The organism is Streptosporangium sp. NPDC051023, assembly GCF_040689595.1.
GTDB lineage: Bacteria > Actinomycetota > Actinomycetes > Streptosporangiales > Streptosporangiaceae > Streptosporangium.
Window position 1 is genome coordinate 113,939 of sequence record NZ_JBFBCE010000003.1, and the last position, 105,292, is coordinate 219,230.

Annotated in this window: 103 protein-coding genes and 2 pseudogenes; 55 read left to right on the forward strand and 50 right to left on the reverse strand. The window is 68.1% G+C overall.

Features of this window, described 5'->3' with window-relative positions; genetic code table 11:
* Positions 1 to 190 precede the first annotated feature (190 nt).
* Positions 191 to 1,573, forward strand: a complete 1,383-nt coding sequence (locus tag AB0395_RS03080) for a hypothetical protein (protein ID WP_366276367.1) — start codon at positions 191 to 193, stop codon at positions 1,571 to 1,573.
* Between the two features lie 310 nt (positions 1,574 to 1,883).
* Here AB0395_RS03080 and AB0395_RS03085 read toward each other — a convergent pair whose 3' ends face one another.
* From AB0395_RS03085 to AB0395_RS03120, 8 genes are all read right to left on the reverse strand, one after another.
* Complete coding sequence (locus AB0395_RS03085; protein WP_366276369.1) at positions 1,884 to 2,297, reverse strand: nuclear transport factor 2 family protein; 414 nt, start codon at positions 2,295 to 2,297, stop codon at positions 1,884 to 1,886.
* Positions 2,294 to 3,952, reverse strand: coding sequence for a hypothetical protein (locus tag AB0395_RS03090; protein ID WP_366276371.1), 1,659 nt, complete (start codon positions 3,950 to 3,952; stop codon positions 2,294 to 2,296). The genes AB0395_RS03085 and AB0395_RS03090 overlap by 4 nt, the downstream gene beginning before the upstream one ends.
* Positions 3,949 to 5,022 (reverse strand): cupin domain-containing protein, encoded by a 1,074-nt coding sequence (locus AB0395_RS03095; protein WP_366276372.1) that lies wholly within the window; start codon positions 5,020 to 5,022, stop codon positions 3,949 to 3,951. Before AB0395_RS03095 ends, AB0395_RS03090 begins: the two co-directional genes overlap by 4 nt.
* Positions 5,019 to 6,389, reverse strand: coding sequence for a histidinol-phosphate transaminase (locus AB0395_RS03100; RefSeq protein ID WP_366276375.1), 1,371 nt, complete (start codon positions 6,387 to 6,389; stop codon positions 5,019 to 5,021). Before AB0395_RS03100 ends, AB0395_RS03095 begins: the two co-directional genes overlap by 4 nt.
* A 148-nt stretch (positions 6,390 to 6,537) precedes the next feature.
* Positions 6,538 to 7,077 carry a hypothetical protein gene (locus AB0395_RS03105; RefSeq protein ID WP_366276378.1) on the reverse strand — a complete coding sequence of 180 codons (540 nt, stop codon included), beginning with the start codon at positions 7,075 to 7,077 and terminating at the stop codon, positions 6,538 to 6,540.
* A gap of 487 nt (positions 7,078 to 7,564) precedes the next feature.
* Entirely contained in the window at positions 7,565 to 7,765 is a 201-nt protein-coding gene (locus AB0395_RS03110) for an EF-hand domain-containing protein (protein WP_366276380.1), read from the reverse strand.
* 184 nt (positions 7,766 to 7,949) lie between these two features.
* Positions 7,950 to 10,220 (reverse strand): protein translocase subunit SecD, encoded by a 2,271-nt coding sequence (secD, locus tag AB0395_RS03115; protein ID WP_366276382.1) that lies wholly within the window; start codon positions 10,218 to 10,220, stop codon positions 7,950 to 7,952.
* A 68-nt stretch (positions 10,221 to 10,288) separates the two neighbouring features.
* Positions 10,289 to 10,684 carry a hypothetical protein gene (locus tag AB0395_RS03120; RefSeq protein WP_366276383.1) on the reverse strand — a complete coding sequence of 132 codons (396 nt, stop codon included), beginning with the start codon at positions 10,682 to 10,684 and terminating at the stop codon, positions 10,289 to 10,291.
* Between the two features lie 119 nt (positions 10,685 to 10,803).
* Between AB0395_RS03120 and AB0395_RS03125 the strand changes: the two genes are divergently transcribed.
* The 3 genes from AB0395_RS03125 (at position 10,804) to AB0395_RS03135 (ending at position 14,249) form a co-directional block, all read left to right on the forward strand.
* Positions 10,804 to 12,465, forward strand: coding sequence for an alpha-amylase family protein (locus tag AB0395_RS03125; protein WP_366276384.1), 1,662 nt, complete (start codon positions 10,804 to 10,806; stop codon positions 12,463 to 12,465).
* A 162-nt stretch (positions 12,466 to 12,627) separates the two neighbouring features.
* The gene (locus AB0395_RS03130; protein ID WP_366276386.1) at positions 12,628 to 13,419 is read left to right on the forward strand and encodes an alpha/beta hydrolase; all 792 of its coding nucleotides are present in this window, start codon (positions 12,628 to 12,630) and stop codon (positions 13,417 to 13,419) included.
* 467 nt (positions 13,420 to 13,886) lie between these two features.
* On the forward strand, positions 13,887 to 14,249 hold the full coding sequence (locus AB0395_RS03135; RefSeq protein WP_366276389.1) for a hypothetical protein: 363 nt from the start codon (positions 13,887 to 13,889) through the stop codon (positions 14,247 to 14,249).
* A 404-nt stretch (positions 14,250 to 14,653) separates the two neighbouring features.
* Here AB0395_RS03135 and AB0395_RS03140 read toward each other — a convergent pair whose 3' ends face one another.
* Positions 14,654 to 15,493, reverse strand: coding sequence for a LysR family transcriptional regulator (locus AB0395_RS03140; protein WP_366276391.1), 840 nt, complete (start codon positions 15,491 to 15,493; stop codon positions 14,654 to 14,656).
* Positions 15,494 to 15,586: 93 nt separating this feature from the next.
* Between AB0395_RS03140 and AB0395_RS03145 the strand changes: the two genes are divergently transcribed.
* The gene (locus AB0395_RS03145) at positions 15,587 to 16,324 is read left to right on the forward strand and encodes an SDR family oxidoreductase (protein ID WP_366276393.1); all 738 of its coding nucleotides are present in this window, start codon (positions 15,587 to 15,589) and stop codon (positions 16,322 to 16,324) included.
* Positions 16,325 to 16,753: 429 nt separating this feature from the next.
* On the opposite strand, the gene AB0395_RS03150 is transcribed toward AB0395_RS03145, so the two are convergent.
* Positions 16,754 to 18,622: a potassium transporter TrkA gene (locus tag AB0395_RS03150; protein ID WP_366276395.1), complete on the reverse strand. Its 1,869-nt coding sequence runs from the start codon at positions 18,620 to 18,622 to the stop codon at positions 16,754 to 16,756.
* A 224-nt stretch (positions 18,623 to 18,846) separates the two neighbouring features.
* The gene (locus AB0395_RS03155) at positions 18,847 to 19,179 is read right to left on the reverse strand and encodes a helix-turn-helix domain-containing protein (RefSeq protein ID WP_366276397.1); all 333 of its coding nucleotides are present in this window, start codon (positions 19,177 to 19,179) and stop codon (positions 18,847 to 18,849) included.
* Between the two features lie 103 nt (positions 19,180 to 19,282).
* Between AB0395_RS03155 and AB0395_RS03160 the strand changes: the two genes are divergently transcribed.
* Both AB0395_RS03160 and AB0395_RS03165 read left to right on the forward strand, forming a co-directional pair.
* A complete protein-coding gene (locus tag AB0395_RS03160; RefSeq protein ID WP_366276399.1) occupies positions 19,283 to 20,725 on the forward strand; it encodes an MFS transporter in 1,443 nt (480 codons plus the stop codon).
* Positions 20,726 to 20,735: 10 nt separating this feature from the next.
* Complete coding sequence (locus tag AB0395_RS03165) at positions 20,736 to 22,202, forward strand: FAD-dependent monooxygenase (protein WP_366276401.1); 1,467 nt, start codon at positions 20,736 to 20,738, stop codon at positions 22,200 to 22,202.
* A 16-nt stretch (positions 22,203 to 22,218) separates the two neighbouring features.
* Here the strand turns inward: AB0395_RS03165 and AB0395_RS03170 are convergent, their stop codons facing one another.
* From AB0395_RS03170 to AB0395_RS03180, 3 genes are all read right to left on the reverse strand, one after another.
* The gene (locus tag AB0395_RS03170; protein ID WP_366276403.1) at positions 22,219 to 24,273 is read right to left on the reverse strand and encodes a hypothetical protein; all 2,055 of its coding nucleotides are present in this window, start codon (positions 24,271 to 24,273) and stop codon (positions 22,219 to 22,221) included.
* 228 nt (positions 24,274 to 24,501) lie between these two features.
* Entirely contained in the window at positions 24,502 to 25,416 is a 915-nt protein-coding gene (locus AB0395_RS03175) for an NADP-dependent oxidoreductase (RefSeq protein ID WP_366276406.1), read from the reverse strand.
* Positions 25,413 to 25,664 (reverse strand): hypothetical protein, encoded by a 252-nt coding sequence (locus AB0395_RS03180; protein WP_366276408.1) that lies wholly within the window; start codon positions 25,662 to 25,664, stop codon positions 25,413 to 25,415. Before AB0395_RS03180 ends, AB0395_RS03175 begins: the two co-directional genes overlap by 4 nt.
* Before the next feature lie 51 nt (positions 25,665 to 25,715).
* Between AB0395_RS03180 and AB0395_RS03185 the strand changes: the two genes are divergently transcribed.
* Positions 25,716 to 26,312 (forward strand): TetR family transcriptional regulator, encoded by a 597-nt coding sequence (locus AB0395_RS03185; protein WP_366276411.1) that lies wholly within the window; start codon positions 25,716 to 25,718, stop codon positions 26,310 to 26,312.
* Positions 26,313 to 26,419: 107 nt separating this feature from the next.
* On the opposite strand, the gene AB0395_RS03190 is transcribed toward AB0395_RS03185, so the two are convergent.
* Together AB0395_RS03190 and AB0395_RS03195 are read right to left on the reverse strand one after the other, a co-directional pair.
* The gene (locus tag AB0395_RS03190; protein WP_366276413.1) at positions 26,420 to 26,704 is read right to left on the reverse strand and encodes a hypothetical protein; all 285 of its coding nucleotides are present in this window, start codon (positions 26,702 to 26,704) and stop codon (positions 26,420 to 26,422) included.
* A gap of 157 nt (positions 26,705 to 26,861) precedes the next feature.
* The gene (locus AB0395_RS03195) at positions 26,862 to 27,401 is read right to left on the reverse strand and encodes a DUF4262 domain-containing protein (RefSeq protein ID WP_366276415.1); all 540 of its coding nucleotides are present in this window, start codon (positions 27,399 to 27,401) and stop codon (positions 26,862 to 26,864) included.
* Between the two features lie 290 nt (positions 27,402 to 27,691).
* On the opposite strand from AB0395_RS03195, the gene AB0395_RS03200 reads away from it, so the two are divergent.
* Complete coding sequence (locus tag AB0395_RS03200; protein ID WP_366276418.1) at positions 27,692 to 28,198, forward strand: DinB family protein; 507 nt, start codon at positions 27,692 to 27,694, stop codon at positions 28,196 to 28,198.
* Positions 28,199 to 28,499: 301 nt separating this feature from the next.
* Entirely contained in the window at positions 28,500 to 29,789 is a 1,290-nt protein-coding gene (locus AB0395_RS03205; RefSeq protein WP_366276421.1) for an MFS transporter, read from the forward strand.
* Between the two features lie 131 nt (positions 29,790 to 29,920).
* On the opposite strand, the gene AB0395_RS03210 is transcribed toward AB0395_RS03205, so the two are convergent.
* A complete protein-coding gene (locus tag AB0395_RS03210) occupies positions 29,921 to 30,616 on the reverse strand; it encodes a TetR/AcrR family transcriptional regulator (RefSeq protein WP_366276422.1) in 696 nt (231 codons plus the stop codon).
* Between the two features lie 180 nt (positions 30,617 to 30,796).
* Here AB0395_RS03210 and AB0395_RS03215 point away from each other — a divergent pair, with 180 nt between their 5' ends.
* Complete coding sequence (locus tag AB0395_RS03215; RefSeq protein ID WP_366276425.1) at positions 30,797 to 31,606, forward strand: alpha/beta hydrolase; 810 nt, start codon at positions 30,797 to 30,799, stop codon at positions 31,604 to 31,606.
* A 136-nt stretch (positions 31,607 to 31,742) separates the two neighbouring features.
* Here the strand turns inward: AB0395_RS03215 and AB0395_RS03220 are convergent, their stop codons facing one another.
* On the reverse strand, positions 31,743 to 32,384 hold the full coding sequence (locus AB0395_RS03220) for a response regulator transcription factor (protein ID WP_366276428.1): 642 nt from the start codon (positions 32,382 to 32,384) through the stop codon (positions 31,743 to 31,745).
* Positions 32,381 to 33,601 carry an ATP-binding protein gene (locus tag AB0395_RS03225; RefSeq protein WP_366276430.1) on the reverse strand — a complete coding sequence of 407 codons (1,221 nt, stop codon included), beginning with the start codon at positions 33,599 to 33,601 and terminating at the stop codon, positions 32,381 to 32,383. Before AB0395_RS03225 ends, AB0395_RS03220 begins: the two co-directional genes overlap by 4 nt.
* Positions 33,602 to 33,729: 128 nt before the next feature.
* On the opposite strand from AB0395_RS03225, the gene AB0395_RS03230 reads away from it, so the two are divergent.
* Complete coding sequence (locus AB0395_RS03230) at positions 33,730 to 34,884, forward strand: hypothetical protein (RefSeq protein WP_366276431.1); 1,155 nt, start codon at positions 33,730 to 33,732, stop codon at positions 34,882 to 34,884.
* Between the two features lie 175 nt (positions 34,885 to 35,059).
* Here AB0395_RS03230 and AB0395_RS03235 read toward each other — a convergent pair whose 3' ends face one another.
* The 3 genes from AB0395_RS03235 to AB0395_RS03245 all read right to left on the reverse strand — a co-directional run bounded on the left by AB0395_RS03235 (position 35,060) and on the right by AB0395_RS03245 (position 38,831).
* Entirely contained in the window at positions 35,060 to 36,676 is a 1,617-nt protein-coding gene (locus AB0395_RS03235) for an amidase (protein ID WP_366276432.1), read from the reverse strand.
* A 281-nt stretch (positions 36,677 to 36,957) separates the two neighbouring features.
* Positions 36,958 to 37,596, reverse strand: coding sequence for a response regulator transcription factor (locus tag AB0395_RS03240; RefSeq protein WP_366276433.1), 639 nt, complete (start codon positions 37,594 to 37,596; stop codon positions 36,958 to 36,960).
* Complete coding sequence (locus AB0395_RS03245; RefSeq protein ID WP_366276435.1) at positions 37,584 to 38,831, reverse strand: sensor domain-containing protein; 1,248 nt, start codon at positions 38,829 to 38,831, stop codon at positions 37,584 to 37,586. Before AB0395_RS03245 ends, AB0395_RS03240 begins: the two co-directional genes overlap by 13 nt.
* A 110-nt stretch (positions 38,832 to 38,941) precedes the next feature.
* Between AB0395_RS03245 and AB0395_RS03250 the strand changes: the two genes are divergently transcribed.
* Positions 38,942 to 39,208, forward strand: a complete 267-nt coding sequence (locus tag AB0395_RS03250; protein WP_366276437.1) for a hypothetical protein — start codon at positions 38,942 to 38,944, stop codon at positions 39,206 to 39,208.
* Between the two features lie 69 nt (positions 39,209 to 39,277).
* Here the strand turns inward: AB0395_RS03250 and AB0395_RS03255 are convergent, their stop codons facing one another.
* Positions 39,278 to 39,799, reverse strand: a complete 522-nt coding sequence (locus AB0395_RS03255; protein WP_366276439.1) for an ATP-binding protein — start codon at positions 39,797 to 39,799, stop codon at positions 39,278 to 39,280.
* A complete protein-coding gene (locus AB0395_RS03260) occupies positions 39,756 to 40,136 on the reverse strand; it encodes a hypothetical protein (protein ID WP_366276440.1) in 381 nt (126 codons plus the stop codon). Before AB0395_RS03260 ends, AB0395_RS03255 begins: the two co-directional genes overlap by 44 nt.
* An 811-nt stretch (positions 40,137 to 40,947) precedes the next feature.
* Here AB0395_RS03260 and AB0395_RS03265 point away from each other — a divergent pair.
* From AB0395_RS03265 to AB0395_RS03285, 5 genes and pseudogenes are all read left to right on the forward strand, one after another.
* A complete protein-coding gene (locus tag AB0395_RS03265; protein ID WP_366276442.1) occupies positions 40,948 to 42,171 on the forward strand; it encodes a helix-turn-helix transcriptional regulator in 1,224 nt (407 codons plus the stop codon).
* A gap of 136 nt (positions 42,172 to 42,307) precedes the next feature.
* A pseudogene (locus AB0395_RS03270) lies at positions 42,308 to 42,841 on the forward strand (prolyl oligopeptidase family serine peptidase); the annotation flags it as partial.
* 54 nt (positions 42,842 to 42,895) lie between these two features.
* Entirely contained in the window at positions 42,896 to 43,750 is an 855-nt protein-coding gene (locus tag AB0395_RS03275; RefSeq protein WP_366276443.1) for an HNH endonuclease signature motif containing protein, read from the forward strand.
* Positions 43,751 to 43,807: 57 nt separating this feature from the next.
* Positions 43,808 to 44,749 carry a NaeI family type II restriction endonuclease gene (locus AB0395_RS03280; RefSeq protein ID WP_366276446.1) on the forward strand — a complete coding sequence of 314 codons (942 nt, stop codon included), beginning with the start codon at positions 43,808 to 43,810 and terminating at the stop codon, positions 44,747 to 44,749.
* A 125-nt stretch (positions 44,750 to 44,874) separates the two neighbouring features.
* The gene (locus tag AB0395_RS03285) at positions 44,875 to 46,038 is read left to right on the forward strand and encodes a restriction endonuclease (RefSeq protein ID WP_366276449.1); all 1,164 of its coding nucleotides are present in this window, start codon (positions 44,875 to 44,877) and stop codon (positions 46,036 to 46,038) included.
* Between the two features lie 71 nt (positions 46,039 to 46,109).
* On the opposite strand, the gene AB0395_RS03290 is transcribed toward AB0395_RS03285, so the two are convergent.
* Positions 46,110 to 46,607, reverse strand: a complete 498-nt coding sequence (locus AB0395_RS03290) for a very short patch repair endonuclease (protein WP_366276451.1) — start codon at positions 46,605 to 46,607, stop codon at positions 46,110 to 46,112.
* A 94-nt stretch (positions 46,608 to 46,701) separates the two neighbouring features.
* Between AB0395_RS03290 and dcm the strand changes: the two genes are divergently transcribed.
* From dcm to AB0395_RS03305, 3 genes are all read left to right on the forward strand, one after another.
* On the forward strand, positions 46,702 to 47,973 hold the full coding sequence (gene dcm / locus AB0395_RS03295; protein ID WP_366276453.1) for a DNA (cytosine-5-)-methyltransferase: 1,272 nt from the start codon (positions 46,702 to 46,704) through the stop codon (positions 47,971 to 47,973).
* 442 nt (positions 47,974 to 48,415) lie between these two features.
* A complete protein-coding gene (locus AB0395_RS03300) occupies positions 48,416 to 48,898 on the forward strand; it encodes a hypothetical protein (protein ID WP_366276454.1) in 483 nt (160 codons plus the stop codon).
* Positions 48,852 to 49,565 (forward strand): hypothetical protein, encoded by a 714-nt coding sequence (locus tag AB0395_RS03305; RefSeq protein WP_366276456.1) that lies wholly within the window; start codon positions 48,852 to 48,854, stop codon positions 49,563 to 49,565. The genes AB0395_RS03300 and AB0395_RS03305 overlap by 47 nt, the downstream gene beginning before the upstream one ends.
* A gap of 36 nt (positions 49,566 to 49,601) precedes the next feature.
* Here AB0395_RS03305 and AB0395_RS03310 read toward each other — a convergent pair whose 3' ends face one another.
* A complete protein-coding gene (locus AB0395_RS03310; protein WP_366276458.1) occupies positions 49,602 to 50,153 on the reverse strand; it encodes a hypothetical protein in 552 nt (183 codons plus the stop codon).
* Here AB0395_RS03310 and AB0395_RS03315 point away from each other — a divergent pair.
* Positions 50,138 to 50,344 (forward strand): annotated as a pseudogene (locus tag AB0395_RS03315) (transposase); the annotation flags it as partial. The gene AB0395_RS03310 and the pseudogene AB0395_RS03315 sit on opposite strands and share 16 nt — an antisense overlap.
* Before the next feature lie 321 nt (positions 50,345 to 50,665).
* Complete coding sequence (locus tag AB0395_RS03320; RefSeq protein WP_366276460.1) at positions 50,666 to 50,914, forward strand: hypothetical protein; 249 nt, start codon at positions 50,666 to 50,668, stop codon at positions 50,912 to 50,914.
* 85 nt (positions 50,915 to 50,999) lie between these two features.
* Here AB0395_RS03320 and AB0395_RS03325 read toward each other — a convergent pair whose 3' ends face one another.
* Together AB0395_RS03325 and AB0395_RS03330 are read right to left on the reverse strand one after the other, a co-directional pair.
* On the reverse strand, positions 51,000 to 51,854 hold the full coding sequence (locus tag AB0395_RS03325; protein ID WP_366276585.1) for an NAD-dependent protein deacetylase: 855 nt from the start codon (positions 51,852 to 51,854) through the stop codon (positions 51,000 to 51,002).
* Positions 51,855 to 51,986: 132 nt separating this feature from the next.
* A complete protein-coding gene (locus tag AB0395_RS03330; RefSeq protein WP_366276462.1) occupies positions 51,987 to 52,952 on the reverse strand; it encodes a chlorophyllase in 966 nt (321 codons plus the stop codon).
* A gap of 199 nt (positions 52,953 to 53,151) precedes the next feature.
* Here AB0395_RS03330 and AB0395_RS03335 point away from each other — a divergent pair, with 199 nt between their 5' ends.
* Positions 53,152 to 53,748, forward strand: coding sequence for a TetR/AcrR family transcriptional regulator (locus AB0395_RS03335; protein WP_366276463.1), 597 nt, complete (start codon positions 53,152 to 53,154; stop codon positions 53,746 to 53,748).
* A gap of 133 nt (positions 53,749 to 53,881) precedes the next feature.
* Here AB0395_RS03335 and AB0395_RS03340 read toward each other — a convergent pair whose 3' ends face one another.
* Positions 53,882 to 54,502: a TetR/AcrR family transcriptional regulator gene (locus tag AB0395_RS03340; RefSeq protein WP_366276464.1), complete on the reverse strand. Its 621-nt coding sequence runs from the start codon at positions 54,500 to 54,502 to the stop codon at positions 53,882 to 53,884.
* A complete protein-coding gene (locus tag AB0395_RS03345) occupies positions 54,492 to 55,409 on the reverse strand; it encodes an SDR family NAD(P)-dependent oxidoreductase (protein ID WP_366276466.1) in 918 nt (305 codons plus the stop codon). Before AB0395_RS03345 ends, AB0395_RS03340 begins: the two co-directional genes overlap by 11 nt.
* Positions 55,410 to 55,677: 268 nt before the next feature.
* Between AB0395_RS03345 and AB0395_RS03350 the strand changes: the two genes are divergently transcribed.
* Positions 55,678 to 56,760 (forward strand): serine hydrolase domain-containing protein, encoded by a 1,083-nt coding sequence (locus AB0395_RS03350; RefSeq protein WP_366276469.1) that lies wholly within the window; start codon positions 55,678 to 55,680, stop codon positions 56,758 to 56,760.
* Between the two features lie 117 nt (positions 56,761 to 56,877).
* On the opposite strand, the gene AB0395_RS03355 is transcribed toward AB0395_RS03350, so the two are convergent.
* A complete protein-coding gene (locus tag AB0395_RS03355; RefSeq protein ID WP_366276471.1) occupies positions 56,878 to 57,441 on the reverse strand; it encodes an NADPH-dependent FMN reductase in 564 nt (187 codons plus the stop codon).
* A 324-nt stretch (positions 57,442 to 57,765) separates the two neighbouring features.
* Here AB0395_RS03355 and AB0395_RS03360 point away from each other — a divergent pair, with 324 nt between their 5' ends.
* A complete protein-coding gene (locus tag AB0395_RS03360) occupies positions 57,766 to 58,314 on the forward strand; it encodes a DUF4365 domain-containing protein (RefSeq protein ID WP_366276472.1) in 549 nt (182 codons plus the stop codon).
* 116 nt (positions 58,315 to 58,430) lie between these two features.
* Positions 58,431 to 59,492, forward strand: coding sequence for a hypothetical protein (locus AB0395_RS03365; RefSeq protein WP_366276475.1), 1,062 nt, complete (start codon positions 58,431 to 58,433; stop codon positions 59,490 to 59,492).
* Positions 59,493 to 59,688: 196 nt separating this feature from the next.
* Here the strand turns inward: AB0395_RS03365 and AB0395_RS03370 are convergent, their stop codons facing one another.
* From AB0395_RS03370 to AB0395_RS03385, 4 genes are all read right to left on the reverse strand, one after another.
* Entirely contained in the window at positions 59,689 to 61,665 is a 1,977-nt protein-coding gene (locus AB0395_RS03370; protein WP_366276477.1) for an ABC transporter ATP-binding protein, read from the reverse strand.
* A 14-nt stretch (positions 61,666 to 61,679) separates the two neighbouring features.
* Complete coding sequence (locus AB0395_RS03375; RefSeq protein ID WP_366276480.1) at positions 61,680 to 63,413, reverse strand: ABC transporter ATP-binding protein; 1,734 nt, start codon at positions 63,411 to 63,413, stop codon at positions 61,680 to 61,682.
* Positions 63,407 to 64,168, reverse strand: coding sequence for a TetR/AcrR family transcriptional regulator (locus AB0395_RS03380; RefSeq protein WP_366276482.1), 762 nt, complete (start codon positions 64,166 to 64,168; stop codon positions 63,407 to 63,409). The genes AB0395_RS03375 and AB0395_RS03380 overlap by 7 nt, the downstream gene beginning before the upstream one ends.
* A 436-nt stretch (positions 64,169 to 64,604) precedes the next feature.
* Positions 64,605 to 65,579 (reverse strand): NAD-dependent epimerase/dehydratase family protein, encoded by a 975-nt coding sequence (locus AB0395_RS03385; protein ID WP_366276483.1) that lies wholly within the window; start codon positions 65,577 to 65,579, stop codon positions 64,605 to 64,607.
* 388 nt (positions 65,580 to 65,967) lie between these two features.
* Between AB0395_RS03385 and AB0395_RS03390 the strand changes: the two genes are divergently transcribed.
* The 4 genes from AB0395_RS03390 to AB0395_RS03405 are packed head-to-tail and all read left to right on the forward strand — an operon-like array spanning position 65,968 to position 69,358.
* Entirely contained in the window at positions 65,968 to 66,225 is a 258-nt protein-coding gene (locus AB0395_RS03390; protein ID WP_366276484.1) for an STAS domain-containing protein, read from the forward strand.
* Positions 66,222 to 67,157 carry a sensor histidine kinase gene (locus tag AB0395_RS03395; protein ID WP_366276487.1) on the forward strand — a complete coding sequence of 312 codons (936 nt, stop codon included), beginning with the start codon at positions 66,222 to 66,224 and terminating at the stop codon, positions 67,155 to 67,157. The genes AB0395_RS03390 and AB0395_RS03395 overlap by 4 nt, the downstream gene beginning before the upstream one ends.
* A 51-nt stretch (positions 67,158 to 67,208) precedes the next feature.
* Positions 67,209 to 68,981, forward strand: coding sequence for a SpoIIE family protein phosphatase (locus AB0395_RS03400; RefSeq protein ID WP_366276489.1), 1,773 nt, complete (start codon positions 67,209 to 67,211; stop codon positions 68,979 to 68,981).
* Positions 68,981 to 69,358 carry an STAS domain-containing protein gene (locus AB0395_RS03405; protein ID WP_366276492.1) on the forward strand — a complete coding sequence of 126 codons (378 nt, stop codon included), beginning with the start codon at positions 68,981 to 68,983 and terminating at the stop codon, positions 69,356 to 69,358. Before AB0395_RS03400 ends, AB0395_RS03405 begins: the two co-directional genes overlap by 1 nt.
* A 245-nt stretch (positions 69,359 to 69,603) precedes the next feature.
* Here AB0395_RS03405 and AB0395_RS03410 read toward each other — a convergent pair whose 3' ends face one another.
* Complete coding sequence (locus AB0395_RS03410; RefSeq protein ID WP_366276493.1) at positions 69,604 to 70,023, reverse strand: MarR family transcriptional regulator; 420 nt, start codon at positions 70,021 to 70,023, stop codon at positions 69,604 to 69,606.
* 94 nt (positions 70,024 to 70,117) lie between these two features.
* Here AB0395_RS03410 and AB0395_RS03415 point away from each other — a divergent pair, with 94 nt between their 5' ends.
* Positions 70,118 to 71,779: a DHA2 family efflux MFS transporter permease subunit gene (locus tag AB0395_RS03415; protein WP_366276494.1), complete on the forward strand. Its 1,662-nt coding sequence runs from the start codon at positions 70,118 to 70,120 to the stop codon at positions 71,777 to 71,779.
* 21 nt (positions 71,780 to 71,800) lie between these two features.
* Here AB0395_RS03415 and AB0395_RS03420 read toward each other — a convergent pair whose 3' ends face one another.
* A complete protein-coding gene (locus AB0395_RS03420; RefSeq protein ID WP_366276496.1) occupies positions 71,801 to 72,196 on the reverse strand; it encodes a hypothetical protein in 396 nt (131 codons plus the stop codon).
* Between the two features lie 177 nt (positions 72,197 to 72,373).
* Positions 72,374 to 72,814, reverse strand: a complete 441-nt coding sequence (locus AB0395_RS03425; RefSeq protein ID WP_366276497.1) for a VOC family protein — start codon at positions 72,812 to 72,814, stop codon at positions 72,374 to 72,376.
* Positions 72,815 to 73,430: 616 nt separating this feature from the next.
* Between AB0395_RS03425 and AB0395_RS03430 the strand changes: the two genes are divergently transcribed.
* Complete coding sequence (locus tag AB0395_RS03430) at positions 73,431 to 73,784, forward strand: MerR family transcriptional regulator (RefSeq protein WP_366276500.1); 354 nt, start codon at positions 73,431 to 73,433, stop codon at positions 73,782 to 73,784.
* A 50-nt stretch (positions 73,785 to 73,834) separates the two neighbouring features.
* Here AB0395_RS03430 and AB0395_RS03435 read toward each other — a convergent pair whose 3' ends face one another.
* The 4 genes from AB0395_RS03435 to AB0395_RS03450 form a co-directional block, all read right to left on the reverse strand.
* Positions 73,835 to 74,410 carry a cupin gene (locus tag AB0395_RS03435; RefSeq protein ID WP_366276503.1) on the reverse strand — a complete coding sequence of 192 codons (576 nt, stop codon included), beginning with the start codon at positions 74,408 to 74,410 and terminating at the stop codon, positions 73,835 to 73,837.
* 474 nt (positions 74,411 to 74,884) lie between these two features.
* Positions 74,885 to 75,886: a TIGR04500 family putative peptide maturation system protein gene (locus AB0395_RS03440; protein ID WP_366276505.1), complete on the reverse strand. Its 1,002-nt coding sequence runs from the start codon at positions 75,884 to 75,886 to the stop codon at positions 74,885 to 74,887.
* Positions 75,886 to 76,848, reverse strand: coding sequence for an MvdC/MvdD family ATP grasp protein (locus tag AB0395_RS03445; protein ID WP_366276507.1), 963 nt, complete (start codon positions 76,846 to 76,848; stop codon positions 75,886 to 75,888). Before AB0395_RS03445 ends, AB0395_RS03440 begins: the two co-directional genes overlap by 1 nt.
* Positions 76,849 to 76,901: 53 nt before the next feature.
* Complete coding sequence (locus AB0395_RS03450) at positions 76,902 to 77,048, reverse strand: hypothetical protein (protein WP_366276508.1); 147 nt, start codon at positions 77,046 to 77,048, stop codon at positions 76,902 to 76,904.
* A gap of 683 nt (positions 77,049 to 77,731) precedes the next feature.
* On the opposite strand from AB0395_RS03450, the gene AB0395_RS03455 reads away from it, so the two are divergent.
* From AB0395_RS03455 to AB0395_RS03470, 4 genes are all read left to right on the forward strand, one after another.
* Positions 77,732 to 78,910, forward strand: a complete 1,179-nt coding sequence (locus AB0395_RS03455) for an ATP-binding protein (RefSeq protein WP_366276510.1) — start codon at positions 77,732 to 77,734, stop codon at positions 78,908 to 78,910.
* Positions 78,907 to 80,529 carry a hypothetical protein gene (locus AB0395_RS03460; protein WP_366276513.1) on the forward strand — a complete coding sequence of 541 codons (1,623 nt, stop codon included), beginning with the start codon at positions 78,907 to 78,909 and terminating at the stop codon, positions 80,527 to 80,529. The genes AB0395_RS03455 and AB0395_RS03460 overlap by 4 nt, the downstream gene beginning before the upstream one ends.
* On the forward strand, positions 80,526 to 81,314 hold the full coding sequence (locus AB0395_RS03465) for a hypothetical protein (protein ID WP_366276516.1): 789 nt from the start codon (positions 80,526 to 80,528) through the stop codon (positions 81,312 to 81,314). The genes AB0395_RS03460 and AB0395_RS03465 overlap by 4 nt, the downstream gene beginning before the upstream one ends.
* A gap of 207 nt (positions 81,315 to 81,521) precedes the next feature.
* Positions 81,522 to 83,801, forward strand: a complete 2,280-nt coding sequence (locus AB0395_RS03470) for a polysaccharide lyase 8 family protein (protein WP_366276518.1) — start codon at positions 81,522 to 81,524, stop codon at positions 83,799 to 83,801.
* 37 nt (positions 83,802 to 83,838) lie between these two features.
* On the opposite strand, the gene soxR is transcribed toward AB0395_RS03470, so the two are convergent.
* Positions 83,839 to 84,294 (reverse strand): redox-sensitive transcriptional activator SoxR, encoded by a 456-nt coding sequence (soxR, locus tag AB0395_RS03475; RefSeq protein ID WP_366276519.1) that lies wholly within the window; start codon positions 84,292 to 84,294, stop codon positions 83,839 to 83,841.
* A gap of 136 nt (positions 84,295 to 84,430) precedes the next feature.
* On the opposite strand from soxR, the gene AB0395_RS03480 reads away from it, so the two are divergent.
* From AB0395_RS03480 to AB0395_RS03495, 4 genes are all read left to right on the forward strand, one after another.
* Positions 84,431 to 85,045, forward strand: coding sequence for an NAD(P)H-dependent oxidoreductase (locus AB0395_RS03480; protein WP_366276522.1), 615 nt, complete (start codon positions 84,431 to 84,433; stop codon positions 85,043 to 85,045).
* 61 nt (positions 85,046 to 85,106) lie between these two features.
* The gene (locus AB0395_RS03485) at positions 85,107 to 85,769 is read left to right on the forward strand and encodes an antibiotic biosynthesis monooxygenase (protein ID WP_366276524.1); all 663 of its coding nucleotides are present in this window, start codon (positions 85,107 to 85,109) and stop codon (positions 85,767 to 85,769) included.
* Positions 85,770 to 86,050: 281 nt separating this feature from the next.
* Positions 86,051 to 86,494: a nitroreductase family deazaflavin-dependent oxidoreductase gene (locus tag AB0395_RS03490; protein ID WP_366276526.1), complete on the forward strand. Its 444-nt coding sequence runs from the start codon at positions 86,051 to 86,053 to the stop codon at positions 86,492 to 86,494.
* 447 nt (positions 86,495 to 86,941) lie between these two features.
* Positions 86,942 to 87,598 carry a class I SAM-dependent methyltransferase gene (locus AB0395_RS03495; protein WP_366276528.1) on the forward strand — a complete coding sequence of 219 codons (657 nt, stop codon included), beginning with the start codon at positions 86,942 to 86,944 and terminating at the stop codon, positions 87,596 to 87,598.
* A gap of 158 nt (positions 87,599 to 87,756) precedes the next feature.
* Here the strand turns inward: AB0395_RS03495 and AB0395_RS03500 are convergent, their stop codons facing one another.
* The gene (locus tag AB0395_RS03500; RefSeq protein WP_366276530.1) at positions 87,757 to 88,602 is read right to left on the reverse strand and encodes a hypothetical protein; all 846 of its coding nucleotides are present in this window, start codon (positions 88,600 to 88,602) and stop codon (positions 87,757 to 87,759) included.
* Between the two features lie 71 nt (positions 88,603 to 88,673).
* Between AB0395_RS03500 and AB0395_RS03505 the strand changes: the two genes are divergently transcribed.
* The 5 genes from AB0395_RS03505 (at position 88,674) to AB0395_RS03525 (ending at position 91,881) form a co-directional block, all read left to right on the forward strand.
* The gene (locus tag AB0395_RS03505; RefSeq protein ID WP_366276532.1) at positions 88,674 to 88,835 is read left to right on the forward strand and encodes a hypothetical protein; all 162 of its coding nucleotides are present in this window, start codon (positions 88,674 to 88,676) and stop codon (positions 88,833 to 88,835) included.
* 481 nt (positions 88,836 to 89,316) lie between these two features.
* On the forward strand, positions 89,317 to 89,577 hold the full coding sequence (locus AB0395_RS03510) for a helix-turn-helix transcriptional regulator (RefSeq protein ID WP_366276588.1): 261 nt from the start codon (positions 89,317 to 89,319) through the stop codon (positions 89,575 to 89,577).
* A complete protein-coding gene (locus AB0395_RS03515; RefSeq protein WP_366276533.1) occupies positions 89,574 to 90,650 on the forward strand; it encodes a hypothetical protein in 1,077 nt (358 codons plus the stop codon). Before AB0395_RS03510 ends, AB0395_RS03515 begins: the two co-directional genes overlap by 4 nt.
* A gap of 275 nt (positions 90,651 to 90,925) precedes the next feature.
* A complete protein-coding gene (locus AB0395_RS03520; protein ID WP_366276535.1) occupies positions 90,926 to 91,117 on the forward strand; it encodes an excisionase in 192 nt (63 codons plus the stop codon).
* Entirely contained in the window at positions 91,114 to 91,881 is a 768-nt protein-coding gene (locus tag AB0395_RS03525) for a tyrosine-type recombinase/integrase (protein ID WP_366276537.1), read from the forward strand. The genes AB0395_RS03520 and AB0395_RS03525 overlap by 4 nt, the downstream gene beginning before the upstream one ends.
* A 305-nt stretch (positions 91,882 to 92,186) precedes the next feature.
* On the opposite strand, the gene AB0395_RS03530 is transcribed toward AB0395_RS03525, so the two are convergent.
* Together AB0395_RS03530 and AB0395_RS03535 are read right to left on the reverse strand one after the other, a co-directional pair.
* Entirely contained in the window at positions 92,187 to 92,918 is a 732-nt protein-coding gene (locus tag AB0395_RS03530) for a peptidase inhibitor family I36 protein (protein WP_366276538.1), read from the reverse strand.
* A 432-nt stretch (positions 92,919 to 93,350) separates the two neighbouring features.
* Positions 93,351 to 94,022, reverse strand: a complete 672-nt coding sequence (locus AB0395_RS03535) for an HAD family hydrolase (RefSeq protein WP_366276540.1) — start codon at positions 94,020 to 94,022, stop codon at positions 93,351 to 93,353.
* 1,070 nt (positions 94,023 to 95,092) lie between these two features.
* On the opposite strand from AB0395_RS03535, the gene AB0395_RS03540 reads away from it, so the two are divergent.
* Complete coding sequence (locus tag AB0395_RS03540; protein ID WP_366276591.1) at positions 95,093 to 96,376, forward strand: WD40 repeat domain-containing protein; 1,284 nt, start codon at positions 95,093 to 95,095, stop codon at positions 96,374 to 96,376.
* Between the two features lie 358 nt (positions 96,377 to 96,734).
* Here AB0395_RS03540 and AB0395_RS03545 read toward each other — a convergent pair whose 3' ends face one another.
* On the reverse strand, positions 96,735 to 97,046 hold the full coding sequence (locus AB0395_RS03545; RefSeq protein WP_366276542.1) for a winged helix-turn-helix domain-containing protein: 312 nt from the start codon (positions 97,044 to 97,046) through the stop codon (positions 96,735 to 96,737).
* 227 nt (positions 97,047 to 97,273) lie between these two features.
* Here AB0395_RS03545 and AB0395_RS03550 point away from each other — a divergent pair, with 227 nt between their 5' ends.
* Entirely contained in the window at positions 97,274 to 97,588 is a 315-nt protein-coding gene (locus AB0395_RS03550) for a hypothetical protein (protein WP_366276544.1), read from the forward strand.
* 742 nt (positions 97,589 to 98,330) lie between these two features.
* Here the strand turns inward: AB0395_RS03550 and AB0395_RS03555 are convergent.
* The 3 genes from AB0395_RS03555 to AB0395_RS03565 all read right to left on the reverse strand — a co-directional run bounded on the left by AB0395_RS03555 (position 98,331) and on the right by AB0395_RS03565 (position 100,596).
* Complete coding sequence (locus tag AB0395_RS03555; protein WP_366276546.1) at positions 98,331 to 98,924, reverse strand: guanylate kinase; 594 nt, start codon at positions 98,922 to 98,924, stop codon at positions 98,331 to 98,333.
* The gene (locus tag AB0395_RS03560; RefSeq protein ID WP_366276549.1) at positions 98,921 to 99,673 is read right to left on the reverse strand and encodes an AAA family ATPase; all 753 of its coding nucleotides are present in this window, start codon (positions 99,671 to 99,673) and stop codon (positions 98,921 to 98,923) included. The genes AB0395_RS03555 and AB0395_RS03560 overlap by 4 nt, the downstream gene beginning before the upstream one ends.
* Positions 99,674 to 100,230: 557 nt before the next feature.
* Positions 100,231 to 100,596 (reverse strand): winged helix-turn-helix domain-containing protein, encoded by a 366-nt coding sequence (locus tag AB0395_RS03565; RefSeq protein ID WP_366276551.1) that lies wholly within the window; start codon positions 100,594 to 100,596, stop codon positions 100,231 to 100,233.
* Positions 100,597 to 100,807: 211 nt separating this feature from the next.
* Between AB0395_RS03565 and AB0395_RS03570 the strand changes: the two genes are divergently transcribed.
* From AB0395_RS03570 to AB0395_RS03600, 7 genes are all read left to right on the forward strand, one after another.
* Positions 100,808 to 101,146, forward strand: coding sequence for a hypothetical protein (locus AB0395_RS03570; RefSeq protein ID WP_366276553.1), 339 nt, complete (start codon positions 100,808 to 100,810; stop codon positions 101,144 to 101,146).
* Entirely contained in the window at positions 101,143 to 102,519 is a 1,377-nt protein-coding gene (locus AB0395_RS03575; RefSeq protein WP_366276556.1) for an FtsK/SpoIIIE domain-containing protein, read from the forward strand. Before AB0395_RS03570 ends, AB0395_RS03575 begins: the two co-directional genes overlap by 4 nt.
* A 30-nt stretch (positions 102,520 to 102,549) precedes the next feature.
* On the forward strand, positions 102,550 to 103,275 hold the full coding sequence (locus AB0395_RS03580; RefSeq protein ID WP_366276559.1) for a DUF2637 domain-containing protein: 726 nt from the start codon (positions 102,550 to 102,552) through the stop codon (positions 103,273 to 103,275).
* Between the two features lie 17 nt (positions 103,276 to 103,292).
* Positions 103,293 to 103,655, forward strand: coding sequence for a hypothetical protein (locus tag AB0395_RS03585; protein ID WP_366276561.1), 363 nt, complete (start codon positions 103,293 to 103,295; stop codon positions 103,653 to 103,655).
* Positions 103,656 to 103,669: 14 nt separating this feature from the next.
* On the forward strand, positions 103,670 to 103,846 hold the full coding sequence (locus AB0395_RS03590) for a hypothetical protein (protein ID WP_366276564.1): 177 nt from the start codon (positions 103,670 to 103,672) through the stop codon (positions 103,844 to 103,846).
* Positions 103,843 to 103,974 carry a hypothetical protein gene (locus AB0395_RS03595; RefSeq protein ID WP_366276567.1) on the forward strand — a complete coding sequence of 44 codons (132 nt, stop codon included), beginning with the start codon at positions 103,843 to 103,845 and terminating at the stop codon, positions 103,972 to 103,974. Before AB0395_RS03590 ends, AB0395_RS03595 begins: the two co-directional genes overlap by 4 nt.
* Positions 103,975 to 104,075: 101 nt before the next feature.
* Positions 104,076 to 105,236, forward strand: coding sequence for a replication initiator (locus AB0395_RS03600; protein ID WP_366276570.1), 1,161 nt, complete (start codon positions 104,076 to 104,078; stop codon positions 105,234 to 105,236).
* The last annotated feature ends 56 nt before the right edge of the window (positions 105,237 to 105,292 follow it).

The following is a 105,292-nucleotide window of genomic DNA, read 5'->3' on the forward strand; positions in this document are numbered from 1 at the left end:
ACCGGCGGAAGGTTCTGAGATGAGTGGATCGCGGAGCTGACCTCCCGATATGGCTTTTCGGTATGTCCTGCCTGAGCTGAATATGACATGGCGGGAATCTGACGTTTTTCTGACTGGGGCTGTTGAGGGGACGATGATCTGTATAGGGTGCAGACGATCGTTTTGATCGGCTTACCGGGGAGTTCAGGACATGCGACTCAACCTGCGACGGACTCTCGCCGTCGGCGCCATCCTCGCGGTCGTCGGCGCGGTGACGCCCGCGGCCGCCGCCTTCTCGCAGGACGACGATCGCAGCTGCAACGACCTGATGGGCGCAGACGCCCCGGCGTTCATCGTGTGCCGATGGCTGGCCAAGCCCGACGAGGCCTACGACATCGCGAAGTTCTGGGGGGCGAACGACGGGGCCAACCTCAAGGCCGCGACCCCTTCGGACGGCCAGTTCATCGACTGCTCCGCCCCGGGGAGCTCCTGCCCCACGCTGGAGGGTGACGGCATCGGAGGCGACGAGAACACCCCGATTCCCGAGGGTTCGGGGGACGGCGGAACACCCGAGTGCGACGCCACTCAGGAGTGCGCGGTCGGCGGTTACGAGGAGGGCGGCGACGGCACGGAGAGCGCGCCCGAGCAGGGCACCGCGAAGTCGGTCACGCAGACCCCCGCCCCGGCCACGCAGACCCCCGCCCCGGCCACGCAGGGCACCGCCGCCACCCAGGTCGTTGCCCCGACCTCGCAGGAGGTCGCCCAGGCCGCGCAGAGCCCCGTCGGCCAGGTGATCACCACCGCGAAGACCACCGGCCTCCGGGTCTGGATCGACACCGAGCTGGCCGACGACTGGAAGGCGGGAGCGGCGACCTTCGCCTCGGCCGTCAAGCGGATCGCCGTGCTGGCCGCCCGTCCCGAGGTGGCCGGAATCCGGTTCACGTCCCAGCTGGGCTACAACGCGACGTTCAAGACCGACGACGAGGTCCTGGCCTTCGTCACGGCGGCGTCGTCCGCGCTGCGCCAGGCCGCGCCCGGCAAGCGCCTCGGCATCCACACGGTCGTTCCCGAGCTGGCCTGCGGCGCGAACGACGCCTGCAAGACCGAGATGCGCAAGCGCTACCCGCTGCTGGCCCCGGAGAGGGTCGAGTCGCACCTGATCGCCGGTCGTGTCGACCAGATCTCCCTTGACAGCGGCCTGCTGAACGGCGGCTACGACACCTGGAAGATCAACGCCGAGGAGGCCCAGCGCAACCAGTGGATCCAGGTCCGCGCCCGCGCCTGGGACGTCCTGGCGCAGGTCACCGCGGAGGAGACCGGCCTCGTCGGGCAGCCGACCGCCGAGCAGATCGCGACCAGGGTTTCCAAGCCGGTCCTGGACGGCTCCGCCCAGCAGGTGAACGTCTGGACCCGGGTCCAGGACGCGAAGGGAACGGTCACCCGGCTGACCGCCTGGGACGAGCTGAAGAAGCTCGCCCCGATCCAGCGCCGCATGGCCGCCGTCTACGCCCCGGCGACCCCCGAGGTGGACGTGGCCTCCGACCTCAAGAAGCTCTCCGAGGTCTTCGGGCAGGTCTACCTCACCATCGCCTGAAAACCCGTGACCCATGGCGGGCCCGAGCCAACCACCCGGCTCAGGCCCGCCACCCGTAGCCGAAGGTGACGACCGACGGGGTGTGGAGGCCACCAGGCCCCACACCCCGTCGTCACATCACGCGACAACGAGCCCCTCCCCGCCGCGTGTTTTCGCCACATGTGCGTGTTTCACCGTGTGGCGAAGGGACGGTGATCACGCGCTTCTCCTTCGTCGCGTTCGGGGTTGTCACCGGCGCCGGTACGGCGAGCCGAGACACCGAGCTGGTCGGCGCCGATGGGCGGCGCGTGTCCCGACGAGCGTTCCCGGGTCATGGAGTCGGGCGCCAGGAGCTGCCCGCCCCCTTCTCCGCCTCGAACGCGGGCCTGGCCGTCACCGTGTCGTAGACGATGTGCAACGCCTCGATGCGCCTGTCGTCCGCGAGCTCCAGAACGTCGACGCACTCGAAGTTCGCGGGCTGTCCCGAGGGCAGGGTCCAGTCGAAGCGGAACCAGATGGTGATCAGTGGGTTTCCGCCGGTGGTCCTGCCCTCGGTCACGCCGAGCAGGTGAAGCCTGGCGCGGCCGGTGTCCGCGAACAGCGCGGGATAGAACTCGGCCGCGGGCATGGGGCCGTACAGCGGGGAGTGGACGATCCCGCCCTCTCGGTACAGGCCGAGCACGGCCTCCAGGTCGCCCCGCTCGAGGCCGTCGAGATAGGCGGTCGCGAGCTGTTCGGGCGTCATGCTTTCTCCGGTTCCGCGAGCTGTTCGAGCGCAGTGAGGTCGATCTCCATCGCGCTGGTCCCCGGCGGCAGGCCCAGCGCTCTGATCGTTTCGGAGCACAGCTCCCCGGCGTGGCCGAGCACGGTCGGGCCGGCGAGCAGCTCGACACAGCGCCCCGGCAGCCACGGAGGATGTCCGGCGGCGCGCGTGGTCAGCCCCGTCCCCGCGATGCCCGCCGCGGTGCGCGCCGTGTCGACGATCTCGGTCCACCCTGACTCACCGGCCAGTACGGCGGCCAGATGGTGCGGCTGCGCGGGGATGGCGGCCCGCAGGGCACGGAGCTGCCCATCGGTGGGAGGACGGTCGGCGGGCAGGCACGGTGGCGGGTTCGCGCGGAACGGGGAGGTGAACGCCGTGCCCTGCTCGAACAGCCCCGCGTACGGCCGACCGCGATCCACGTCATGGCGCAGCGCGGCCAGCAGGCCGGGCAGGAGCGTGGTACGCAGCGCGGGCTCCCCGGGGCTGATCGGGTTGACGAGGGTGAGGGTTTCGCGGCGCGGGTCATCGGCGGCCAGGCCGAAGGCGTCCCACGCGGCTCCGCCGACGAAGGGGAAGGTGGGCGTCTCGACGTATCCGGCGGAGGCCAGCGCCCGTCCGACCAGGCGCCGGATGCTCTGCGACCAGGTCAGCCCGAGACCGGGCCACGCACGGGAGGAGACCGGTGGCTCAGCCGTCCCGAGTGCCAGGCGCACGCCGCCGTCGACGATGTCCCGCATGTCCTCAAGGCCGTGCCTGAGCATCAGCGTGCGCTCGACCCCCATGCCGAAGGCGAACGCGCTGTACTCGGCCGGGTCGATGCCGCACGTGGCGAGCACCCTCGGGTGAACCATCCCGCAGCCGCCCCACTCGATCCATCCCTCGCCACCACAGGTACGGCACGGGCCCGCCGAGCCACGTCCCGGGGCGCCGCGACAGACGACGCACGCCACGTCCACCTCGGCGGACGGCTCGGTGTACGCGAACCAGTGGGGACGCAGCCGAGTCACGACGCCGTGGCCGAACACCGAGGAGGCGAAGTAGTCGAGGGTGCTCCTGAGGTCGGCCATGGTCAGGTCCCGGTCGACGGCCAGCCCTTCGACCTGGCTGAAGACCGGGCTGTGGGTGGCGTCGACCGGGTCGGGGCGGAAGACACGCCCCGTGCAGACCATCCGGATCGGCGGTGAGGCACCGAGCATCTCCCGGATCTGCACCGGCGAGGTGTGCGCCCGCAGCACCAGGCCTGACCTGCGCCCGGGGCCCGAGGGGTCCGCGACGAAGAAGGTGTGGTCCAGGGCCCGGGCGAAGTGCCCCTCGCCCATGTTGAGGGCGTCGAAGTTGAACCACTCGGCTTCGACCTCGGGTCCCTCCGCGATCCGGTAGCCCAGGTCGACGAAGATGTCGGCGATCCGGTCGGCCATGACGACCACAGGATGCCTGGTCCCACGAGGCTCGCACGACGTCCCACCGAGTCCGTACGGTGCCCCGCGAGGTTCGTGCCGCCCGTAGTCCTCCACAGGGCCTTCGTGGATTACGGGATCTCCAAGATCTTCCAGCTCTTCGGGCTTTCCTGACGCTCCACAGAATCTGCGACCTTCAGGACCTTCGGGGCACTCGGGATCTCCAGCGACCTTCCTCACCGTTCATGCCCCATCGTCCAGGCGGCGACGCGCTCGTGGACCAGATCCATCTGGTCCCACGCCCGCCTGCAGGTCTCCATGAGCCGGGGGAACGCCGAGGCGGGCAGGCTTCGGAGGTAGGCCCTGCCGATGCTCCTGTGGTCCTCGTCCGCCTGGGCGTGCAGGTTGAAATAGCCCCCCTTCGACGCCTTGTCCTGAAAGACCTCCGAGGTGGCGAGGCCGAACGCGTGACCGCTCGACTCGACGACCATGTGCACGAGCACGATCTTCTGAGCCTCGTCGAGCTGGTGCATCTGGGCGACGAACCAGTTTCCCGCCGCCTCCAGGACGGTGTCGTAGGCGTCGGTTCCCGCGTCGTGGTGTTCGAGTAGCAGGCGGTCGTGGCCGAGCTCCTCGCGCAGGTGCTCGCCGTACTCCGCCCGCAGGCGCATGTCCGTGCAGGCGGCCTGGCGGGCGTGGAGCATCCGCTGAAAGTAGACGGACCACACGTAGAGGGCGGCGAAGAACCGGGCGCGCAGCGCGGGCTCACGCTGCAGCCTGCCGGTGCCGAAAAGGGCGAACAGCGCGTTTCGGGTGTGCCGTTCGAGCAGCGACTCGTTCAGCCGCTCCAGCTCGGCCAGCGCGGCCCCCGCGTCGCCGAAGCTCGCCCTCGGCACCAGCTCGTGCTCGTAGAGCCCGGCCCCCTCGAACTGCACGGACAGGCCGTGGAACTCCTCGCCGGGGCGGGTGCGGAAACCGTGGTCGCTCTCCGGCGGCACGCACACCACGTCGCCCTCGGACAGTTCGCGTTCACATGTGCCGAGCAGCAGCACGGAGCCGCTGCAGACCAGGATCATCGACTTGGTCGGATGCCGGTGGACGGCCAGGGTCTCCCCATCACGCAGCCGTACCCAGGCGAACGAGGGGCGGCCCGCCTCCGGCAGGAATTCGGCGAGGGCGCCGTTGCGGCGGAAGTCCCGTTGCTGGCCGAGTTGGTGGATCTTGCCGTCCACTCTGACCGAGGTGACGGCTCGGATGTCGTCGCGAGCGACGGTTGTCACGGACGGCGCCGTGGTCGTCTCTGCGCTCATGTCTGGCGTCCCTTCCCCTGGGACCGCGGTGACCACGCTGTCTGCGGTGCCTGTGCCGTTCGTGCTGTCCGGAGTGCCCACGCCGCCCGTGTCTTCGCGCCCGTCGCGGGCTCCACACCCGCTCCCGCGCCTGCTCCTGTACTCGCTCCCGTGCCCGTCTCCCGCGTGACTCCGGGACTGTGCGCGGTCCCGGCCGTCCGCGTCGTTCCTGGAGTCTGTGCCGTCTCCGGTGCCGTTTCCGGCGCTGTTTCAGGTGCTGTTCCCGGTCCTGTTTCCGGTCCTGTTTCCGGGGTCGTTTTCGGGGCCTGGGCCGCTCTTGGGGCCGCCTTCAGCGCGGCGATCAGCCTGGAGTTGGCCGACGGCCGCCCGACGGAGATGCGCACGTGTCCCGGCCAGCCCATCGGCTCGGGCATCGTGTCGAAACCGGCCCGTCGTAGCTCGGCGGCGAGGTCGGGGTCCCCCTCGATCGTGACGAAGCCCGCCTCGGCGAAGACGCGCCCCACTCGCGGGCACCCGGCGAGCTCGGCCGCGAAACGATCGCGTTCCCCCGCGAAGGCCTCGATCTGCCCGCGTAGCATCGCGAGCTGCGACAGCTCGGTCATGGCCTGCGCCGTCACCGGTCCCGGCAGGGCGAACGGAAGCCGCGCCTTGCGCAGCGCGAGGAGCAACTCGGGATGCGCGAGCACCGCGCCCAGGCGCAGGGCGGCCATGCCGAGCGCCTTGGACATCGACCGCACGACCACGAGATTGGGACGGTCCGGGATCAGGTGCCGGTAGGACGGGCGTCCCGAGCACTCGACGTACGCCTCGTCGATCACCACCAGGCCGCGGAAGGAGTCCAGGAGCAGCAGGACGTCCTCCGGGGCGAGACAGGTGCCGGTCGGGTTTCCCGGGTCGCACAGGATGACGCCCTTGACCGGGAGCGCCGCGAGCCGTCCGACGTCGAGCCGGTCGAGGTTCTCGCCCAGCAGTGGGACGGGGTGGCGGGCGATCCGGTACACCGCGGCGAGCTCGTCGAAGATCGCGAAACTGGGGGGCGTCACGGCCACCGCGTCCGAGCCGGGTTCGAAGAACGTCCGGAAGATCAGGTCGAGCCCGTCGGCCGCGCCTCTCGTGATCAGGATGCTGTCCGCTCCCCAGTGCCATTCCGGGCCGCCGGGGGCGGGCGCGATCTCGACGGCGTCCAGTGCGCGGGCGTACGCGGCGACCAGGTCGCCGTTCCTGTTGTCCGGGTAATGGCGGTGCGGTCCGCCGAAGGGATTCTCGTTGTCCCTCAGGTTGATCAGGTCGTGACGTCCCGGACGGGAGTCGAAGGGGAACGCCGATCGCATCGACCGGATCACTTCACGTGCGAGACCTCCGGCCATGTCTCACCTCCCGCGGAGAAAGCCGGATGGAGGACCCCGGAGACCGACCGGTCGTGTGCCTGGTGTCTCCGGCTGGCTCCGCGCTGTCGCGGTGAGTCGGCGGGAGGTCGGGCGAGGGGAACGACCGATCCGCTGCGCGGGATCCGGGTCAGCTCGTGCTGGGAGCCGCCAGCAGGCGCTGAGCTGGGATGTCCGTTCTCTGGCTGCCGTAGAAGTCCTTGATGCTGGCCACCCAGGCACGGGTGGTGACCCTGCCCGCGCCATGAGGGTCGAGCCCCTCGAACAGGGCGTCTATGCGCGTGGGATGGAAGCCCGCGGCCTGCAGACAGGCGACAAAATGGACATATTCAATGAACCCGTCGTCGTCGACGTCGGCCAGAGCGGCGAGTGACTCCGCGTACTCCCGGATGACGTCGTCGAAATGCTCGGGTCCGGCGACGTGGGCGATGTATTCGTGGAGGCCGACCCTGCCGCCGTCGCCGGTTTCTCCACTGCCCCTGAGGCCCCGCCAGTATCGGCGGTGCCCTTCGAGGACCGCCACGGCCTTCGGGGAGCCCGCAGGTTCGGCGACCGCCTCGATGATCCTGCTCGCCAGGCGCTCGAAGTCGTCCGCCTCCAGATATCCGTTCGCGTCCGTGTCGAGCATGGCGAACCGGAGCCTGACGCGTTCCAGCGGTGCGGTGGTCATGTGCCACCTCGGTCGTGAAGGGGTGGCGTGGCTGCGTGATGCATCGAACCCTTACCTCTCCGTTACAATATGAATCTCATTGGCTACTTTAAGTTATTAGGTCGTGAATGGAGAGTCAATAGCTCTCCCGGGCAGGCGTGAATGCTTTGCCATATCGCTTGATTGGTGCAGGGATTTACTTATTTAAATCCATGCAAATATGTGTGAATCCGTTTTAAATGGCAAATATCCACATTTTGTGGGGGCGGTGTCCGGGGCGTGCCGAGAGACCCGCGGGCACCGGGTTCACGCGGGGAGAGTCGGGTTCACACGGGGTGAGGAGGCCACGATGGAAGGCCCGGGGCGGAAGGAGCCCGGGCAGGGGGAAGAGCCGGGGCGGAAAGCCTCCGGTCGGAAGGTCTCAGGACGAGAGCCTCGGGTGGGGAGGGCCTCGGGCCGGGGACCGCTGGGGCCCTCGGCCCTCCCGCGCGGTCACCGGCCCGGGAACCTAGTGAAGATATCCGGCGAACTCCTCCAGGGAGATGAGGCCGTCGCCGTCCAGGTCGATCCTGGCCATGGCCTCGGCCGCGGCCTCCGGGGTGATCGGCTGGCCGAGCACCTCCATGAGGCGCGTCAGCTCGGTGACCGAGATCAGGCCGTCGCCGTCGACGTCGAGGATTTTGAAAGTCGTCGCGTAGTCGTCCGCCACGGGTACATCCGCCTTCCGGCAGCAGGGGAAATCAGAACGCAAGCACATTAGCGGCCCATCCCCTCCCCGAGGGAAGCCCCGTCAAACCCCGGGGAGAGCCCGGCCTGACCCCGAGGGGAGTGCGTCTCCTTCCCCGGGGAGGCCGGGCCGGTTCCCCGCAGGATCACCGCAGGATCACCGCAGGTCAGACCACGGCTCCCGACCCGTCCCTGGTCCTGTGCGCCCGCGTGTGAGGGGGGCGCGGCGGCGGCGCCGTACCGCGCCTCTCGAACTCGATCGCCAGCGGCGCCGCGACCAGTGCCGAGGACAGGGTGCCCACGACGATGCCGATCAACAGCGCGATCGCGAAGTCGGTCAGTGAGTCGCCGCCGAGTACGGCCAGCGCGCCCAGGATGAACAGCGCGCCGAGGCCCGTGTTCACCGTACGGGGCACGGTCTGCAGGATCGCGGTGTTGACCACCTCGGCGAACGGCGCCTTGCGGCGCGTCCCCCACAGCTCGCGGATCCGGTCGAAGACCACGACCTTGTCATTGACCGAGTAGCCGATCACGGTGAGCATCGAGGCCAGGAAGACCCCGTCGACCGTCTTGCCCAGCCACGCGAACGTGCCGACCACGATCGCCGCGTCCGCGACCAGGGCGAGCACCGCCGCGAGGCCGAACGTCCAGCGGAAGCGGAAGGCCAGATAGGCGAGCTGTGCGGCGAGTGCGACGCCCAGCGCGATCAGCGCGTTCCTGCGCAGCTCGTCGCCCAGGCTCGGGCCGACCAGCTCGTCGCGCTCCTTGGCGACCTGGCCGCCCTTACTCTCCAGCGCGGCCTCGATCCTCGCCTCCTCCGCCGCGCCGATCCGCCCGGCCCGCACGGAAACGCCCGCGTCCGACGACTGCACGACGGCGTTCGGGAACCCGGCGTCGGAGACCAGCTCACGCGCGGCGTCCGCGGTGAGGGGAACACTCGTCGAGTACTCCATCAGCCTGCCGCCGGTGAACTCGACCCCGAACTCGACCCCCCTGACCGCGACCCCGGCGACGGCCGCCGCGACCAGCGCACCGGTGACCACGAGGTACGGCACTCGCCGCCGCATCAGCCGGGGGCCGCGCGCGGTCAGCCACCTGCGGACCCGCCCGATGTCGGACAGCCCGGTGAGCCGGGGCCGCCGGGCGACCGGGGGCAGGTTCACCGCCCACTGGGCCAGGACCCGGGTGACGACCATCGCGGTGAACAGCGAGGCGACGACCCCGATGGCCAGGGTGACCCCGAAGCCCCGCACCGGTCCCGAAGACAGGAAGAACAGCAGGCCCGCGGCGAGCAGCGTGGTGATGTTGGAGTCGGCCACCGCACTCCACGCGTTGCGGAAGCCCTTCTCCAGCGCGGGCCGCAGGCGCGCTCCCGCGGCGTACTCCTCCCTGGCGCGTTCGAAGACGAGCACGTTCGCATCGACGGCCATGCCGATCGCGAGGACGAAGCCCGCCAGTCCGGGCAGGGTGAGGGTGGCGCCGAGCGCGACCAGCGCCGCGTACGAGATCAGCGCGTAGCAGAGCAGGGCGACGGCGGCGAGCATCCCCGCGAGGCGGTAGGTGATCACGATGAACAGCGCGGTGAGCACAACGCCGATGACGGCGGCCTGCGCGCTGGCCGTGATGGCCGTCGCGCCGAGCGTCGGGCCGACGGTCCGCTGCTCGACGATCTCGACGGGCACGGGCAGCGAGCCGCCCTTGATCAGCGCGGCCAGGTTCTGGGCCTCCTCGACGGTGAAGGAGCCGGTGATCTGGGTCGAACTGCCCGGCAGCCCGACCCCGCAGGCCACGCCCTCGTTCACCTGCGGCGAGATGAGGACCTTCCCGTCGAGCACGATGGCGACCCTGCGCCTGGGGTCGCCCGCCGGGTTGCAGGCGGCCTCGCCGGTCAGCTTCGCCCACGCCTCGCGGCCCTTGTCGCGCAGGTCCAGGGTGACGAACCAGCCGCCGCCCCGCTGCGGGTCCGTTCCCGCCTCCGCGCCGCTGACGCCGTCCCCGGTGAGCCTGGCGGGACCGATGAGCAGCTTGGCGCCGTCCTCGTCGGGGATGACGCGCTGTCCGTCTCCGGCCTTGGTCCCCTCTCCGGCCAGGCCCTCGACGGGATGGAAGGTGAGCTGCGCGGTCTTGCCGATGACCTCGGCGGCCCTTGCCGGGTCCTGCACCCCGGGCAGTTCCACGATGATGCGCCGCTCGCCGGAGCGGGCCAGCGGAGCGTCCGCGACGCCCAGCGCGTCGGCCCTGCGGCGCAGCACCTCAAGGGTGCGGTCCGTGGCCTCCGCGTCGGCCTTCGCGGTGGGGGAGTCCTTTGTCTCCAGCACGATCTGGGTACCGCCGCGCAGGTCGAGACCCAGGCGCGGCGTCATGGTCAACGCGATGAGAAGTGAGATGGCGATGACGGCGAGCGCCGTCACCGCGCGCACCACGGGGGCACGCGACATGGAAGCCTCCACAGGCTGGGGAGAGTTTTCGGGCACGGCGAAGCTCCCGGAGGTGGTTCCGGGGCGGATCAGACGCCTGTGGAGGGTGGGGCTCTGGCCGGACCGGCCTGTGGGGCGGAAGGCGGGTGAGGGTCCTCGCCCGCGGGACGGGAGCGGAGGCCGGTCGCGGGAAGGCGGTGCGCGAAGCCGTCCTGAGGGGGCGCGACCGGGTGGCCGCCACCTCCGCCGGCCGCGCTGAGGGCCGTGGCGAGGGCCGCCACGGGGTCGTGCGGGTGTTCGCCCGCGGACGTCCGCCGGGAAAGGGGATGCCGCTCGGTGGCGGTCGCGGCGAAGGCCGCGTGCCGTACGAGGGAGGTGGCACCGGAGCCGGTTCCCGTAACACCGGCCGTGCTTCCGGCCACGAGCAGCGGGAACAGCAGGGCCAGCAGCCAGCCGAAGGGCGCGCCGCGCCTGAGCTGCCGCATGGTCCCCTCCCGTGTCGCCTCCACCGTAGCCGTCCTGGTCTCGATCCGGTGGCCGATCCCCAGGGGGGTTTATCAATTTATATCCCCATAAAGCATTCCGGCTCGGGTAGTGCGGCCGCATGCGACTGACCTACACGGCTGATCTGTGGTGGAAGAACGCCGTCGTCTACTGCCTGGACGTCGAGACCTACAAGGACGGAAACGGTGACGGAGTCGGCGACTTCAGGGGGCTCACCCAGCAGGTCGACCATCTCGACCGTCTCGGGGTGACCTGTATCTGGCTGATGCCGTTCTTCCCCACCCCCGGTCGCGACGACGGCTACGACATCACCGACTTCTACTCGGTCGATCCTCGCCTGGGCACCCTCGGGGACTTCGTGGAGTTCGTGCGGACGGCCAAGGACCGGGGCATACGGGTGATCGCCGACCTGGTGGTGAACCACACCTCCGACGAGCACCCCTGGTTCAAGGAGGCCAGGGCGGGGCGCGACGCGGCCAAGCGCGACTGGTACGTGTGGAAGGACGACCCCGACCCGGTCGACCCGGAGGCGATCGTCTTCCCCGACAAGGAGGACGGCGTCTGGGAGCTCGACAAGAAGAGCGGCCAGTACTACCTGCACAGCTTCTACCGTTTCCAGCCCGACCTGAACCTGGACAACCCCGAGGTCCGCGACGAGATCGCCCGTATCCTCGGCTTCTGGATGCAGCTCGGCCTGTCCGGGTTCAGGGTCGACGCGGTGCCGTTCCTGATCGAGGGGATCAGAGGTGACCCGCACTCCTACCTCGCCGACCTGCGCGCCTTCATGAACCGCCGCGACGGCGGCGCCATCCTGCTCGGCGAGGTCAATCTGCCCTACCCGGACCTGATGCGCTACTTCGGCGACGGCAACGGCGACGAGGTCACCATGTGCTTCGACTTCATCGGCATGCAGCGCTTCCACCTGTCGATGGCCCGTCAGAACCCGCAGGCCCTCGCCGACGCCCTGAGCCAGCGCCCGGCCCCGCCGAAGGACTGTCACTGGGCCACCTTCGTCCGCAACCACGACGAGCTGACCCTGGACAAGCTCACCGACGCCGAACGCCAGGAGGTCTTCGCCGCCTTCGGCCCGAAGAAGGACATGCAGGTCTTCGACCGCGGCCTGCGCCGCCGCCTGCCTCCGATGCTCGACGGCGACCTACGGCGGCTCAAGCTGGCCTACAGCGTGCTGTTCTCCCTGCCGGGGACCCCGGTGCTCTTCTACGGCGAGGAGATCGGCCTGGGGGAGAACCTGAAGGGCGAGGGCCGGATGGCGGTCAGGATCCCGATGCAGTGGACCCCCGACGGGGGCTTCTCACCCGTCGCCGCCAAGACCCCCGTCCCGTCCCCCACCGGGAAGTACGGCCCGCGTAACGTCAACGTCGACGCCCAGCGCCGCGACCCGGACTCGCTGCTCCGCTGGGTCACGATGCTCATCGAGCGCTACCGGGAGTCGCCCGAGCTGGCCTGGGGCGACTACGACGTCCTGGCCTCGGGGGACGAGGCCGTACTGGTCCACAGGGCGGACGCGGAGGGCGGGACCGTGGTCGCCGTCCACAACTTCGCCGACCGCGAGGCCGAGGTCGACTTCGTGCTGAAGGGTCTCGACGGCCGGCGGGTGCTGACCGACCTGCTGGTCGACGGCACGCTCGACCTGCCCGCCGACGGCCGGGTGAGGTTCACGCTTGAGCCGTACGGCACCCGCTGGTTGCGTTCCGCGGCCCCCGACCAGCCTCTGGAGGACGCCTCGGCGAAGGGAAGCTGACCCGGGCTCGCCCCTCCCGTGACCGGCGGCCGAGCGCGCGCCGCCGGGTGCGGCCTTCGCGGCCTGCCTGATCTCGCGCATCGCCTCCTCGACCGCTGCGGACTTCGGCCCGCAGCGCTGATGATGAGGCATAGCGATCACTACAGAAAGAAGAGGTCTGTCATGCCTGCCGTCTCCGTCTCCGGCATCCCCGTCACCTACGACGTCGCGGGCGCGGGGCCGCAGCTCGTGCTGGTCCACGGCACCGGCGGCGACGCGCGGACGAACTTCGGCCGCCTGGTCGGCCGCTTCGCCGACCGGCGCACCGTGATCACCCCGAACTACTCGGGCAGTGGCGGCACTCCGTTGCCCGCGGGCGAGCTGACCGTCGACCTGCTCGCCGACCAGGTCGCCGCGACCTTCGACGGCCCCGCCGACCTCGTCGGGTTCTCGCTCGGCGCGGTCGTGGCCGCCGCGGTCGCCGCCAAGCATCCCGGCCGCGTCCGCAGCCTCGTCCTCATCGCGGGCTGGGCCAACGGCGCCGACGACCCCAGGCTCAGGCTCGGCCTGTCCCTGTGGGCGAAGTCGCTCGGCGACAGGAACTTCGCCGGGCTCGGCGTGCTGCTGGCCTTCAGTCCGGCCTTCGTGCGGGAACTCGCCGACGACGGGCTCGCCCTGCTCCTCGCCTCTGAGCCCCCGCCGGGTACGGCCAGGCAGATCGCCCTCGACCTTGAGGTGGACATCCGCGACCGGCTCCCGCTGATCACCGCCCCGACCCTGGTCGTCGGCAACACCCAGGACCACCTCATCCCGGTCGAGCACGCGCGGGAGCTGCACCGCCTGATCCCCGGCAGCCGCTACGCCGAACTCGACAGCGGCCACATCGTCGTGCACGAGCGCCCCGCCGAGCTGACGGAGCTGATCAGGGAGTTCATCCTTCCCGAGATTCCCGGAGGCCGGGCCCGGGCTCGGTGAGGCCGGGGCCGGGGGAGCGCGGTCGGCGTGACCGTCCCGGGCCGGGTGCGGGGCCACTCGCGGAACCGCATATGCTTCGCATGGCCAAATTTATGGATTTAGTGGGACTTAAAGGGAGAAATTGACCGTGTACAAGGAGTTCGCTGTCGAGGCCGTGGTGTGGCTGATCCCCGTCGTCGTCCTGCTGGGCCTGGCTTTCATGATCACCGCCGGTTGATCGTCGCCGGTTGATCCGGCTACGGCGCCCGGAGCCGGGCCGCCGGGATCCGCACTCGCGGAGTCTTCCGGCGAGCCGTTCCCGGGCGCCGACGTCGGCGCCGCCCCCACCGGTAGGGCGCCGACCTGGGCGCTGGCCATTCCGATCATCGGCACGTTAGATTGCCCCATGTTCGGAAAAGCCCCCGAATGGCCGCTGGACTCGCCGACGACCCGGTCGGCCGGGACCGGACCTGCCGACGCTCACCCGGGTGCTGATCGGCCCGCCGGGGCGCGTGCTGCTCCCCGTCACCGCGCTCGCCGCCCTTCTCCTCCTGTACGGCGACAGCGTTCCCGGCGGCTACTTCATGACGTCGATCCTCGGCGTCCTGCTGGCTCTGGGAGTCGCCGTCGTCTGGACTCCCCGTTTCCTGGTCGGCCTGTTCCGCGCGGACGGCCGCCCCGGCCTGTACCGGCACTGGCCGCGCTGGGCGGTTGTGCCCCTCGCCGGGGTGGCGGTGGTCGCGCTCCTGTCGTTTCCTAGACATGCCGGGTGGTGCCGCCGCCGTGGGTATGCCAGGTCGCGGCTACCTGTTGCTGGCCATGACGTTGTCGTCGGTGGTGGTCACGGCTGAACTTCGTCAATCCGGCGTGAGCGGTCGGATCTTGTCGCCAGTCGCTGACCGGAAGACGATATTGCTGTGACCAGCGGGAGAACCTCGGATTGGCCAGAGACGGTCGGGCGCTTCGGAGCGGTCGGCGCCGTCGTCGCTGGCCTGTCCGGTTGTTGCGTCGGCCTAGTCGTGGGCCCCTTGGCCTATCCGCCCCACCGCTTGGTTTACGACGTTTGAACTAGGCGCGCCGAGCGCGGCTGTTGGCGCGATCGTGGGGGCAATCGCTGGTGCGATCACCGCGTATTCGCGGGCCCTCACCGTTAACCCGCGAACTCCACGCGGCATTTCCGGATGTATCCCGAAACATTGGTGATGCTCGGTACAGTCGTGCGGCCTGCGAACAGCGGTGCTGCAGCGGGTATCGGCTAGAGGCGTGTCGCGGTGCGGACGAGGTCGGCGACGGCTTTGGATCTGCTGTGTGGTGGCCAGGCGATGACGGTCGTGACTGCCGGTGCGTCCGGCACCGGCACGATGGCGTGGTCGTCGCGTAGCTGGTCTCGGAGCGACTCGGGTACGACGGCGCAGGCCAGTCCGAGCGCGATCAGTTGGAACAGTTGGGTATGGTCGCGCACCTGCGGGCCGGGGCCGTCCGGATGGCCGCCATCCCGTCCAGGCCAGCGCGGCAGGGGCAGATCCGTCTGGGTGTTGACCTCGACTAACGACAGATGCGCCCGGTTGGCGAGGGGATGACCCTTGGGCAGGACCACGACCTGCTGTTCGGTGTGCAGATCCTCTGTGTCGAATCCGGCTGTCGTGTCGTAAGGCCGGTGGAGCAGAGCAACGTCGGCACGCCCGGTGCGCAGCAGACTTTCCGGCTCGCCCGGCCCGCACAGCATTACCTCGACGGCCACGGCACCCGGTTCAGCGGCGTAGGCGTCCAGAAGCTTCGACAACAGTTCCCTGGACGCTCCGGCCTTGGTGGCCAGGACCACACCCGGCTGGTCGCCCGCGGCGCGGCGGGTGCGGCGCTCAGCGGCTTCGACCGCGTCGAGCGCGGTCCGGGCCTCCCGCAGCAGCACCGACCCGGCCTCGGTTAAGGCGATGGCGCGAGCAGTACGGTGCAGCAGGACGACTCCGAGCCGCCGTTCCAGCTGCTGGATCGCCCGCGACAGTGGTGGTTGCGCCATCGTGAGCCGTTGTGCCGCCCGCCCGAAGTGCAACTCCTCGGCGACGGCGACGAAGTATCGCAACTCCCGCGTCTCCACCGGCTCATCGTATCCGGCGCTGACCACGATCAATACCCGTGCGGTATCGCCGCCCACCTGACCGGTCTTGGACGCCCCACCCGAGTCCGCAACATGATCGACGGCATGAGTGAACGGACGATCGCGCTGGTGACCGGCGCGAACAAGGGAATCGGATACGAGATCGCCGCAGGCCTGGGCGCCCTTGGCTGGCGAATCGGTGTGGGCGCGAGGGATCAACAACGCCGCGACACCGCGGTCGAGAAGCTGCGCGCGGCCGGGACCGATGCGTTCGGCGTGCCGCTCGACGTCACCGACGACGCAAGTGTCGCCGCCGCGGCCGAGCTGATCGCCGGCCATGCCGGAGGGCTCGACGTCCTGGTCAACAATGCCGCGATCACCGGCGGTATGCCACAGACACCGACCACGGTCGAGCCCGCGACCGTGCGAGCTGTCGTGGAAACCAACGTGATCGGCGTTATCCGGGTCACCAACGCGATGCTGCCGATGCTGCGCAACTCGGCATCACCGCGGATCGTCAACATGTCCAGCAGCGTCGGCTCGCTCGCCCTGCAAACCACCCCCGGCATCGACATGGGCCCGGTTCCCGCCGCCTACTTGGCATCGAAGACCTTCCTCAACGCCCTCACCATCCAATACGTCAAGGAACTGAGCGACACCAACATCCTGATCAACTCCGGCTGCCCCGGCTTCACCGCCACCGACCTCAACGGCTTCCGAGGCGTCCGCACACCACAACAGGGCGCGGCCATCGCGATTCACCTCGCAACCCTGCCCGACGACGGACCGACCGGCGGATTCTTCGACGACGCCGGAACGGTGCCCTGGTAATAGCCACACCGGCACGAACCATTCCCGTTCTCGACGTCAGCCGCGCATCGCGCGCCACAGGAGAAGCAAGACAATGACAAAGGCAGTCAGATACGACGAGTTCGGTGGAATCGAGGTGTTGCGGGTCGCCGAGGTCGACCGCCAGTGCCCGAGTACGGGCAGGTCCTCGTGCGGGTCAAGGCCGCAGGCATCAACCCCGGTGAGGCGGCCATACGCACCGGCGCGATGGCCGACATCTTTCCCTCGACCTTTCCATCCGGGCAGGGCAGCGACCTCGCCGGAGTTGTCACCGAGGTCGGCGCCGGAGCCGACCGATTTCCCATGTGGCCGCCGAAATGGGCATTTCGCGAGCCACGGCGTCGAACTCCCCCCGGAGGATCACCTGGACGAACGCCCGCCCGGTGCGCTCCTCGTAGTGGGTTCCCGCGATCAGCGCTCGGCCAGGACGATCACCGAGTCGCCGTCTCCCAGGCGCAGCGGCCGGGACTTGTCGGGGTTGAGGACGACGCCGAAGTGCGGGGCCTCGTTCACCCGGTCCGCCCGGCGGTAGCCGATCGCGGTCTCGCCGCGGCGTCTGGCCGACTCGATCACCGAGGCGAAACTGACCTCCGCCCCCGTACGGACATAGCGGCCCGCGGGGCGCGGGTAGATCTCCGAGCCCTTGGAGTCGAACAGGGAGCCGAACACCTCGGCCAGGTGCTGGTTCTCGGCGAGCTGGGCCAGCAGCAGGCCGATGACCGTGTCGCTGATCACGATGTCGTCGGCCTCGGTGACCTCGGCCAGGCTCCGGTTGTTCTCGTCGTGCATCTCGCTGACGATCGAGTAGCGCTCGCCGAGCGTGGTCTGCATGTCGCGGAGCTGCAGGAGGGTCATCAGGGTACGGGTGTCCGCGTGCTCGGCGGAATAGCGGTCGTCCGACAGGACGATCACGTGCTGGTAGACGCCCAGGCCCAGTGACTCCAGCGCATAGCGGTCGGTGCTCTCGCATTCCTTGGCGTTCACCGTCAGGTTGGCCAGCCCCTCGAAGGGGACCGCGGCGTCCGGGTGGTCGGAGGCGATGTCCAGCACGGAGCCGGGGGCGACGTAGCCGTCGAGGTAGTGGACGACCTGGCGGCCCCTGCCGTTCCAGTTCAGCACGAGGGTCCGCTCCGGCTCAGGGCGGACGCGCTCCGCCGAGACGATCGCCTCCTCCCGGGCCTCGGGCATGCCGTCGGCCAGGTGGATCAGCGAGTCGTCGTGGGCGATCACGATGACCTCGTCCCCGGCGGCGATCACCGTGTCCATCGGCGGGTTCAGCATGACGCCGCCGCCCGACTTGCGCAGGCCGACGACCGTGGCGGTCTGGTAGGCCGGGAGCGCCTGGCCGTACGTCATGCCGGTGAGGTCGGGGTCGGACCGCAGGTAGATCTCCCCGTCGTCGAAGTTGAGCAGGTCCATGCAGACGACGGACATGCCCGACTGCCGGGACGACTGCACGATGAGCCGGGAGGCGGTGTCGTCGGAGTCGACCAGGTGGATGTCAGGGCCGCCCGCCAGGCGGGCGGCGGCCATGTTCGCGGTGCGGGCGACGGCGGCGACCACGGGCGGGTGGTCACCGGCACGCTTGACCAGCGCGAGCAGCGTCTTGATGACGTGCGCGTCCGGGTCGTCGCCCTGCGGGGACAGGACGACCACGGAACGGGCGGAGTCGAGGTTCATCAGGTCGAGGTCGGCCGGTTCCGTCGGCCGCCCGGTCCTGCAGACGAGCTTGGTCCTGCCGGTGTCGCCCGCGTGGCGGCGGATGTCATCCTCCATCTCGAGCTTGTCCTTGTCGGCGAGGATCGAGATGACCGACCCGTTGTCGCTCGCGTGCGCCTGGGCCAGCTCGGCGACGATCGTGAAAACCTGCTCCGACCAGCCGAGGATCACGATGTGACCGCTCTCGATGATCCGTGACCTGCCCTGGCGCAACTGCTCGAACTTGCTCTTGAGCCCGTTGGACAGGACGCCGACCAGGGCGCTGACGATGAACAGGCCACCCATGGAGGCGACGAACATCAGCGCGATGAACGGCGTGCTCCCGCTGTCACTGGCGACCTTGCCGGGGCTCAGCGCGCGCATCAGCGACATCCACAGCATGCCGGGGAAGCCGCTGTTCTTCGCCGCGTCGCGAGGGGTCAGCCACAGGCTCAACGTCGCGACCAGCAGAATCAGCCCCAGTGAGATGAGGGCGAGCCAGCCGATCAGCGCCACCGTGCCTCGCGACATGGTGTTGTCGAACCAGTACCGCAACCGCTCCCGCAACGTCGGTCTCGACACCGAACCCCTCCCCGTAGGTGAACGCCAGGACAACAATCGCACAAAAGTTGCATGTCGCTCTGGTGTTCGCAAATCCATGAAACATGGCACGTTCCATGAGGTCTTTTCGGTAAGGGGTCGTTGTTTCCGGGGAATTCGGGGTCATCGGAACGGCCGGAGTCCCGGGGCCTCCTCCTTTCCCGGGCCGCGGGGGTTTCCTGGACCGCCGGGGCTTTCCCGGATCGTCAGGTCGTCGAGGGCTGCCAGGCGGTTTTGCCGAAGGCCTCGTCCGAAAGGAGGAGGTCGAGCAGGCCGGGGAAGCGGGCGTCGAGGTCGTCGCGGCGGAGGGTGATGTAGAGCTTGCGGCCCGAGGGGCGCTGCCGGATGACGCCGCTTTCACGCAGCACCCGCCAGTGGTGGGTGAGGGTCGACTTCGGGACGTCGGGGACGATCGACCCGCAGAACGCCTCCTCGCCGGAGGCGAGCGCGCGCACGATCGACGCGCGGATCGGGTGGCCGAGCGCGGCCAGCACCTCTTCGAGCTGGAACTGCTCGCGGGACGGGTGAAGGGCGGTCATGGGGCGATTGTACGGAAGAGTCGAACTTGACGGCGTCCCATCGATTGTACGAGGATTCCGAACAGTCCAACTGTTCGTGTCTACCGAACAAGCGAAAGAAGTCATGACCTCTCCTCCCTCCCTCCAGCCGCCCAGGCGCCGCCATCTCGGCCGGACCCTCGCCCTGCTGGCCTTCGCCCAGCTCATCACCGCGCTCGACTTCAACATCGTCTTCGTCGCCCTTCCCGGGATCGGTCAGGACCTCGGCTTCTCCGCCCACACGCTGCAGTGGGTGATCAGCGCCTACACGGTCGTCTACGGAGGCTTCCTGCTGCTCGGCGGACGCGCGGCCGACCTGCTGGGACGCCGCCGCGTGTTCGTCGCGGCCCTGCTGCTCTACGCGGTCTCCTCCCTGGCCGGCGGCCTCGCCCAGGGGCCGGGGCTGCTGGTCGCCGCCCGCGCGGTGCAGGGACTCGGCGGGGCGCTCCTCTTCCCCGCCACCCTGTCGCTGGTCAACACCCTCTTCGCCGAGGGAGCCGAACGGAACAGGGCGCTGGCGGTCTGGAGCGGCGCGGGGGCCAGCGGTCTATGCCTGGGATCGCTGCTCGGCGGACTGCTCACGAACGCCTTCGGCTGGGCGGCCGTGTTCTACGTCAACGTCCCGCTCGCGGGCGCCGCCGCCCTGCTCGCCTTCGTGCTCATCCCCGCGGACGGCCCGAGGCGGCGGGGCCGGGGCTTCGACCTGCCCGGCGCGGTGGCCGCGACCGCCGGTGTCACGCTTCTCGCCTTCGCCCTCGTCCAGGGGCCCGAGTCCGGCTGGACCTCACCGGCCATCCTGGCGAGCTTCGCCCTCGCGGCCGTGTTCGCCGCGGTCTTCCTCGTCATCGAGACCCGCAGCCGCGACCCCCTCATGCCGCTGCGCCTCATGGGCAACCGCAGCCTGAGCGGGTCGATGGTCATCACCCTGATCTTCGGGGCGACGTTCAACGCGCTGCCGTACTTCCTGACCGTCTACTTCCAGGGCGTCCACGGCTACAGCCCGCTGACGACCGGGCTCGCCTTTCTGGTGCCGTCCCTCATGATCGCCGCGGGCACGCAGGTCGGCGAGCGGATGGCCACCAGGACCGGGATGCGCCTCACCCTGCTCACCGGCATCGTCGGCGGCGCCGTCGGCACCGTCCTGTTCGCTCTGGGGATGAGCGCGGGCGGCTCCTACTGGAGCGTGCTGCCGGGCATCGTCGTCTTCGGAGTCTTCCAGGGGCTGACCTGGACCGGCATGTGGATCGCCGCCGCCTCGGGGGTCGCCCAGGAGGAGCAGGGGGTCGCCTCCGGCATGGCGTCGACCGCCTTCCAGGTCGGAACCGCGCTCGGCCTGGCCGTGCTCGTGGCGATCGCAAGCCGGGACGTCACCGGGCTGAGCGGTACGGCTCTGCGCGCCGAGCTCGCGGACGGCCTGAGCACAGCGGTCTACGTCGCCGCCGCGGGCATCCTGCTGAGCGCTCTGCCCGCCCTGACCTTCCGACGCCGTGGCGCAGAAGACCCCCTGCCCGCGCCTGTCGACGCCTGAGGAGGTCTCCATGGAGTACGACGTCACAGGGTTCGATGTCGCGGGATTCGACGTCGCGGTCGCCGGAGGCGGCCCGGTAGGCATGCTGCTCGCCGCCGAACTCGCCCTTCAAGGCGTCAGGCCGGTCGTCCTGGAACGGCTCCCCGCTCCGACGGGGGAGTCCAAGGCGGGCACGCTGCATGCCAGGACCGCGCAGAGCCTCAACCGCAGGGGCCTGCTCGAGGAGGTGGGACGGTCCTCCTACGGGAGCGTCCGCTTCCACTTCTCCGGCATGTTCGAACTGGACCTCGGCGCGGTCGCGGGTGAGGGGCCGAGCATCGTCGGCAGCCCGCAGGCCTGGGCGGAACAGGTCTTCGCCGATCGAGCGACCCGGCTGGGGGCGGAGATCCGGCGGGGACACGAGGTCGTCGGGCTCGCCCAGGACGCCGACCGCGTCACGCTGACCGTTGAGGGACCGGCCGGGCCGTACGAGCTGGCCGTCCGTTACGTGGTCGGCGCGGACGGCGCCCGCAGCGCCGTGCGCAGGCTGGCGGGCATCCCGTTCACCGGCACCCCGGCGGGCGTCGCCGCGCTGATGGGCGACGTCCGGCTGCTCGACCCGCTGCCCGGCGGCTGGCACCGCACCCCGCGCGGCTGGCTGATGGTCTGGGGCGGCGGCGTGTACGGCCACAGCCGGATCACCACCTACGACTTCCGCGGCCCGCATCCCGACCGGCAGGCCCCGGTGACGCTGGAGGAGCTGCGGGGCGTGGCCGAGCACATCGCGGGGCGCCAGATCCGGATGACCGAGCCGCGCGGCCTGTCCCGCTACGGCGACGCCGCCCTCCAGGCGGAGACCTACCGCGCCGGGCGCGTCCTCGTCGCCGGGGACGCCGCGCACGTGCACTTCCCCTGGGGAGGACAGGGGCTCAACACCGGTCTCGAGGACGCCGTGAACCTGGGGTGGAAACTCGCCGCCCAGGTGCATGGCTGGGCGCCGGAGGGCCTGCTCGACAGCTACCACGCGGAGCGGCACCCGGTGGCCGCCCGCGTCCTGTGGAACGTCCGCGCCCAGACCGCCCTGGCCGACCCCGATCCCCGGATCGACCCGCTACGGGAGCTGTTCGCCCAGCTCATGGGGCTTGAGCAGGTCAACGCCCATCTGAGCGGCATGCTCAGCGCCACGGACACGGCCTATGACGTCGGCCATCCCGGCGCGGGCACGCTCGCCCCCGACGCGGAGCTCAAGACCGAGGACGGCCCCGTCAGGCTGGTCGAGCTGCTCCACGCGGGCAGGCCGCTGTTCCTGTGCGGCCTCTCCGGTCAGGACGACGACCTCGTGGACGTGGCACGGGAGTGGGCCGGGCGGGTGGACACCGTACGGGCGGACTGCGAACCGGTGCTGATCCGCCCAGACGGCTACGTCGCCTGGCGCGCCCCCGGCACCCCGAAGACCCTGCGCACCGCGCTTGAACGCTGGTTCGGCGAACCGACCTGAACCGGCCGGGCTTGCCTCACCGCTTGTGTTTCCTGCCGTGCCCGCTGTGGCGACCGCGTGATCCCGGCGCCGGAGCGCGTACGAGGCGCAGCCGGTGGAAGCGGGCCCGCATCGGCTCGGCCACCAGCGTGCGCAACTCCTCCATGCCCACGGTCGCGGGATGGCCCGAGCTCAGCACCGCCTCCACCATCTCCAGGGCGCCGTCCTTCCCCGCCGCCTCGGTGATCTGCTCCATGACGGCCTCGGGGCCGTCCAGCTCCAGAAGGGAGATCAGGCTCTCGGCGACCAACGACAGCTGCTCCTCGGTGGTGACGTCCTCCGGCCGCAGCCTTCCCACGTCCAGGAGGGCCGTCACCGCGATCGGGCCGAGCAGCGGGTCATGGCGCAGCCGTCCGAGCAGCGACAGGCCGTCGGCGCGGGCCTCGACGATCGTGGCGAGCATGGCCGCCGCTCGCGTGCGGTAGGGACAGGCGCGCGCCGCGTCCAGAAGCGGCTCGATGTCTCCTCCGCGCGCCGCGATCCAGCCCTCCAGCTCGGCGGCGGCGCTCTCCCGGGTGTAGTGCTGGGCGAGCACGCCGAGCAGCTCCGCGGGCGGCGCGTCGACCAGCTCTCCGACCAGCGGGGCGTCCCGGCCGGCCGCGATCATCCGTTCCCGTACGGCGCTCGTCCCCAGAGGGGAGAGCAGGACCAGCGGGCCCGGTTCGGCCAGGCGTGGCAGGAGCCGCGCGCAGGCCTCGGGGGGCAGGGCCTGGTCGGTCCCCCTGAGGTCGCTGGAGTAGAGCTCGTCCGCGACACCCTCGCCGAGCTCGACGACTCCGAGGTCGGCGAGAACCTCGAACGCCAGGCTCAGGTCCCGGTTGACCTGCTGACGCCAGATCTCGTGCCGGCGGTCCTCCTCGGCCGGGTCGATCATGAAGTACTCCTGACAGGCCAGCCACACGGTCTCCTGGAGTCTGACCAGGGGCATCGGGGTCGGCATGCCGTACATGGCGTTCAGGACGTCGGGCAGCACCTCGTCGAAGGTCTCGACCAGCATGGACTCGACCAGCATGGAGACGTCGACCCAGCCGGACGCGGGGGCGCCGATCGCGGAGCCCAGCTCGAAGAACGTCTCGAACGCGCGCCGCCACAGGGTGTGTGGATCGGCCAGGACCGGCGCGGCTCTGGCCACGCGCAGCAGGCGGCCCTTGCTCACCCGCAGCAGGCGGGCCTTCTTCGCCCAGGCGACGAGCAGGCCGACCCGCCGCATCTCGGCGGAGCTCCGCACCTTCAGGTTCTGTTCCCCGGTGCCGAGCAGTTCGGCCAGCGTCCGGGCGTCGGCCAGCCGCAGGTTGCCCGTGGCGGTGAGCGGGCGACCATCCTTTCCCACCCAGTCGGCCAGGGCGGTGAGCTGCCGTACGACCGTGGTGCGGGCCGCGGCCTCGGAGAGCCCGGCCGCGTCGGGCAGCCTCACGGGAGGCTGGGCGTAGGCCCGTTCCTCCTCCGGTTCCGGCTCCAGGAACCGCGCCTTGATCAGGCTGTCGAGAACGTCGCTCTCGTACGACACCCGCCCGGCGTCGACGTCGCGCTGGAACCGGTTCAGGGACCTGGGGTCGGTGAGGTCGACGCCGTTGTCGAGCGCCGTCCGCGCCCAGAACTTCCCGATGCTCTGCCGGAGCGGGTCCGCCAGCGCGGCAGGATACTTCGCGGCGGTCGCGGCGACGGCCGTCTCCAACTCCGCCAGGTCCGCGCCACGGGGATCGCGCAGACCGAACGCCGCCAGGTAACGCAGAAGCACCAGCAGGCTCTCCGGCCCGGTGTCGAGGACGTCCTGACGGGCTATGACATGCCGGGGGATCCATTCGAGCAGGAACACCTCGACCTGATCCGGACCCCAGTACGCCAGCCGCCCGTCACGGCTGTTGTGCCGCGAGTCCAGGGCCTCGGAGAGCATCATCTCCTCGGCCCGCTCGCCTCGCTCGTCCGCCCAGGCCAGGCAACGGCGGATCAGCAACTCCTTGGCCGCCTCGAACTCCTCGGCCTCATCAGGTTCGAAGTGGGTTCGCATCACGTGCTCCGCTGCTCGTGCCATGTCCTGCTGTCCTGTGCCGTGACCGGGACAGAAGCGGCTCGCTCAGCCGGAGCCGCCGGGGCCACCCCGGGCATACGCCCATTGTCCAGTGTTCCGGCCTCTCCGGGTTCCCCCCACACCGGAGGTTCGGCGCGGACCCCGCGCGGTGCTCCACCGTGCGGGAACCCACTCCCCACCGCCCGGCGGCATGGCAGGGGAGAATCCCCGCCCATCAGGACGGGGAGGACGTCAAATGACGATCACCACCTTGCCGCGGACGTGGCCGGTCTCGACCTCGCGGGCCGCGTCGGCGATCTCGCTCAGCGGATACGTCCGGTGGATCGCGACGCGCAGTTTCCCGTCGGTGTGCAGGCCGACCAGCTCGGACAGCCGCTCGGTCGAGCGTTCCGTGCTCAGCCTGCGCACCCCCAGCTCGGCGGCGAGCGGGTTGAACGCGACGGTGCCGAAGCGGCTCGGGTCCTTCACCAGCGCGACGGTGGACCGCAGGGAGTCCTCGGTGGCGACACCGTCGAGGGCGGCGTCGACCCCGCCGGGCGCGAGGGCGCGCACCCGCTCCTCCAGGCCCTCGCCGTACGCCACCGGGACGGCGCCGAGGGAGCGCAGGAACTCGTGGTTGCGCTCGCTCGCCGTGCCGATGACCGTCGCGCCCCAGGCGACCGCGAGCTGTACGGCGATGCTGCCGACGCCCCCGGCCGCCGCGTGGACCAGCACGGTGTCGCCCGGGCCCACGCCCAGCTCGCGCAGGGAGGTGTGCGCGGTCTGGCCGGAGGCCGACAGCGCGCCCGCCTCCTCCCAGGACATCGACTCCGGCTTGGCCACGAGCTGGTCGGCGCCGACGATCGCGTGCTCGGCGAAGGCGGCCAGCGCCACCCAGCCGAGTACCTCGTCGCCGACGGAGAACGCGGTGACCTCGGCGCCGACTGCCTCGACGGTCCCCGCGACCTCGTTGCCGAGCTTCTGCGGGAAGTGCGCGGGCACCCACTGCGCGGTCTCGCCGCTGCGGAAGAGGTTGTCGAACGGCTGCAGCGCCGCGGCCCTGACGCGCACGCGGACCTCGCCGGGACCGGGTTCGCCCGGCTCGACGTCGATGACCTGCAGTACGTCGGGCGTGCCGTACTCGGAGAAGACAACGGCCTTGCTCATGTGGTGGACCTTCCGTGTTCGCGGACCTGCCGGCCCGACATGGTGCGCAGTGGCAGCTCCTTGACCAGGAGCGCCACGAGGAACCCCGCCGCCGCGACGATCGCGATCAGCAGGAGGATCGGCCGCATGGCCGTGGCGAACCCGACCCTGAGGAGTGCGGCCGGGAACATGCCCGGCATCAGCCCGCTGACGATCGTCAGGATCCGGCGATGGGGACAGATGGGACGGTTGCACGGACCGATGTTCAATCATTTGCTTGAATTTTGTCAACTTAATGATTGAATCACTATCATGGGCGCATGGCGAGACGTCGTGCGGTGACAGAGGACGAGCGCGGCGCGGCCGCCGAGCGGACCAGGGAGCGCATCCTCCAGGCGGCGGCCGAGGAGTTCGGCGCCAAGGGCTACTCAGGCGCCAGGACGGCGGGCATCGCCACCAGGGCCGGGGTCAACCAGCAGCTGATCTCCTACCACTTCGGCGGCAAGCAGGGCCTGCTCGACGAGCTGCGCAGGCGATGGGCCGAGCGGGAGGCCACGCTCGTCCCGCCCGGTGCCTCCTTCGACGAGTCGTTCTCCACCTATCTCGACGCCACCCTCGACCAGCCGGAGTGGTCTCGCCTGGTGATCTGGCAGGCGCTCGGCGACGGGGAGGGGATGACGGACGCGCAGCGGGACAGGCTGCGGCACGCGGTCGAGGGAGTACGGCTGCGGCAGGAGAACGGAGAGCTGACCGGCGGCCTCGACCCCGAGTTCGTCCTGCTGCTCGCCTACGTGCTGACCTTCGCCCCGATCGCGCTTCCCGAACACGTGCACGCGATCCTCGGCGTCGACCCCCTCTCCGAGGACTACCGCGCCCGCGTCCGCGACCAGCTCGCGAAGGTGCTCAACCCCGGGTGAAGGTGCTCAACCCCGAACAGGGGCCGTTCCCGGTCACGGGATCGACGCGGTGCGCCTCGACGTCGAATCCCGGCTGTCCTGCTCCCGACTGCCCGGTCCCGGCCGGGTCACGGGGCGTGCGTGTGATCGCGAGCCGCGATCGCCAGCGCGATGAACTCACGGAAACGCGCGAACTGCTCCGGGTTCATGCTCAGCTGTACCCCGCCGAGGACTTGGTCGTCACCGTTTCTCGCACCGATACGGACCCTGAACTCGTCGCCACGCGGTTTCACGTCAACCCCGAGAAACGCCACGTGGTACCGCGTGCTCTCCGACGAGATCCGGTGGAAGATCTCCAACGTCCTGCCATCCTGCACCAGGATGTAGTCACCGAGCTCGAACTCCGCCGCCATGGTCCCTCTTCCCGAGCCTGGGGTCCCGAGCGCAGGACAACCTGGTGCAGACAGTATCGTCTGGCATGTTCTCCGACATGGTCCGGCGTCGTCCGGCGTGTTCTCCGGCACGCTTCGGACCGATGACCGGTTCCCTGCCCGGCGGGCCGCTCCCACTTCACGGCAGTTTCGTCCAGGGCCCCGGCGCGTGGTCGTCCTTGGGGATCCACAGCGAGGGCTGCAGCTCGCGCAGCCGGGGCGTCGCACGGGGGTCCCAGGGGAACAGGCCCGTCTTGTCGGGCCAGACCACCTCCATGAAGGGCAGCGGAGGCTTCTGGTAGAAGTGAAGCGCCATGCCGAACAGCGACCGGTACCAGCTCTGGTCCACGTTCCTCGTGACGACCGGGTAGTTCCTGATGACGTCGTCCCGTTCCTGGTCGGCCACGAGGTCGTGCCCGGCCGCGACCCTGTCGGCGAGGGTGTTCAGGCAGCGGCTCATCACCTCGACGTCCAGCCCGAACATGGCCGCCTCCGGGGAGCGGAAGGTGTGCCACAGCCCGACGGTGAACGCCCATCCCGGGCCGTCCTCGTCCTCGGGAACCATGATCACAGCCCATCCGTGCTCCCTGACCTTCCGCATGGTGCCGAGGTCGAACTCGTCGAGCTCTCCGTCGTACTCGACGCAGAGAAGACACTGGCAGGTGAGCTGGTCGAACATGCTTCCGAGCGTAGTGGCCGCCCTCCTCGTCTCCGTGCCGGGGGCTCGCCGGGCGAGCCCCCGGGCGTTGTACGGGCAGGCCCCGGTATGTCCCATGAGGAACCTGACGTGTCCCGCGGGGGAGAGGCCTCGGTGTGAGCCCGAAGGCGTACGGCGGGCCCGGAGCCGTGGGGCGCGTCTGGAGTTGTGGGGCGAGCGTCGTGGGGCGAGCGGGAAATGTCGGTGAGGCGTTCTAGCCTGGGGGTACCTGGTGTTCAGGGTCCCCCCAAAAGACGTGGAAAGGCCGACCCGTGACTACGGACAACGAGCTCATTTCTGGTGAGCGTGCCGACCTGCTGGAGTCGCTGGCCGCGCAGCGCGGCTTCCTGCGCCGGACGGTCGCGGGCCTGACCGACGAGCAGGCGGCGCTGCGCACCACCGCGAGCGAGCTGTGCCTGGGCGGTGTGATCAAGCACGTGTCCGGCGTCGAGGCCCGCTGGATGCGGTTCGCGCTCGGCGACCCCGAGGCGATGACGGGCGGAGAGGACGACTGGGCGAACCAGTTCCGCATGCTCGAGGGCGAGACGCTGGCCGGTCTGCTCGACGCCTACGAGGAGGTGGCCCGCACGACCGACGAGCTGGTGGCGACGCTCGACCTGGACGTCTCCCACCCGCTCCCGCCCGCCCCGTGGTTCAAGCCGGGCGCGCGCAGGTCGGTGCGCCGGGTCCTGCTCCACCTCATCGCGGAGACCTCGCAGCACGCGGGCCACGCCGACATCATCCGCGAGTCCCTGGACGGCTCGAAGACCATGGGATAGCCCCGGCCCGGCACGCCTCCGTCCCAGCGCCGCCCGCCGATCCGGTGAGACGGCCTCGCTCGGCGCCCGGGACGGCGGGCGGAATCCGGGACGACTCTCCCCGGGCCCGGGGTTCCCGGATTTCTTGACTCCGTTCGTTAACGGGCGTGATTTCGGCGGCGGAGCGTTGTTAGGGTGGCGGGCATGTTCCTCCCCCGTGCGTAGGACTCCGTACTGACCGCACCCACCGGTGCGGCACTTCGGCGTCCCCGCACGTTCGCAGCGCCCCAGGTGCGCGCTGCCTTTTCGAGGAATCCTCCCCATGTCTTCGCCCTCGCGGCCTCCGTCGTACATCGCTGTCCTGCGCACCCCCCATGCCTGCCGTACCTTCGGTGCGGCGCTGCTGGGCAGGCTGTCCTACGGGACGGTCTTCCTGTCCCTGATCCTCGCGCTCACCGGCACCACCGGCTCGTACGGCGTGGCCGGTGGCGTCATGGCCCTGTTCGGGATCGCCAGTTCCCTGCTGTCCCCGCTACGGGCCGGTCTGATCGATCGCTACGGCGCCCGTCGCGCCCTGCCCCCGATGGCCGTCGTCTACGCGCTGTTGCTGGCCTGCCTGGCCGTCGCCACCTGGCGGCCGGGAACCGCGGGGGTGCCGCTGGCGGCCCTGGCCGTCGCGGCAGGCGCCTGCACCCCTCCACTCGGCCCGGTGATGCGGGCTCTGTGGAGCGAACTGCTGCCCGACCGGCTCCTGCTGCAGCGCGCCTACAGCCTGGACACCGTCGCGGAGGAACTGCTCTTCGTCGCCGGGCCGCTGCTGGCCGGTCTGCTGGCCGCGCTCGCCACCCCGGCCGCGGGCGTGGCGGTGAGCGCCGCACTGGTGGTGATCGGCACCCTCGCCCTCGTGTCGTCGCCCGCCCTCCGCGCCGCCGGGACCTCTCGAGCGGGCGACGGGCCGGGTGAGGGACCTGCCGCCGGGGCGGCCGGAGACCCGGATCCCGGGCCGATCCCGTCACGCCTGCGCTGGACGCGCGACGCGGCCGGGTCTGGTGGCGGCCTGATCCAGCCGGTCATGGTGTCAGGCGGCGTGGGCATGTGCCTGGGAGCGCTGAGTCTGCTCACGGTGGTCTTCGCCGAGCGTCATCATCAGGCCGCCGCGGTGGCCTGGGTCGAGGCCGCGCTGGCGGTCGGCAGCGCGCTCGGCGGCCTGATCTACGGCGCCCTGTCGTGGCGTGTGTCGGAACAGGTCCGGTTGCCGCTGCTGGCCGCCGCCATGGGGCTGGCGCTCGCTGTGGCGGGCCTCTCGCCCGACCTGTACGTTCTGGTCGCGACGGTGGGGGTCACGGGTCTGTTCGTCGCCCCGGCGCTGACCACGGCGTACCTGCTCGCCGACGAGTCCGCAGCGCCCGAGAACCGCACCCGGGCGAGCGCCTGGGTCAACACGGCTTTCAACACCGGTTCGTCCGCCGGGACCGCGGCCACCGGCCTGCTGGTCGGAAACCTGCCCCTGGCACTGTGCTTCGCGGTCGCCGCCGTGCCTGCCCTGCTGTCGGTGACCGCGACGCTGGGGCGGCTTCGGAGATCTGTGACGGTGTCGCCGCTCGAACGCTGACCTCATCGTTCTTCGTCGCCCGGTTAGGGCTCGCCGATCGATAACTTGCGTTCTCACACGGCATCTGTCGAGCTCGGAGCCTTGCGAACAAGCAAGTTATTCGGAGACGAGCCCTTGGTGATCCGGCCGCTTCAGCCCTGGGGCTCGGCGGCCGGGGAACCGGCCGCTCCCTTCCCGCCGCCGGGGTCGGCCTCCTGACCGGCGACGACCCCGGCCCGGTCCACCCCGTCCGCGCCGGCTTCGGCGGGACCGATGTGATCCAGGAGAGCCCGAAGTCCCTCCAGCACCTCGGCGCCGGACGGCGCCTGCTCCGGATCGGTCACCCCCTGGATCATGAGGCCGGACAACAGGGCCAGCTGCACCGAGCCGAAGGTGCGCACGGTGCTCTCCGGGAGCCTGTCCTCCTCGACCCCCAGCAGGATCGAGGCCAGCCCCCGGCGCCCTTCCCGCTGGCCCGCGGCGAGGTACTGCCGGAGCTCCGGTGAGTGTTCCGCCTGGAGGAGCGCCTCGATGCTGGCCATCCACAGCTTCCTGTGGGTGCCGAACGACTTCGACAGCTGTGTCCACAGGGCCTCGTACCGCTCCGCAGGAGTGGCAGTGTGATCGTCGTAGGCGGAGGAGACCGCCTGCCCGGTCTCCAGGCCCCACTCGTCGATCGCCTGGATGAGCGCCGCGTTCAGCAACGCCTCCCTGGAACCGAAGTGGTAGCCGATGGCCGCCATGCTGACCCCGGCCGCCGCCGCGATGTCGCGGACGGTCGTCCGCGCCCACCCCTTCTCCTCCAGGCAGCGCCTCGCCCCGGCGAGCAGGTCCTCACGATTTCCCATATCGGGATGCTACTTGCCCTGCCCGAGGGGGCGCCTCACTCTTGCGCAAATGCCTTAGGCATATGCATTGCGCAAATGCCCAAATGATCGATACCTTCATGGAGGACGCGGAGTGCGGGCTGTACGAGGGCCGGTCTGCGAAGCCGTACGAAGGCATGAAGGCATGAAGAGGAGAGAGCTATGAGCGAGAACATCAACCAGCGGACGGTCCCCCCGGTGCGGGCCGAACTGGACATCGCGGGCCGCCGCCTGTCCTACCTCGACTTCGGTGGCCCGGGGCGCCCGCTGCTCGCCCTGCACGGGCACCTCTCTGAGGGGGCGAGCTTCGCCGCCGTCGCCGCGGAACTGGCCCCCGAGTGGCGGGTCATCGCCCCCGACCAGCGGGGCCACGGCGAGTCCGACCGGGCGGCCGACTACTCCCGCGAGGGCTACCTCGCCGACATCCTCGCCCTGCTCGACCACCTCGGCCTCGACCAGGTGGCGATCGTGGGCCACTCACTGGGTGGCATCAACACCTACCAGTTCGCCGCCCGCCACCCGGAGCGGGTCACCGCGTTCGTCAACGCGGACGCGTCGGTCGTCCTTGGGCTCGAGGGACCCAACCCGCTGGCCTTCCTGCTGGGGCTGCCCTACCAGGCACCCACCCGCGAGGCCATGCTCGAAGCCCTCGGCGAGTTCGCCCTCTTCTTCGGCGAAACCCTGAAGAGGAACCCCGACGGCACCTGGCGCCTGCCGTTCTACCCGCAGGACATGGTCGACTCAGAGGACCTCGTCCACGGCGACCACTGGGCCGACTGGCTGGCCAGCACCTGCCCCGCCCTGCTCATCCGGGCCGCCAAGGGCGTCGTCCCCGCAGAGCAGGCCCAGGCCATGATCGACCGCCGCCCCGGCACCCGTCTCGTCGAGCTGGACACCGACCACTTCGTCTACACCGCCGACCCTGTCGGCTTCGCCGGGGCCGTCCGCGAGTTCCTCGCATCCGGTCGTTGAGGTCGGGGACGGCCGGTCTCTCGGCGTAGGCCTCGCGCGGCTCCTCCCAGCCGTGGCTCCGGGCGTTCTCCCCGAGAACCGGGTCGGCGGGACGCCCGTCGAGCGGATACTCGGCGACGGTGAGACAGAGCGCGGCTTATGACGACGTTCCGGTTGCGGCGCCGGACCGCCACGCCCAGGCCGCGATGCCGACCCGGTTGGCCGCGCCCAGCTTGCGCTGGATGTTCGCGACGTGGGTCTTCACCGTGCCGGAGCCGATGAACAGCGCAGCGGCGATCTCGGCGTTGGTGAGGCCCTGGGCGACCAGGCGGGCGACCTCCAGCTCTCGTTCCGTCAGCGGCTCGGCGGGGGCGGCGGGCGCGGCGGACGCGCGAAGGTGAGCCAGCAGGCGGACGGTGACCTGCGGGCTGATCAGCGTGTCACCGGCCATGGCCGCGCGGACGGCCTCGATCAGCAGCGTGGGACCCGACCGCTTGAGCAGGAAGCCGCAGGCGCCGTCGCGCAGCGCGGTGTGCACGTACTCGTCGAGATCGAAGGTCGTCACGACGATCACCCGGGTCTGCCCGGCCAGCAGCCGGGTGACCTCAAGCCCGTCGAGCTTCGGCATGCGGATGTCGGCGAGCACCACGTCGGGCCGCAGATGCCGAGCCAGGTCGACGGCGGCGCGGCCGTCGGCGGCCTCCCCGACCACGGTCATGTCGGGCTGGGAGTCGAGGATGAGCCGGAACCCGATCCGCACGTCCTCCTGATCGTCGGCGATCAGAATCCGGGTCGTCATGCCGGCTCCCCGCCGTCGGCGGCCGGATGGCTCGCGCGTGCGTCGGTGACCGGCCGGTTCGCGCGCGCCTCGGCGGCCGGGCAGCTCACAGGTCTGCTCAGAGACCCACTCATAGACCCGCTCATAGGCCTGCTGGAGTCCCGGCGCGTCCGGCGTGGTCGGACGGGCAGGAGCGCCTCGACCCGCCAGCCGCCCGGCTCGGGACCGGCCGACAGCGAGCCGCCGAGTATCCGAGCCCGCTCGGCGAGCCCGGCCAGGCCGTACCCGCCACGGCCTGCCGCCTCCGAGTGGCCACCGCCGTCGTCTGTGACCCGGAGGCGGACCGACTCTCCCGTCCGGGCGACGGTGATCGCGATGGAGACCGCCTCGGGAGCGTGGCGGCGCACGTTGGTGAGCGCCTCCGTCACGATCCGGTAGAGGGTGGCGGAGGTCTCCCGGGAGAGCTGCCGCTCCAGCCCGGAATCGACCGACAGGTCCACTCGTACCGATGGGGAGTAGCCCTCGACGAGATGCGCCAGGCTGTCGACTCCCGGCAGCGGCTCCGCCGTACCCGATCCGGTCTCCTCGGCCTCGTGGAGCATCTGGACGGTACGGTCCATGGCGGCCAGGGCGCGCTGGCCCGCGGCCTCGATGCGCCGCAACGCGTCGCTCACCTGCGGCGGGACAGGTCCCGGCGCGAGCTGGGCGGCCTGCGCCTGCACGAGGATCCCGCTCACGTCGTGGGCGACGAAGTCGTGCAGATCACGGGCGAGCACGAGCCGCTGCGACCGCCTGGCCTCGGCCACCGCGCGATGACGGCCGTTGTCCAGCACGCGGGCGTAGAGACCGGCGCCCGCCGCCGCGATCGCGAGGAGGGACCAGCCCGCGCAGGCGCCGACGGTGAAGGTGAGGTCGCCGGTCCAGAGCGCGCGTACGAGCATCACCGCGACCGCGCCCGCCGCGAGCCCGGTCGAGGCGACGACCTGGGGCGCGGGCACACGCCTGGCGGACACGAACGTCAACAGGAGAAGGGGAGGCACCTCGACCAGCATCCAGGGAGCGATGACGCCTCGCCACCCGCCCAGTGGATACGCGAAGGTGATCGCGATCGAGATCGCCCCGCCGACGGCGGGCGGCCACGCGGGCGGCACGTGCGGCACGTGCGGCACGCGCGGCACGCGTGGGACAAACGCCACGATCGTCGCGGCGAGCGCCAGGAACGCGGCGATCAGGTCCATGGCTCGACTCTAGGGGGACGCCGTGCCACGGGACGTCTGCCGAAAGGGGGACAGGCCACTCCGTCCAGCGGGCGGGATCCGCCGAACGGCAGATGGGCCGCCGCCTCGCACCGCTCGACGCTTGGACCATGGAAACGACCACGAACACCCAGAGGGCGACGACCGTCCGATGGCCCCGCTGGGCGGCGTACGCGGCGGCCGCCTGGTCACTGCTCTACGGCGGGCTCGGCCTCTACTGGGCGCTGGGCGGCGTGGGATTCCCCTTCGGCGAGGGCGACATCCCCGACGCCAGGGCGGAATCACTGCTGGGCGCCTCGACGGCGGCGGGAACCGCACCGGTCATCGCCGCACTCGGATTCGCGGGCGCGGCGCTCGCGCTGATCATGGCCCGGGTACGGCCGGGCGGCGCGGCGCTCGCACCGACCACGGCTCGGGTACGGTCACGCGATGCGGTGCTTGCACTGACCACAGCCCGGGTACGGCCACGCGGCGCGATCCGTGTCGCGGTGCTCGCGACGGCCTGGCTCGCCGCCTTCACCCTCGTCGGCCTCATCCCCGACGCCCGCGTCCTGACGGCGGTCGCCTACGCCCCGATCGTCCTCGTCGGGCTGCCGTTCGGCTGGCCGGACGTCAACTACTTCGAGGTGGCGCTCCCCTGGCCGGTGCTGAACCTGATCCTCTGCCTGGCCGGAGGAGTGCTGTGGGCGGGCGCGGCGCTGGCCTTCCAGCGGCGCACCGGCGACTCCTGCGGCGGCTGTGGCCGTTCCGAGCACCGAAGCGCCACCTGGACGGCCCCCGCCTCGGCGGCCAGATGGGGACGCTGGGCGGCCTACACGGCCTTCGTCATCCCCCTCTTCTACGCCGTGATCCGCTGGGCGTGGGCGCTGAACATCCCGCTGCTGTTCTCCGAAGAAGGACTGCGCTGGCTGCACCAAACCGGTCTGGTGTGGGCCGGAGCGGCACTGGCCACGCTCGCGGCGGGAGGCGGAGTGCTCACTCTCGGGCTGGTGCACCGCTGGGGCGAGGTCTGGCCTCGCTGGGTGCTCGGCCTCCGGGGCAGGCGCGTGCCTCCGGCCTTTCCCGTCACCTTCGCGTCGACGGTCACGGTCGTGCTGATGTCCGCGGGCACGGAGGCCGTACGGATCACCAAGTGGAGTGACCCGGTCGCCTGGATGAGCAGCCCGATGACGTACTGGCCGATCTGGGCCGTGGCACTCGGCGTGGCGACGCTGGGCTACCACCTGCGCAGACGAGGCAGGTGCCGCCACTGCGGCCTGCTCTGACGGTTTCCTGTGCTTTCCACCGCTGTTGGCTGGTCATCACCTGGACGGCAGTCGGTTGTCAGTGCCTTACGCACGCCAGGAGCTGACGGACCCGGTGGGTCGGGGAAAGCGTGCTGGGCGGGCGCGGTGTGCGCCCGCCCAGCGGTCCCGGGGTTGTCAGCCGGTTGTGTGGCGGTCAGGGGAGGGTGGGCAGGTAGCGGGGGGCCTTGCGGACCTGGGTGGCCTGCTCGTAGGCGTAGGCGTAGCTGAGGAGCTTGGCGTCGCTGAAGCGGGTTCCGATGAAGGACACCCCCAGCGGCAGCTCACCCTTGGAGTAACCGGCGGGCACGGTGACGTGCGGGTAGCCGGCCGCCGAGGTGTTGCTGCTGGAGCTGACGAAGGCGTTCTCCCCTCCACCCTGGTAGTCGACCTTCGGGGCGGGAAGTTCGGTGGGGGTGACGATGGCGTCCAGCCGGTACTTGGCCAGGGTGTCGTCGATGGAGCGGCGCGCCTGAGTGGTCACGATGTCGCGGTGCTCGCGGTAGACGGGGTCGGACAGGTCGCCGGTGGTCTTGTCGGCCATCTCGAAGATGTCCTGGTTGAACTTCGCCAGCTCGACCTTGGCGTGCCGGTTGTTGTAGGCGATCAGCCCGGTCAGGTCCTTGGGGTGCGTGCCGGGGGTGGCGGCGAGGTAGGCGTTCAGGTCGTGCTTGAACTCGGTCAGCACGGCGGGGTACAGGTGTTCGGCCATGGCCTTGTCGGTGGGCACGTCCGCGCCCTCGACCACGGTGGCGCCCAGGTCTCGCAGCTTCTTGACGGTGGCCTCGAAGACCCGGTCGATGTCGGGGTCGATGCCGGTGTGTCCCTTGCGCCACACGCCGATCCGCTTGCCGCGCAGCGCGTCGCGCTTGAGCATTGTGCGGTAGTCGGCGGGCAGCTTGCCGGCGCTCTGCGCGCTGTCCGGGTCGGCGGGGTCGGGCCCGTAGATCGCCCACAGGGTCAGCGCGGCGTCGGTCGTGTTGCGGGTGATGGGTCCCGGGCTGTCGTGGCGTGCGGTGATGGGCACGACGCCGGTCCTGCTGACCAGTCCCAGTGTGGGTTTGACCCCCACGGTCGAGGTCATGCTCGCCGGGCACACGATCGAGCCGCCGGTGTCGGTACCGATCGTCACCGCGGCCAGGCTCGCCGCCGCGGACGTCGCCGAGCCGCTGGAGGAGCCGCAGGGGCTGCGGTCAAGGACGTAGGGGTTGCGGGTCTGGCCGCCGGTGGAGCTCCAGCCCGCGATGGCGGCCGAGGAGCGGAAGTTGGCCCACTGCGTCATGTTCGCCTTGCCGAGGATCACGGCTCCGGCCTCGCGCAGCCGCCGTACCAGGAAGGCGTCCTTGTCCGGGCGGGCGGCCAGCAGGGCGGTGGAGCCTGCCGTGGTGGGCTGCCGGTCGGCGGTGTCCATGTTGTCCTTGAGCAGGACCGGGATGCCCTCCAACGGTCCGCGCGCCTTGCCGGAGCGGCGTACGGCGTCGCTGCGGCGGGCCAGGGCCACCGCGTCCGGATTGACGGTGACCACCGCACCGAGGCGGGGGTTCAGCTCCTTGATGCGCCGCAGGTAGGCCTGGGTCAACTGCTCGGAGGTCATCCGTTTGCCGTTCATGGCCTGCTGCAGATCAATGATCGTGGCCCGGTCCAGGTCCACGTTCTGCGCGAAGGCCGGCCGGGCCTCGTCGGCGTGTGCGGCCAGTGGGGTGGCCAGGCAGATCGAGGCGAGGGCGGCGGCGACCGCCGTACGGCGCAGCGGGATGGCGATGGAGGGGCGCATGGTGCTTCCTTGTCACGGCTGAAGGGATCGCGCGGCCGGGGATGATCACCAGCGCACGTGGTGCGGCCTTTTGGCCTATGTCCAGAACCCTACGAACGGGATCTTGCCGTGACGACGTTGCAGGCTGCCAAGCCTCCGGTAGTGCCTGCCATACCGCCGGTGTGGCGTCAGGCCTGCTCAGCAGCGATGAAACGGGCAGGCGGGAGGCACCGGGCGGCTCGCCGCGAACGCGGCCTGCGAGCCGTTCCGGCGACGGCCGCCTCCGGGAGCCGCCGTGACGTTCAGCTTTCCAGGTAGTGCAGGACGGCGGCGACTCTGCGGTCGACCTGGTCGGTGGGGGCGAGGTCGAGCTTGGCGAAGATGCTGCGGATGTGCTTCTGCACGCCGCCGTCGGTCACCACCAGGCGCTGGGCGATGGCGGTGTTGCCCAGTCCTTCGGCCATGAGGGCCAGCACCTCGCGCTCGCGGGCGGTCAGCCGTTCCATCGGGGCGTGGCGGCGGGTGAACAGCTGGGCGATCACCTCGGGGTCCATCGCCGTCCCACCCTCGGCCACGCGGTGCAGGGCGTCCAGGAACTCCTCCACCTTGCCCACGCGCTCCTTGAGCAGATACCCCACCCCACGGGTCCCCTCGGCCAGCAGGTTCGTGGCGAAGGCCTGCTCGACGTAGGCCGACAGGACCAGCACCGCCAGGTCGGGGTGCAGCCGCCGGGCTTCGACGGCGGCCCTGATGCCCTCGTCGGTGTGGGTGGGCGGCATGCGCACGTCCACCACCGCCACATCAGGCCGGTGCTCGGCGACCGCGGCCAGGAACCCGTCGGGTTCCGAGGCCGCGGCCACCACCTCGAATCCCTCGCCGGTCAGCAGCAGCACCAGGCCCCGGCGCAGCAGCGCGTCATCCTCGGCGATCACGATCCGCACGGCAACTCCACTTCGATGGTTGTCGGCCCGCCCCGCAGGCTGGTCAGCGTGATGGTTCCGTCGTGTGCTTCGACCCGGCGGCGGATACCGCCCAACCCGGTGCCACCGGCTTCCGCGGCCCCGCCCTTGCCGTCGTCGCTCACCACCACGCGCAGCAGGCCGCCGTCGCGGCGCACCTCGACCAGGGCTTTCCGCGCGCCGCTGTGTTTCGCCACGTTGGTCAGCGCTTCGGCGACGACGAAGTAGGCGGTGGTCTCCACCGACAGCGGCAGTTGCCCCAGGTCGTCGGCGGTCAAGGCGCACGGGACCGCGCTGCCCGCGGCCAGCGCGCTCAGCGCCCCGGACAGTCCTCTGTCCTCCAGGATGGGCGGCAGGATGCTGCGGACGACCCCGCGCAGTTCGGTCACCGCCTGCTCGGCGGCGCTCTGCGCCTCGTCGAGCGCCGCCCGCGGCCCGTCGAGCGCCAGACCCGACGCCGCCGCTTCCCTGGCCAGCGCCCGCTTGGCCACGGCGACCGTCACCACGACGGCGACCAGCCGGTTCTGCGCGCCGTCGTGCAGCGCCCGCTCGATCCTGCGCAGTTCGGCCGCGTGCGCCTGCAGGGCGCCCGCGCGCGTCGCGGTGAGCCGGGCGACCTGCCGCGACAGGTCGATCGACGGATGCGGGCGCAGTAGCCGTACGCCGGGCAGCGCCTGCAACCTGGCCATCCGCGGGGCGAGCATGACGGCGATCACCTGGACGACCACGGCCACCAGGGCGGCCACCAGCACCGCGGGAAACGTGGTGATCGGCAGGTCGAAGCTGGTGACCTGATTCTCCCGTGGCACCAGACCCCACCAGAAGGGGAACGTCGCATCCCGCAGGGTCATCGTCGGCATCAGAACGGCGATGACGCCGAGCACCAGCCCCAGCGTGCCATGCGTGGCCACCCAGCGCAGGTCGCGAAAGGTCGCCGGGTCGCGGCGGGCGGTGCGCATCCTGGCCGTCCAGCCCGACGCCGTGTCCTGTTGCAGGTAGGGGGTGACGACCTCCAGCCCCCAGCGGTTGAGCCGGCCACGTTCGCGTTCGGCCACCGCCCTGGTCAATGCCAGCATCGGCGGGATCATCAGCAGCCCCACCCCCACGAGGCAGGCCGCGGAAACCATGATCCAGAAGGTGAGGACCATGAAGGCGAGGATCGCGGTGCCCAGACCTCCCGCCAGGCGCTCCAAAGCCTCGAAGGCGTCCCTGCTCATTTCCCTCACCCTAGGCTGGGGCGAGGACCGTTTCATTCCCCCCTGCACTACCATCGACTCGGTAGGCTACGGCATTTCCCCAGGTAGGAACAGTTTCTAGGCTTATCGGCATGAACGACTCCCACCGCGTCACACCTGCCGGCCAGCCGTGGCCGTCCGCATCGCCGTCCGCACCCTCCCACCGGTCCCGGCCACCGCGCGGCGGCACCGCGCTCCGCGTGAGCCTGTGGCTCGGCTTCACCGTGTGCGCCGTCATCAATATCATCGGCAACAGCGTCGGCGGCGTCGCCAAGGGGGTCGGCATGGTCGCCGGGATCATCTCCGTCGGCTTCGTCGTGGCCCTGATCGCCCACCACTACGCCAGGCGTCGTCCCTGAACGTCGTCACCCTCAGCGACGTCACCGAGAAGCACGGCGGCCTGTCGCCCTGATTTCGATTTCCGCTCTTCAGTCGGGCGAGCTGAGCTCGAACCAGATAACGGTTCCCATGGAGTCACGCTGGAAGCCCCATTGGGTGGCGAGGCTGTTGACGAGTGCGAGTCCCCGTCCACCGGTGGCGTCCAGTCCCGAGTTCCTCGGACAAGGGATCTTCAGGGAGCCGGGATCCTGGACGGTGATCAGCACGCCGTGGACGACGAAGGACACCGTGACGAGGAACTCACTCGGACCGGAGACCAGCCCGGTGGGGTGTTCGACGGCGTTGGTGGCGAGCTCGCTGGTGAGGAGCATCGCGTCGTCGCGAAGCGGATGACTGTCCCCGAGCATCTCGGCGACGAAGTTCCGTGCGGGCCTGACCTGATCGGGCGTCGCCTTGAAGCGTCGGGAGATCACCGGATGGTCCGGGGGTGCCAGGTTCCGGTGCGGTGACCAGCCCAGGTCCGGGCGAGACAGGTCCACAGCGTCATAGGCCGTCGTGCGGGGCCAATCAGCGAACGCGCCCATGAGCATGGCCAGAAGCCGTGCCGCCACCTTCATCACTCCTTTCGGTCACGTTCTCGATGGTTCTCGGGCGCGGCGCCGGGAAAACCGCCTCACGACCCCCGCCGGGAACGGGGCGAAGCCGTCGTGCGGCGCGCGGGTAGGGATCGAGGTGAGGACGACAGTCCTCGATCCGCTGGATCCGTACGGCCAGCTCGCCGAGGGTGGCGGCGTCGACCAGGCCGATTCGCCGTCGGCACCAGATGGGGGAGAGCGCCCACCAGCGCCCTGTGGCCACGCCGTACCAGAGGCACCAGCCGGTGAACCGCAACGACAGCGCGCGCACCGCCTCCCGGAGTACGGCATTCGCGTCGCCCGGCCTCGCCACGGAGTCGCCCTGCCTTGTGACGGAGTCGCCCGGCCTCACGACGGAAGGGCCACGCCGACCTCGGGACGGATCGCCGCTGTCCATCGCCGCGGGCGAAGGGCCGCTCACACCGTCACCGCCTCTCGGTACGGTTCGCGCCTGCCGTACGAGGGGGGCGGGTTGCGCTCGTACGGCACGGCGGCTGCCACGGCCGGTCGTGAGCGGCGTCCTCGGCTCCCCGGGCTCGCCGGGGGAACTGTGGAGGGGCGGAGCCTCAGCGGATGCGCGGGCATGGTGACGGGCGGTCGGCCGCACAACCCGAGGCGGCGTCGTGCCGTCATGCGGGCACGCACCTGGGCGGGGGTCGGCTGATCCCAGAGGTGGTCGGGGCGATGCGGCAGGCTGGCCGCGTCATGGGCGTACGGCGGATGACCGCACCACCGACAACCAAGCGGCGATGGCGGCTGCTCGGCATGCCAGCGAATCCGAACGATCCTGACGGCCCTACCAGGGGTGGACACGGGTCATACCCTCCTGTGCGATCACGGCTCTACCGCGCGGCACCACTCACCCGGTGGAGCCGCCTCCTGTGGACTTCGATCTGGTCGTGACGCCGGAGGATCATCTGCCTGACGCTCTCCAGCGGTTCATGGATCGTGATCCGGAGGGAACGGCGTCCCGACCGGGTGATGGGGGTTTCGCCTGGCATCTCCGCCGCCATCTTCACTCACAGTCAGCGACGGTATGACTACAGAAAGGCGTCGACATCAATGCCGTTGATACTTTGGCGCAGGCGCGGGCCAAGCCCGCTGTGGCGGGTTACCTTGACGTCATGGCCTACTCGGATCCGGCGGCTGAGAGCGTGGGAACGCGTGTACGTCGCGCCCGTAAGCGCATGGGCATCACCCAGCGTGAGCTGGCCCGGCGCGTCGATCGCGCACAGTCCTGGGTGTCGGGAGTCGAGAACGACAGCATCCCTCTGGACTCCATCGCGCTGATCAACACTCTCGCCCGCACCCTGCGCGTGCACCCCAACGAGCTCACCGCGCGTCCCTACCGGGGAGACACCCCGGCCGAGGACCGAGGCCATTCGGCGATCCCCGAGATCCGCCGCCAACTGGAGCGCTACGACCTCGATTCCGAATGGGACGACAAGGTCCGCCCGTTGCCCGAACTCCGCGCCGCAACCGATCGCGCGCGCTGGCTACGGCGAGAGGCGCGCTACGCCGAACTGGCGGACGAACTACCGGCTTTGCTGTCGGAGCTTCAGGCGGCGACGCATCTGTACGGCGAGCCCGACCGAAGCGCGGCCTTCAAGTTGCTCGGGGTGGCTTATCTGGCGGCCGACTCGGTGGTCTACAACTTGGGCTATGCCGATCTCTCGCTGATCACCACCAACCGGGTGCGCTGGGCGGGAGAACGCGCGGGAGATCCTTACCACGGAGCCGTGTTCGCCTATCTGCGAGTACGAAGTCTGTGGGCCAGCACTTCATGGAACGACGCGCTCGCCGTACTCGACACGGCGTGCGCGAGCATCGAGGACGAGTACGTCGACGGCCAAGCCGAAGCGCTGGCCGTCTGGGGCGGACTCCAACTGCGAGCCGCGATCACCGCCGCTCGCAAGAACGACGCCGATGAGGCCTGGTCACGCCACCGGCTCGCGGCCGAAGCGGTTACCCGCCTCGGGTCACGCCAGCGCACCAACTACTACGATCTGTCCACCAACCAGGCCAACGTCGACATCCACGGTGTCGCCGTCGCCGTCGAACTGGGTGACGGACCGCAGGCCGTACAGCGGGGAGAGGCAGTCCGCCTTCCGAAAGAAGTGCAGGCCGGCCGCGCCGGGCACCACCATCTCGACCACGCCCGAGGGTTGCTGTGGTGTGGCAAACGAGAAGCGGCGCTGACCGAGCTGGAGCGCGCCGAGAAGGTCGCCCCCCTGCTCATCCGCAACCACCCGATGGCTCAGCAGGCCGTACGGACCCTCCTGGACCTCGAGCGCTACAGCTACCGCGAACGCATCCGCCGCCTGGGCGTACGCATGCACATCCTTTGATGCTTCATATCGGTGACATCTGCTCCGAAGGCATCGGAGGACGCCAAGGCTGATTGCTGTCGATCGGGTCAGTGCAGAGGATCGCCTGATTCGGGGGCAGGTCGTCGCTGACATCGACTACTGAGGGAGCACCGGGTACGGTCGCGCGTACCGGTTGCAACTCCGGCATCGATGGGGAGTGGCTGACTCCTTCGACTGCGCCGATGCCGCCCTTCACCTGGCATCCGTCGCTCGTGCGGATCCCACGCGAATGGCGATCTGGGGTACGAGTGCTGGCGGCTACACCGTTCTGTGCGCGCTGGTGATGACTGACGTCTTCACTGCGGGGATTGCCAGATCCGCGGTAGCGGACCTCAAGGCGTGGGGCAGCGCGACCCCGAAGTTCCAGGCTCATCACGCAGAGCTGCTCGGCAGTGATCATTGCTGTGAGATGGCTGGATCAGGGGCCGGAGTCCGATGTCCCCTGCTCCTGATCCATGGAGATGAAGATCTTGTGACTCCTCTGAACCAGATCCAGGACTTCGCTCAGTGCCTGGCTGGCCACAGCTCATGTCTGCTCGTCGTCCCCGGAGCAGGACACACCCTGCGAATGCCCTCAGATGTTCGCCATGTTCTCTGCGCAGAGCTGGAATACCTTCAATTGACGCAGACGGCGGACACAGCGGCCTAGTTCAGCTACTGTGCGGCTCTGTTGTACACGATCAATCCCTCTGCCGGAGGATGAGTGCTGGACGTTGGTGGGGATGCGGGAGATCTTCCACATCCTGATGACCCGGAACTGCTCGAACTCATTCGAGAGCGAGAGGTCCGCGAGGCGTACCGTTTTCTCTACGAGCGCCGAGAGAACCCGCCCACGATGGCGGAATGGCGGCAGCACGCGGGGCAAGCCTTGGGCAAGGTTGACGCCAACGAGCAGACAGACCGCCGACTCCGTGATCTTCGTAAGCAATTTGTTGTCGAGACTGTCCGGAGAAGGAGCAGTAACCCTGTCTACCTGCTACGAGGTAGAAACCCGGTCGCGGTTGACGCCTCTCCCATCTCCTCTCGGATGGAGGCCGAGGTCTACGCCATCATGGGGGCCTACTGCCGGATGTGCGGTGCCAGCCCCCAGGACGGGATCAAGCTGCAGGTCGATCACAAGATCCCGCTGTCATGGGGCGGCGAGACCGTCTTGGAGAATCTCCAGCCGCTGTGCACGCGGCACAATCATGGCAAGCAGGCCTTTTTCGAGACACTTGATGCGATCGGTGCTGAGATCCGTTACGCAGCGAGCCAGCCCACGGTCTGGCATCGGATCGGTGAACTTCTGAAAGGGCTACACGCTCACGGTCGGCGAACCTCTGCAGAGCTGGTCGCTCTTGTCGCTGGTGAGGGATACGGCGGCGACCCTGCTCGCCGTCTCAGAGATTTGCGAAAACCACTTGGCTGGAAGATCAAGGCGCGCATGCACAAAGAGGGACATCGGACGCTTACCGAGTACGAACTCATCTCCTGGCAGCCGTGGCCTTTGGAAGGTCCGGAGGAAGCGGTCCGCCGTTACGAGCAGGAGCGTAAGAGACGTCGGCGAGCAACGCCATGATGGCGATTATGTCCGTATATTGAGCTATTTATCGGAGTAGTCGGCTACATTCGCTGCATGATCAACGATCTGCTGCCTGGTGTTGTCGCGCCCGATCCAGAACTGGAAGCTGTACTCGCCCACTTGATGGCCGCTGACCAGGACGGTACTCGGATAGCCAGGGCGATCCGACGGACCTTCGACATGCTTCTCGACGGGCAGCACACCGGCCGCTTCCGGTGGGAGCAGCTGCACAAGACCGAGAAGACTCACTGCGGCACTCTGATTGAGATCAACCTTCAGCGTGAGTTCGGCTTCGCTGATGGGGCAGTGCTTGACTACTCGATCGGCGGCGTCGAGGTTGACTGCAAGTACTCCCAGAAGCTGGGGGAGTGGATGATCCCGCCAGAGGCTGTCGGCAGGATCCTTCTCGGTCTCTGGGCGAACGACAAGGACGGCCGCTGGAGTGCAGGCCTGGTCCGCGCAAGTGAGGAGCGCCTGAACCCTGGTGCCAACCGGGACGCCAAAAGGACCTTGAGCAAGCAGGGCCGTACGACGATCCGCTGGCTCTTCAAAGGTGCCCCGCTACAAGAGAACGTCCTGCTGCGTATCCCTGACGAGGACATCGGCGTGATCTTCCGGTCAACAAGTGGGCAGCAGCGAGTCAACGAGCTGTTCCGGCGGGCGCAGGGGCATCCCATCAGCAGGACGGTGGTGGCCACCGTAGCCATGCAGGAGGACTACATGAAGCGTGTCCGTGGCAACGGGGGCGCACGCAGTGCTCTTCGCCCGGAAGGCATCGTCATCTTCGGGCAGTACAAAAACCACGTGCAGGCGGCTGTCGTTCTTGGTCTGCCTGCGCCGGGCCCTGGAGAGTCCGTGAGCGTACGGCTCACACGCCGACGTACACACCATGGGGCTCAGCCATATGTAGAGCTGGACGCAGAGCAGTGGGTAGTTGCCCGACATGACGATCCTGTCGAACTCGCCCCGCTTCTCCCTAACATCGGCCCACTGTAACGGCCCGCCAGTTACCTTGCGTAGCGGGATCGTACAGCAGCATCTATTACCCTAAATTAGGGCGCATTGGATACGCTCCCAGCGTGGGGGACAAAGATCACATAGTGCCGTTCGCTGATCTAGCGATGGCCGATCTCGTGTTGGACGCGGTCTACGCGGGCGGCACTGCAGGCAACATCTCTGATGACCCCCTCTCCCGCCTTCTGCCTGGAGTCGGTAATCAAGGGGGGTTCCGCTTCAACGTCTCGAAGCAAGGGCGGGATGTCCGTTTCGTCGCTCTGTTTACGACTGGTGCTGAACTTGACTGGCCGGACACACTCGATCCCCAGACGGGAGTGTTCACTTACTACGGCGACAATCGTCATCCGGGCAAGGAACTGCACAAGACCCCACGTCGTGGCAACGAGCTGCTCCGTGACGCCTTCGAGTGGAGTCACGGAGCAGCTCGTGTCAGGGTTCCACCGTTCTTCCTCTTTGAGAAGGCTGCACCCACGGGACGCGACATCCGTTTCCGTGGCCTTCTCGCTCCGGGCGGTGCTGCGCTCACCTCTGATGACGAACTCCAGGCAATTTGGCGCTCAACCCGCGGTGTACGGTTCCAGAACTACCGCTCACGCTTCACTGTTCTGGACGTTTCCAAGATTCCTCGCCTCTGGATCGCTGATCTTGTGACGGGTGATCCCTTGGGGTCCAACTGTCCTGCCCCGTGGCGAGAGTGGGTGGAAGCGCGCACTTACCAGACCATGCTTGCTCCGTCCACGACAACTGTGCGTAGCAAGGCGGAGCAGCAGCCTGATGTCGTCGGTAAACGCATGGTCGCCGCCATCCACAGCTACTTCTCCGGTCGTCCGCATGACTTTGAAGCCTGTGCAGTTGAGATCTGGCGGATGATGGCTCCTGCGACTGGTGCGTGTGACGTCACTCGGCACAGTCGGGATGGTGGACGGGACGCGGTCGGTGAGTATCTGCTTGGTCCAGTTGCTGATCGGGTGGCAGTTGAGTTTGCGCTCGAGGCCAAGTGCTACGCCTTGGACAGCTCTGTAGGGGTCAAGGAGGTCGCCCGCTTGATCTCCCGGATCCGGCATCGCCAGTTTGGTGTGTTCGTCACCACGTCATACTTCAACAAGCAGGTCTACGACGAGGTTCGTGCTGACGCACATCCGATTGTCATGATCTGTGCCCGAGACATTGCTGACGTCCTGCGTGGTCACGGGTACGGTGATGTGCATGCCGTACAGGGGTGGCTTGATCACCGGTTTCCGGCGCCTCCTGGAGTGGGACCTGTATAGCTCCTGGCCTAAGTGATCATGGTCTTTGCTGGCGATCCTGCCATGGTCATCACGCGCTCCCAGCAGTTTCGTCAGTCACTTGCGTTAATATCGCTCACATGTTCGGGGTAGGAGTTCAGTGCTGCAATCACCGCTTCCACGGCGGTGGGCAGCGATTCGTGCTCCCAGAGGCGGACCACCTGCCAGCCCGCAGCTTCGAGGGCCGCGTTGACCGTCTGGTCGCGCTCCATGTTCCGGCGCAGCTTGGGCGTCCAGTACCACTCGTTGGTGGTCGGCTGCCGTCCATGCTCCGGGCAGACATGCCAGAAACAGCCGTCCACGAAGACCGCGACCTTGCGGGCTGTGAAGACGATGTCCGGCTTGACCTTCACGCTCTCGAGGTCGAGTCGGAAGTCCTTCCGGTAGCGATAGCCGAGCCGGTGCAGCGCACTGCGCAGCACCACTTCAGGCTTGGTGTTCGCCCTGCGGTTGGCCTGCATGTTGCGCGATCGCCCCTCATTGAGCGGGGCAGGGTAAAGCCCTCGCTCGTGGGCCTGCTTGCGGGCTTGGACCCTCTTGTGGTCAGACACATCCGTTCCGATGGGCGCATGGTTCCCTGTCTTCTCCGCGAAGATACAGCTGCCAACTCGTCCGCGTCGCATCCAGACAACGAAAGGGGTCCCTGTGACCGAGCAACCACTTCGCGTCATTGAGATCTGTGCTGGGGCTGGCGGACAGGCTCTCGGTCTTGAAAAAGCGGGCTTCGAGCACGAGCTCGCCATTGAGCTGGATGAGAACGCGGTCAACACGTTGCGCCACAACCGGCCTGGCTGGAAGGTGGTCCAAGGAGATGTTGCAGATCCCAATGTCTGGAATCCTGCTGACTACGCTCCGGGTCTTGATCGCCGTCCTGTTGACCTCCTTGCCGGCGGAGTTCCCTGCCCGCCGTTCACCATCGCAGGCAAGCAGCTCGGGGCCACCGACGAACGGGATCTTTTCGCCTGGGCAGTCGAACAGGTCAAAGTCGTCCAGCCTCGTGCCCTGCTACTAGAGAACGTCCGCGGACTGAGCATGCCTCGCTTCGCCGGTTACCGCCAGCACGTGCTGGATCGGCTCCGTGAGTTCGGCTACGCCGCAGAATGGCGCTTGCTGCAGGCCTCTCAGTACGGCGTCGCGCAGCTGCGACCTCGGTTCGTGCTTGTCGCTATGGCTCCTGACGACTTCGCGCATTTCTATTGGCCCGAGCCTGTCGGCGAACCTCCCACAGTGGGAGAGGTTCTGTTGCCGCTTGTCTCCGCCAACGGGTGGAAGGGGGCAGAGGACTGGGCAGAGAAGGCCAATGCCATCGCTCCGACCGTCGTTGGTGGCTCCAAGAAGCACGGTGGTGCCGACCTCGGGCCTACCCGGGCCAAGCGCGCTTGGGCGGAGATGGGGGTCGATGCCCTAGGGGTTGCCAACCATGCGCCTGGCCCAGACGACGAGTTCCCGGTGGGGCCCAAGCTCACCTGTGAGATGGTCGCCCGGATTCAGGGTTGGAACGATGATGAGTTCCAGTGGGCTTTCACTGGCAAGAAGACCTCGACCTACCGGCAGATCGGCAATGCTTTCCCGCCTCCGGTAGCCAAAGCGCTCGGTGTTGCTATCGCCGCCGCACTCAACCGGACGGTAGAACGACAGGAGCGTGACCCAGACAGGGAGCATGACGAGATCTACCGCGTGCTCCGAAAGTCTGGCGACTTCATGACTGCCGCTCAGATCGCTCGTGCTCTCAAGCGGACCTTGGAACTCCACGAGCTGGAGCGTCGGATCAGCCTCCTTGGACGTGACTTCCACATTGATATCAGCAACGGTAAAGCGGCCACGGCCTACAAGCTGGGCCAGTTCAAGGCATTCCTTGGCCAAGACGACCACATTCGCCACGACCAGTTCGACTTGCATCGATCGAAGATCAGCTAACCTCTTCGTTTGATTTCGGGCTAGCTTGGCGCCTTCCATGGACTTTCGGGTTTCAATGTGATGTATTTATCGATCTCTAACATATCGCCGTTGCTGGCGGGTTCGCCTCGTGTGTCTGGGTGCGTAGTCGTTATTACTTGAAGTCATGGGGAACGCTCTGAGCGCAGGAGTGCGGCAGATCTGTCATTGACACGGATCATCCTGGCGCAGTTGCGGGCTATTTAGCGTCGGCTCGCGCTCTATCTGCGACGGTCGTTTCGCCTGCTTTGGAGAACTCTGGCTGCATTTCGGCGCGTTCATTTTCCTGTCCACCAAAGATGGTGCTCCAGTTTTTCTAGAGTGCAACCCAACGAGCAGTGATGGCTGGAGGATGTCACCAGGTGCCGATTGCTGCAGCCACGGCTGATCTACTCCTGGAGAAATCGACGTGACCGCTCATGGCATGTCCGGCCTTAACGTACGGCTCCGCCGCACCCTGGCCGATCAGCTCGCCCGATCCGGTTGTCTGCGCAGCCCGGCATGGCGGGACGCGGTCGAGGCCGTGGCGCGTGAACGGTTTCTCGGTTCCGCGATCGCCAGGGCTACCGAGCACGGCGATCGGTGGGAAGTGCTACGTCCCGAGGAGATGACCACGGACGAGTGGCTGGAGCTCGTCTACCGCGACGAGACATGGGTGACGCAGGTTGACGGGGTCATGGCCGAGGATGCGTACGGCCTCATCCAAGGGGCTCCCACCTCGTCCTCGACACTGCCCGGCCTGGTCGTACGGATGCTGGAGGCCGCGCGAATCTCCGAGGGTGACAAGGTGCTGGAAGTCGGCACGGGCGCACACCGGGTACTCCACCGCGCTGATGTGTCACCGGCTCGGCTCCAACGCCGTGACCTCGATCGAATACGACTCGGCTGTGGCCGGCCGGGCCCGTGACGCGCTCGCCGCCGCCGGATACACGCCCACACTCGTGACCGGTGACGGTCTCGCGGGCTATGACAAGAACGCCGAGTACGACCGGCTGATCGCCACCTGCTCGGTGCGCTACATCCCGTTCCCCTGGCTGTGGCAGGTCCGCGACGGCGGCACGATCACCGTCCCTCTGTCCGGGTGGATGTACGGCAACGCGTTCGCGCACCTCACGCTCGACGACGACGGCACCGCGAGTGGGCGGTTCCTGGAGGACGACGTCTACTTCATGACGGCTCGCTCGCACGGCCCGCCGCCGATGGCGACTCCTTACCTCGGGATCGGAGAGAGGAGAAGCAGCCGCGTGGATCCGCGGGTTCTGGACGAGGCGGCCGGACTGTTCGTCGGGCAACTGGCCGCGCCGTCGGCGATGAAGCTGGGCGGTGGTGACGAGGTCGTCCTGCTGGACGTGGCCACCGGTTCGCAGGCAACCACAAAGCCTGATCCGGAAGGCGGGTGGATGGTTCGCCAGCACGGTCCCCTGCGGTTGTGGGACGCGGTTGAAGACGCCGTCTTGGCCTGGCAGAACGCCGGGTCTCCGCACCAGTCCGCGTACGGGCTCACTGTGACGAGGGATCGCCAGTACGTCTGGCTGGGTGAACCCGACGGGCCGAGCTGGGATCTCCCTGTCTGAGCGACGCCGAGGTGCACATGCAGCCGTTGTGGAAACCTATTTCTGAGTCTTCTCCGCAGGGTAGTCGCGGTAGATCACGGGCTTCTTCTCCTTGCCGGGGAAGATCATGATCAATAGTCGGACGGTGGCATCGGGGGCGTCGATGTTCTCCTCTACGGTCTTGCGGCCTCGGACGTGGACGCGAACCCGGTAGTTTCCAGGGCCACCGGCCGCGAGGTCGGGAAGCTGTTCGCTGTAACCGTCCACGATGTTCAGGACTCCTGTCGCGGTTTTGTCGTCGACCTCGACGACCTGCTTCCAGCCGCAGGTCTCCACCGGTGGACGGCGCCGGTAGGACTCGCCCGTCACGCACGCGTGGCCGACCTCGTCCGCGGTCCAGACGTCCAGTGCGCCGGGCCCGCTGCCGACCAGGTCGGCGACCATTTTTCCGGTCTGTCCGCCCTCGTTTCCCTCGTCCCACGCGTTGATGTTCCAGAACTCCGTCCACATGGTGGCGTGGGCCTGCCGTACTGGCTTGATCTTCGGCCGGTAGCGGGGATGGGCGGAACAGCGCCGCCTGCTGTACCGCGATCCGGCAGGCGTTGCCACACGTCGTTCTCGTCGTCGGCCATTTCCACCTGGTCGCGCTTGCCAACAGGGCGCTCACCGCGGTGCGTCAGCGCGTCACCCGGCAGGAACGCGGGCGCCGGGGCCGGGCGAGCGATCCGGAATGGGTCAACCGGCGCCGCCTGCTACGCGGCCGTGAACACCTGCCGGAGCGCGCTTTCGCCCGGATGTTGATTCCCAGGTCTTTCACGACCGAGGCGATCGATTTGCCGGACTCCCGCACGATACGCACCGCGCACGCACGAACCTCCGGATCGAAACTGCGTCTGGTCTCTCCCATGCTCCGACCTCCCCCTTAGGTCAGGTCTCCACGTTACGAGGGGAAGCTCAGCGATCACCGCGCCAGGAGACCATCCTCCTGTGACATGGATCACCTTTCAGCTATGACATGGATCACCTGTCAGCTATGACATAGATCACCTGTCGGCGTCGACCTGAGGTGATCTATCGTTCCGATTGCCGCAAAGATCATCCTTTGAGTCCTTTGGAGGATTATGTCTCCCCTCAAGCGTGCCCTCGGGGCCCTCAGCCTTGCCTTCGCGGTGACCGCGAGCGCCGGTTTGATCGGCTCCCCCGCCAACGCGAGCACCACCGCGACCTGGTACTGGGTTGGCACCTACCCCGGAACCTCGGCCGGCCTGTACAGGTGCCACGCTGACGGCAAGCAGTATGACGTCCCCCATCAGTGCTTCTACATCGGGGAAGGCGGCCTGAACGAGTATCACCTCTGGGTGAAGTACTAAATCCGAAAGCTCGACGTTAAAGAAGATCATGCTTCTGGCCCGCAGCAATGACTGGTCTTCAGATAACGCCCGCCTTTGATCGTCACTAAGGGCACACCTCGCCGCTGCCCGGCATAAGCCGGGCAGTGGCTTGTGGGGCGGTGAGGTGGACCAGTTCCGTGAGGACCGTGCCCAGAGGGGCGTCGAGGGTGAGGGTGGCGTAGGGGTCGCCGCGGGTTTCGCCCTGGTTGACGATGGCCACGGGGATGCCGAGCTTCGCGGCGTGCAGGACGAACCGGCGCCCTGACATCACCGTCAACGACGACCCGAGGACCAGGAGCAGGCGTGCCCTCTCCACGAGGGCGTAGCACTCGCGCACCCGCTCCACCGGGACGGTCTCCCCGAAGAAGACGACGTCGGGTTTCAACATCCCTCCGTCGCACACCTGACATTCGACCACGTGGAACCCGGCGACCTCCTCATCCCCCAGTTCGACGTCGCCGTCCGGGTTGATCGTGGTGGCCCGGGTGCCGAACTGTGGGTTCGCCTGTGTCAGGCGATGATCGATCTCTTCGCGCGAGGTCGAGTCGCCACAGTTCAGGCAGACCACCTGGTGCAGGCTGCCGTGCAGTTCGACGACCGCGTCGGCGCCGCCCGCCTGGTGCAGGCCGTCGACGTTCTGCGTCACGATGCCGACCAGCAGGCCCCGCTGCTGGAGGCGCGCGACCGCGCGGTGGCCGTCGTTCGGCGTCGCCCGGCTCATCGTCCGCCAGCCGACATGGCTGCGGGCCCAGTAGCGCCGCCTGGCCGCCGGGTCGCCGACGAATGTCTGGTAGGTCATCGGGGTGTGCCGGGTCAGGGACCCGCTCGGCCCCCGGTAGTCGGGGATCCCCGACTCCGTCGACATCCCGGCCCCGCTCAGCACGACGACGTCACCCGCGGCCAGCAGCTCCGCCAGCATGCTCCTGTCCTCGCTCACCTCTCCATGGTGCCCCACCGCGTGCGCCGGGGTGTCAGGCAGCCTCGCGCCCCGGGGACACGCGATCGCATTGGTGCAGGTTCCGCAACCCCGGCGATGGTGCCGCTTTCGGGCTTACTTGGATTCGACCCGTCCGAGCGGATCGGGTCCGGCCGCCAGCGCGTCACGCGCCGCCTGCCAGGCAGAATCCCCGGGGTAGAACTGGGCGCGGAGGTAGGCCCAGGTGAGCCGCTGGACCGCGGACACTCGCCCGGGGTTCTCGTCCGTGGTCTCGGCGACGTCATATCCGGAGATCCCGCCGAGCCCGTGCTCCGCGTCGAACAGGGTGAGCAGGGACTTGGGGCCAGGGGAGAGGAAGTACGGATCGGCGGGCCAGTCCGGGCCCCGAACCGTCAGGTGGGCGGAGGCGTCCTTGTCGCCGACGACCACGAGTGCGGGCGTCGTCATCTTGGAGAAATCCGTGGTCAGGAGGAAGGAGTAGTTCTTGGCCACGAACTCGGTGAGGGCATCGCCGCCTCTGCCGGGCGCGGCAAGCAGCACACCGGCTGTGATCCGGGGGTCGGCCAGGTTCACTTCCGTTCCGTCGTGGGGGTCGGTGAGCCGCGCACCCAGCAGCAGGCTCGCGGTGTGGCCGCCCATCGAGTGCCCCGCCACGGCGATCTTACTTCGGTCCAGGCGGCCGAGGAGTTGCGGGACGGCGGCCTCGATCTCGTCGAGCCGGTCGAGGATGTGCTTCATGTCCGCGGCCCGCGAGCGCCAGTACATCGGCGCCTCGGGGACGTCGGAATTCAGGTTCAGCGTCGTCGAGCTCAGATGGGTGGGCTGGATCACGACGAAGCCGTGTGCCGCCCAGTGGTTGGCGAGGGGGGCGTAGCCGTTCAGTGAGGAGAGGTTGTTCGAATGGCCCTGACCGTGCGAGAGGAGGATGATCGGCAGCTCGCTTCCGGTCATGGGCGCGGAGACGCGCATCCGCAGGTCCACGGCGCGGCCGGGAGTCGGCAGCACTACCGGACTGACCGACAGGACAGGAGCGGGCTCACCGACGGCCTCGTCCGTGATCGCGATGGCTGATTCGCTCATAGGAAGGTCTTCCTCGCTGTTTCGTGGTCGATGTGGCCAGGTTGACGCGCCGCAGGCCGTTGTCGAGCTTGCGTGGCGACAACGCGTGGCTTGGTTGACGGTCCCCGCTCTGACATCATGGGAAAGCGGGACATCGTCCCGTTTGACGATATGGGACATTGTCCCGTTTAGCAATCCCGGTAGCGGAGGGAACGGCGCGATGAACGACAGCGACGGGGGCGCAGGGCGCGCGGCCCGGCCCAAGCGGGCAGACGCCCAGCGCAACAAGTCGAATCTGCTCGACGCAGCCGCCGCGATCTTCGTCACGTCAGGCGTGGAAGCGCCGATCCGCGACATCGCGGCCAAGGCCGGCGTCGGGACGGCCACGATCTACCGACATTTCCCGACGCGGGCGGATCTCATCATCGCCGTCTACCGGCACCAGGTCGAAGCCTGCGCCGAGGCCGGCCCGACCCTGCTGACCAACGCCGATTCTCCGTTCGCGGCACTCCGTCAGTGGGCCGACCTCTTCGTTGATTTCCTGGTCACGAAGCACGGACTCGCCAACGCGCTGCAGTCGGACAGCGGCGGCTTCGACGCGCTGCACGCCTACTTCCTCGACCGCTTGGTGCCCGTGTGCGCGCAGTTGCTCGACGCCGCAGTCGACGCCGGCGAAATCAGGCCCGGTACGCACGCCTACGAACTGATGCGCGGCATCGGCAACCTCTGCATCGGACATGACAGCGATCCGCGCTATGACCCTCGCCGATTGGTCGAACTGCTCCTCCAGGGACTACGGCGACCGCGGTCATCCTGATGTCGACGACGCTCGATGCCCCTTCGACCGACTTCCGACCGGTGACCTTCGTCGTCACGACAGGCGTATTCGGATCGTTTACGTCCTGCGGTGAGACGGGGCCAGGCGTACGGCGAGGGCCTGGCCCCGCCGTCTACGCTCCGGCGGGGGCCGATCCATGATCGCCGCGGATCGACTGCCAGATGCGTTCGGGGAGCAGGCGTGCCGCAGTCGTCAGGTCGACCTCGGGCGCTCCGGCGAGCCAGCGGCGGGAGGTCTCGGCCAGGGGGCCGATCACGAGCATCTCGGTGAGAGGGTCGGGCAGCGCGATGACGTGCCCGGTCTCCACGTGGGGGCGGAGCCAGTCGGCGATCCGGCGCATCCTGGGTGCTTTCGCCTGCGCGATGCGCTCCGCGTGGGCCGGTAGGAAACCCGCGTAGGACGAGGCGTGGATGAAGTGCGCCGCGGGCCGGTTGTCCCGGGTGAACCGCAGATACGCCTCGGCGAGGGCCCGCACGCCGGTGCGGGCCGTTCTTGAGCGTTCGAGCGCGGCGATGAGCGTGTCGAGCAGGCCGGACATGCAATGGCTGTAGAGGGCCGCGTTGAGTCCGTCGAGGCTGCCGAAGTGGTGGTAGAGGCTGCCGCTGCTGACTCCGGTCTCGGCGATCAACGCGGTCATGGTCAGCGCGCCGGACCCCTGGGCCGCGTAGAGGTCGAGTGCCGCCGCCAGGATCCTGTCGGCGGTTGCCTCGCCTCGCCGCTGCTTAGGTGACATCGTGCCGGGCCGGGGGTGGCGTCCGCTCCAGGCCGGTGAGCTCCAGCGCCTGCGTCCAGAGCCGTTCGGCGAGCGCGGCGTCGGCGGCGACCGGGGCCAGTGGCTGTTCGGCGTCGAGGTGGAAATAACGGCCGGTCCGCCCGGCCACCTGCTCGGCCAGCGCGAGCCTGACGACGGGCCGGGCACCGACGTCCGGGCTCTTCCACAGCAGTTTCGCCGCCTTGAGCAGGTAGCCCAGGGGACCGCCGCGATCTCCCAGCCCGGTACGGATCACCCCGGGGTGCACGGCGTTGATGGTCACCCCGGCATTCTTCCAGCGCTCGGCGAACCGTGGCACCAGCAGCAGGTTGCACAGCTTGGTGTCGGCGTAGGTCCGCATCGGGTGGAAGTCCAGGCCGGTGGGGGTGCGCTCGGGATCGGCCTGGCCCTTGACGTACAGCCCGGCACTGACCTGCACGACCCGTGCCCCGGAGGCGGTCAGCACCGGCTCCAGCTCGTGGTTGAGCAGGAACGGCGCGAGATGGTTGACGACGAAGGACTGCTCAAGCCCGTCCTCGTCCAGCACCCTCCGGCTCGGCCACAGACCGGCGTTGTGGATCAGCACGTCGATGCGCGGGCAGGTCTCGCGGAGCGCCTCGGCGGTCTCGCGCGCCTTCCGGACGCCGGACAGGTCGCCGACGACCAGGCGCACCCGGGCTCCACCGGCTCCACCGGCTCCGGCGGCTCCGGCGGCTCCGGCGAGCGACGCCCGCGCGGTCTCGCCCCGCTCCCTGTCACGCGCGACCAGCACCACGTCGCACCCGTTCTGGAGCAACCGCGCGGCGACGGCGTATCCGATGCCGCGGTTGCCGCCTGTCACCACGGCCGTCCGGGCGGGGGCCGAACGCTGTGTCTCCACGTTGTCCATGGCCGGGAGTCTAAAGGAAATTCAGAGAAACTCTCTAGAGAGAGTCTCTATGTTTTGGGACGGCAAGGGGCGCCCCCGCAGCCGTCGTGAGCCCGATGAAAGTGGCCTCTGCCCTGTGGTGGCGTACCTCATGTACGGCTTAGGCCGACGGCTGGCGGCACGTTCGTCGGCGGTGTCCGGGTTGTGTGCTCCCTGAAGTGCGGCGAAACGGAAGATTTAGCCGAAAGTCTCATGACCATGGCTCTGTGGGCATTCCATAATTCCTGGTGTGACAGACCTGGGCAGCCTGGTGCAGGAGACCGCGAACCGGTTGGCAGCACGGCATGTGGGAGTGGTGGTCGCCGCGATCGCGGGGGACTCCGTGGAGATCCGGGGCGCCGGGCGGACGGGCCGGGAGTACGGCGGCGCGTCCGGTGGCGGGCGTGACGGCGTGCCCGCGGCCGACACGGTGTTCGAGATCGGTTCTGTGACGAAGGTGTTCACGGCGCTGCTTCTGGCCCGGATGGCCGTCACCGGTACGGTCGACCTCGACGAGCCGCTGGTCAAGCTGCTGCCAGAGGGGACGCGCGTGCCGTCGCGGGACGGCCAGGAGATCACACTGCGGCATCTGGCGACGCACACCTCGGGGCTGCCCCGGCTGCCCAAGGGGATGTTCCTGTCCTCGCTGCTACACCCGTCGGCGCCCGATCCGTACGTGGACTGCACCACGGACGTCCTGTTGCGAGGGCTGGCCGAGACCAGGCTGGGGGCCACGCCGGGCCATCGGTTCCGATACTCGAACCTCGGGGCGGGACTGCTGGGGCTGGCGCTCGCCCACCGGGCCGGTGTCGCCTACGAGACGCTGGTCGCCCAGGAGATCTGCGCGTCCCTGGGGCTGGCCGACACCGGCATCACCGTTGACGGCGAGCGGGCCGGGCGCTTCGCCCAGGGACACAACCGGCGCCGCCGGCCTGTCTCGCCGTGGCACCTCGCGGACCTGGCGGGGGCGGGCGGGCTGCGGTCGACGGCGGCCGACCTGGTCACCTTCGTCCGCGCTCAGCTGAGTGTCGGTACCGATGTGAACGCCGCTCAGGCGGGCGAGCTGGTCGAGGCGATCCGGCTCAGCCGGGAGGTCAAGCAGCGGATCAATCCCATCGCCTGGATACACCTCGGCTGGATGGGGCAGCGTCTGCATCCCCGGCAGGGCGCTCACCTGATGATCTGGCACAACGGCGGGACCGGGGGCTTCGTCTCCTTCGTGGGGTTCGACCCGGAGAGGGGGGTGGCCGCCATCGTGCTCAGCAATACGCAACGGTCAGTGGACAAAGCGGGGTTCGATCTCCTCCGGGCCCTGGAGACAGAACACTCCTGAAAGCATGTTCTTGAGGCGGGACACTTCGGGGACCGAGCGCCGGGAATCCGGCCGAGGCCTCTGGCGGCGGCGCTCGGCGGCCCTCAGCCCCGATCATCACGACCACGATTACCGGATCTAGACCTGGTCGAGCTCCGCGCTCCGTCCGTTGAAGGCCGCCAGGGTGTCGAGCACCTCGCTGAGCTGCTCGCGCGCCCCTGGGGCCGTGATGAGTCCGTCCGCGCCGACCATCTGACGGTCCACCGCGATCTTCACGCAGGCCGCCTCCACGATGTCGGCACCGGTGTAACCGAGGACCGTCCGCAGCGTGGCCTCCGCCCCCTGGCCGCGTCCGGGGGCGGCCGCGTTGACCCAGGCCGTCGGCTTGTCGCAGATCTCGGTGCCGCCGACGGTCCAGTCGAGCAGGTTCTTGAAAGCGCCGGGCAGGGTGCCCGCGTACTCCGGGGTACAGATCAGGATCGCGGTCGCCTCGGAGATCGCCGCACGCAACTCGGTCACCGGAGCCGGCAGCGGGTCGATGTCGTCATCAGGGTTGAAGTGCGGAAGGTCTGCCAGGCCGCGGTAGAGGACGGTACGCACCTGAGAGGGGGCAACGATCTGTGCGGTGCGTAGCACGGCCTCGTTGGAGGAACCGGCCCGCAGACTTCCGGACAGCAACAGGATCACCGGTGACGTAGACATCCTCTCAACCTACTGACCGGCCGCCCATCATGATTCACCGGATACGTCCCAGCGGAGTGACCGCCGGCGTTCACCGGGTCGCATGTCGTCCTACCGGCTGTCTTCTTTCCTCTGTCGAGGCTCGGCGCGAGGAAGCATCGCAACGGGCCCGCGCAGCTCGGTATGACTCCTCCCTTTGGTGAAGGCCACCGAAAGGGAAAAATGGCTACTAAGGGGATGTTCGTGATTCTAATTACTATAGGGTAATTGCTCCTCAAAGATTAGAGGCGTGTCTATATCATCGGCCAAGCGGATTTCCTGGTTGGTTAAAACGATTGAGGCGCGATGGTCTCTGGGCGAGAGCGGGAGTGGAACACTCTGCAGGGTGACTTCGGGGAAGCGTGGCTTGAGGTGGTCGCTGCCGGTAGTGGCCTGCTTCATGGGCGCCCCACCACTCTGGATCTGCAAAAAGCGGACGTTCAGCTTTTTCTGCGTGGAGTAGACCAAGGAACGTACAACCCTGCCGTTCTCGTTCAAGTCAAGACCACGGTGGATCTTCGCCGGTCGGCCGACGGCGATTACCGCTATGACCTGGACATCGAGACCTATGATGTGCTGCGACGGGCTGATCACTCGATCAGAAGGGTGCTCGCTGTCATCGGCTTATCGAAGGACGGTGAGCATGTGCGTCTCCATGATGACGGAACGCTTCTGGTCGGGCGTGGATCCTGGGTCTCATTGGAAGGGTCGGCGGCGTCGGACAATTCCAAGACCCAGACCGTTAACCTTCCCGCGGGTAACACCCTGGATGGTCCCGGACTTCTTCTGATGCTCAGGACCTACGGGATTCGCAGGTCAACCCCCGTTCCGGACGTCGACGCGTGGGGGCAGTAGTGAGCGGATCGAACGGCACACCTGGCCAGGCGGAAGCGAAGATCCCCCGCCTGAGTTCCTTCGTCGCCTACCTGCGGGGTGCGGGGTGGACTCTTGAGGACGACGACGGTCGGACCATGCTGTGGCGTCCCGAGCCGTCTGAGGAAGAAATGGTCATGCGGATCGTTCTTCCCGCGAGACAGGAAGTTCACGACTATGCCGAGCGCGTGAGCGAGGCACTGAGAACACTCGCCTACGTGGAGCGTCGTCTTCCGCAGGAGATCTCCGCGGACATGGCCTTCGGCGGCGCGGACAATGTGTCCGTACGGCTGACGCCGGATGCCCCATCCGGAGAGGCTCCGCTGTTCCTGGCGCACTCGGCGATATCCGCGCTGCGGAATTACGTCGTCGCATCGGCCACGGCCGTGGACGCCGACTATCTGGTCCTTCCTCCTCGTCGTCCACAACGGGCGGAGTCATACGCCGCGCAAGCTCGTATCTCCACTCAACCGGGGAGTTTCGTCCTCTCCCTCACCCTTCCACTGGTGGACATTTACACGGAGGGACCGGCCGGCGCGGGGAGCGACCAGGAGCCACTGATCGAGATCCCACCCCAGCCGTTCGGACGTAAAGTGACGAGCAGGATGCTCGCCGCCGCTCAGCGGGCGCAGCGCCTGGCAAGCGAGGTCGGTGAAGGGGACAAACCCCTGTCGTCATTTGGGCAATACGGTCAGCTTTCCCCGAACGCCACCGAGCTGGAGGCGTTGAGCCTTCTGGGTGGGCCGGATCACGATGTGTATCAAATCCGCTTCTCACAATCCCCGCTCGCTTCCGGATCCCACGAGCCCACCCGTCTGAAGATCACTCCTGGGCAGCAGAGGATCCTGGGCGAAGCCGCGGACTTCCTGCGCACGAAGCAGCCGAGAGCCGCAGTCACGGTCATCGGCCTGGTGGTCCGCCTGTTCCGCGCTGGAAAGTACGGGAAGGGAGAGGCGGTCATCCAAGGTGTGGACGACGACACAGGAGACGCGCGAAGGTTCCGCGTCGAGCTGGACGAGTCCGATTACAACCTGGCGGTGAAGGCGCACGCGACCGGGCTCGAGGTCACCGCCACCGGTGACCTCGACATTCGTGGGACGCGTCGCTCGCTGCGCCGACTGACCTCTTTCTCGGTGCTGCCGGGAATCGGAGACGACTGACCGGCGCAGGACACATGCGTGCGCCCCTGGTCGTTCCGTGCCCGCCATCGCCCGCCATCGCCCGCCATCGCCCGTCACCCGTATCGGGGCGGCGGTCACACATGAGGTGACCGCCGCCCGGCTCGTTGGTTCGTCTCGCTCGTGACGTACGGCGTGGGCCTCCGGCGCCCTTCAGGAGACCTTCATCGTGTGCCTCTTACGATGAGACCCGCTCCTCCTCGCCGGGGACCAGGGCTCCGGCGAACTGGGCCGAGTACAGCCGGTGGTAGGCGCCCTCCGCCGCGAGGAGTTCCTCGTGGGTGCCCTGTTCGACGATGCTTCCCGCCTCCATCACCAGGATCAGGTCCGCGTCGCGGATGGTGGACAGGCGGTGGGCGATGACGAAGCTGGTGCGGTCGGAGCGCAGGGCCGCCATGGCATGCTGCACCAGGACCTCGGTGCGGGTGTCGACCGCGCTGGTGGCCTCGTCGAGGATGAGCAGGGACGGGTCGGCGAGGAAGGCGCGGGCGATGGTGAGGAGCTGCTTCTCTCCCGCACTGACGTTGCTCCCCTCCTCGTCGATCACGGTGTCGTAGCCGTCGGGCAGGGAGCGCACGAACCTGTCGACGTAGGTCGCCCGCGCGGCGGCCAGGATCTGCTCCTCGGTCGCCTGGGGGTTGCCGTAGGCGATGTTCTCGCGGATGGTCCCGCCGAACAGCCAGGTGTCCTGGAGCACCATGCCGATGTGCGAGCGCAGGTCATCGCGGCGCATCGCGGTGATGTCGACGCCGTCGAGGGTGATGCGGCCCGCGTCCAGCTCGTAGAAGCGCATGACCAGGTTGACGAGGGTGGTCTTGCCGGCGCCGGTCGGGCCGACGATCGCGACCGTGTGCCCGGGCTCGGCGACCAGGGACAGATTCTCGATGAGGGGCTGTTCCTCCTCGTAGCGGAAGGACACCCGCTCGAACTCGACGCGGCCCTGCCGTACGGTCGGCGGCACCGGATCTGCGGGGTCCGGGGCCTGCTCCTCGGCGTCCAGCAGCTCGAAGACCCGTTCGGCGGAGGCCACTCCCGACTGCAGGAGGTTGACCATCGAGGCGACCTGGGTCAGGGGCTGGGTGAACTGCCGGGAGTACTGGATGAACGCCTGCACGTCGCCGAGGCTCATCGCCCCCGTGGCGACCCTGAGGCCTCCGACGACGGCGATGGCGACATAGTTGAGGTTCCCGACGAACATCATCGTCGGCATGATGATCCCGGAGACGAACTGGGCGCCGAAGCTCGCCTTGAACAGCTCCTCGTTCCTGCCGCGGAACACCTCCTCGACCTCGGGCCTGCGTCCGAACACCTTCACCAGCTCGTGGCCGCTGAACGCTTCCTCGATGTGGGCGTTCAGGGTGCCGGTGTGGGCCCACTGCGCGACGAACAGCTTCTGTGAGCGCTTCATGATCTGGCTGGTGAGGATCGTCGACACCGGGATGGTCACCAGGGCGATCAGCGCGAGCAGCGGTGAGATCACGAACATCATCGCCAGCACGCCGACCAGGGTCAGCAGCGAGGTCAGCAGCTGGCTCAGCGTCTGCTGCAGGGTCTGGGACACGTTGTCGATGTCGTTGGTGACCCGGCTGAGCAGCTCACCGCGCGGCTGGCCGTCGAAGAACCGCAGGGGAAGCCGGTTCAGCTTGTCCTCGACGTCGGAGCGCAGCCGGAACACCGTGCTCTGCACCACGTCGTTGAGCAGGTACCCCTGCAGCCAGCTGAAGACCGCCGCCGCGACGTAGAGCGCGAGGGCCCACGCGAGAACGTTGGCCAGCGCGCCGAAGTCGATGCCCTGACCGGGGACGACGTCCATCCGGGCGAGCAGGTTGGCGAAATTGTCGTTGCCCGAGGCGCGGGCGGCCTGGACCGCCTGCTCGGTGGTCGTTCCCTGGGGAAGCCGCCTGCCGATCACCCCGCTGAAGATCAGGTCCGTCGCCTGGCCGAGGATCTTCGGTCCGATGACGCCGAAGGCCACGCTGATCACGGCGAGGGCGATCACCGCCAGGATCCTCGGGCGTTCGGGGGCCAGGCGCCGGATCAGCCGCCGCATGGAGGGGCCGAAGGTCAGCGACTTCTCGGCGGGCATCCCGCCCCCGAAGGGACTCCGCCCGAAGGGGCTGCCTCCCGCGGGAGGGCGCGGGCGTGTGGTCGTCATGGGTCGGTCGCCGCTCATGCCGCCCTCTCGGTGGTCAGCTGGGACTCGACGATCTCGATGTACGTCGGGCAGGAATCCAGCAGCTCGTCATGGGTTCCTCTGCCGACGATCACGCCGTCGTCGAGGACGATGATCTGGTCGGCGTCGGCGATGGTCGAGACCCGCTGGCCGACGATGACGACGGCGGCCTCGGCGGTGTGCGGGCGCAGGGCGGCGCGCAGCCGGGCGTCCGTGGCCAGGTCCAGGGCGGAGAACGAGTCGTCGAACAGGTAGATCTCGGGCTTGCTGATCAGCGCTCTGGCGATCGAGAGCCGCTGCCGCTGCCCGCCTGACACGTTCGTGCCGCCCTGTGTGATGGGCGCGTCGAGCCCCTCGGGCATCGCCTCGACGAAGTCGCGGGCCTGGGCGATCTCCAGTGCCTCCCACAGCTCCTCGTCGGTCGCGTCGGGGTTGCCGTAGCGCAGGTTGCTCGCGACGGTACCGGTGAACAGGTACGGCTTCTGCGGCACCAGGCCGATGCGGGTCCAGAGCATCTGGGGGTCGAGGTCGCGGACGTCGACACCGTCGACCGAGACCGTGCCCGCGGTGGCGTCGAAGAGGCGGGGGATGAGGGAGACCAGCGTCGTCTTGCCCGCCCCCGTGCTGCCGATGACGGCGGTCGTCTGTCCCGCGGTGACACGGAACGAGACGCCGGACAGCACCGGTGCCGAGGCGCCCGGGTAGCGGAACTCGACGTCGCGCAGCTCCAGCTCGGCACGGGAGCGCACCTGCCGTACGGGGTCGGCGGGCGGGGCCACCGACGACTCGGTGTCCAGCACCTCGCCGATGCGCTCGGCGCAGACCGCGGCCCGCGGGATCATGATCGAGATGAAGGTGGCCATCATCACCGAGGTGAGGATCTGCATCAGGTACATGAGGAAGGCGGTGAGCGCGCCGATCTGCATCTCGCCGCTGTCCACCCGGCCCGCGCCGAACCAGAGCACGGCGACGCTTGAGGCGTTGAGGATCAGCATGACGATGGGGAAGATGAGCGCGGTCAGCCGCCCGACGCGCAGCGCGGTCCCGGTCAGCGACTCGTTCGCCTCGGCGAACCGGCGGGTCTCCTCACGCTCCCTGACGAAGGCACGTACGACGCGGATGCCGGAGAGCTGCTCGCGCAGCACCCGGTTGACCGTGTCGATCTTGGTCTGCATGGCCCGGAACTGGGGGACCATGCGGGAGATGACCAGGCCGATCGAGATCAGCAGCGCCGGGACGCAGACCAGCATGAGCCAGGACAGGCCGATGTCCTGCCGCAGCGCCATGATGATGCCGCCGACGCACATGATCGGCGCGGAGACCAGCATCGTGCAGGTCATCACCACGAGCATCTGGACCTGCTGCACGTCGTTGGTGCTGCGGGTGATCAGCGAGGGTGCTCCGAAATGGGCGATCTCCCTGGCGGAGAAACCGCCGACCTGGTGGAAGACGGCCGACCTGACGTCCCGCCCGAATCCCATCGCCGCGCGGGCGCCGTAGTAGACCGCCGCGATCGAGCAGCCGATCTGCACGAGGGAGACGGCCAGCATCCAGCCCCCCGAGGACAGGATGTAGCCGGTGTCGCCGGTGGCCACGCCCCGGTCGATGATGTCGGCGTTGAGACTGGGCAGATACAGCGAGGCCATGGTGCCGACCAGCTGTAGTACCACCACGGCGATCAGGGCCGATGAGTAGGGCCGCAGGTAGATGCGTAGCAGCCGGGTCAGCATGGGGGATCTCCACGTGGGGTGTCGAGGTTCGGGGCGCCCGGGGCCGGGGCGTCCGGATCCGAGGTGCCGGGGGCGGGAGGCTCCAGGTGGGAGGTGTCCCGATGTGCGGGGCGGGCCGTGTCGTCCTCGGGGCGCAGGCGGATCCCGTCCAGCAGCGTGGAGACGATGTCGGCGGGGGAGAGCGGGTCGTCCTCGACGAGCCTGGGGTGGCTGCCCGCGATGGTCATCAGATGCAGGCGTCGTGCGGCGTCATGGGGCGTGCACCGCAGCTGGTCGCGATCGGGGTCGATCAGGTTGACGATCGCCTGGCGGACGATGATGCGCGGATCGTGCGTGGTCGCGCAGTTCGTCTCGCCGGCCTCCTGGGCGAGCCGAGCCCTGCGTTCGCGGTCGAGCTCGGCGGCCTTCTCCACTCCCAGCGCGTCCATCAGGCGGAAGATGCGTGCCGTGTGGCTCCGCAGGATCTCGACGACGGCGACGAGCCGGGCCCGCAGGGGAGCGGCGCGGTCGATGGCCGTCAGGTCGTGCACGAGCGGGGAGGAGTCGAAGGCGCTGGAGACGGCCTCGTACACGAGCTCGTCCTTGGTGGCGAAGACGCGGAAGATCGTCCCCTCCGCAACCCCGGCCGCCTGGGCGATCTGCCGGGTGTTCACGTCGGGGCCTTCGGCGAGCACCAGGGCCAGGGTGGAGGCGATGAGCGCGGCGCGTCGCTCGTCCGGTGGAAGCGGGGCGGCGCGTGGAGAGGTGGATATCACGTGAATCACCCTATATGAGTGAGTGGCTCACTCACTCAGATTTATGCCCTTGTTCGTGGGATTGTCGCCGGGGGGCCACCGGACCTGCAGCCGGAGCCGAATCCGATGCGGCCGGACCAATCCGCCGGGGGGAGTGCTCCGAATCCACGTCATCGGAGCGCTGAGGCTCCGGTCGTCCGGCCGTTCTTACTCCACGCTGGACGGTGGACGGAGCCGCGTGACCTGGGGCTGGAGGGGGCCCGGGTCACGCGGTTCGCCTTTTGGCCTCATCCCGCCCGTCCGGTCGTGCCGCGCCGCTCTGAGCCGAAGAGCGCCGTTCCTCACCTTCTCGCCGGCCGTACGGCCCGCGATTCGTGCCTCCGCTCGGCCGTACGGCCTGCGGTGCGCGCCTTCCCGCCCGGCCGTACGGCTCGCAGCCAGACGCGGCGGAGGTGGGTCAGCGGGAGTGCCACCTGGCCAGGAGTTCGGCCTCCCGCTCGGGGGTGATCGTGACGTCCGTCGAGAACGTGGCCTCCGACTCGCGGATCTCACGCACCGACCGGCGCAGCGGGCGTGGGTCGAGTCCCGCCGCGCGGGCGGCGGCCGGGTCGGCGGTGTTGACGGCCATCCATCCGTCGCCCTCCGACCACAGCGGCAGAGACGTGCCGTCCTCGCCCTCGGCGAGCAGGAAGTCCTGGCCGACCCAGGTCAGGGTGGTCCCGGGCGGTGCGACCTCGGCCATGATCGTCTCCAGCATGTCGCCGAAGGAGAACGGCGGGGCGGGGCTGACCGCGTGGAAGGTGCCCGCGCTCTCCGGCCTCTCCAGCATGGAGACGATCCAGGAGGCCATGTCACGCCCGTCGATCACCTGGATCGGGTCCGAGGGATCGCCGGGGGCGAGGACCTCGCCGCCCCGGGAGATCCGGTTGACCCAGTAGGTGAAGCGGCCGGTGTGGTCGTGGGGGCCGATCACGTAGGTCGGCCGTACGATCAGCGTTCCCCGGCCGAACCTGGCGTGCGCGGTCCGCTCGCACAGCACCTTCAGCGCGCCGTACGTCTCGTTGGTCACCGTCTGAGGGGCCGGGCCGTCGATCTCGGCCAGCGGCGAGTCCTCGGTGAAGCCGGGGGAGGACGGAGTGGTGTAGACGGCGGTGCTGGAGATGAGGACGTACCGTTGCGTGGACAGCGCGTCGGCGAGGGAGTCGACCTGTGCCGGAAGATAGGCGCTGACGTCGATCGTCACGTCCCATTTCCGGTCGTTCAGGAGTGATAGGTCCGCGTTACGGTCGGCTGTCAGGTGCTCCGCATCGGGGAACAGGTCCGATCCTGTCCGTCCTCTGTGCAGCAGCGAGACCTCGTGCCCGGCCGCGATCGCCGCCGAGGTGATGTGCCGTCCGACGAACTGGGTTCCACCAATGATCAGGATCCGCATAGCCGTAATTTTGTCGCATATGACGCTCGTGCGGCAGACCGAAATCCGTGCCTGCGGTGAGAAAAACGCCGGGAGGCGATTGGGGGGCCGAGATGGGCGGCATGGAGAGAACCACGGTCGGCAGTCAGGGGGAAATGTCGGGAAGCATCAGGCGGGACCGCTTTCCTGAGGACGTTGACACTCATCTGCTTCGCTTCAAAAGACGGCAAGGGGTACGTTGGTTGTGTTCATCCTCTACTTCGGGACCGTCGCCATGGCAATTCGGCCAGAGCAGAGATCGCCCAGGCCGCCTCCAGCCGCCAGATCGGCCTTCTCCACGCCCGGCGTTCATGAGCGGCACTCCCCCGTCCTTCGGATCATCCCGCTCCAGACACCCCCCGGTCTCCGGGTGAGCGGTGAGATCGACCGCACGACCAGGAAGCCCTGGGAAGCCGCGCTGGAGGGGCTGGTCGTCGTCGGCCGCGACATGCACCTCGAGCTCTCCGACCTCATGTTCATCGACGTTCGGGGAACATGGTTGCTGACGGAGGCCGCGCACAGCCTTCCCTCGGGGAAAAGGGTGGTCCTGCATCACCCGCCCCACTGTCTGAGGTCCGTACTCGCCTTGATCGGGTCGTTCCCCTCTCCGATCGAAGTGGAGACATGATGGACACCGCGTCGGCCGACCTGGACCCATTCGTTCATCCCGCGCTGTTCTACCGGGGGGACCACGAGTACCTCCAGGCCACCCTGCCGTTCATCCGCGGCGGCCTGGCCGCCGGTGAGCCGGTGGCCGTCGCCGTTCCCGAGCGCAACCTGCGGCTGCTGTGGAGCCGGTTGGGCACGGCGGCCTCCGAGGTGCGCTTCATCGACATGACGCAGGCGGGCCGCAACCCCGGACGCATCATCCCCGGCATCCTGCGCGCCTTCGCCGACCTCCACACGGACCGCCGGGTACGGATCGTCGGCGAGCCGATCTGGCCGGGACGGTCGGCGACGGAGTATCCAGCCTGCGTCCAGCACGAGGCGCTGATCAACCTGGCGTTCCCCGGACGCGAGGTCACCATCCTGTGCCCGTACGACGTCGACGGGCTGGAACCCGAGGTCGTCAAGGACGCGGAGATGACCCACCCCGTCCTGATAGACGACTCTGGCCTGCGCCTCAGCGCCGCCTACGCGCCCGAACGGGTGATCCAGGACTACAACAGGCCGCTGCCCGACCCGCTGGACGCCGCCGCGTTCCGCTTCGGCGCCGACGACCTCGCCGAGGTGCGCGACTTCGTCGCGGGGCACGCCTCCCGCGCCGGGCTCTCCGGCGAGCGGCTCGAGGACCTGCGGCTGATCGCCAGCGAGCTCGCCGCCAACAGCCTTGACTACGGCGGAGGAGGCGGGGTGGTACGCATCTGGACCGAGGACGGCCAGGTCGTGACGGACGTCAGGGACGCGGGTCACATCGCCGACCCTCTCGTGGGACGCAGGCCGGTCGACCCCCGGCAGCGGGGCTCCCGCGGCCTGCTCGTCACCAATCTGCTCAGCGATCTCGTCCGCATCCACACGGGCGCGGGTGGCACCACCATCCGCGTGTACTTCACGATCTGACATGCTCATGCCGGGCTCCCCCCGCCCGGCTCCCGGCGCCGACGTACGGCCATGCGGAAGGACACGATCCTGAAATCAGGAAACGACTCCGGCGTGCTGCCCTACGGCGGGGCGAACCTCCTGGCCAGGGCCGTGGACGGCGCCCATCCCCGCGAGGGGCCCGAGAGACTCCCGGCCGCGGCCGGCCCTGGCTTCTCCACCGCCGCTCCCGGTCTCTCCACCACCGATCCTGGCCTCTCCACCGCCGACCCCGGCCTTTCCAGCGTTGCTCCCGGTCTCTTCAGCGCCGATCCGGGCCTCTGCGCCGTGGCGGTGAACGTGCAGGCCATGCTCGACGTGATGCCGGGCTGCGCGAGCTGGGCCGTACCCCTGCGCGACGAGTCGGGGACGATCGTCGACTTCCTCCACCTCGCCGCGACCCCGGAGGCGGAGGACATCCACGGCAGGCGGGGCGCGGACCTGGTCGGCGTGAGCACCAGGCAGACCTATCCCTCGGTCGTCGGCACCCCGCTCTGGCAGGCGTTCCTGCGGGTGGTCGAGACCGGCACGTCCGAGTGCCTGAGCGGATACGAGCACGTCGAGGACACCGACGGCGTTCCGCACCGCTCCTCGTACAGCCTGCGGATCGCGCGCCTCGCCGGAGGACTGCTCAACTCCTGGACCCGCGACGACGTCGGGCAGCGCTTCGAGGCACGACTGGCCCGTACCGAACGCCTCGGCAACCTCGGCTGGGGGCGCTGGAACCTGGTCACCGGAGAGATCGTCTGGTCGTCGCAGCTCTATCTCATCCACGGCCGTGACCCCGCGGACGGCCCGCTCACGCTGGAGGACTACTCAACGCTCGTCCACCCCGACGACGTGGCGGTCATCGAGCGGGCGACGGAGATGTGGGCGCGCAGCCCCGAGCCCCACGAGTTCGAGGTGCGGGTCAGGGTCGGCGGCGGCCTCAGGAACATCCGCGTCTCGGCGGAGGCGACCCACGACGCGGCGGGCAGGCCGCTGGAGATCTACGGCGTCGTGCAGGACGTCACCGACTGGCGCAGGACGGCCGACGACCTCGCCACGGCCAACCGGCTCCTCGAGGAGGAGAACCGGCTCACGGCCCACCTGCAGAACATCATCATGCCGGTCCAGACCGAGCCCTACGTCCTGCCGGGGCTGCGGGTCTCCGCGCGCTACCAGCCCGCGGAGACGGTGGCGTACCTGGGCGGCGACTGGTACCAGGTGATCGACCTCGGCGACGGCGACGTGCTGCTCGCCGTCGGCGACGTGGCCGGGCACGGGCTGGCCGCGGCCTCGGCCATGGCGAAGCTGCGCCACGCGATCACCGGCCTGGCCTTCGCCGGACACGACCCCGCGCAGATCCTGACCGCGCTGAACCGCCTGCTGTGCAGGTTACGGCCCGACGTGCTGGCGACCGCCCTCGTGGCCCGCTACAGCACGGCCGACCGCACCCTGCGCTGGACGCACGCCGGTCATCCCCCGATGCTCCTGGCCAGGGGAGCCCGCATCGAGCGCCTGCTCCACCCCGGGGTCCTGCTCGGGGTCTTCGAGGATGCCGCCTACACCTGCGGCGCCGTACGGCTCAGGCCGGACGACCTCCTGGTGATGTTCACCGACGGCCTCATCGAGAGACGTGGCCGTGATATCTACGAGGGACTGGACCTTATGAGCGATGCTCTGACCGAGGCGCTCCGGCCCTCTCCCACCGACCGGCTGGCGGCGGCGATGGAGGCCATCGTCCCGGGTAACGAGACCGACGACACCTGCCTCATGGTCACCCAGATCACCGAGGTCACCGCACGTGCCGGGCGGCGTGGCTGATGTCGGATCTTCACCTGGAGACGTCCGAGGCGGAGCTGTCCGCGACGGACGGGGGCACGGCGGGGGTCGTGGTGATCAACGGGGCCTTCGACCACGCGCTCCACGCCCCCGCCAGTCTTTTCCTCGACGAGGTTTTCGCCGCCTTCGGCCCGTATCTGATCCTGGACCTGTCCGGCCTCGACCTGCTGGACTCACGGGCGGTCGGCCTCATCGTCACCTGCTGGAGACGCGCCACCGACCAGGACGGCTGGTTCGCCCTGGTGGGGGCGGAACGCGGTGCCACGCGCATCCTCTGGATCACCGGGCTGGCGACGCGCATCCCGATCTTCGCCACGGTCAAGGACGCCCTCGACGCCCAGCCACCGCGCGACCACTGAGGACGGCTGAGGAAGGCCGATCGAACTCGGCGGCCATTCAACCATGGGATTTCATTGAGTTATATCAAAAGTTGATATAACAGGTCCTTTATTCGCTGCCGGTGGGCTACCGGTTGGAAATAGGGGATTTATTTGGTGGTTTGGGGATTATTGCCAGACTGTGGCCGGGTTATCAATAGCGCGAAGGCGGCGTGATCGGTGCCTTCCATCCATATGACCACCGGGTCAACCGGTACCGCATCTATTCACCGATCGCGGATTCCGGTGATCAGCCGGATCAGTTCCGCGCGCAGCGTCTCCGGGTCGTCGACCCGGTCGGTGATGATCCGTTCGGCCGAGTCGCCCATCATGACCTCGGCGTAGGTCCGCTCGCCCAGCTCGGTACGGGTCACCAGCACCCGGCGCCGGTCCGCCGTGTCGCGCTCGCGGACGATGTGGCCGTCGCGTTCGAGCCGGTCGAGCACCGGGCGGATCGTCTGCTCCTCGACGTAGGTGCGGGCCGCGAGTTCCCGCTGGGTCCTGGGGCCGTCGCCGAGGGCGTTCAGGGTGAGGAAACCCGCGTGGGTCAGGCCGCGTTCGGCGAGCAGGGCGTTCCACTCGCGCTCGACCAGGCGCGCGGCGACCAGGAGCAGGCGACCGGTCGCCCAGGACGCGTGATCGTCCATAAAACTCCGTTTTCTGATGTCCGGATGAAACCTCCTTGCCACGCTATCCGAATGAAGCTAAGGGTACTTAGTATTCGAGTCAGGAGGAGGTCATATGGGCGTGACGGCATCGTCGCAGGCGGTGGGGGTGAACGGCCGGGCGCGATGGGCGGGACTGGCCTTCATCGCGCTGGCCGTGGCAATGATCATTTCCAGCGTGACGATCACCAACGTGGCCGTCCCGCAGATCATCGGCGATCTCGGGCTGAGCTCGACGGGTGCGCAGTGGGTCCAGGAGTCCTACGCGCTGGTCTTCGCCGCGCTCCTGCTCACCTTCGGCCGTCTCGCCGACCGCCTCGGCAGGCGCCGCCTGCTGCTGACCGGGGTCACGCTGTTCGCGGTGACGTCCCTGCTGGCCTCGGCGGCCACCAGCGGGCCGATGCTCGTCGGGGCCAGGATCGTGCAGGGGGTCGGCGGAGCCATGATCTTCCCGACAACGCTGTCGCTGCTGAACGCCGGGTTCCGGGGCAGGGACAGGGCGACCGCGTTCGCCGTCTGGGGCGCCACGATCGGAGGGATGGCCGCGCTCGGGCCGCTGGTCGGCGGCTGGCTCACCACCGACCTGTCCTGGCGCTGGGCGTTCGGGATCAACATTCCCGTCGCCGTCGCCGTGGTGGCGGGCGTGCTGGCGTTCGTTCCCGAGTCCCGTGAGGCCGACACCCGGCGCGGGGCCGACGTGATCGGCGCGGTGCTGTCGACCCTCGGGTTCGGCCTCCTGGTGTTCGGGCTGGTCGAGGGGAGGGTCTACGGCTGGTGGCGGGCCATCGAGCCCTTCGCCGTCGGCGGCTGGGACTGGCCGCTCGCCATCTCTCCCGTGCCAATCGCCTTCGCCGCCTCCGCGCTCGCCCTGACCGCCTTCGTGCTGGTCGAGCGGGCCCGCAACCGGCGCGGCGACGTCGCGTTGCTCGACCTGTCGCTGTTGTCCATCACCTCGTTCCGCAACGGCAACATCGCCGCGCTGATCGTCAGCCTCGGCGAGTTCGGGGTGCTGTTCGCGCTGCCGCTGTGGATGCAGTTCGTGCTCGGATACTCGCCGCTGCAGACGGGGGTCGCGCTGCTGCCGCTCGCGGTCGGCTCCTTCGCGGCCAGTGCCTTCGCCTCCCCCCTGTCCCGGTCCAGGGGTCCGGCGTTCGTCGTGCGCCTCGGCCTGCTGCTGGAGATCGTCGGTATCGCCGGGCTCGGTCTCGTGGTCTCCGCGGACACCCCGTGGGCGCTGCCGGTGCCGTTCCTGTTCTGCTACGGCATGGGCATCGGGCTGGCCACCGCCCAGCTCACCGGTGTCGTTCTGGCCGAGGTCCCGGTCGAGCGCAGCGGCCAGGGATCGGGAACCCAGAGCACGGTCAGGCAGATCGGCTCCGCGCTCGGCATCGCCGTACTCGGCACGCTGCTGTTCGCCGGTCTGAGCGCCGATCTCGGCCACCGGCTGAGCCAGATGGACGGTCTGGACCCGGCGCGGCGCGAGCAGATCGTCTCGGCGGTGCAGCGCAGCGCGGGCGCAGCCATCGCCGGCCTGTCCCGCGTTCCCCAGATCGCGGTCGCGGCCAGGGAGTCCTTCGCGGTCGGCACCCGCTACGCGGCGTTCGGGGCGGCGGGTTTCCTCGCGGTCGGCCTGCTGGCCAGCCTGTCCCTCGGCGGCGGGCGAGTCGAGGAAGATCTTGAGACGGACGGGGCCGGTCGAGGTCGTGAGGCCGTGATTCCGGATCGGCCATCGTCCTGAGGCGGCCGGGTTCCCCGGTGCCTATCGGGGCGCGTCGTCATCGGGGGGTGAGGAGGCCTCCTGCTCCAGTGCAAGGGTGATCCCACGGACGAGGGCGTCCACCTCTGTCGAGCGCAGTTCCCTGACTCGACGAGCGTTGATCTCCACGTCGACCTTGCCCCTGGTGCGGGTGAACTTGACGCTCACGTCGCCCGTTCTGTGCCGGAGCCACGCGATCGCCACCCCGGCGAGGGCGCCCGCGCCGCCCGAGCCCAGGACGACCTGCAGGGCTTCCGTGACCGGCCCCAGGGCGCCGGGGTCCGGCGCGCGTTCGAGGAGGTCCACTCGTCCCCGCAGATCCGGATCCTCCTCCAGCCACGAGGCCAGGTCACGCAGGAGGTCGGCGTCGTCTTCCTCGATCATGACGAACAGGTTCACTACCCCTCCGAACTCTGTGACGGCATAGGAGTGCTCTGTGTCGACCGGAGTGAGGACGCGGCTCAGCGTGCCGGAGATGACAGCGAGCGCGCTCCGATCTCGGATCCGCAGGCTTTCCCGGATCGTCGGCGGAGGCCGGAAGATCTCGGGGAAGGCCTCGGCGGGGCGGGAGAGGAGTCAGTGGACGTCGAACTCGTTGCCCTCGGGGTCGACCATCGCCACGGCGTAGTGGTCGAGCCCGCTGCCGAGAGTGTGACGCCTGGTCGCGCCGAGGGCGACGAGCCTGGTGACCTCGGCCTCGACCCGCTCCTTGCGGGTCGCCAGCGGGACGCTACGGCCGCCTCCGGCGTTCACGTCGAAGTGGATGCGGTTCTTGACCACTTTGCCCTCGGGCACCTTCTGGAACCAGATCCGCGGACCTGCGCCGTCCGGGTCGACGATGGAGTCGTCGCCGCCGTCGAGCTCCTCCTCGGGCACGCCGACGCTGCGCCAGTAGGCGTCCCAGGTCTCGAAGCCGGCGGGCGGGTCCTCGATCGTGTAGCCGAGTGCCTCGGCCCAGAAGTGCGCCTGCCGATCCGGGTCGGCGCAGTCGAACGTCAGCTGAAACCGCGGTGCCATGATCTTCTCCCTGTATGGGTTTCCTGGCCTGGTGGCGATCATCTCGCAGGGGTACGACATTTCAGCCGTCCCTCCGATCCCGTGGAGGGCGGGTGGGATGAGCGGGGGGCAGGCTGAGCCGTGCTGACCTGCGATGACGTGGTACGGCAGGCGAAAATCTGTTGTGTTGACAGTAGACATTCGACTCTGGCGTGAGTAGCCTTTGTGATGTCACAAGCAGAGCAAGTCGCATGTGACAGATATCGAACAGCCCGCGTGAAGGTGACGCGGGATCGTCGGCCGTGCGGGGCCCGGCAGGAAACGGGGCCACGCCGCCGGCGTGCGAGCGGCTCCCAGGGCGCTCGTAGCAGTGCCAGACGAAAGCAAGACAGAGGAAAGGGGAGTTGAACGCCACGACGACCACCCGCCGCGGTTCGGTTTCGCTGCGCGGGTACCGCAGTCCCACGGATTGGAAGGTGGTCTCCGGTTACTCATACGCGAATCCCGCACGCTCCGCCTTTCGTGAGGGTGTGTGCGGCGTAGGAAAACCGGCAAGATAGCCGGTAGTTGGTGTTGAACTCTTTGGGCCCCGGTGCTTGTGCGCGCCGGGGCCCTGACACGCGTCATGGAAGGTGCGATGGAACCAGCTCGATCAGCGCTGTCCGACAAGTTCGACGACGACGACTATCCCGCCTACAGCATGGGACGGGCCGCGGAGATCCTCGGCGTCACCCCGGCGTTCCTGCGCAGCCTGGGGACCGCCAAGCTGATCGAACCACTTCGCTCGGCGGGTGGCCATCGCAGATACTCCCGCTACCAGCTCCGCCTGGCCGCTCGCGCTCGCAGGCTGGTCGACCAGGGCACCCCGCTGGAGGCGGCCTGTCGCATCATCGTCCTTGAGGACCAGCTGGACGAGGCCCTGCGTCTGAACGCCGAGCTGAGACGGCGCACCGAGTCCCAGCCGGAATCCGCCCAGCGGCCGCCAGGCTGACAGGTGTCACGGGCTCCCGGTGGAAGCCCCTGACGCGGGGCCGGGAACGCTCACCGGGTGGCCATCAGCGTGTCGAAGTCGGGGAAGTCGTCGGCCAGCCGGTTACCGGTGAAGTCGCCGACCCAGCCGTCCTCGTCGTGGAAGAACCGGATCGCCACGAAGTCGGGCTGGGTGCCCATGTCGAACCAGTGCGTGGTGTCCGCGGGCACGCTGAGCAGGTCGCCCGCCTCGCACAGCACCGCGTACACGTTCCCGTCTATGTGCAGGTAGAAAACCCCGGCGCCCCGGGCGAAGAAGCGGTCCTCGTCGTCGGCGTGGGTGTGCTCCGAGAGGAACTTCTGCCGGGCCTGCGCGGCCTTGTCCGCCCATCCGGGATCGTCGGACGGCGTCATGTGCACGGCGTCGACCAGCACGTAGCCCTCCTCCCGCACGACCCGGTCGACGTCGTCGCGGTAGGCGTCGAGCACCTGGTCCGAGGTTGGCTCCGCGGGCAGCTCCTTGACCGGCTCCCAGCGTTCGAAGCGCACCCCGAACGGCTTGAGCGCGTCGGCGATCTCCTCGGCGTCCTCGGTCCTGGTGAGCACGGTGTCCGGATCCTCGTCGGCCCAGACGGTCAGCAGCGTCATCCGATTCTCCTCATCGCGGTGCCCGGTCCCGGGTGCCTGGTCCTTGGTCCGTCTCGCCTGTCTCACGTCCCGCCGGTCTCCACGTCTCCACGTCTCCACGTCTCCACGTCTCCACGTCTCCACGTCGAACCGCGGTGCCCGTTCGGGCCGGTGGCGGGTCTGACAGGCCGTCCTCCCTGGCCTGTCGTGGCGGACGCCTCGATCGGGAACGGCGTCCTGCCTCAGAACACGCGACACGGTCGCGTCAAGCATGCACCGAAGAGGTCTCGCTGTCTTCTTCCTCCGTGCTCTCCTTTTCGTACCGCCCCGCGTTCTCCCCTGGAGCCCGCCCCGCGTTCTCCGGGGAGCGCGTCCGCCTTCACCGGGGGACCCGCCCGCGTGTCTCCCACGGTGGGCTCCGTCTCCCCAAGGTCTCCCCAAGGTCTCCCCGGGTCTTCCCGGATCTCCCCGAGGTCTTCCTGAGGCGAGGGGGTCTCAACCGCCGGTCTGCTCGGCCGTACCCCAGAACCACTCGATCTTCGCCGTGCTCCTGCGCCGCTCGACCCAGTCGGCGAAGATCCTTCGCTCGGCCAGGTCACGGGTGGTGTCATCGAGGATGGCGGACTCGACGGAGAGAACCTTGACCATCAGGTCACCCTGCTCCGTGGGGAAGGGGCCGACGACCGTCCCGGGCTCGACCGCGAAGACCGCGTCGGCCGTTTCCCGGTCCAGTTCCTCTCTCCGCAGGGTGGCGAACACCTCGCCCGGTACGGCCGTGCCGTCCGCGAACGCCCGCTCGACGCTTTCCAGGAACCCACCGGGGCCCGGGTCGGGCAGGACGGTCCCGGGGGTGAGCACGACCCGCGCGACACGGGCCACGTCGAGGCTGCGGCCGTGCTCGGCGAACCAGTCCTCGACACCTTCCGCGGCGATCCGCGAGCGGAGCCGCGCGACCGACGCCTCGGCCGCGACCAGTTCCTCGAGCTCGTGGTGGGAGATCCGGTTGCGGTCCATCCAGGCCAGGGTTTCCGCGCCGGTCAGCAGCCCGCGTGCCCGCCGGAACGCGTTCATCGCCTCCTGCAGCTCGGCGTCCGTCAGCGGCTCGGAGGTCTCCTGCATCGCCTCCCGCACCAGGCTGTCCGTCACCAGGCGGTCGGCCAGCCTGCTCTCGTCCCAGATGAAGTCCAGACAGGCGACGGCCCTGGCCACCGGCGTCTCGACGCCGTTGACCCGCAGCAGCAGGTGCTCGCCGGCCCGATGCACGCCGCGCAGCGGCCAGGGCAGCGCCAGGTCGGGACACCACGACAGGGAGACGGTCGCGCCGTCACGGTCCTTGATGAGCAGGGCGTGCTGGAGCGATCCGTCGTACTCCTCCCGCTGGCTGACCAGCCGTATTCGCACGTCGGGGTGATCGGCCCTGAACCCGTCCAGGTCCCGCCGCGCCGTACCGCCGCTGAGCAGGGCGAGCGCGTCCGCGAGCGTCCGGCCGTCCACCATCACTTCACCCCGCTCATGAGAAGGTCACGGATCGCCACGCCGATGGGCAGTCCTGTCGCGGCCTCGATCCAGTGGAACTGGCCGTTCGGATTGATCTCGAGAAAGACGTGGTGCCCCTCGGGGGTGAGGATCAGGTCGATCGCGCCGTAGGCGAGCCCGAGCCGCTCGACCAGCGCTACGCACCGCGCGGAGATCTCCGCGGGCAGTTCGTGCGCCCGGATGGGGGTCGCGCCCGGATCGTAGTGCCGCCAGTCGTAACGCGTGTGGTTGCTCACCTGGGAGTGGATCTCGGCGGCGAAGACCTCTCGTCCGACCACGGTCACCCGTACCTCGACCCGCTTGGGCACGTAGGCCTGGACGATGACCGGGCAGAACCGCAGCGCGTCCGCGTGCGCCACGTCCATGGGGGAGACGGGCGCCGCGAACCGGCCGAGCCACTCCCCGTCGGCCTTGAGCCGGTTGCCATGCACGGGCTTGGTGATCACGCGCCCCTCGTGGCGGTCGTAGAAGTCGAGGAAGCTCTCGGGGTCGGTCGTGATCAGCGTCGCGGGAAGGTCGAATCCCAGCAGCCTGGCCTGTTCGAGCTGGTACGGCTTGCGCCCCGCCCGGTCGAGGACCGCCTTCGAGGCGGGAAGCGTCAGACAGTCGAGGCTGTCCCACAGGCTCTCGGCCATGACGCGGCACTCCTCCTCCACGTAGTCGCGGGCGGTGACCCGGGAGTGCGCGACCGGGTTCAGCGGCCTGCGGTACCAGAGCGAGGTCAGCTCGTCCAGGGCGACTCTGCGCTCACCGGTGTCGAGCACCCGGCGGGTCGAGCCGTCCCCTGAGTGGCCGATCTCCAGGGTCGCGCGGGTCGGATAGCGGGCGGGATCGAAGACGACGACGTCCGCGCCCGCGGTCGTGAGCAGGTCGACCACCTGCTCGGCGTGGTCGTCTCCCTCGGAGGTCAGCACGAGAATCATCGCTACGGCTCCCCGTGCGGGGGCGCGGTGCCCGCGCCCCCGCGGCGGATCGATCAGCTGTCGCCGGAGGTGTGGCTGTGACCGTTGTGGATCACGATGACCTGGCTCCGCACGCCACCGTTGACCTGGAGGAGCTGACCCTCGTCGAGCTCGGGACCGAGAGCCGCGATGTCGTCGAGCGTGGTACGCGTCTTGCTCATGCGTATCCCTGCCTTTCTGTCGTCCGGATCACCCGGTGTGATCCGATGTCGAGAAGATTAGGCAGGCACCTCCCGGCAGGGCGTCCGTCACACGGGTGATCGGCCGTCACCCTGTCAGCGGACATCGGCGTCCGCCTGGCCGCGGCGGGCACCCGAGTCCCGCGTCGCGGACCTTGACGATGGTGGTCGCGCGCAGGATCTCGGCTTGGTGCGCGCCCTTCAGCAAGAAGCCGCGCACCGTAGGGCGGGCATGTGCGGAAACGGCCGTCCTTCTGTGGGGGATGCGCGGGAATCTCGCCATCCGCTCACCTCTGATGGTGCGACAAGAGGGACGGGTCAAAGGTGAGGGGTTGATGGGTTTCGCCACGGTTTGCCGGTGGTGGGCGAGGGCCCCGAGACGATGTTCGCGATGAAAGTGAAAATTGTTGTATCACGTCTATTTTTCGGGAGCGGATGACGTCGAAGGTACGGTCGTTGGGGTGCGCGTCCTCCTGGGAACGGTCTGTCGCCCGGCCCGCTGACGTCGCCTGATGTCCTGAATCTAGGGCCCCAGGTTACGAATCTTTCACATGTCGCGCGTCATTCTTGGTTTTGCCGATAACGTGCAGGAGAATGTGCCATTGTGTGCGCACATTGTTCCGCTGTGCGCGAGAGGCAGTGCGTTGTCCGATGCTCTGGAGCCGGTGAACCCATTCCGTGAAGGGGCCGCCGGTAAGTATTTCGTCGGCAGGGACGACCAGCTCAAGCGTTTCACCCGATCCCTCACCGCGCTCCGCAACGGAGAACCCGCCCATCTCTACGTCGCCGGTGTCAACGGCCGCGGCAAGACCTCCTACCTCGAGAAGCTCGTCGAGATGGCCAGGGAGAAGAGCGGCGTCCTCGCGGTCAGGGTCGCGCTGGACGGAGGCGTACGCGCGCAGCAGCAGATCCTCGCCATGTTCGAGAAGCTGCTTCGCAAGATCGACGAGGTTCACACGGAGGTGGCCAGCGCGCCCCGTCTCGTCGCGGAGTGGAGACAGGTGGGTGACTCGCCGTTCCAGCTGCCCACCTCCGAGCGGCTGCAGAACGACCACCTGTTGCAGGACCTCGCCTATGTCAGGGACGTCGTCGCCGAGCTGGGTTTCCGGCATCTCGTCCTGTGCGTCGACGAGGGCGAGCGGATCGAACCGTACGCGCTGTCGGCCCTGAAGAGCGCGCTGCTGGAGCTCCAGGAGTACCTCGTCGTGCTCTCGATCCGGCTGGCCGAGGACCACGGGGACCCGGTGCGCGCGGGCAAGCTGAAGCTGGAGGAGATCGCCGCGGCGGCGGACCGGGACATGGGGGCGGCCCGCCTCTTCGTCGGAGGGGTCGGGCTTGGCTCGTTCACTCCCGCCCAGGCCCGGCGCTGCGTCGCACGCCGCCTCGAGGACAACGCCATCCGTTTCGACGACGAGGTGATCGGCCTCATCGGCCGCGTCGCGGAGGGACTGCCCGACCGGATCATCTCCTACGCGCACGAGGTGTACGACCGGACCGAGGCGGACGAGGCCGAGGTCGCGACCACGGACACCTTCCGCCAGACCTTCGTCTCCCTGCACCAGTTCGAGCTCGACGCGGCGAAGGCGCTGTGCGCGCAGTCCACGGGTTCGGAGCGCAGGGCGCTGCGTGAGCTGGCCACGCACGACGTGCCGCTCACCCCGCTTGAACTGGCGAAGAAGCTCTACACCGACGTTCCGGTGAACGCGCTTGAGCCGGTGGCGGAGGCGCTCAGGGGCGTCCTGGACAGGGTCGGCGACACCGTCCGGGTGAGCGCCGGGGGGCGCTACCTGGTCCCCGACGCCGTCCGCCGCTACGCCCTGGAGATCTCGATGGAGCCGGAGTGAGCACCGGCACGTGGTTCGAGCGGCTGGCCGGGGCCGAGGAGCACCTGATCCCCGCGGACCTGCGCAGGGCCGCCGAGTTCCTGTGGTCCGCCAGGAAGCAGGGCGAGGGGTGGGGCGACTACCCCGGGGTTCCCGCCAACCTGCAGGTGACCGCCCAGGTGATCGGCGCGCTGCAGACCCTGCGACACCCCAAGATCGGCGAACTGGTCACCAGCGTCGCCGCCTGGGCTCACAAGCACTACGCGGAGCAGCCGCCGACCACCGTCCAGGACGCCGTCGGGCTGCTGATCCTCGCCACCGCGGACCAGGACATCGACGGCCGCTATCCGGATGAGTTGCGATCGGCCCTGCACGCGGCCCTGGAGCACGTGGACGGCGACCGGGTCTCCACCCTGACCCTGATCCAGGCGGTGCTGGCCGCCGAGCCCTGGCCGGACGAGCACAGGGCACGGGCCCGTCCCTGGGTGGACGAGCTGGTCCGCAGGGGCCAGGGGGCGGACGGATGGCACAGGACCGGCCTGCCTGAGGAGTCGCTGCCGGTGACCTCGCTGGCCGTACGCGCGCTCGCCCCCTGGCGGCACGACCGCGCCGTCAAGCGGGTGGTCCAGCCCGGCCTTGACCACCTGCGCTCCCACCTGCTCAGGGACGGCTGGGCGTCTGCGGCGCTCTCGGGCACCTATGCCCTGACCCTGGTGCTGCGCGCGCTCGCCACCGACGCAGACCGCGAACCGGGACTGTTCGAGGAGGGGCTGGACCTGCTCCGTTCGCGGCAGCGCTCGGACGGGGGCTGGACCGGCGGCGAGCGGGAACACGGCAGCAGCGGCGTCGAGCACACCGCGGCGGCCGTCACCGCGCTGGCCGAGGCCGGTGCCTGCCGCTATGTGCCGCTGCTCGCGGCACGCCCGGTCATCCGCGAGCTGACCACCTCCCTCGACGAGGTCACCAGACGCCAGGTCGCTCTCGAGGAGGACGTCGAGAGACAGGTCGAGGAGCGTCTTGGCCGCGCCATCACCGAACGCCGGCAGCTGAGGCGGAGACTCCAGGAACGCGAGGCCGAGCTCAGGCACCTCCACAGACTCGTCGACGAGAAGGAGAGCCCGTCCGGGACGGTTTCGGTGAAGGACTCGCCGTCGGTGAGGGGGAGGGAGGTGAGATGGCTGCTTCTCGGGGTCACCTTTCTGGGTTCCTCCTCTTTCGTCGTGAACCTCCTCGCCAGGGACCAAACCGCGAGCGTCCTCGGTAGTGTCCTGCCTGCCGTGATCACGGGGCTGACGGCTGGGACGGCGGCGGCGTCCACCTTTCTCCTGCGGCGCGTAGCCAACCGGGCGAAGCCGGAGAGTCCGGGCACGAGAGAGGTCCGGCGGCTCGTCGACGTCTTCATGGACGTCACCGGTGAGCTTTCCCCCTCGGTGCGGGAGGAGCTGGTTTACCGCCTCGCGAGGGAGGGCGCCGACCTCCCCCCCGAGTTGTTCCTGCGGTTCCTCACGGAGCTGACGATCAAACTGCACATCGACCGCGAGACCAATCGGCGGCTGCGCCCCTGGATGGAGACGTTCGCGAAGATGGAGCCGCAGGACCGCCAGGTGCTCATCGTCCAGCTGCGCCAGGCCATCCTGTGAGGCGGGTACGGCGGGCGGCCGCGGCCGTACTCCTGGGGGTCCTCGCCTTCGCCGTCCCGGTCGTGCCCGCTGTGCCCGTCTGGGCCGAGCCGGGCTCGTCCGGGACGATCAGCGTGGAGGCGTTCGTCCGGAGGGGGGACAGGAACGCGCAGGTGGTCACCACCGTGCGGAACGTGACCGGCGCCCCGATCGACAGGCTCCGGGTTGAGCTGTGGAACGACGGCAAGGTCGTGGTGGCCGCGGACCGTGTCGCATTGCCCGCCAAGCAGTCGACGGTGGTGCGCCTGACCATCGACGACCCCGAGAACTCCCATGTGGTCGTCACCGCCCGCGCGGGCGGGATCGAGGACCAGGTGGCTGTGCCGCCCAAGGGCGCGAAGGCCGGCGACCCGGAGGCGGGCGCGATGGTCGTCGCCCTGGTGACCTCGTTGCTGAGCCTCCTGGGGGTCGGCCTCGGCGTGTTCGTCACCCATGTGACCAACGACAAACGCGAGAAACACCGGATGCGCTTCGAGGCGCGCAAGAATGACACCGACCGTTACTCTCCCGCGTATCGGGAGTTCCTCGACCGCTGGAACAGCAGCATCAGCTCCTCCCATCTGGAGAGCCGTTTCGGGCAGCTACGCGGCAAGGCGTATGTGCCGGAGAACGTGGTGACCCTGTACGGCGAGACCTTGGTCACCCTGCGCGACGCCATGGCGACGACGGACGCCAAGAAGGCCGCCGCGCGACGGCTCTACACCGCCGTCGACGAGCTCACCGGGACCAGGGCCGAAACCGGCTGACCCTCGCCGCCGACGGAGAAGGCATGACGGTAAAGGCTGATGGAGAAGGCGCGACGGTGAGGGCCGACGGAGAAGGTACGACGGTGAGGAGGGAGGCGGGCGGTGGCCAGCCTGGGCGGATAAGGCGACAGGGCACCCGGAGAATCAGGGCAATTCCGACAATTTATGGCAATTCATGCCCTTGAATTTCCGGGTAATAATCCAAGCGTGAGCGGATATTCCAGGCGGTCATTTCTTTGGCTCGGCGGTGTCGTCGCGGCCGGAGCGCTGATCCCGGCGGCGCATGACCTGTACGCGGGGGGCCGTGCCGCGTATGCGGAGGGTGACCCTTTCCTCCTGCTGCGCCGCAACTGGCGGGACGTGACGGTGGGGGCGGGGTTCGACGCCGCGGCGGAGCCGTACCGGACGCGGCTGGCGAAGCTGGGGGCGACGGCGGCCGGATATCGCGAGACCATGGCAGCGACCGACACCTCGCTCTGGCCGGACCAGATGTTTCCCTCCTACGTCGCGACCCCGAAGCGGCTGCAGACCATGGCCCGCGCGTACACCCTGCCGGGGACCGGTCTCACCGGTGACGCGAACCTGGCCGCTGCCATCGCTGCCGGCGTCGACCACTACCGGCAGCGGGTGTACACCGCGGGCGCCGACCCGGTCGGCAACTGGTGGCACTGGCAGATCGGCGTTCCCAAGCAGCTCCTCAGCACGGCCGTGCTGATCGATCCGCACCTGGCGGACCAGCGAGGCCAGGCGCTGTGGGACGCGGTGGATCACTTCGTCCCCGAATGCCGCCTTGACGACTACAGCGGTACCAGCACCGGGGCCAACCGGGTCGACCTGTGCATGGTGAGGCTGCTGTACGCCATGCACAGGTCGGACCCGGAGAAGGCCGCGCTGGCCGCCTCGGCACTCTCCCCGGTCTTCCCCTACGTCCTGAAGGGCGATGGCTTCTACCAGGACGGCTCGTTCGTCCAGCACACCTCCATCCCCTACCAGGGCACATACGGGGCGTCGCTGCTCTCCGGTCTCGCGACGCTGCTCGCGGTGTTGCGCGGCTCGCCCTGGGAGATCAGCGACCCGAACAGGCAGATCGTCTGCGACATGGTCGAGAGGTCGTTCGCGCCGGTCGTGCACGACGGCTTCTGCATGGACCTCGTCAGCGGCCGGGGGATCAGCAGGGAAGCGTACGGTGACCACGAGAGGGGCCGCGCGATCGCCTCCGCGATCCTGCTGCTGGGGGAGGCGGCCTCCGCCGCCGAGCGAGCCCGCTGGCAGGGCATGGTCAAGGGGTGGGCGCGGCGGGACACCTGCAGGCCGATGCTCAAGGCGGCCGAGAACAACGATCTGGGGTTTCACGCACGCCTCGCCACGATCCTGGGCGACGAGACGATCCCCGCCTCCAAGGAACCCGCCGGGCACCGGCTGCTGGCGATGAGCGCCCGCGCCGTCCACCGCAGGCCAGGCTGGTGCGCTGGACTCAGCATGGCCTCCTTCAGGATCGGCCACTACGAGTACGGCAACGGCGAGAACCTGCGAGGCTGGCACACCGGCTCGGGAATGCTCTACTGGTGGGGCGAGGGGCACGGCGACCAGTACTCCGACTCCTTCTGGGCCACCGTCGACCCCTACCGCCTGCCGGGCACGACCGTCTCAACCCGGCGGCTGGCCGACGGCGCGGGCAACGGGTGGGGCGAGACCTGCCCGCCGGGCCGCTGGGTCGGCGGCGCGACCGACGGCGTGTACGCGACGGTCGGCCAGCACCTGAACGGCTTCGAGAGCACGCTGGAGGCCTTCAAATCCTGGTTCTTCCTCGACGACGCGGTGGTCTGCCTGGGCGCCGGGATCACCGGCGGCGACGGCGTGCCGGTGGAGACCATCGTGGACAACCGCAGGACCGACGCGCGTCTCACCGTTGACGAGAGGGCGGGCTGGGCGCACCTGGAGGGGCACGGCGGCTACGTCCTGCCCTGCGCCCGCCCGCGCGCGCTGCGCGAGGAACGCGGCGGCGGCTCGGTCACCCGGAGCTACGTGACCCTCTGGCTCGACCACGGCATCGATCCCGACGCGGCTGACTACGTCTACCTGCTCCTGCCGGGCGCGAGCCCGGCGCAGACCCGGGCCCGCGCCGCCGACCCCGGCTGGGCGTGCGTGCTCGCCAACACCGCCTGCCAGCAGGGCGTCCGGGTCCCCTCGCTCGGGATCACCGCCGTCAACTTCTGGAACCAGGGAGCCGTCGGCGGCCTGACCGCCTCAGCCCCGTGCGCGATCCTCGTCAGGGAAAGCGGCGACGGCACGGCGACGCTGACCGTGTCCGATCCCCGATGTGACCTGGACGGGCTGACCGTCACCTGGGAACGGCCGGTGGCCAAGGTGCTCCACCGCCCCCCGCTCCTGGCCGGGGCCACGACCGGCGCGAGGCTCGCGCTCACCTTCGGACGGCTGGCGGACCAGACAGGCGGCTCGCACACGGTCACCGTACGGCTCGCATAGGGCGCCGCGTCGGTCGCCGCCTGCCTCGCGTGATCGGTCAGGGCGTGAGCAGCCGCTGCGGGCCCGCCCCTTTCTCGCTCAGAACGTCATGGGGGTTGACCAGCGCGCACTGCTCGAACGACAGGCAACCGCAGCCGATGCACTCGGTGAAACGGTCACGCATCCGCTCCAACCGTTCGATGCGCTCGTTGAGCTTCTCGCTCCAGCACGCCGACGCCCGAACCCAGAACTCCCGGGTGGGGGTGTGATCGGCGGGCAGCATGGACAGGACCTCTTCGATCGCCGAGAGCGGGAGGCCGACGCTCTGGGAGGCGCGGATGAACGCGACCCGGCGCAGGGTGCCCCGGCTGTAGCGACGCTGGTTGCCGGTGGTGCGCCTGCTGTGGATCAGTCCCTGCCGTTCGTAGAAGCGCAGGGCGGAGGCGGGAACGCCACTGCGTGCGGCCAGCTCGCCGACGGTGAGCTCCTCGGCGATCGAGGCGGGCTGTGTCATGCGGATCACACTAGCTTGACTTAAACCTTTGTTTAAGTCCGAGGCTGTTCCCATGAGGTCACCGGAGCCCGTACGGGGCGACCGGGACGAGGACCGTCCATTCGTCCTCACCACGCGCGGAGAGAAGGAATCTGTCATGCCCGAGAAGGGATCCGTCATGCCCGAGAGGCCGTTCCAGCTCGCAGTGATCGTGGGCAGCGTCCGGCAGGGCCGGTTGGGGCCGACCGTGGCGAACTGGTTCGCCGGCCAGGCCCGGTTACGTGACGACATACGCGTCGACGTCGTCGATCTGGCCGACGTGCCGTTGCCCACGGCGCTGCCCGCCTTCGGGGAAGTGCCGGTGCCTGAGACGGCGAGGGTTCTGGCGGCGCTGACCCCGCGGCTGGACGCGGCCGACGCGTTCGCCGTGGTGACGCCCGAGTACAACCACAGCTTTCCCGCTTCCCTGAAGAACGCGATCGACTGGCACTTCACGCAGTGGCAGGCCAAACCGGTCGGGTTCGTCTCCTACGGTGGCCTGGCCGGCGGCCTGCGGGCGGTCGAACAGCTCCGCGCGGTTTTCGCCGAGCTGCACGCGGTCACCGTCCGCGACACGGTCAGTTTCCACAAGGCCTGGGAGCGCTTCGGCCCCGACGGCCTGCCCAAGGACCCGGAGGGCTGCAACTCGGCGGCCAAAGTCATGCTCGACCAGCTCGCCTGGTGGAGCCATGCGCTCCGGGAGGCCCGGGCCAGGCGCCCGTACGCCGGCTGACCCGATCTCACAGCGCACACCATCTGACAGCATCCGACACCATCCGACAGCAGGAGGAACAATGAACCTCGTTCGCGATCTTCTACCGGATCCGGCCCGCTCCGACGTCGGCGCCGTCCTGGTGACCCAACGGACCGTGGGAACGTCCCAGCGGGCGACGGCGCAAGCCGTCACCGCCGAATGGGAGAGGACGCCGTGGCCGGAGGGCCTCGTCTCGCTCAACTGCTACCTGAGCACCGACGGCGAAAGCGTGCTGACCTACGAGCAGTGGACGGGGGAGGAGGCTCTCCACGCGTTCGCGCGAGCTCGCCGTACGGTCGGCACGGACGCCGCGGAACCGGTCGAGTACCGCCTGTACCGCAGCGGGAGCCGGGACGACGCGCCGGAACCGGGGTGCATTGTCATCGTCTCCGTCGAGTTCGTCAGCCCCGACCGGCAGCGGCAGGAACGGTGGGTCGACACCGTCTTCGACGCGCTGGCGGCCGAGACAGAACCCCGTCCCGGCGGGATCTCCGCGCACTTCCACCTCAGCGTCGACGGCACCCGGGTGCTCAACTACGCGGAGTGGACCGATGAGGAGGCGCACCGTGAGGCTCTCGAAAACAGCGGGCAGGGAACCGTCGGCTCTGCACCCGAGTGGCGCCGGGTCCTGGACTTTCCCGGGGTGAAGGACAGCGGATTCAAGCGGTACCGCTTCTACCGAAGCCTCGCCAGACCGCACTGAAGCCTCGCCGAGCCGTACCTGAAGTCTCACCGAACTGTGCGCGGGCCCGCCGAACTGTGCGCGGGCCCCGCCGGGCCGGGTGAAGCCTCGCCGGGCGGACCACGTGCGAGCTTTGCCGGGTCACTGCGAGCCTCGCCGGGCCACGAGCCTGAGTTCACGTGATCCACACCCCGCGAACCCTCACCTTCCGCGTCCTTCGACTCGCCCCTGACCTCGCCGGAACTCTCTTCGGCAGGCTCAGGTGAGACGAGTGCCGAGCGGACAACCAGCAAGGAGGATCGATGACACGTCACGAAGATGAAGAGATCTTTGACAGCACGACGGAGTGGGTGGCCAAGCACATTCGCCGCTACGTCGAGACCGACGGCAAGGAGGGCCACCTGTACCAGGGCTGGCCGACCCTGCTGCTCAGCACCCGCGGCCGGAAATCGGGCAAGCTACGCCGTACCGCTCTGATCTACGGCCAGGACGACGATCGCTACCTGCTGGTGGCGTCGAACGGCGGCTCTCCCCAGCATCCCGCGTGGTACCTCAACCTGGCCGCGCACCCCGACGTCGTGGTGCAGGTCGGCCCGGACAGGTTCGCCGCCCGAGCCCGCGCCGCCGACGCGGCGGAAAAGCAGCCGCTGTGGCGCCTGATGACCTCCATCTTCCCCCTCTACGAGAGCTACCAGGCCAAAGCCGATCGGGACATCCCTCTGGTGATCATGGAGCGTCTCCGGTGAGCGGCGGCGTATCCGGCGAGGCTCCCGCTGCCCGGTGAGCGGCGGCGTACCCGGTGAGGCTCCCGCTGCCCGGTGAGCGGCGGCGTACCCGGTGAGGCTCCCGTCCGCCCGCACTCACCTCGCCCGGCCGTCGTTTCCCGGGCCCACCCGATCGGGGCCGTCTTCCTTTGACGACGCTCGCTCCACGGCTTACCCGTCCCTCTTGGCGAGGGTCGTGCCACAACGCTGAGCGGCGATCTGGTACGGCGCGCGAGATGGCATGTCCGTCACGCCGGGCGGCCTATCTCAGGGGATCGAGGCGATCTCGGTTGGCTCTTCGGGCATAGCCGGACAGCCGAATCATCGACCGCTCGCGCGGGTCTTTGGCGAATCAGGCGAACTCGCGATGCTGCTGATGGTCGGCGCAGAGCACACGGGACGGCGCCCAGCCGGACAGAACGATGTCGGATGACCCCGGAACAGGGCGAGACCCGCCTTGTTCGTCGAAGCGCGGCGAGCGATGTACTGACTGGAGGATTCGTGGGGGATTCAAAGCCACTTGAGCTGTTCGATGATCTCTATCGTGAGAGCGACGATCCCTGGAACACGCTTACCAGTGCGTACGAACGCGAGAAGATAGCCGATGCGTTGAGTCAGCTCGGCTCCCGGCACTACCGGCACATTTTCGAACTGGGCTGCGGGGCAGGGGCTATGACCGAACATCTCGCAGAACGCGGTGATCTGGTCAGTGCGGTCGACGGCTCCCAGGTGGCCGTGGACATCGCCCGGCGGCGCTGCGCCGAGTTGCCCGGGGTAACCGTTGGCCACATGGTCGTGCCCGCATCGCTGCCCCCGCGGGAAACGTTCGATCTGGTGATCGTTTCAGAGGTCGCCTACTACCTCAACGCGGAGGATCTCCGCGTCACCGTGGCAGGCCTCGTCGATGCCCTTGTGGTGGGGGGCGACCTGTTGACGGTGCACTGGGCCGAGGACGATCCCGACCATTGCAGCACCGTCGAGGAGGTCGGCGCGGCGTTCACCGGCGACGGTCGGCTGACACCTCTACGGGGACACACGGCCACCCGTCATGGCACGAGCTATCGCGTGGACCTGCTGCGAAGGTGAGGGGTGACGATCCGCGAAACCAGATGGCCACTATGTGCCACTGGTACGGGCGGGCCGGCACACCGAACCCTGGAAAGCCCCCTGGGCCATCCGCGACGGCTGCGAGGTCACCGTCCCCGATCGACCTTCCGGCAGGACCCGTATGTCCGTGTCGGCGGTCACCCTGCGGGGGCCGGTTCGACATGGTGATGACGGTAGGGGAACAGGTCATTTCCGTGATCGACAACGGTGCTGCACCGGTGCCGGACAAGCTCGATCGTCGATGCCCGGTCGAGATCCTCCTCCCACTTGTCGTCCCTCGGGTTCAGCGCCGCGTCCACGTTGTAGTGCAACCAGTCGCTGACCAGGTAATCGCGGCGGAAGTCGGTTGCCCACTGGGAGTTGCCACCCCAGCCGTACGAGAGGTCGTCGACGGGTCGTGATCGGCGTCGGTAGGTCCAGTACAGAGTGGACCGGTCGGCGACGCCCGCGACAAGCCGTCTCACCCCGGCTCTGACGACCACTCCGGCCCGCATCAGCAGCATGGATCCGACGAGGTAGCCGGGCCAGCACTCCTCGACGATCGCGGGGGGCTCGTCGGGGTCGTCTGCCTGCCGTACCGCGACGATCTCATGGAAGAACGGGTGGAAGTCACGTTTGTCGATCCGGTTCGCGCCCAGCGCCTCGCAGAAGGCGGGGTAGGCGTCGACCGACGGGAAAAGCGTGTTCGCGACCGGCGTGGAATCGTCTGAAGGATCCTGGTAGTTCATGATGAGCAGGTCGAGGACCCGACTCACGGCGTAGAGCCGCTCCAGCGGGCTGTAGCCCTGACGGTGAGACTTCCCGAGATTCCCGAGAGGAATCAGGTGGCTGCCGGGCCGACCTGCCTCCAGTACCTCCTCCACGTGCGCCGGATGTTCGTTCAGCCACCGTCGCAACTCGTCGGCCAGACCGGCACCTTCATGGTCGAGGACGTTCTCGTAGAGAAAACGCCAGTGATGACCGGAGTAGACATCGTCGTCCATGCGCCCCAGGGTCACATGCGCACACGCTTCCAAGCGAAGCGTTTCCACTGATCCCACGTACGTTCCCGCCCGTGCCCGCCTGGTCCGCCGACGGCCACCGGATCAAAGCGCCGCTGGAGTACTTCCGCGGCCCCGACAAGACCTGGGGCTACGGCGCGCTTCGTGTTGCGGACGGCACTGCGGTCACGATGACTGCCTCCTCCCACAACAGCGCCTCCTACCAGCGGTTTTAGCAGCAGATCGAGGACGACGCTCTCGGCGAGGGCAACATCTGGGTGATCGCTGACAACCTGTCCAGCCATGCGAGTCCGGCCACCCGGACCTGGCTGGCCGACCATCCGCGTATTTTGAGGAACGCGGCATTAGCCACCGCACCACACCGGCTGGACGCCTCAGGATGCCGACGCACCGCGCCGTCGAGTGCGACGAGAGCTCGGTAGCTCAAGCGGATGGAATACTGCCGGGACGTGCTGGACGGTTCATTACCCAGGTCCACTTTGTCCTCAAACCATCATAAATTCCACTTTTCAAACTCGGAATCTTCTACCGAGCGGTAGAGAAGTCCAATACCGAGTTTGATGATCCATCACACAATCACGTCTGGCGCTTTCTCCTCGCGTCATCCCTAGCTAGAGTTAGAGTATGGGAAATCCGCGGATGACCTTGGCGACCCAGCTCGTTCTACGCGCGCTGCTCGGTGACCCCACTCGCGAAATGTATGGATTAGAAATATGTGCTACGGCAGGCTTACCTAGCGGCACCATTCACCCCATCCTTGCCCGCCTGGAGGCTATCGGCTGGCTTGAATCCCATTTCGAAAACACTCTTCCGCAGGAAGCTGGGCGCCCCCGTCGTCGCTACTATCGGTTCACTCAAGATGGGGCAGAGAATGCTCGCATTGCGCTTGCGCGGTCTTCCAATAGGGAAAAAATTCTACCCGGCACGTTCCGCAAGCTCGCCGACGGTAACGTATGAACGACCAAACCATCCCCCCAAGAGAATCATCTCGAAAGAATGAAGACAGCTTCGGTGTTGATGATTCCGTCGCCCTCATTCGTAAGCTCGAAAACATAGGAGAGGCCGAGCGCGCTTATGAATTGATAAACAATCTCAGCTATGCCCATGAGCTCACTCGGGATCTTATCAAGACTCTCCGAAACAAGGTTTCCCAAGGTTTTGATATCAGTGCGGGCAATGATATCAAGAAATCGCTTCGGCAAGCTTTGGGTAGCGCACGAAACCTAGACGGTGACCTTCGGCGAGTACGAAAAATTATTAAGAGCATTGACGAGCAGCGCGACCTCAGCCATATCAGCAGCCTCGCAGACACCCTCTCTTCGGTCCTCGGCCATATTCGCAGGCCGGACCAAGTCGTCGCTTACGCTCTCGGCAAGCTTGTCGCCCTCTATAATAATCGCGATCTTCATCGCAACCAGAATCATTTTCGAGACTTTGGCCGCCTGGCCAGCCTTGTCAAGGAAATTAGCCTTACTCTCATTCAAGCATACGATCAATCTCGTAATCTTGAAACGCTATACTTTGAGCTTCAGCAAGAAGATTTATTTATTGAAATAGATCTGATCGAGATACCTTCTTGGGTGGTAATTTCATCACCGGTTCGCTGTCTGGTGGACTTTACGGTTTACCTCCTTCCCAAAGAACAACAAGCGCGTTATGCGGAGGAGTTTCGTGCCGAAATTTGGGATCTAATTGCGGCGAAAGCAACTAGATCCATGCAAGTGTGGTATGCGGTACTTCAGCTGAGCCGAGCTTGGCAGCTACGACGAGAGCTAAGCAGCGGTCCCAAGCGGCCTCGGATCGGATCCTTCCGGCGCGCTGCACATTGGGTATTGGCCTCAAATCTACGTACTTGGCCTGTTCTGATAGTCACGCTACTGTGGGGCAGCATAGACACATACCGCGACACCGGTCTCGGTGCAGCAATCCTGGTCGCAGTAGGTAGTGGAGCAGTTTTTCATACCATGATAAAGAGTTTTCGCAGACTCCTCCGCGTGGAAGTCCAGCGACGTAGGAAGCGCGCGAAGTGAATGTTTTCCCTTCAGCTGGTCTGCTAACTAGCAGGCCAGCCGAAAAGTTTCAGTCAATCCACACCTGCTTGACATTCAAGCAACCAGGACTGTCCGATGGCAACCCGACCCGGAGTGCAGGGCCGCCAGACCCGAGCGCTGGAAGCGGGGTGGCAGCCTTTACGAAGAGCTCACTCATACTGCTGGAAGTCTTCTGCTGATTGTGAGTTCGCTCAGTAAACGTCGGCGAGTGGAAAGCCCTTAGCCACGGCTCAGGGGCTCGGAGGTGGCGCCCGATGAACCGTCGTGGTGACCTCATGCCCCTGGAGCAGGTGCTCGCCGAGCTGGGCGGCATCTCGCGCCGGACCTTCTATCGCTGGCGTGAACTCGGTCGGGCTCCCGTGTGCGTCCAGCTCCCCAACCGAGACCTCTGCGTCTGGCGGAGCGACTTCGTCGCGTGGCTCGACTCCATGCGGGAAGCGGCGTGAACATCAGCTACATGGAGACGGCGGTGGAACTCAAAGAGCTGCCGTCCAACCCGTTGAAGCTGATCAAGTGGAAGCCGCCGAAAGCCGCCTCCTCGGTTGATCCGCGTACGGTGGTCAACCCGGTTCAGACTCGGGAACTCCTCGTTGCCGTGTCCTACGCGGGGCGCACGCGAGGGCGCCACCTGGCCGCGCTGTTCGCCTGCATGTACTACGCGGCACTCCGGCCGGAGGAAGCTACGGGACTGCGTCGGCAGAACTGCGACCTACCCGCCAAAGGTTGGGGCATGATCACTCTCGAACGGGCGCGACCTCAAGCGAACAAGCGGTGGACCGACTCGGGGGAGACTCACGACTCGCGCGGCCTCAAACACCGGGCCAGTGACGACAGCAGGGAGATTCCGATCCCGCCGCGCCTCGTCGAGATCCTCCGCAGGCACATCGAGATGTACGGCGTCGCGGACGACGGCAGGCTGTTCCGCACGTCGAAGAGGAGGCCGTTCTCCGCCTCGGCTTACTCGGGTGTCTGGCAGATCGCCCGGGAGCCGGCGCTCACACCGGAGCAGGCGGCCTCACCGCTGGCCGCACGGCCGTACGACCTTCGGCATGCGGCGGTCTCCCTCTGGCTCAACGCGGGGGTACCTCCCACCGAGGTCACCCAGCGCGCCGGTCACGAGGTCGACGTGCTCCTGCGTGTCTACGCCAAGTGCATCGACGGCCAGCGTTCCTGTGTCAATCGGCAGATCTCCGATGCGCTCGGCGACTGACTGGTTATGACGGCTTGGACTGGCCCACCCAGACGGCCCGGCTTGGACTCACCTGGCTCCTCTGGCGACCTCGGAACCTCGATGTCGGCCTGAATTGGCCCCACCCCGAAACGCGTCGTTTGGAGACCCGTGAGGAGGGGCCAGCCCACAAGGCCAAAACCCACATTCAGTGGATCATGAATGGGTGTTACCTCTGGCGGGGGCGGTCTGGGATGCCGAGAGCGCTCCGGGGCGCATGCGCCGGATAAGGTCCGAACTTCACCGGACACGACTGTCCGGTGGAGTTCGGCGTAGGTGGGATGCGGTCAGGCCAACTGCTGGGCGTGCAGGCCGGTGAGGCGTTCGTAGGCGGGGCTCTCGTCGGGGTAGAGGACCTGGATGTCAATGGGGAGGGCCGTCCCGGGGTCGACGCTGTGTCCGCCGCCATTGGGGGAGCCGAGCAGGACGGCGCCGTCGGTGCCGTTGCGGAGGATCTCGCCCCAGAAGGTGTCGGTGAAGCTCTTGGACAGTGCGGTCCCCTCCGGCAGGTCACCGAAGCCCACGGCCCATTTCATGACACGGGTGTCCTCGGCGTGCATCGTGAGCCGGTAGGAGTAGATGTGCCCCGCGCCTTCCGCCCAGTGGCCCCGCAGTTCCTGGTCGACGCGCAGGTTTCCCACGAAGCGGGCCGCCAGCGCGGACTGGGCCTGGTCGTTCCAGGAGCCGTTCGGACTTTCGGCCATGGGGATTGTCTGCAGATTCGCGATCGAGGTGCCTCGGTTCACCGGCAACGAGTGCCCCTGCTGGTTGGCGGCCGAAAAGAGCGTGTTGTCCTCGGCCGTGTTGTTGACGACGGCACTCACTCCATCGCCGCTGTGGTCGAATCCGTACTCGGAGAAGTTGTTGGCGTATACGCCCGTCGGAATGGCCAGGATCTTGTCGCCACGCCCCGGGGTCTGCCCCGCGTTGAAGTTCGAGCCCCGGTAGAGACAGAAGTTGCCCTCGGGGCACGCCTCGGCCCCCTGGCCGTAGATCACTTTCGGTTCCCTGTCGTTCACTGTGCTTCCTTACCGTTAGCGGCTGAGGCGGCTACCCCAGGGGAAGCCGTCGGGTTCTGCGGACGGTGGCTGTCGCGAGTGTTGTTCGAGGGCGAAGCCCCACGCGTCGTGACAATGTGACCGGCACAGACGCCCGATAGACACACTATGAGGTTCTTAAGCTACTAAGCGTAACGACACGTGGGTTCATCCTGGTCGTCCACAGGGACCGTTAGCTGGCACATAACCGGGACCGTAGCGGCGCTGACCTGTGCCGTTGCTCTTGATCGGCTTCGGGTGGGGCCAAAGCCGTCACGCCTCTTCGGCGAAGATCATTAATTGGGGCCGCCCAAGCCGCCAGGTGCGGTTGGAGCCGTCCTGGCCAACTGACCTTTACTCGATCCAAGAGGCCCTGGCTCCCCGCCGGGGCCTCTTTCGTTACCCGCGTCTCGATCAAGGATGACTGTTCCGCAGGATCTCTATGGCCTCTAGGACGTCGGTGACGGTGTGATCCGCCTCGTGATCCTGGTCTGGCCAGGCGCCTCTGTCGATCCAGATCGTTCGCAGACCTGCTGACCGTCCGCCAGCGATGTCTGCGGTGAGAGCGATGTCTGCGGTGAGATTGTCGCCGATTGCCCACCCACCGTCCGACAGGGCCATCCTGCACCGCTCGGCCGCGATCTCGAACGACCTCGCTGCGGGCTTTCGGACACCCTCGATGCCTGAAAGCGCCATGGCGTCCACGGCCTCGGCCAGACCCGTCTGCCGGATCTTCCCCAACTGGTTGTCCGCCGTCCCGTTGGTGACGATCGCCACGCGCCATCCTGACACCCATAGCCGGGACGGCCCGCTCAGGACCTCGGGGCGACAGTGGACGAGGTACGGCATGCGTCTGCGGTACTGGCCCCAGAGCTCCTCAACCGGATCGAGGAGGCCGAAGTGCTCTCGTACCTTGGCGAAGAACACTTCGCGGTGCGGGTAGCCGGAACGGTCGAGGGCGGCCAGCCAGTTCACGCCGTCGTGTCCGAGCTCGTGGTCCTGGGCGAACTCCTCGACCCACAGCCGGAACGCCTCGTCCAGGTCGACGAGGGTGTTGTCCAGATCGAAGAGGGCCAGTTGTTGCACGGAAACCGAGCCTATCCGGCGCTGTTTCCCGGATCCGTGCGCTCCGCGCTGACGCTGATTTGGGTGATCTGAGCTGGCAGAACGGCTCCAAGATCATCACGTACATGCTCCGCGACCGCTGACATACGGCTGCCTACAGTGGCACCTGGCTGCCTGAGGACGTCATGGGGAGGCAAGGCGAAAGCCCAGGTGGGAGGGTGTTTTCGCTGCTAGGAAGAGTGCCCCCGGCATGATTCGAACATGCGACACCCGCTTTAGGAGAGCGGCGGCTACATGATGGTCCTGTATGGCGTGAGCTGCAAGGACATGCCTCGCAGCTCGCGCTTCCCTCAAGATCATCCCATGCGTGTCCCGAGCTGGGAAAGGTTCATCGCCAAGTCGGTATGCGCCGAGAGAATCAAATCGGTAGGTGAACAGTGCGTGGCTTGGCGGACTTTCCCGGTCACAGCGCTAGCGATTCAGGAACAGCTTGAGTAGCTTCCATGCCCGGTTTCGGCGACTGGGATCGGTCGACCATAGGTAGATAACGGCCAAAACGGACAGTAAGACAACCGCGATCAGTGCGGCAGAGAGCAGATTGGACATGATCGACACAGGTTTCCTCTAGGTCCGGGGGCGTCTGAGGCATAGGCGCCGGTTGGGTCATCGCTGCCTCGATGGCATCCATTGATGCGGCATGACCGTTCCATCGAGGGTGCGATGTGCTCTTAGCTTGGACCGGACGAAAGGGACGTTTACAAGCTACGTCGGATCCTTGACAAGGTGGGACGCGATAGTACGCATGCTAACGACTGCTGACAAGGCTTGACGATCCTGGATCGATTTAAGCGAAGAAGCTTTACATTTTCTGACAGTCTGGCATGCTCGTGACTACCATGAGCCAACAGCACATAAGTTCCTCTGCTGAGTCCCCATTGGAGGCGCTGCGAGCCCGCCTGAAGCGGCTGCACCGCACCAACGGGGAGCCGAGCACTCGCACTATCGCCAGCCGGATCAAGGTGGTCAGTCATACCACGGTGCACAGTGTGCTGCGGTGCGAAAAGGAACCGCGGTGGGGCCAGTTGGAACTCGTGGTCGAGGCGCTGGACGGCGACATAGAGGAGTTTCGTCAGCTCTGGGTGGCCGTACGTGACGCTCATGATCAGCATAACCAAACGACCAACGTGGTTAGTTCGGCCATAGACTCCATAAATACGCCTCGGAATCTCCACTATGAACCCCCGTCGGCTGTCGTGATTGACTATGACACCGATCTATCGGAAACCTTTCCCGTCTACTCTAAAAGCATCAACATAACGCATGGTGACCTTAGTCACCTTAATGTCAAAGTTGCTGAACTGAGCCAGGAGCGCGATGACCTCGCCGCTCAGCTACAAACTGCGACAACCACTGTGGCCGATGCCCATGCCAAAATTGAGCATCTTCAACGGGTGCTGCGCGATATTTGGCCCATTGCCGGTCATTCCCTTCTCGGTCACGCAGGTCACGTCACGAGCGTGGAGTTTTCTCCTGATGGCCGACTGCTTGTCACGGCAGGGGAGGATGGCACCGTGCGTATGTGGGACCCGACCACCCGCCAACCAATCGGCGACCCTCTCACCAGCCACGATGGTGCCGTTGTCGGAGTGAGATTTTCGCCCGACGGCCGCTTGCTTGCCAGTGCCAGTTGGGACGGCACCGCGAGACTGTGGAACCCTACAACCCGCAAGCCGATCGGGGGATCTCTAAAGGGCCATGCTGGAGCCGTCACCGAGGTGGAGTTTTCTCCTGATGGCCGACTGCTTGTCACGGCAGGGGAGGATGGCACCGTGCGTATGTGGGACCCGACCACCCGCCAACCAATCGGCGCCCCCCTCACCAGTCACAATGGCGGCATTACCGGAGTGAGGTTTTCTCCTGATGGCCGACTGCTTGTCACGGCAGGGGAGGATGGCATCATGCGTATGTGGGACCCGACCACCCGCCAACCAATCGGCGGTCCTCTTGCGAGCCATACCGGCCCCATTGTCGGGGTGAGGATTTCACCCGATGGCCGCCTATTAGTTACGGCGAGCGAGGATGGAACTGTACGTATATGGGATCCAGATACCCGCCGGCCGATCGGTGACCCATTAACCAGCGAAACGGACGCGTTCTTGGGGATATCGAACTTCTTTGACAGCCGTCTGCTGGCTACTGCTGGCTGGGACGGCACTGTGCAACTTTGGGACTTAGCCACCTGTCAGTCAATCGGTGTCCCTCTCACAGTCCACGGCAGGCCTATCTTCGCAGTGGCACTCTCTCCCGACGGACAACTGCTGGCCACCGTTGGTTGGGACGGTACTGCTCGGGTGTGGCCATCTCCTCATTTGTAATCATGTAAAACCGCGTTGCCGTACTCCGCTGCCGTACACAGCACCCCGGCCGGTGGCTCGCCCCGGTATCCGGTGGCAAGGGGACCCGTACCGCAGGGCCGCTAGGCTCGAGGAACGGAAGCCCCGCGGCAGTCGATCGCCCCGACCGGCTACGGCTCGCGCCGAAGTGGCGATCGTCACGGCCGCCACCACGACGACATCAGCGAAAAGCTTTCTTGTGAGGTCTGTCGCCTGATGATCGCAAGCGCGTGGGCGGCGCTGGCCGTGACCGGCCGAAGAGCCGCAGCGCGGCCAGCGACCGCCCGACGCGCGGCGAGGCGCCGAAGGCGGCTCGCCTTTAAAGACGTACAGATATTTCTCATTCAGCCGATGACGGCTCGTCTTCCGGCTGGTCTTGGTCGTCGCCTTCGGGCTCGATGTGCTCGGGCGGCCCACCTGTCTTGGGGTCGGCCACGAAGGTCCCGATGTTCTTCACGGTGTAGACCAAGCCCTCGGCGATGAGGGCGTTGATGACCTTGCGGGCGGTTCGTCGAGCGATCCCGAACTCCTCGGCCATGCGAGGTTCACCCGGGATAGGACGTCCGGGCTTGTAGTCACCAGCTTGGATGCGGCGGCGCATCTCGGCGAGAACCTGCTCTGACTTGGGCTGATCAGGCCGGAAGTGGATCACAGCCAAGACGATAGGAAGCGACCGGTAGCCCCAGGTCAAGAGACGTTACGATGCGTACCGATAGGAAAGGGTAGGCAGGAGTAGTCAAGAGTGTTTATGCTGCCTGTAGCCGTCAAGGTGGGTCCCTCAAGATCTAGGGTCCTGACCTGGCCGTCTGTGTTCGGTGACTCCGGTCTTGGGGGCGTGATGCGACAAGACGAGACGACCGGTTCGACAGGAGGTGGGACATGAACGCGCCGTTCGTCGGTGACGTGGAGCCAGTGGACGCGGTGCAGGAGCTCCGCGCGGCCCTGGCTGAGCATCGGATCGCGGGTGATGTCCACTACGGGTACGGCCTGGCGTTGGTGTCTGTCCGGGGCGGGCTCACCATCTGGTGTGACGGACAGCATTTCCGGTGGCGGGTCGGCTGGAATCAGAAGCGTCGGAGGGCTGTCTACAACTGGCATCCCGCGCTGGAGCCCGCTCGGGCTGCTCGACGGATCGCCCTCTACTACGCCGGTCTTCGTAAGCAGCGCGCACACCGAACAGAGGAAGCCTCGTGATCGCCCTGGACGAGTGCGTGAGTCCACACGTGGCGATGACTCAACGGGAGCATGTCCGGCTGGCGTGGCACTCTCCCTCCAAGATGTTGGACCGAGCGCGGCCGGTGTCCTGGACCTGCTGGTGTCGGGCGACGGTGTATGAGCTGTGCGTGGGCGGAGGCCGTGCGTTCCTGCGGCGAACCATCCAGCTCGACGGCGGGCACGAGATCCGCGAGACCTTGCCTGTGTCGATCAGTGAAGCTGGGGTGATCTGGACGGTGCTGCTGTCTGGGAGAGCCCGTTAAACGGGCGTGGCGGCGTTGCCGTGGAGGGAGGCGCCGCCACGCCTTCGCCGGAAGCCAACCAGACGGCTTCTGGCCCGTGCCTCCCCGTTCCGGAAACCATGGCAACCGCCCATGGAGATGTCCTGTCGAAGAAGTGCCTCGTCCGCGGTGTCCGTTCATCCATGATGGACGCCGTCATCCCACACCAACCCCAGAGACGAGAGCACTTCCAACAGGGACAGGCCCATGCGGTAGCCAGGAACGGGGAGGCGCGGACAACACGAGACCAGCAACCAGAGCAAGCGGAGACGGAAGGATGACGGTCCTGACTGTGGCTTACGGACTTGCTCCTGGTGGCTGCTCGCATGGCTCGGTGTCCTGGACGTCGACCCCTCAGGGGATGTGGACGGGGGCCAAGTGCGACAGCTGCGGGACCTGGTGGCGGCTGGACCTGATCCCGCCGGACGTCGCAGCTCGGCTCACGGGGGGTTCGCCTCCTCGTGAGAACGCCCGGCCGTTCGTAGCCGGTCGTAGGCCGTCATGATCTCCCGGGCGGCGGCGTCGGCGCTGAGTTGGTCGGTATGGATGCGCAGATGAAAGAACCCTTTGTCGGTGTTGGCCTCCAGGTCGGCGAGCGTCTCGTCCCATGCGGCCAGGCGCTTGCCGGTGTCGGCGTCCCCACGGTCGTGGGATCGCTGCTCGGTCACCTCGCGCGGTACCCACAGCAGCACCCGAAGCCAGGAATCCGGTTCGCGTCCGACCAGTCGGCGGAGGTCGGCGATGTTGCCCATGTGTGCGATCGGCACGATTCCGGCGGTGGTCAGGTCGTCGATGCTCTGCTGGTCGACGGCGTAGGTGTTGCCGTAGCGGTGCGTCTCGACGACCAGGCGGCCCGCGCCGCGCAACGTGGCCAACCGCTCGGCGGTGACTAGCTCATACCCCTCGGCTCGGCCGGTTCCGGCCTTGAGCTTGGGCAGCAGCACGAACCGCAGATCCAGCCGGTAGAGGGCGGTGGTGATGGTGTCCTTGCCGCTGGCGGGCGGGCCGTACAGGACGATCCCAATGGGGCTCATGCCAGGATCCGTTTGAGTGCCTCGCGGGTCTGGTCGGCAAGGCTGATCGCCGAACCTAGGCGGTTGTCGACCGTGACGTGTGCGGTGGGCGGGCTCTTGTCGGTGTCGATGCCTGCGGCGTACTGCTCCCAGTTGCTTAGCTTCCACGCGTCGCGGGCGGCGCCGCGGAACTCGATGTACTCGCGCATCGATTCGGGATCGCACCGGACCCAGATGGCCGCCAGGTCGATGCCCTTGGCCGCGCACCGGTTCTCCAGGCGGGTGAACCACGCCTCGTCCTTCAACTCCGCGATGAACGGGGCCGACAGGATGGAGGAGGTGCCGACGTCGAGGTTGTCCCACGCGGTCTCCATCAGGCACCGGTACTCCAGCGGGCGGACCTCCTTGAGGTACAGCTCGCTTTGGCGGTCGTTGGGGTCGCTGCCCAGGGAGACGAGGAGCCGCTCGACGATGGAGCGGGTCAGGGAGTCCTTGTCGAGGAATGCCCAGCCGGTGATGTCGGACAGGAAGCGGGAGAACTCGGTCTTGCCGGATCCGGCGTACCCGCCGACGAGGACGAGGATGGGCTTGGGGCTGCCTCCGCCGTGGCGTCGGCGCCAGGCGTCGACCACTCGGCTTCTCAGCAGTGCCTGTGGAGAGCCGTCCGCTTCGATGTCGCCGTGGGAGACCTTGGTGAATGTCTCCTCGATGACCTGGGCTGCGGCGTCGTCGGCTGCGGGATCGGAGGGGGCAGGCAGATCGGAAATCACGATTTCCGCTTTCTGTGATTCACCCGGCAAAGCAGGACGAAAGCCTAGTTCGGGCTCGGTGGCTTCGTAAAGGAGACAATAGGCGCGTCGGTAATGGGGGCCTGGGTATCCGGTGCCCTGCTCGTGTCCCCAGAGGGTTTGGAAGTTGGCGGCCGGTACGGCAAGGCCGTGGCGCAGGGCTGTTTGGCGTAGCCGTTCGCCTGCGGCTTCCAGGGTGAGCCCGTGGGCTTCCCGGTGTTCCCGCAGGCGGGAAGGGGTCCAGCCCTGACGCTGGGTCGTCTTCATTGCATACCTTCGCCTTCACACTCGGGGGCGGTGTGTGGTCGTGCAGGTGAAAACGCTCGTGTAAATCGCCGGTAAGGCAACCTGAAGAAGCTTAGCTAGATCGTCGTGATACAGAAACTCCGCAGCTCACGGTGAACTTGCGTCATCCCGAAAGGCGAAAAGCGCCGGGGAACGCGAGGAGAGCACGATGAGCGCAGACGAGGAACGGATCCTGCGGGAGTTGGCCGCGATCCGGGAAGAGCTGGATGAACTGGCCTGTCGGGTCGGCCAGATCACTTCGGCGCTTGGAAGACCGCCGACTCCAGAGCGGCGAGCCGATCCCCCAGCTCTTTGAGGCTCTGGCGCATCTGGGCGAGTTGGTCCAGAACTTCGGCGCTCACGCCTGACGGTTCGGGCTCGGTGGCTGCGGCGGGGACCTCGCGGACGAACACTCCCTTGCCCTGCTGGCCGATCACCGTGCCCTCGGTGCGCAGAACGCTGATCGCGGACTTGACCACGCTGGCGGAGACGTCGAAGCGTTCGCACAGTTGGGCGATGGACGGCAGCGCCGTACCGGTGGGCAGTGCTCCGCTGCGGATCTGGTCGCGCAGCTCGTCGACGATCTGCAAGTAGGCCGGTCGGCCGGTCTTCTCCACCATCTGCGCTCGTCTCGCCTCGTGTTGGTGCGTCCGTTGCATCTGACGCATCTATCGCGCTTGGCGCGTCTATCGCGTCTGACGCGACTTGCTGCATCTCCAGTTCAGCACACCCCGGTAAAGAAACCAACCAAGCCTGCGAAGTACTCATTGACAACTTAGAATTCCAAGTGTTCCATGTCTTCTAAGCAGTCCACCTAGCAAAGGAACGATCATGCGCACCATCCCCATCCCCGTCGACGTCACCAAACTCCAGATCACCTGCGTCAAGGCTGCCAAGCCCCGCCTGGTCAGCAAGGAGACCGGCGAGATCAAGCGCGACAAGGACGGCAACGTCATGTACGAACTCACCCTCCTGTTCGAAGACGAGTTCAACCGCATGGAACTGGTCAAGGTCAGCATCACCCCCGAACCGCAGATCACCGCCGGTGAAGAGGTCGTCCCGGTCGGCCTGGTCGGCTACGTCTGGGAACAGAACGGACGCTGGGGCATCGCCTACCGGGCGCAGTCCTTCGTCCCCGCCGGTTCCGCCGGAACGGGGGCGGACCTGTGATCGACCTCCACCACCCTCTCCTCAAGGTCCTCGCCGTCCTGGTCGCCCTGATCCTGTGGCGGCGCTGGGCTCCGGTCTCCTACTGGTATCTCTTCGTCTTCCCTCGCAAGGCCGTCTGGCTGCGCTGGAACTGGCGGCACGTCGCCACCGGCTGCGGACTGACCAAGAAACGCCACCGCTGGTGGTTCACCACCGTCCCCGGCCTGATCGCCTCGACCGGCGTCGTGCGGGTCAAACGGCGCTTCCAACGGGTCGAGGTCGACACCAAACCCTGGATGAGCCTGCCCCGCCCCGTACGGCACGGCTTCCGCATCACCTTCCACCTGCTCGACGGCCAGATCCCCGACGACTACGCCAAGGTCTGTGAACGTCTCGCGCACGCCTGGCGGATCGAGGCGGTCCGCGTCGTCGGCTCCCGCCCTGGCCGCGTCACCCTCCAGGGGATCACCCAGGACCCTTTAATCCACGTCGCACCCGCCGTAGCTCCGACTGAACCTCGCGACGGCTGGCGCGCCGATGACCTACTGCGGCCAGTCGTCGGGGTGCTGGAGACCGGAGCGGCCTGGCGGATGGACCTGCGGCTCATCCCGCACTGGATGAACGCGGGCGCCACCCAGTCCGGCAAGTCCAACCTGATCAACGCACTCATCGTCGGCCTGGCCCCGCAACCGGTCGCCCTGGTCGGCTTCGACCTCAAGGGCGGCGTAGAACTGTCGGCTTACACCGCCCGGCTCACCGCACTGGCCACCACCCGCGCCGAATGCCTCGACCTGCTCAGCGACCTGATCGCGGTCATGGGCGCCCGGATGCTGGCCTGCCGTCGATACGGGGTGCGCGACATCTGGCAACTCCCCGACGCCTCCCGCCCCATCCCGGTCGTGGTCCTGGTCGACGAGGTGGCCGAACTCTTCCTCACCGCCGACAAGGCCGAAAAGGACCAGGTCACCCGTACGGCTACCGCCCTGCTGCGGATCGCCCAGCTCGGCCGCGCCTTCGGAATCCACCTGATCCTGTCCGGCCAGCGCATCGGCTCCGACCTCGGCCCCGGCGTGACCGCGCTACGTGCCCAGATCGGCGGGCGTGTCTGCCATCGGGTCAACGATCCGGAAACCGCGGTGATGACGCTGGGCGACCTCGACCCTGACGCGCTGGTAGCTGCCCGGTCCATCGCGCCGGAACAGCCTGGCGTGGCGGTGATCACCGGTTCGGACGGCCGGTGGTATCGGGCGCGGTCCGGCTATGTCTCGACCACTGCGGCCGAGCAAGCCGCCGGCACCTACGCCGACGTGACCCCGTCCTGGCACCAGGTCGCCGCCTCCGGTCTCGGCCATGAACTGCCCGGTGCCGACAGCACCCCCGAACTCGCTGCCTGACCTTCTCCACGCTCGAAGGGAGGAACCCCGATGACCACGACAGCGCCTCGCCTGGCCGTACGGCTGGCCGATGCCGGACCGGTGCTGATCCTCGCCCTGATCGCCGGGGCGGGCAGCTTCACCCACATCCGCGACACGGCCACTGAACACGGACAGTCCGGACCGATGGCCTGGGCGGTGGCGGTCTGCGTCGACCTCACCTGTGTCATGGCTGCACGGGAACGGCAGCGCGACAAGAAGAACGGACGTCAGCGAGACGGCTGGGTCACCTGGCCAACCCTCGTCCTCGTCGGCGGGATCGTTCTGTCGCTGGCCGCGAACCTCGCTCAGGCAGAACCGTCCGCCTGGGGGTGGATCACTGCGGCGACCCCGGCGGGGGCGTTCCTGATCGCGGTCTCCATGCTCGAACGCCGCGCCACCGAACCCCGTCCCGAACCATCCCCGGAAGCCGTTCCCGTTCCCGTCGCCGTCGCCGTCCCGGAGATCGTTCCCGCGGCGGACGCCGTACCGGAGACCCAGAACGACCCCACCACCCTCTTCCCGCTCCCTGATCCAGCCGTTCCCGGCCAGAACGACCAGAACAGCGCCAGTACGGCTGATCCGCTCCTGGACTACGCGCGCCGCGTCGCCGACGAACACCACACCCGGCACGGCAAACCGATCACCCGCGACCTGCTGCGCACCCGCCTGGGCGTGTCCAGTCAGCTCGCCTCCGACCTGCTGCGCACCCTGCGCGACAGCTCCGAACCCGCCTGACACGAAGGGAAACGACCATGACCCCCACCGACCCCCGCGCCACCCTCATCGACGGCCTGCGCGACCTGGCCGCCTTCCTGGAAACCAACCCCGACGTCCCCATCCCCTTCTCCGTCACGGTGCACCACTTCCCCGACGGAACCGACGACGAGATCCGCGCCGAGATCGACGGCATCGCCGAACTCCTCGGCACCGACGTCGACCCCGGTGACGTGGGCTACGACCACTACCGCACGGGCCTGCCCTTCGGGCCGGTCCAGTACTCGGCCGTGGGCATCCTCACCCACTCCCGCGCCCGCCACGACGCCGACAGGTCTTACGCGGGCTGCATCACCCCCGCCCCCGTTGCCGCCCCCATCGCCCCGCCCCACGCTGCCTGAAAGAGAGAACCCCCATGCGCATCCGCATCGACGGCACCTACGCCGAACTCGTCCACGCCGCCAATACGATCCGCAAGGTCCTGCCGATCGGCTCGATCTCGCCGATCTTCCCGGTCCACGAGCGCCCCTATACCTGGCGCGTGTTCCTCAACACCGCCCCCCAGCGCGACACCGGGAGCTGGACCGCATGACCGATGACCAGGAAACCCGGCCCGTCGACCTCGTCCCCCAGCGCTGGCAGTGCTGCGACTGCGGCGGGACCGGACTCGACGGCTACGGCCAGACCTGCGACCTGTGCGAGGGCCTCGGCTTCTGCTGAGCCTCGGCGCCCCCGGCGTGACCACACATCCGCCAAGACGCTCGTCACGTCGGGGGCCATCCCGCACCGAACCTCACAGCCCGGAAGGGACGCGCCCCATCATGCCAAACACCTACGCGGTAGCCGGGATGATCACTCGGCTCCACGACCCCCAATACGAACGCTGGGCCTCCCAGATCCGCCGGACCGGCGGCTGCCGACAGCCCATCCACCTCCGCGGCCACGTCTTCCACCTCGACCCCGCCACCGGCCAGCGCCTGCACAGCTACAGCACCGCCACCGAACCGGACGGCATTCTGCGCCTGCCCTGCAAGACCCGTCGGGCCTCACGCTGCCCGGCCTGCGCCGAGACCTACCGGGCCGACACCTACCAGTTGATCCGCGCGGGCCTGGTCGGCGGCAAGGGCGTCCCCGACTCGGTCACTGCGCACCCCTGCCTGTTCGTCACCCTCACCGCCCCCTCCTTCGGCACCGTCCACACGCGACAGGAGAAGAACGGCACGGTTCTGCCTTGTCACGCTCGGCGGGACGCGGTCGCCTGCCCGCACGGGCGGGTCATGTCCTGCACGGCTCGGCACGGGGCCGACGAGGGATGCCTTGGCGAACCGCTCTGCCCGGACTGCTACGACTACGCCGGATCGGTGCTCTTCAACGCCATGTCCCCGGAACTGTGGCGGCGCTTCACCGAAGCACTCCGGCGCCGCGTCGCCAAACTCGGGGGCCTGACGCTCCGGGAACTGCGCGACCAGGTGACGATCTCCTTCGCCAAGGTCGCCGAGTACCAGCGCCGCGGCGTCGTCCACTTCCATGCCGTGATCCGCCTCGACGGCCTGGACGGGCCTGCCTCGGCTCCTCCGGCCTGGGCGACGGCCGACATGCTGGCGGACGCCGTACGGCATGCCGCTTCAGCCGTCGCGGTCACCACCCCCGCGGCGGCCGATGAGTCCGCTCGGGTCCTGCGCTGGGGCACCCAGCTCGACACCCGCGAGATCGCCATGGACGGCGACCTCACCGAACAGGCCGTCGCCGCCTACATCGCCAAGTACGCCACCAAAGCCGCCGAATGCGTCGGCACCCTGGACCGGCGCATCAACCCCCTCGACGACCTGACCGCCTTCGACCTCCGCGACCACCCCCGACGACTCATCGCCGAGTGCATGCGCCTGGGCGCCCTCGACGAGCTGGCCGATCTCCGGCTCATTCAGTGGGCTCACATGCTCGGCTTCCGCGGCCACTTCTCGGGTCTGGCAAGATTTTCGTGATGGGGTGACGGTGAGTGCTCGTGATCATGCGAGTAGGACCCGTTTCCGCAGGAGTG

Excerpts from the sequence above, each read along its gene's own strand:
- AB0395_RS03080 (WP_366276367.1), top strand. The coding sequence starts at position 191 with ATGCGACTCAACCTGCGACGGACTCTCGCCGTCGGCGCCATCCTCGCG.
- AB0395_RS03085 (WP_366276369.1), bottom strand. The coding sequence starts at position 2,297 with ATGACGCCCGAACAGCTCGCGACCGCCTATCTCGACGGCCTCGAGCGG.
- AB0395_RS03095 (WP_366276372.1), bottom strand. The coding sequence starts at position 5,022 with ATGAGCGCAGAGACGACCACGGCGCCGTCCGTGACAACCGTCGCTCGC.
- AB0395_RS03100 (WP_366276375.1), bottom strand. The coding sequence starts at position 6,389 with ATGGCCGGAGGTCTCGCACGTGAAGTGATCCGGTCGATGCGATCGGCG.
- AB0395_RS03105 (WP_366276378.1), bottom strand. The coding sequence starts at position 7,077 with ATGACCACCGCACCGCTGGAACGCGTCAGGCTCCGGTTCGCCATGCTC.
- secD (WP_366276382.1), bottom strand. The coding sequence starts at position 10,220 with ATGTCGCGTGCCCCCGTGGTGCGCGCGGTGACGGCGCTCGCCGTCATC.
- AB0395_RS03120 (WP_366276383.1), bottom strand. The coding sequence starts at position 10,684 with ATGCGGCAGCTCAGGCGCGGCGCGCCCTTCGGCTGGCTGCTGGCCCTG.
- AB0395_RS03125 (WP_366276384.1), top strand. The coding sequence starts at position 10,804 with ATGCGACTGACCTACACGGCTGATCTGTGGTGGAAGAACGCCGTCGTC.
- AB0395_RS03130 (WP_366276386.1), top strand. The coding sequence starts at position 12,628 with ATGCCTGCCGTCTCCGTCTCCGGCATCCCCGTCACCTACGACGTCGCG.
- AB0395_RS03145 (WP_366276393.1), top strand. The coding sequence starts at position 15,587 with ATGATCGACGGCATGAGTGAACGGACGATCGCGCTGGTGACCGGCGCG.
- AB0395_RS03155 (WP_366276397.1), bottom strand. The coding sequence starts at position 19,179 with ATGACCGCCCTTCACCCGTCCCGCGAGCAGTTCCAGCTCGAAGAGGTG.
- AB0395_RS03160 (WP_366276399.1), top strand. The coding sequence starts at position 19,283 with ATGACCTCTCCTCCCTCCCTCCAGCCGCCCAGGCGCCGCCATCTCGGC.
- AB0395_RS03165 (WP_366276401.1), top strand. The coding sequence starts at position 20,736 with ATGGAGTACGACGTCACAGGGTTCGATGTCGCGGGATTCGACGTCGCG.
- AB0395_RS03170 (WP_366276403.1), bottom strand. The coding sequence starts at position 24,273 with ATGGCACGAGCAGCGGAGCACGTGATGCGAACCCACTTCGAACCTGAT.
- AB0395_RS03175 (WP_366276406.1), bottom strand. The coding sequence starts at position 25,416 with ATGAGCAAGGCCGTTGTCTTCTCCGAGTACGGCACGCCCGACGTACTG.
- AB0395_RS03185 (WP_366276411.1), top strand. The coding sequence starts at position 25,716 with ATGGCGAGACGTCGTGCGGTGACAGAGGACGAGCGCGGCGCGGCCGCC.
- AB0395_RS03190 (WP_366276413.1), bottom strand. The coding sequence starts at position 26,704 with ATGGCGGCGGAGTTCGAGCTCGGTGACTACATCCTGGTGCAGGATGGC.
- AB0395_RS03195 (WP_366276415.1), bottom strand. The coding sequence starts at position 27,401 with ATGTTCGACCAGCTCACCTGCCAGTGTCTTCTCTGCGTCGAGTACGAC.
- AB0395_RS03205 (WP_366276421.1), top strand. The coding sequence starts at position 28,500 with ATGTCTTCGCCCTCGCGGCCTCCGTCGTACATCGCTGTCCTGCGCACC.
- AB0395_RS03210 (WP_366276422.1), bottom strand. The coding sequence starts at position 30,616 with ATGGGAAATCGTGAGGACCTGCTCGCCGGGGCGAGGCGCTGCCTGGAG.
- AB0395_RS03215 (WP_366276425.1), top strand. The coding sequence starts at position 30,797 with ATGAGCGAGAACATCAACCAGCGGACGGTCCCCCCGGTGCGGGCCGAA.
- AB0395_RS03220 (WP_366276428.1), bottom strand. The coding sequence starts at position 32,384 with ATGACGACCCGGATTCTGATCGCCGACGATCAGGAGGACGTGCGGATC.
- AB0395_RS03225 (WP_366276430.1), bottom strand. The coding sequence starts at position 33,601 with ATGGACCTGATCGCCGCGTTCCTGGCGCTCGCCGCGACGATCGTGGCG.
- AB0395_RS03230 (WP_366276431.1), top strand. The coding sequence starts at position 33,730 with ATGGAAACGACCACGAACACCCAGAGGGCGACGACCGTCCGATGGCCC.
- AB0395_RS03235 (WP_366276432.1), bottom strand. The coding sequence starts at position 36,676 with ATGCGCCCCTCCATCGCCATCCCGCTGCGCCGTACGGCGGTCGCCGCC.
- AB0395_RS03245 (WP_366276435.1), bottom strand. The coding sequence starts at position 38,831 with ATGAGCAGGGACGCCTTCGAGGCTTTGGAGCGCCTGGCGGGAGGTCTG.
- AB0395_RS03250 (WP_366276437.1), top strand. The coding sequence starts at position 38,942 with ATGAACGACTCCCACCGCGTCACACCTGCCGGCCAGCCGTGGCCGTCC.
- AB0395_RS03265 (WP_366276442.1), top strand. The coding sequence starts at position 40,948 with ATGGCCTACTCGGATCCGGCGGCTGAGAGCGTGGGAACGCGTGTACGT.
- AB0395_RS03280 (WP_366276446.1), top strand. The coding sequence starts at position 43,808 with ATGATCAACGATCTGCTGCCTGGTGTTGTCGCGCCCGATCCAGAACTG.
- AB0395_RS03285 (WP_366276449.1), top strand. The coding sequence starts at position 44,875 with ATGGCCGATCTCGTGTTGGACGCGGTCTACGCGGGCGGCACTGCAGGC.
- AB0395_RS03300 (WP_366276454.1), top strand. The coding sequence starts at position 48,416 with ATGTCCGGCCTTAACGTACGGCTCCGCCGCACCCTGGCCGATCAGCTC.
- AB0395_RS03320 (WP_366276460.1), top strand. The coding sequence starts at position 50,666 with ATGTCTCCCCTCAAGCGTGCCCTCGGGGCCCTCAGCCTTGCCTTCGCG.
- AB0395_RS03325 (WP_366276585.1), bottom strand. The coding sequence starts at position 51,854 with ATGCTGGCGGAGCTGCTGGCCGCGGGTGACGTCGTCGTGCTGAGCGGG.
- AB0395_RS03330 (WP_366276462.1), bottom strand. The coding sequence starts at position 52,952 with ATGAGCGAATCAGCCATCGCGATCACGGACGAGGCCGTCGGTGAGCCC.
- AB0395_RS03335 (WP_366276463.1), top strand. The coding sequence starts at position 53,152 with ATGAACGACAGCGACGGGGGCGCAGGGCGCGCGGCCCGGCCCAAGCGG.
- AB0395_RS03340 (WP_366276464.1), bottom strand. The coding sequence starts at position 54,502 with ATGTCACCTAAGCAGCGGCGAGGCGAGGCAACCGCCGACAGGATCCTG.
- AB0395_RS03345 (WP_366276466.1), bottom strand. The coding sequence starts at position 55,409 with ATGGACAACGTGGAGACACAGCGTTCGGCCCCCGCCCGGACGGCCGTG.
- AB0395_RS03355 (WP_366276471.1), bottom strand. The coding sequence starts at position 57,441 with ATGTCTACGTCACCGGTGATCCTGTTGCTGTCCGGAAGTCTGCGGGCC.
- AB0395_RS03360 (WP_366276472.1), top strand. The coding sequence starts at position 57,766 with ATGGTCTCTGGGCGAGAGCGGGAGTGGAACACTCTGCAGGGTGACTTC.
- AB0395_RS03365 (WP_366276475.1), top strand. The coding sequence starts at position 58,431 with ATGCTGTGGCGTCCCGAGCCGTCTGAGGAAGAAATGGTCATGCGGATC.
- AB0395_RS03370 (WP_366276477.1), bottom strand. The coding sequence starts at position 61,665 with ATGACGACCACACGCCCGCGCCCTCCCGCGGGAGGCAGCCCCTTCGGG.
- AB0395_RS03375 (WP_366276480.1), bottom strand. The coding sequence starts at position 63,413 with ATGCTGACCCGGCTGCTACGCATCTACCTGCGGCCCTACTCATCGGCC.
- AB0395_RS03385 (WP_366276483.1), bottom strand. The coding sequence starts at position 65,579 with ATGCGGATCCTGATCATTGGTGGAACCCAGTTCGTCGGACGGCACATC.
- AB0395_RS03395 (WP_366276487.1), top strand. The coding sequence starts at position 66,222 with ATGATGGACACCGCGTCGGCCGACCTGGACCCATTCGTTCATCCCGCG.
- AB0395_RS03400 (WP_366276489.1), top strand. The coding sequence starts at position 67,209 with ATGCGGAAGGACACGATCCTGAAATCAGGAAACGACTCCGGCGTGCTG.
- AB0395_RS03405 (WP_366276492.1), top strand. The coding sequence starts at position 68,981 with ATGTCGGATCTTCACCTGGAGACGTCCGAGGCGGAGCTGTCCGCGACG.
- AB0395_RS03410 (WP_366276493.1), bottom strand. The coding sequence starts at position 70,023 with ATGGACGATCACGCGTCCTGGGCGACCGGTCGCCTGCTCCTGGTCGCC.
- AB0395_RS03415 (WP_366276494.1), top strand. The coding sequence starts at position 70,118 with ATGGGCGTGACGGCATCGTCGCAGGCGGTGGGGGTGAACGGCCGGGCG.
- AB0395_RS03425 (WP_366276497.1), bottom strand. The coding sequence starts at position 72,814 with ATGGCACCGCGGTTTCAGCTGACGTTCGACTGCGCCGACCCGGATCGG.
- AB0395_RS03430 (WP_366276500.1), top strand. The coding sequence starts at position 73,431 with ATGGAACCAGCTCGATCAGCGCTGTCCGACAAGTTCGACGACGACGAC.
- AB0395_RS03435 (WP_366276503.1), bottom strand. The coding sequence starts at position 74,410 with ATGACGCTGCTGACCGTCTGGGCCGACGAGGATCCGGACACCGTGCTC.
- AB0395_RS03440 (WP_366276505.1), bottom strand. The coding sequence starts at position 75,886 with ATGGTGGACGGCCGGACGCTCGCGGACGCGCTCGCCCTGCTCAGCGGC.
- AB0395_RS03445 (WP_366276507.1), bottom strand. The coding sequence starts at position 76,848 with ATGATTCTCGTGCTGACCTCCGAGGGAGACGACCACGCCGAGCAGGTG.
- AB0395_RS03450 (WP_366276508.1), bottom strand. The coding sequence starts at position 77,048 with ATGAGCAAGACGCGTACCACGCTCGACGACATCGCGGCTCTCGGTCCC.
- soxR (WP_366276519.1), bottom strand. The coding sequence starts at position 84,294 with ATGACACAGCCCGCCTCGATCGCCGAGGAGCTCACCGTCGGCGAGCTG.
- AB0395_RS03480 (WP_366276522.1), top strand. The coding sequence starts at position 84,431 with ATGCCCGAGAAGGGATCCGTCATGCCCGAGAGGCCGTTCCAGCTCGCA.
- AB0395_RS03485 (WP_366276524.1), top strand. The coding sequence starts at position 85,107 with ATGAACCTCGTTCGCGATCTTCTACCGGATCCGGCCCGCTCCGACGTC.
- AB0395_RS03490 (WP_366276526.1), top strand. The coding sequence starts at position 86,051 with ATGACACGTCACGAAGATGAAGAGATCTTTGACAGCACGACGGAGTGG.
- AB0395_RS03495 (WP_366276528.1), top strand. The coding sequence starts at position 86,942 with ATGACCCCGGAACAGGGCGAGACCCGCCTTGTTCGTCGAAGCGCGGCG.
- AB0395_RS03500 (WP_366276530.1), bottom strand. The coding sequence starts at position 88,602 with ATGGACGACGATGTCTACTCCGGTCATCACTGGCGTTTTCTCTACGAG.
- AB0395_RS03510 (WP_366276588.1), top strand. The coding sequence starts at position 89,317 with ATGTATGGATTAGAAATATGTGCTACGGCAGGCTTACCTAGCGGCACC.
- AB0395_RS03515 (WP_366276533.1), top strand. The coding sequence starts at position 89,574 with ATGAACGACCAAACCATCCCCCCAAGAGAATCATCTCGAAAGAATGAA.
- AB0395_RS03520 (WP_366276535.1), top strand. The coding sequence starts at position 90,926 with ATGAACCGTCGTGGTGACCTCATGCCCCTGGAGCAGGTGCTCGCCGAG.
- AB0395_RS03550 (WP_366276544.1), top strand. The coding sequence starts at position 97,274 with ATGAACGCGCCGTTCGTCGGTGACGTGGAGCCAGTGGACGCGGTGCAG.
- AB0395_RS03555 (WP_366276546.1), bottom strand. The coding sequence starts at position 98,924 with ATGAGCCCCATTGGGATCGTCCTGTACGGCCCGCCCGCCAGCGGCAAG.
- AB0395_RS03565 (WP_366276551.1), bottom strand. The coding sequence starts at position 100,596 with ATGGTGGAGAAGACCGGCCGACCGGCCTACTTGCAGATCGTCGACGAG.
- AB0395_RS03570 (WP_366276553.1), top strand. The coding sequence starts at position 100,808 with ATGCGCACCATCCCCATCCCCGTCGACGTCACCAAACTCCAGATCACC.
- AB0395_RS03580 (WP_366276559.1), top strand. The coding sequence starts at position 102,550 with ATGACCACGACAGCGCCTCGCCTGGCCGTACGGCTGGCCGATGCCGGA.
- AB0395_RS03585 (WP_366276561.1), top strand. The coding sequence starts at position 103,293 with ATGACCCCCACCGACCCCCGCGCCACCCTCATCGACGGCCTGCGCGAC.
- AB0395_RS03590 (WP_366276564.1), top strand. The coding sequence starts at position 103,670 with ATGCGCATCCGCATCGACGGCACCTACGCCGAACTCGTCCACGCCGCC.
- AB0395_RS03595 (WP_366276567.1), top strand. The coding sequence starts at position 103,843 with ATGACCGATGACCAGGAAACCCGGCCCGTCGACCTCGTCCCCCAGCGC.
- AB0395_RS03600 (WP_366276570.1), top strand. The coding sequence starts at position 104,076 with ATGCCAAACACCTACGCGGTAGCCGGGATGATCACTCGGCTCCACGAC.